General features: G+C 43.8%; 126 protein-coding genes and 1 pseudogene (1 of these 127 running past the window's edge). 22 read left to right on the top strand and 105 right to left on the bottom strand.

Going from position 1 to position 115,343, the window contains the following annotated elements; all coding sequences use genetic code 11:
- Positions 1–1,174 carry the 3' portion of an alkyl/aryl-sulfatase gene (locus HFA01_RS02410; RefSeq protein WP_246139248.1) on the top strand. Its footprint begins 785 nt before the window's first position, so 1,174 of the gene's 1,959 nt are visible here — the last part of the coding sequence; its start codon lies beyond the left edge, outside the window; its stop codon occupies positions 1,172–1,174.
- A gap of 127 nt (positions 1,175–1,301) precedes the next feature.
- On the opposite strand, the gene HFA01_RS02405 is transcribed toward HFA01_RS02410, so the two are convergent.
- A complete protein-coding gene (locus HFA01_RS02405) occupies positions 1,302–1,841 on the bottom strand; it encodes a GNAT family N-acetyltransferase (protein ID WP_146812982.1) in 540 nt (179 codons plus the stop codon).
- A gap of 521 nt (positions 1,842–2,362) precedes the next feature.
- A complete protein-coding gene (locus HFA01_RS02400) occupies positions 2,363–3,106 on the bottom strand; it encodes a L,D-transpeptidase family protein (RefSeq protein WP_218027756.1) in 744 nt (247 codons plus the stop codon).
- Positions 3,107–3,379: 273 nt separating this feature from the next.
- Here HFA01_RS02400 and HFA01_RS02395 point away from each other — a divergent pair, with 273 nt between their 5' ends.
- A complete protein-coding gene (locus HFA01_RS02395; RefSeq protein ID WP_146812981.1) occupies positions 3,380–3,982 on the top strand; it encodes a hypothetical protein in 603 nt (200 codons plus the stop codon).
- A 54-nt stretch (positions 3,983–4,036) separates the two neighbouring features.
- Here the strand turns inward: HFA01_RS02395 and HFA01_RS02390 are convergent, their stop codons facing one another.
- Both HFA01_RS02390 and HFA01_RS02385 read right to left on the bottom strand, forming a co-directional pair.
- Entirely contained in the window at positions 4,037–4,840 is an 804-nt protein-coding gene (locus tag HFA01_RS02390; RefSeq protein ID WP_167506146.1) for an anti-sigma factor, read from the bottom strand.
- Positions 4,833–5,399 (bottom strand): RNA polymerase sigma factor, encoded by a 567-nt coding sequence (locus HFA01_RS02385; protein ID WP_146812979.1) that lies wholly within the window; start codon positions 5,397–5,399, stop codon positions 4,833–4,835. The genes HFA01_RS02390 and HFA01_RS02385 overlap by 8 nt, the downstream gene beginning before the upstream one ends.
- 209 nt (positions 5,400–5,608) lie before the next feature.
- On the opposite strand from HFA01_RS02385, the gene HFA01_RS02380 reads away from it, so the two are divergent.
- A complete protein-coding gene (locus HFA01_RS02380; protein ID WP_146812978.1) occupies positions 5,609–6,598 on the top strand; it encodes a glutathione S-transferase family protein in 990 nt (329 codons plus the stop codon).
- Entirely contained in the window at positions 6,595–7,101 is a 507-nt protein-coding gene (locus HFA01_RS02375) for a GNAT family N-acetyltransferase (protein ID WP_146812977.1), read from the top strand. The genes HFA01_RS02380 and HFA01_RS02375 overlap by 4 nt, the downstream gene beginning before the upstream one ends.
- A 37-nt stretch (positions 7,102–7,138) precedes the next feature.
- Here HFA01_RS02375 and HFA01_RS02370 read toward each other — a convergent pair whose 3' ends face one another.
- The 9 genes and pseudogenes from HFA01_RS02370 to HFA01_RS02330 all read right to left on the bottom strand — a co-directional run bounded on the left by HFA01_RS02370 (position 7,139) and on the right by HFA01_RS02330 (position 17,858).
- A complete protein-coding gene (locus HFA01_RS02370; RefSeq protein ID WP_146812976.1) occupies positions 7,139–7,456 on the bottom strand; it encodes a hypothetical protein in 318 nt (105 codons plus the stop codon).
- Between the two features lie 98 nt (positions 7,457–7,554).
- Positions 7,555–7,794 carry a hypothetical protein gene (locus HFA01_RS02365; protein WP_146812975.1) on the bottom strand — a complete coding sequence of 80 codons (240 nt, stop codon included), beginning with the start codon at positions 7,792–7,794 and terminating at the stop codon, positions 7,555–7,557.
- Positions 7,795–7,874: 80 nt separating this feature from the next.
- Positions 7,875–8,891: an acyl-CoA dehydrogenase family protein gene (locus HFA01_RS02360; RefSeq protein WP_146812974.1), complete on the bottom strand. Its 1,017-nt coding sequence runs from the start codon at positions 8,889–8,891 to the stop codon at positions 7,875–7,877.
- Between the two features lie 224 nt (positions 8,892–9,115).
- Positions 9,116–12,076, bottom strand: coding sequence for a carbohydrate binding domain-containing protein (locus HFA01_RS02355; protein WP_146812973.1), 2,961 nt, complete (start codon positions 12,074–12,076; stop codon positions 9,116–9,118).
- 180 nt (positions 12,077–12,256) lie between these two features.
- Positions 12,257–13,603, bottom strand: a complete 1,347-nt coding sequence (locus HFA01_RS02350; protein WP_146812972.1) for a GH1 family beta-glucosidase — start codon at positions 13,601–13,603, stop codon at positions 12,257–12,259.
- A gap of 30 nt (positions 13,604–13,633) precedes the next feature.
- A pseudogene (locus HFA01_RS02345) lies at positions 13,634–14,650 on the bottom strand (LacI family DNA-binding transcriptional regulator); the annotation flags it as partial.
- 76 nt (positions 14,651–14,726) lie between these two features.
- The gene (locus HFA01_RS02340) at positions 14,727–15,560 is read right to left on the bottom strand and encodes a carbohydrate ABC transporter permease (RefSeq protein WP_146812970.1); all 834 of its coding nucleotides are present in this window, start codon (positions 15,558–15,560) and stop codon (positions 14,727–14,729) included.
- Positions 15,557–16,465, bottom strand: a complete 909-nt coding sequence (locus tag HFA01_RS02335) for a carbohydrate ABC transporter permease (RefSeq protein ID WP_146813185.1) — start codon at positions 16,463–16,465, stop codon at positions 15,557–15,559. The genes HFA01_RS02340 and HFA01_RS02335 overlap by 4 nt, the downstream gene beginning before the upstream one ends.
- 112 nt (positions 16,466–16,577) lie before the next feature.
- A complete protein-coding gene (locus tag HFA01_RS02330) occupies positions 16,578–17,858 on the bottom strand; it encodes an ABC transporter substrate-binding protein (RefSeq protein ID WP_146812969.1) in 1,281 nt (426 codons plus the stop codon).
- A 321-nt stretch (positions 17,859–18,179) separates the two neighbouring features.
- On the opposite strand from HFA01_RS02330, the gene HFA01_RS02325 reads away from it, so the two are divergent.
- Complete coding sequence (locus HFA01_RS02325; RefSeq protein ID WP_146812968.1) at positions 18,180–18,365, top strand: hypothetical protein; 186 nt, start codon at positions 18,180–18,182, stop codon at positions 18,363–18,365.
- A gap of 36 nt (positions 18,366–18,401) precedes the next feature.
- Here the strand turns inward: HFA01_RS02325 and HFA01_RS02320 are convergent, their stop codons facing one another.
- The 7 genes from HFA01_RS02320 to HFA01_RS02295 form a co-directional block, all read right to left on the bottom strand.
- Entirely contained in the window at positions 18,402–18,800 is a 399-nt protein-coding gene (locus tag HFA01_RS02320) for a hypothetical protein (protein ID WP_146812967.1), read from the bottom strand.
- A gap of 69 nt (positions 18,801–18,869) precedes the next feature.
- Complete coding sequence (locus HFA01_RS02315) at positions 18,870–19,397, bottom strand: GNAT family N-acetyltransferase (protein WP_146812966.1); 528 nt, start codon at positions 19,395–19,397, stop codon at positions 18,870–18,872.
- A 4-nt stretch (positions 19,398–19,401) separates the two neighbouring features.
- Entirely contained in the window at positions 19,402–20,130 is a 729-nt protein-coding gene (locus HFA01_RS02310; protein ID WP_146812965.1) for a P-II family nitrogen regulator, read from the bottom strand.
- Positions 20,084–20,854 (bottom strand): DUF1538 domain-containing protein, encoded by a 771-nt coding sequence (locus HFA01_RS02305; RefSeq protein WP_146812964.1) that lies wholly within the window; start codon positions 20,852–20,854, stop codon positions 20,084–20,086. The genes HFA01_RS02310 and HFA01_RS02305 overlap by 47 nt, the downstream gene beginning before the upstream one ends.
- Positions 20,851–21,543 (bottom strand): DUF1538 domain-containing protein, encoded by a 693-nt coding sequence (locus HFA01_RS02300; RefSeq protein WP_146812963.1) that lies wholly within the window; start codon positions 21,541–21,543, stop codon positions 20,851–20,853. The genes HFA01_RS02305 and HFA01_RS02300 overlap by 4 nt, the downstream gene beginning before the upstream one ends.
- A 115-nt stretch (positions 21,544–21,658) precedes the next feature.
- Complete coding sequence (locus tag HFA01_RS18780; RefSeq protein WP_167506132.1) at positions 21,659–21,820, bottom strand: hypothetical protein; 162 nt, start codon at positions 21,818–21,820, stop codon at positions 21,659–21,661.
- A 50-nt stretch (positions 21,821–21,870) separates the two neighbouring features.
- Positions 21,871–22,353, bottom strand: coding sequence for a hypothetical protein (locus HFA01_RS02295; protein ID WP_146812962.1), 483 nt, complete (start codon positions 22,351–22,353; stop codon positions 21,871–21,873).
- A 157-nt stretch (positions 22,354–22,510) separates the two neighbouring features.
- On the opposite strand from HFA01_RS02295, the gene HFA01_RS02290 reads away from it, so the two are divergent.
- On the top strand, positions 22,511–23,509 hold the full coding sequence (locus HFA01_RS02290) for an LLM class flavin-dependent oxidoreductase (protein ID WP_146812961.1): 999 nt from the start codon (positions 22,511–22,513) through the stop codon (positions 23,507–23,509).
- Positions 23,510–23,565: 56 nt separating this feature from the next.
- Here HFA01_RS02290 and HFA01_RS02285 read toward each other — a convergent pair whose 3' ends face one another.
- The 5 genes from HFA01_RS02285 to HFA01_RS02270 form a co-directional block, all read right to left on the bottom strand.
- On the bottom strand, positions 23,566–23,835 hold the full coding sequence (locus tag HFA01_RS02285; protein ID WP_146812960.1) for a hypothetical protein: 270 nt from the start codon (positions 23,833–23,835) through the stop codon (positions 23,566–23,568).
- 1 nt (position 23,836) lies between these two features.
- Positions 23,837–23,998, bottom strand: coding sequence for a hypothetical protein (locus tag HFA01_RS18775; RefSeq protein ID WP_167506131.1), 162 nt, complete (start codon positions 23,996–23,998; stop codon positions 23,837–23,839).
- 11 nt (positions 23,999–24,009) lie between these two features.
- On the bottom strand, positions 24,010–24,468 hold the full coding sequence (locus HFA01_RS02280) for a hypothetical protein (protein ID WP_146812959.1): 459 nt from the start codon (positions 24,466–24,468) through the stop codon (positions 24,010–24,012).
- Positions 24,461–24,937, bottom strand: coding sequence for an HIT family protein (locus tag HFA01_RS02275; RefSeq protein WP_146812958.1), 477 nt, complete (start codon positions 24,935–24,937; stop codon positions 24,461–24,463). Before HFA01_RS02275 ends, HFA01_RS02280 begins: the two co-directional genes overlap by 8 nt.
- A 71-nt stretch (positions 24,938–25,008) precedes the next feature.
- Complete coding sequence (locus HFA01_RS02270; protein ID WP_146812957.1) at positions 25,009–25,203, bottom strand: hypothetical protein; 195 nt, start codon at positions 25,201–25,203, stop codon at positions 25,009–25,011.
- A gap of 124 nt (positions 25,204–25,327) precedes the next feature.
- Here HFA01_RS02270 and HFA01_RS18770 point away from each other — a divergent pair, with 124 nt between their 5' ends.
- Positions 25,328–25,465, top strand: coding sequence for a hypothetical protein (locus tag HFA01_RS18770; protein ID WP_167356029.1), 138 nt, complete (start codon positions 25,328–25,330; stop codon positions 25,463–25,465).
- 45 nt (positions 25,466–25,510) lie between these two features.
- On the opposite strand, the gene HFA01_RS02265 is transcribed toward HFA01_RS18770, so the two are convergent.
- The 13 genes from HFA01_RS02265 to HFA01_RS02205 form a co-directional block, all read right to left on the bottom strand.
- Positions 25,511–26,557 (bottom strand): PLL family lectin, encoded by a 1,047-nt coding sequence (locus HFA01_RS02265; protein ID WP_146812956.1) that lies wholly within the window; start codon positions 26,555–26,557, stop codon positions 25,511–25,513.
- A 77-nt stretch (positions 26,558–26,634) separates the two neighbouring features.
- Positions 26,635–27,357, bottom strand: a complete 723-nt coding sequence (locus tag HFA01_RS02260) for an exonuclease domain-containing protein (RefSeq protein WP_146812955.1) — start codon at positions 27,355–27,357, stop codon at positions 26,635–26,637.
- Positions 27,354–28,319 (bottom strand): DUF294 nucleotidyltransferase-like domain-containing protein, encoded by a 966-nt coding sequence (locus tag HFA01_RS02255; RefSeq protein ID WP_146812954.1) that lies wholly within the window; start codon positions 28,317–28,319, stop codon positions 27,354–27,356. The genes HFA01_RS02260 and HFA01_RS02255 overlap by 4 nt, the downstream gene beginning before the upstream one ends.
- Before the next feature lie 26 nt (positions 28,320–28,345).
- Positions 28,346–29,611 carry an ammonium transporter gene (locus tag HFA01_RS02250; protein ID WP_146812953.1) on the bottom strand — a complete coding sequence of 422 codons (1,266 nt, stop codon included), beginning with the start codon at positions 29,609–29,611 and terminating at the stop codon, positions 28,346–28,348.
- A gap of 198 nt (positions 29,612–29,809) precedes the next feature.
- A complete protein-coding gene (locus HFA01_RS02245; RefSeq protein ID WP_246139247.1) occupies positions 29,810–30,565 on the bottom strand; it encodes a polysaccharide deacetylase family protein in 756 nt (251 codons plus the stop codon).
- A 122-nt stretch (positions 30,566–30,687) separates the two neighbouring features.
- Positions 30,688–30,984: a hypothetical protein gene (locus HFA01_RS02240; RefSeq protein WP_246139246.1), complete on the bottom strand. Its 297-nt coding sequence runs from the start codon at positions 30,982–30,984 to the stop codon at positions 30,688–30,690.
- 101 nt (positions 30,985–31,085) lie between these two features.
- Positions 31,086–31,448 carry a rhodanese-like domain-containing protein gene (locus HFA01_RS02235; RefSeq protein ID WP_146812951.1) on the bottom strand — a complete coding sequence of 121 codons (363 nt, stop codon included), beginning with the start codon at positions 31,446–31,448 and terminating at the stop codon, positions 31,086–31,088.
- A gap of 12 nt (positions 31,449–31,460) precedes the next feature.
- Positions 31,461–31,844 (bottom strand): rhodanese-like domain-containing protein, encoded by a 384-nt coding sequence (locus tag HFA01_RS02230; protein WP_146812950.1) that lies wholly within the window; start codon positions 31,842–31,844, stop codon positions 31,461–31,463.
- 287 nt (positions 31,845–32,131) lie between these two features.
- Positions 32,132–33,706: a long-chain-fatty-acid--CoA ligase gene (locus tag HFA01_RS02225; RefSeq protein ID WP_146812949.1), complete on the bottom strand. Its 1,575-nt coding sequence runs from the start codon at positions 33,704–33,706 to the stop codon at positions 32,132–32,134.
- Positions 33,707–33,853: 147 nt separating this feature from the next.
- Complete coding sequence (gene bioB, locus HFA01_RS02220; protein WP_146812948.1) at positions 33,854–34,843, bottom strand: biotin synthase BioB; 990 nt, start codon at positions 34,841–34,843, stop codon at positions 33,854–33,856.
- A gap of 264 nt (positions 34,844–35,107) precedes the next feature.
- Complete coding sequence (locus HFA01_RS02215) at positions 35,108–36,037, bottom strand: ferritin family protein (RefSeq protein ID WP_246139245.1); 930 nt, start codon at positions 36,035–36,037, stop codon at positions 35,108–35,110.
- Positions 36,038–36,277: 240 nt separating this feature from the next.
- A complete protein-coding gene (locus HFA01_RS02210) occupies positions 36,278–36,913 on the bottom strand; it encodes a putative glycolipid-binding domain-containing protein (protein WP_146812947.1) in 636 nt (211 codons plus the stop codon).
- A gap of 11 nt (positions 36,914–36,924) precedes the next feature.
- The gene (locus HFA01_RS02205) at positions 36,925–37,401 is read right to left on the bottom strand and encodes a GNAT family N-acetyltransferase (RefSeq protein ID WP_146812946.1); all 477 of its coding nucleotides are present in this window, start codon (positions 37,399–37,401) and stop codon (positions 36,925–36,927) included.
- Positions 37,402–37,709: 308 nt separating this feature from the next.
- Here HFA01_RS02205 and HFA01_RS02200 point away from each other — a divergent pair, with 308 nt between their 5' ends.
- Positions 37,710–38,846, top strand: a complete 1,137-nt coding sequence (locus HFA01_RS02200) for a DUF2515 family protein (protein WP_146812945.1) — start codon at positions 37,710–37,712, stop codon at positions 38,844–38,846.
- On the opposite strand, the gene HFA01_RS02195 is transcribed toward HFA01_RS02200, so the two are convergent.
- The 13 genes from HFA01_RS02195 to HFA01_RS02135 form a co-directional block, all read right to left on the bottom strand.
- On the bottom strand, positions 38,843–39,775 hold the full coding sequence (locus HFA01_RS02195; RefSeq protein WP_167506130.1) for an alpha/beta fold hydrolase: 933 nt from the start codon (positions 39,773–39,775) through the stop codon (positions 38,843–38,845). The genes HFA01_RS02200 and HFA01_RS02195 overlap by 4 nt on opposite strands.
- A 14-nt stretch (positions 39,776–39,789) precedes the next feature.
- On the bottom strand, positions 39,790–40,116 hold the full coding sequence (locus HFA01_RS02190) for a YnfA family protein (RefSeq protein ID WP_255574525.1): 327 nt from the start codon (positions 40,114–40,116) through the stop codon (positions 39,790–39,792).
- Between the two features lie 72 nt (positions 40,117–40,188).
- Positions 40,189–40,590, bottom strand: a complete 402-nt coding sequence (locus HFA01_RS02185) for a VOC family protein (RefSeq protein WP_146812943.1) — start codon at positions 40,588–40,590, stop codon at positions 40,189–40,191.
- A gap of 472 nt (positions 40,591–41,062) precedes the next feature.
- A complete protein-coding gene (locus HFA01_RS02175) occupies positions 41,063–41,272 on the bottom strand; it encodes a DUF3951 domain-containing protein (RefSeq protein WP_146812941.1) in 210 nt (69 codons plus the stop codon).
- A gap of 10 nt (positions 41,273–41,282) precedes the next feature.
- Positions 41,283–42,044, bottom strand: a complete 762-nt coding sequence (locus HFA01_RS02170) for a class I SAM-dependent methyltransferase (protein ID WP_146812940.1) — start codon at positions 42,042–42,044, stop codon at positions 41,283–41,285.
- A 64-nt stretch (positions 42,045–42,108) separates the two neighbouring features.
- On the bottom strand, positions 42,109–42,558 hold the full coding sequence (locus tag HFA01_RS02165) for a hypothetical protein (protein WP_146812939.1): 450 nt from the start codon (positions 42,556–42,558) through the stop codon (positions 42,109–42,111).
- A gap of 66 nt (positions 42,559–42,624) precedes the next feature.
- The gene (locus HFA01_RS02160) at positions 42,625–42,966 is read right to left on the bottom strand and encodes a TIGR04104 family putative zinc finger protein (protein WP_167506129.1); all 342 of its coding nucleotides are present in this window, start codon (positions 42,964–42,966) and stop codon (positions 42,625–42,627) included.
- Positions 42,956–43,129 carry a hypothetical protein gene (locus tag HFA01_RS18765; protein WP_167506128.1) on the bottom strand — a complete coding sequence of 58 codons (174 nt, stop codon included), beginning with the start codon at positions 43,127–43,129 and terminating at the stop codon, positions 42,956–42,958. The genes HFA01_RS02160 and HFA01_RS18765 overlap by 11 nt, the downstream gene beginning before the upstream one ends.
- Positions 43,130–43,315: 186 nt before the next feature.
- A complete protein-coding gene (locus tag HFA01_RS02155) occupies positions 43,316–43,540 on the bottom strand; it encodes a YqkE family protein (RefSeq protein ID WP_115822387.1) in 225 nt (74 codons plus the stop codon).
- Complete coding sequence (locus HFA01_RS02150) at positions 43,537–43,869, bottom strand: iron-sulfur cluster biosynthesis family protein (protein ID WP_146812937.1); 333 nt, start codon at positions 43,867–43,869, stop codon at positions 43,537–43,539. The genes HFA01_RS02155 and HFA01_RS02150 overlap by 4 nt, the downstream gene beginning before the upstream one ends.
- 62 nt (positions 43,870–43,931) lie before the next feature.
- Positions 43,932–45,206 (bottom strand): Y-family DNA polymerase, encoded by a 1,275-nt coding sequence (locus HFA01_RS02145; protein WP_146812936.1) that lies wholly within the window; start codon positions 45,204–45,206, stop codon positions 43,932–43,934.
- A 209-nt stretch (positions 45,207–45,415) separates the two neighbouring features.
- Positions 45,416–46,210: an SDR family NAD(P)-dependent oxidoreductase gene (locus HFA01_RS02140; RefSeq protein ID WP_146812935.1), complete on the bottom strand. Its 795-nt coding sequence runs from the start codon at positions 46,208–46,210 to the stop codon at positions 45,416–45,418.
- Positions 46,211–46,214: 4 nt separating this feature from the next.
- Positions 46,215–47,180, bottom strand: coding sequence for an MBL fold metallo-hydrolase (locus HFA01_RS02135; RefSeq protein ID WP_146812934.1), 966 nt, complete (start codon positions 47,178–47,180; stop codon positions 46,215–46,217).
- 223 nt (positions 47,181–47,403) lie between these two features.
- Here HFA01_RS02135 and HFA01_RS02130 point away from each other — a divergent pair, with 223 nt between their 5' ends.
- Positions 47,404–48,927 carry an AbgT family transporter gene (locus tag HFA01_RS02130; RefSeq protein ID WP_146812933.1) on the top strand — a complete coding sequence of 508 codons (1,524 nt, stop codon included), beginning with the start codon at positions 47,404–47,406 and terminating at the stop codon, positions 48,925–48,927.
- Positions 48,928–48,979: 52 nt separating this feature from the next.
- Here HFA01_RS02130 and HFA01_RS02125 read toward each other — a convergent pair whose 3' ends face one another.
- Together HFA01_RS02125 and HFA01_RS02120 are read right to left on the bottom strand one after the other, a co-directional pair.
- Complete coding sequence (locus tag HFA01_RS02125; protein ID WP_146812932.1) at positions 48,980–49,471, bottom strand: ATP-binding protein; 492 nt, start codon at positions 49,469–49,471, stop codon at positions 48,980–48,982.
- A gap of 42 nt (positions 49,472–49,513) precedes the next feature.
- On the bottom strand, positions 49,514–51,139 hold the full coding sequence (locus HFA01_RS02120; RefSeq protein ID WP_146812931.1) for a M20/M25/M40 family metallo-hydrolase: 1,626 nt from the start codon (positions 51,137–51,139) through the stop codon (positions 49,514–49,516).
- 82 nt (positions 51,140–51,221) lie between these two features.
- Between HFA01_RS02120 and HFA01_RS02115 the strand changes: the two genes are divergently transcribed.
- The 5 genes from HFA01_RS02115 (at position 51,222) to HFA01_RS02095 (ending at position 56,550) form a co-directional block, all read left to right on the top strand.
- On the top strand, positions 51,222–51,968 hold the full coding sequence (locus tag HFA01_RS02115) for a glycerophosphodiester phosphodiesterase (protein WP_146812930.1): 747 nt from the start codon (positions 51,222–51,224) through the stop codon (positions 51,966–51,968).
- The gene (locus tag HFA01_RS02110; protein ID WP_146812929.1) at positions 51,910–53,130 is read left to right on the top strand and encodes a glycosyltransferase family 2 protein; all 1,221 of its coding nucleotides are present in this window, start codon (positions 51,910–51,912) and stop codon (positions 53,128–53,130) included. Before HFA01_RS02115 ends, HFA01_RS02110 begins: the two co-directional genes overlap by 59 nt.
- Positions 53,127–54,143 (top strand): NADPH dehydrogenase NamA, encoded by a 1,017-nt coding sequence (namA, locus tag HFA01_RS02105; RefSeq protein ID WP_146812928.1) that lies wholly within the window; start codon positions 53,127–53,129, stop codon positions 54,141–54,143. The genes HFA01_RS02110 and namA overlap by 4 nt, the downstream gene beginning before the upstream one ends.
- Before the next feature lie 106 nt (positions 54,144–54,249).
- A complete protein-coding gene (rnz, locus tag HFA01_RS02100; RefSeq protein WP_146812927.1) occupies positions 54,250–55,173 on the top strand; it encodes a ribonuclease Z in 924 nt (307 codons plus the stop codon).
- 15 nt (positions 55,174–55,188) lie between these two features.
- A complete protein-coding gene (locus HFA01_RS02095) occupies positions 55,189–56,550 on the top strand; it encodes an aldehyde dehydrogenase (protein WP_146812926.1) in 1,362 nt (453 codons plus the stop codon).
- Between the two features lie 89 nt (positions 56,551–56,639).
- On the opposite strand, the gene HFA01_RS02090 is transcribed toward HFA01_RS02095, so the two are convergent.
- From HFA01_RS02090 to HFA01_RS02045, 10 genes are all read right to left on the bottom strand, one after another.
- Entirely contained in the window at positions 56,640–58,874 is a 2,235-nt protein-coding gene (locus HFA01_RS02090; RefSeq protein ID WP_167506127.1) for an ABC transporter permease, read from the bottom strand.
- A complete protein-coding gene (locus HFA01_RS02085; protein ID WP_146812924.1) occupies positions 58,871–59,572 on the bottom strand; it encodes an ABC transporter ATP-binding protein in 702 nt (233 codons plus the stop codon). The genes HFA01_RS02090 and HFA01_RS02085 overlap by 4 nt, the downstream gene beginning before the upstream one ends.
- A 222-nt stretch (positions 59,573–59,794) precedes the next feature.
- The gene (locus HFA01_RS02080) at positions 59,795–60,019 is read right to left on the bottom strand and encodes a DUF3892 domain-containing protein (protein ID WP_146813176.1); all 225 of its coding nucleotides are present in this window, start codon (positions 60,017–60,019) and stop codon (positions 59,795–59,797) included.
- Between the two features lie 121 nt (positions 60,020–60,140).
- The gene (locus tag HFA01_RS02075) at positions 60,141–60,290 is read right to left on the bottom strand and encodes a small acid-soluble spore protein P (protein ID WP_089651800.1); all 150 of its coding nucleotides are present in this window, start codon (positions 60,288–60,290) and stop codon (positions 60,141–60,143) included.
- Positions 60,291–60,308: 18 nt separating this feature from the next.
- Complete coding sequence (locus HFA01_RS02070; RefSeq protein WP_089651799.1) at positions 60,309–60,437, bottom strand: YpzI family protein; 129 nt, start codon at positions 60,435–60,437, stop codon at positions 60,309–60,311.
- A gap of 59 nt (positions 60,438–60,496) precedes the next feature.
- A complete protein-coding gene (locus tag HFA01_RS02065) occupies positions 60,497–61,744 on the bottom strand; it encodes a DNA polymerase IV (protein ID WP_146812923.1) in 1,248 nt (415 codons plus the stop codon).
- Positions 61,745–61,940: 196 nt separating this feature from the next.
- On the bottom strand, positions 61,941–63,065 hold the full coding sequence (locus HFA01_RS02060) for a M20/M25/M40 family metallo-hydrolase (RefSeq protein WP_146812922.1): 1,125 nt from the start codon (positions 63,063–63,065) through the stop codon (positions 61,941–61,943).
- Between the two features lie 70 nt (positions 63,066–63,135).
- Entirely contained in the window at positions 63,136–64,683 is a 1,548-nt protein-coding gene (locus HFA01_RS02055; protein WP_146812921.1) for an acyl-CoA carboxylase subunit beta, read from the bottom strand.
- A gap of 2 nt (positions 64,684–64,685) precedes the next feature.
- Entirely contained in the window at positions 64,686–65,498 is an 813-nt protein-coding gene (gene mce, locus HFA01_RS02050; protein WP_146812920.1) for a methylmalonyl-CoA epimerase, read from the bottom strand.
- Between the two features lie 15 nt (positions 65,499–65,513).
- Positions 65,514–67,169, bottom strand: a complete 1,656-nt coding sequence (locus HFA01_RS02045) for an acyl-CoA mutase large subunit family protein (protein WP_146812919.1) — start codon at positions 67,167–67,169, stop codon at positions 65,514–65,516.
- Positions 67,170–67,346: 177 nt separating this feature from the next.
- Here HFA01_RS02045 and prli42 point away from each other — a divergent pair, with 177 nt between their 5' ends.
- Positions 67,347–67,460 carry a stressosome-associated protein Prli42 gene (prli42, locus tag HFA01_RS18760; protein WP_226590761.1) on the top strand — a complete coding sequence of 38 codons (114 nt, stop codon included), beginning with the start codon at positions 67,347–67,349 and terminating at the stop codon, positions 67,458–67,460.
- 57 nt (positions 67,461–67,517) lie between these two features.
- Here prli42 and HFA01_RS02040 read toward each other — a convergent pair whose 3' ends face one another.
- From HFA01_RS02040 to HFA01_RS02030, 3 genes are all read right to left on the bottom strand, one after another.
- Positions 67,518–68,036: a L,D-transpeptidase gene (locus HFA01_RS02040; RefSeq protein ID WP_146812918.1), complete on the bottom strand. Its 519-nt coding sequence runs from the start codon at positions 68,034–68,036 to the stop codon at positions 67,518–67,520.
- 36 nt (positions 68,037–68,072) lie between these two features.
- Positions 68,073–69,023, bottom strand: a complete 951-nt coding sequence (locus HFA01_RS02035; protein ID WP_146812917.1) for an aromatic acid exporter family protein — start codon at positions 69,021–69,023, stop codon at positions 68,073–68,075.
- Between the two features lie 131 nt (positions 69,024–69,154).
- A complete protein-coding gene (locus HFA01_RS02030; RefSeq protein WP_146812916.1) occupies positions 69,155–69,586 on the bottom strand; it encodes a BrxA/BrxB family bacilliredoxin in 432 nt (143 codons plus the stop codon).
- Positions 69,587–69,813: 227 nt separating this feature from the next.
- On the opposite strand from HFA01_RS02030, the gene HFA01_RS02025 reads away from it, so the two are divergent.
- Complete coding sequence (locus HFA01_RS02025) at positions 69,814–70,305, top strand: hypothetical protein (RefSeq protein WP_146812915.1); 492 nt, start codon at positions 69,814–69,816, stop codon at positions 70,303–70,305.
- 90 nt (positions 70,306–70,395) lie between these two features.
- On the opposite strand, the gene HFA01_RS02020 is transcribed toward HFA01_RS02025, so the two are convergent.
- The 8 genes from HFA01_RS02020 to HFA01_RS01985 all read right to left on the bottom strand — a co-directional run bounded on the left by HFA01_RS02020 (position 70,396) and on the right by HFA01_RS01985 (position 80,477).
- Positions 70,396–71,712: a dihydrolipoamide acetyltransferase family protein gene (locus HFA01_RS02020; RefSeq protein WP_146812914.1), complete on the bottom strand. Its 1,317-nt coding sequence runs from the start codon at positions 71,710–71,712 to the stop codon at positions 70,396–70,398.
- 19 nt (positions 71,713–71,731) lie between these two features.
- Entirely contained in the window at positions 71,732–72,715 is a 984-nt protein-coding gene (locus HFA01_RS02015; RefSeq protein WP_146812913.1) for an alpha-ketoacid dehydrogenase subunit beta, read from the bottom strand.
- 15 nt (positions 72,716–72,730) lie between these two features.
- The gene (locus HFA01_RS02010; RefSeq protein ID WP_146812912.1) at positions 72,731–73,723 is read right to left on the bottom strand and encodes a thiamine pyrophosphate-dependent dehydrogenase E1 component subunit alpha; all 993 of its coding nucleotides are present in this window, start codon (positions 73,721–73,723) and stop codon (positions 72,731–72,733) included.
- A 19-nt stretch (positions 73,724–73,742) separates the two neighbouring features.
- Positions 73,743–75,164, bottom strand: a complete 1,422-nt coding sequence (lpdA, locus tag HFA01_RS02005) for a dihydrolipoyl dehydrogenase (RefSeq protein WP_146812911.1) — start codon at positions 75,162–75,164, stop codon at positions 73,743–73,745.
- Between the two features lie 15 nt (positions 75,165–75,179).
- Entirely contained in the window at positions 75,180–76,265 is a 1,086-nt protein-coding gene (gene buk / locus HFA01_RS02000; RefSeq protein WP_146812910.1) for a butyrate kinase, read from the bottom strand.
- Between the two features lie 14 nt (positions 76,266–76,279).
- Entirely contained in the window at positions 76,280–77,383 is a 1,104-nt protein-coding gene (gene bcd, locus HFA01_RS01995) for a branched-chain amino acid dehydrogenase (RefSeq protein ID WP_146812909.1), read from the bottom strand.
- Between the two features lie 13 nt (positions 77,384–77,396).
- Positions 77,397–78,299: a phosphate butyryltransferase gene (yqiS, locus tag HFA01_RS01990; protein ID WP_146812908.1), complete on the bottom strand. Its 903-nt coding sequence runs from the start codon at positions 78,297–78,299 to the stop codon at positions 77,397–77,399.
- Between the two features lie 102 nt (positions 78,300–78,401).
- On the bottom strand, positions 78,402–80,477 hold the full coding sequence (locus tag HFA01_RS01985; RefSeq protein WP_146812907.1) for a sigma-54 interaction domain-containing protein: 2,076 nt from the start codon (positions 80,475–80,477) through the stop codon (positions 78,402–78,404).
- A 135-nt stretch (positions 80,478–80,612) separates the two neighbouring features.
- Here HFA01_RS01985 and HFA01_RS01980 point away from each other — a divergent pair, with 135 nt between their 5' ends.
- Genes HFA01_RS01980 through HFA01_RS01970 form a run of 3 tightly spaced genes read left to right on the top strand, consistent with a single transcriptional unit; the run spans position 80,613 to position 83,539 of the window.
- Positions 80,613–80,849 (top strand): DUF2627 domain-containing protein, encoded by a 237-nt coding sequence (locus tag HFA01_RS01980; RefSeq protein ID WP_146812906.1) that lies wholly within the window; start codon positions 80,613–80,615, stop codon positions 80,847–80,849.
- Positions 80,850–80,891: 42 nt separating this feature from the next.
- On the top strand, positions 80,892–82,799 hold the full coding sequence (locus tag HFA01_RS01975) for a DUF294 nucleotidyltransferase-like domain-containing protein (RefSeq protein ID WP_146812905.1): 1,908 nt from the start codon (positions 80,892–80,894) through the stop codon (positions 82,797–82,799).
- Positions 82,799–83,539 carry a 3'-5' exonuclease gene (locus HFA01_RS01970; RefSeq protein WP_146812904.1) on the top strand — a complete coding sequence of 247 codons (741 nt, stop codon included), beginning with the start codon at positions 82,799–82,801 and terminating at the stop codon, positions 83,537–83,539. The genes HFA01_RS01975 and HFA01_RS01970 overlap by 1 nt, the downstream gene beginning before the upstream one ends.
- A gap of 243 nt (positions 83,540–83,782) precedes the next feature.
- Here HFA01_RS01970 and HFA01_RS01965 read toward each other — a convergent pair whose 3' ends face one another.
- Positions 83,783–85,132 (bottom strand): aspartate kinase, encoded by a 1,350-nt coding sequence (locus HFA01_RS01965; protein ID WP_146812903.1) that lies wholly within the window; start codon positions 85,130–85,132, stop codon positions 83,783–83,785.
- A gap of 207 nt (positions 85,133–85,339) precedes the next feature.
- Here HFA01_RS01965 and HFA01_RS01960 point away from each other — a divergent pair, with 207 nt between their 5' ends.
- Positions 85,340–85,621 (top strand): hypothetical protein, encoded by a 282-nt coding sequence (locus tag HFA01_RS01960; protein ID WP_146812902.1) that lies wholly within the window; start codon positions 85,340–85,342, stop codon positions 85,619–85,621.
- Between the two features lie 45 nt (positions 85,622–85,666).
- Here the strand turns inward: HFA01_RS01960 and spo0A are convergent, their stop codons facing one another.
- The 27 genes from spo0A to HFA01_RS01825 form a co-directional block, all read right to left on the bottom strand.
- The gene (gene spo0A, locus HFA01_RS01955; RefSeq protein WP_146812901.1) at positions 85,667–86,446 is read right to left on the bottom strand and encodes a sporulation transcription factor Spo0A; all 780 of its coding nucleotides are present in this window, start codon (positions 86,444–86,446) and stop codon (positions 85,667–85,669) included.
- 240 nt (positions 86,447–86,686) lie between these two features.
- Positions 86,687–87,937 carry a SpoIVB peptidase gene (gene spoIVB, locus HFA01_RS01950; protein ID WP_246139244.1) on the bottom strand — a complete coding sequence of 417 codons (1,251 nt, stop codon included), beginning with the start codon at positions 87,935–87,937 and terminating at the stop codon, positions 86,687–86,689.
- Positions 87,938–88,174: 237 nt separating this feature from the next.
- Complete coding sequence (gene recN / locus HFA01_RS01945; RefSeq protein WP_146812900.1) at positions 88,175–89,899, bottom strand: DNA repair protein RecN; 1,725 nt, start codon at positions 89,897–89,899, stop codon at positions 88,175–88,177.
- Between the two features lie 16 nt (positions 89,900–89,915).
- Complete coding sequence (gene ahrC, locus HFA01_RS01940; RefSeq protein ID WP_089651776.1) at positions 89,916–90,365, bottom strand: transcriptional regulator AhrC/ArgR; 450 nt, start codon at positions 90,363–90,365, stop codon at positions 89,916–89,918.
- Positions 90,366–90,428: 63 nt separating this feature from the next.
- Positions 90,429–91,253, bottom strand: a complete 825-nt coding sequence (locus HFA01_RS01935) for a TlyA family RNA methyltransferase (RefSeq protein ID WP_146812899.1) — start codon at positions 91,251–91,253, stop codon at positions 90,429–90,431.
- A gap of 4 nt (positions 91,254–91,257) precedes the next feature.
- Positions 91,258–93,150 carry a 1-deoxy-D-xylulose-5-phosphate synthase gene (dxs, locus tag HFA01_RS01930; protein WP_146812898.1) on the bottom strand — a complete coding sequence of 631 codons (1,893 nt, stop codon included), beginning with the start codon at positions 93,148–93,150 and terminating at the stop codon, positions 91,258–91,260.
- A gap of 18 nt (positions 93,151–93,168) precedes the next feature.
- Positions 93,169–93,768: a hypothetical protein gene (locus tag HFA01_RS01925; RefSeq protein ID WP_146812897.1), complete on the bottom strand. Its 600-nt coding sequence runs from the start codon at positions 93,766–93,768 to the stop codon at positions 93,169–93,171.
- A 705-nt stretch (positions 93,769–94,473) separates the two neighbouring features.
- Positions 94,474–95,352: a polyprenyl synthetase family protein gene (locus tag HFA01_RS01920; RefSeq protein WP_371860301.1), complete on the bottom strand. Its 879-nt coding sequence runs from the start codon at positions 95,350–95,352 to the stop codon at positions 94,474–94,476.
- A gap of 3 nt (positions 95,353–95,355) precedes the next feature.
- Positions 95,356–95,592 carry an exodeoxyribonuclease VII small subunit gene (locus tag HFA01_RS01915; protein ID WP_089651772.1) on the bottom strand — a complete coding sequence of 79 codons (237 nt, stop codon included), beginning with the start codon at positions 95,590–95,592 and terminating at the stop codon, positions 95,356–95,358.
- Complete coding sequence (xseA, locus tag HFA01_RS01910; RefSeq protein ID WP_146812896.1) at positions 95,582–96,934, bottom strand: exodeoxyribonuclease VII large subunit; 1,353 nt, start codon at positions 96,932–96,934, stop codon at positions 95,582–95,584. Before xseA ends, HFA01_RS01915 begins: the two co-directional genes overlap by 11 nt.
- Before the next feature lie 11 nt (positions 96,935–96,945).
- Positions 96,946–97,797, bottom strand: coding sequence for a bifunctional methylenetetrahydrofolate dehydrogenase/methenyltetrahydrofolate cyclohydrolase FolD (gene folD / locus HFA01_RS01905; RefSeq protein WP_146812895.1), 852 nt, complete (start codon positions 97,795–97,797; stop codon positions 96,946–96,948).
- 22 nt (positions 97,798–97,819) lie between these two features.
- Positions 97,820–98,197, bottom strand: coding sequence for a transcription antitermination factor NusB (nusB, locus tag HFA01_RS01900; RefSeq protein ID WP_146812894.1), 378 nt, complete (start codon positions 98,195–98,197; stop codon positions 97,820–97,822).
- A gap of 162 nt (positions 98,198–98,359) precedes the next feature.
- Positions 98,360–98,764, bottom strand: coding sequence for an Asp23/Gls24 family envelope stress response protein (locus HFA01_RS01895; RefSeq protein ID WP_146812893.1), 405 nt, complete (start codon positions 98,762–98,764; stop codon positions 98,360–98,362).
- A 15-nt stretch (positions 98,765–98,779) separates the two neighbouring features.
- Positions 98,780–100,138 carry an acetyl-CoA carboxylase biotin carboxylase subunit gene (accC, locus tag HFA01_RS01890; protein WP_146812892.1) on the bottom strand — a complete coding sequence of 453 codons (1,359 nt, stop codon included), beginning with the start codon at positions 100,136–100,138 and terminating at the stop codon, positions 98,780–98,782.
- Positions 100,139–100,154: 16 nt separating this feature from the next.
- Positions 100,155–100,664, bottom strand: coding sequence for an acetyl-CoA carboxylase biotin carboxyl carrier protein (gene accB, locus HFA01_RS01885; protein ID WP_146812891.1), 510 nt, complete (start codon positions 100,662–100,664; stop codon positions 100,155–100,157).
- 575 nt (positions 100,665–101,239) lie between these two features.
- Positions 101,240–101,791: a SpoIIIAH-like family protein gene (locus tag HFA01_RS01880; RefSeq protein WP_146812890.1), complete on the bottom strand. Its 552-nt coding sequence runs from the start codon at positions 101,789–101,791 to the stop codon at positions 101,240–101,242.
- A gap of 12 nt (positions 101,792–101,803) precedes the next feature.
- Entirely contained in the window at positions 101,804–102,433 is a 630-nt protein-coding gene (spoIIIAG, locus tag HFA01_RS01875; protein ID WP_146812889.1) for a stage III sporulation protein AG, read from the bottom strand.
- Positions 102,426–103,028: a stage III sporulation protein AF gene (gene spoIIIAF, locus HFA01_RS01870; RefSeq protein WP_146812888.1), complete on the bottom strand. Its 603-nt coding sequence runs from the start codon at positions 103,026–103,028 to the stop codon at positions 102,426–102,428. Before spoIIIAF ends, spoIIIAG begins: the two co-directional genes overlap by 8 nt.
- A 10-nt stretch (positions 103,029–103,038) precedes the next feature.
- Entirely contained in the window at positions 103,039–104,235 is a 1,197-nt protein-coding gene (gene spoIIIAE / locus HFA01_RS01865) for a stage III sporulation protein AE (RefSeq protein WP_371860304.1), read from the bottom strand.
- A gap of 1 nt (position 104,236) precedes the next feature.
- Positions 104,237–104,629: a stage III sporulation protein AD gene (gene spoIIIAD / locus HFA01_RS01860; RefSeq protein ID WP_146812886.1), complete on the bottom strand. Its 393-nt coding sequence runs from the start codon at positions 104,627–104,629 to the stop codon at positions 104,237–104,239.
- 3 nt (positions 104,630–104,632) lie between these two features.
- Positions 104,633–104,839 carry a stage III sporulation protein AC gene (gene spoIIIAC, locus HFA01_RS01855; RefSeq protein WP_008637060.1) on the bottom strand — a complete coding sequence of 69 codons (207 nt, stop codon included), beginning with the start codon at positions 104,837–104,839 and terminating at the stop codon, positions 104,633–104,635.
- Between the two features lie 49 nt (positions 104,840–104,888).
- Entirely contained in the window at positions 104,889–105,398 is a 510-nt protein-coding gene (gene spoIIIAB / locus HFA01_RS01850; RefSeq protein ID WP_146812885.1) for a stage III sporulation protein SpoIIIAB, read from the bottom strand.
- Entirely contained in the window at positions 105,343–106,320 is a 978-nt protein-coding gene (gene spoIIIAA / locus HFA01_RS01845) for a stage III sporulation protein AA (RefSeq protein WP_146812884.1), read from the bottom strand. Before spoIIIAA ends, spoIIIAB begins: the two co-directional genes overlap by 56 nt.
- 433 nt (positions 106,321–106,753) lie before the next feature.
- On the bottom strand, positions 106,754–107,311 hold the full coding sequence (efp, locus tag HFA01_RS01840; RefSeq protein ID WP_146812883.1) for an elongation factor P: 558 nt from the start codon (positions 107,309–107,311) through the stop codon (positions 106,754–106,756).
- 18 nt (positions 107,312–107,329) lie between these two features.
- Complete coding sequence (locus HFA01_RS01835) at positions 107,330–108,391, bottom strand: M24 family metallopeptidase (RefSeq protein ID WP_146812882.1); 1,062 nt, start codon at positions 108,389–108,391, stop codon at positions 107,330–107,332.
- On the bottom strand, positions 108,388–108,849 hold the full coding sequence (gene aroQ, locus HFA01_RS01830) for a type II 3-dehydroquinate dehydratase (protein WP_146812881.1): 462 nt from the start codon (positions 108,847–108,849) through the stop codon (positions 108,388–108,390). The genes HFA01_RS01835 and aroQ overlap by 4 nt, the downstream gene beginning before the upstream one ends.
- A gap of 45 nt (positions 108,850–108,894) precedes the next feature.
- Positions 108,895–109,410 carry a YqhR family membrane protein gene (locus HFA01_RS01825; protein ID WP_146812880.1) on the bottom strand — a complete coding sequence of 172 codons (516 nt, stop codon included), beginning with the start codon at positions 109,408–109,410 and terminating at the stop codon, positions 108,895–108,897.
- A gap of 346 nt (positions 109,411–109,756) precedes the next feature.
- Here HFA01_RS01825 and HFA01_RS01820 point away from each other — a divergent pair, with 346 nt between their 5' ends.
- Complete coding sequence (locus HFA01_RS01820; RefSeq protein WP_146812879.1) at positions 109,757–110,164, top strand: SA1362 family protein; 408 nt, start codon at positions 109,757–109,759, stop codon at positions 110,162–110,164.
- Positions 110,165–110,195: 31 nt separating this feature from the next.
- Here the strand turns inward: HFA01_RS01820 and HFA01_RS01815 are convergent, their stop codons facing one another.
- The 3 genes from HFA01_RS01815 to HFA01_RS01805 all read right to left on the bottom strand — a co-directional run bounded on the left by HFA01_RS01815 (position 110,196) and on the right by HFA01_RS01805 (position 114,524).
- The gene (locus tag HFA01_RS01815; protein WP_146812878.1) at positions 110,196–111,083 is read right to left on the bottom strand and encodes a patatin-like phospholipase family protein; all 888 of its coding nucleotides are present in this window, start codon (positions 111,081–111,083) and stop codon (positions 110,196–110,198) included.
- 193 nt (positions 111,084–111,276) lie between these two features.
- Positions 111,277–111,708 (bottom strand): transcriptional regulator MntR, encoded by a 432-nt coding sequence (mntR, locus tag HFA01_RS01810; RefSeq protein ID WP_146812877.1) that lies wholly within the window; start codon positions 111,706–111,708, stop codon positions 111,277–111,279.
- Between the two features lie 242 nt (positions 111,709–111,950).
- Positions 111,951–114,524: a vitamin B12-dependent ribonucleotide reductase gene (locus HFA01_RS01805; RefSeq protein WP_146812876.1), complete on the bottom strand. Its 2,574-nt coding sequence runs from the start codon at positions 114,522–114,524 to the stop codon at positions 111,951–111,953.
- A 372-nt stretch (positions 114,525–114,896) separates the two neighbouring features.
- Between HFA01_RS01805 and HFA01_RS01800 the strand changes: the two genes are divergently transcribed.
- Positions 114,897–115,277, top strand: coding sequence for a rhodanese-like domain-containing protein (locus HFA01_RS01800; RefSeq protein ID WP_089651747.1), 381 nt, complete (start codon positions 114,897–114,899; stop codon positions 115,275–115,277).
- The last annotated feature ends 66 nt before the right edge of the window (positions 115,278–115,343 follow it).

The following is a 115,343-nucleotide window of genomic DNA, read 5'->3' as shown; positions in this document are numbered from 1 at the left end:
AGTCATTGATGGTGTACGAGTGCAATTCCAAATCACCCCGGATACAGAAGCTCCGGCTGAAATGAACACTTATTTCCCTGAAGAAAAGAGCCTTTGTATTGCGGAAAACTGTACTGCTTCGCTTCATAACATCTACACATTACGCGGAGCTGAAGTACGGGATCCCGTCGCCTGGGCTAAATACATTCAGCAGGCCATTGAACTTTTTGGAGACACGATGACATATGTTTTTGAAGTCCATAATTGGCCAAGGCACGGCAAAGAATACTGCATCGATTATATGGAAAAACAGCGGGACATGTATCAATACATTAATGATCAGACACTAAGGTTGATCAATCAAGGCTACACCATCGATCAAGTAGGAAGAATGGTAACTTTTCCTGAGAGTTTAAAAGACGAGTGGTTTAACAGCTCTTTTTACGGAACGGTCAACCATAACTCTAAAGCGGTGTACCAAAAGTATATGGGATGGTATAACGGAAATCCTGTCGACTTGAATAAGCTCCTCCCGGAAGAGTCCTCAAAAAAATATGTGGATTTTATGGGTGGAGAGGATGAAGTCATAAAAAAAGCAAAAGAAAGCTTCAGAGAAGGCGATTACCAATGGGTCGCCGAAGTCACCAAGCACGTCATCTTCGCAAACCCATCCAATAAGAAAGCCAAATACCTTTGTGCTGACGCTCTGGAGCAGCTTGGCTACATCGCAGAATCCGGCCCCTGGCGGAATGAATATTTGATGGGTGCTCAAGAGCTCCGTTATGGAATCATTCCGATCCAACAGTCTACCATTACAACAGAGGTTCTCGATATCATGACCCTCGAACAAGTGTTAAACATGTTAAGTATCCGTATAAACGGGTTGATCGCTGGAGAGTATGATTTCAAATTAAACTTCATTATTCCCGATCGAAAGGAAGAAGCCTTAACGGAAATCAGAAGAGGTATTTTCCGTTACTTAACGAATGAATTAAAAGAGGGCCAAGTGAAGGTCATCATGAGCAAAGAAACCTTATATGAGTTAGCCACTACCAACAACCGCCCTTCCCCTTCATCTATCAAAGTCATAGGAGATATCCAGAAATGGCATCAGTTCTTATGGGCTTTAGATCAAATTGACACAGACTTCCCGATTATGACGCCCCTGAATAGAAAAAGGATCAGTGATTTTTAGACATTCATACAGGAAATAGGGGCAGTCTCCAAGGAGTCTGCCTCTTTTAGTTCCGGTTCTGGAACGTTTGATAAAAGATATCGATGCACAATTCTTACCTTCTTTTACTTTTAACTTCCCTGGTTTATCAGGTGCTTTCCTTTTGGATCTCCATTAACCAACAATCTTCAAACTTCCCTTCATGAAGCTCATGACCTGGAAGTCGCTTTACTTTTCTAAAACCACATTTTTCATAACAGGCTAAAGCCCGCTCGTTTCTTACCTGTGGATCCATGACCACTCTGTCGGCACATTTATTCTCAAGTAAATAACCAACCATCGACGTGACAAGCAGAGAGCCGATCCCCTTGTTCCAATACATCACTTCTCCAATAAATTGATCCATTCCATAAATGATTTGATCCGTGTACCCATATTGATCTTTCATTTCTTTATCTAACTCATAACATTGGATATACCCTATTTTCACCCCTTGATAAAGGACAAGCCACTGAGTCTTTTCATCTCCGAAGGATATAAATTCTCTCTCAACCCTGCTCAGATGAAAAGGCTGATCTCTCCCTTCATAATATTCAAGTACCCGAGGGTCAGAAAGCCACTTTGATAATATAGAACAATCTTCTTTAACTAGTTTCCTGACGATTAAATCAGCATTTTCAAATAGCATGAGACCCCCCCTTTCCCTTATACTCTTCCTATCGAAATCCTTATCACAATTCACTGTCCTGGAGGGACGGTTTCTATCTTTTTAATCAGTTCTATGATGTCCTCATTGGAAAAAGGCTCGACCCCAACTTGCTTGGTGGTTTTGATCACATCTTCCGTGACTTTTTCAACCTCCTCTTTAACCACTTCCCCATCCAGCTTCTCATTCCACCGGACAATGCTGTCACCTCAAGTGAAGAGAATTCTAATCAACAACCAGGAGTGGAGAAGGTGGATTCGAGTTCCTACACATCCAGTGAAATAGAATGGGCAAGAGTGTGGTGAAGGAGCAATGATTTGAGCTCCCTCTCCTACTTCCTCGGCTATTCGATTCGATCATTCGCTGTTCATAAAGAAAGAAGCTAAGTATTCGAAGGAGTATTTAGCCTCTGAAAAGGGTAGTGAATATAGTTAATTGATGGAAAATTTCCCGCCTATGGGATTGGAAGTCTCTGATGCTCCCTACTTAAAAGAACCCCTCAACTAATCATTGAATAACGCTTTTCTTGTTTTTGGACCAACAATCCCATCAGCTACTAATCCTTTGGATGTTTGGAACTTCTTCACTGCTTTTAAAGTCTGCGGACCAAACATCCCATCATCTGTGATGTTGAGTTTTCTTTGAAGTATAGCCACTGAATTTCCTTTACTCCCATACCTTAGCGTTTCATTGAAAAATTCATATCCTGCGACTGCTTTGGCGGATCCCACTCCATAATTTTGCGCTAATGCCGTAAATGACAAGGAAGAGCTTGTGATATAAACGGGAATATTCTTATCCGCACGATCAAAAAGCCATATGACATCTTCATTATACATTCGAATGCAGCCACTGGACGCATAAGTCCCAATGGAAGAAGGTTGATTGGTTCCATGGATTCCGTAAACATTCCCTGATGTATGACCCCAGTCACCAGGTACGTTGATCCCAAGCCATCTAGCGCCTAGAGGATTCCTTGGATCGCCTCCGGGAATTCCTTCTTTATACCATGGCCTGTTCTTCACTTTATTTACAAGTGTAAATTTCCCTTCCGGTGTCATATTTCTCGTTCTTCCTGTTGCTACAGGAAAGACTTTCTGCAGTTTCCCATTTTCATAAAAAGCCAGTTGATTAATGCTTTTGTTAATAATGATGGCTTCCTTCTCAGCAGCCTCTGCCGGCTTGGTCATCAAACAAGAACTCAACAATACAATCCCCAGGACAAATACAAGTTTTTTTAACAGCATCCTCTTTCCTCCATTAATTCCTTCGTTGATATGGCAACATTATACTCCGGAGATTGAGGGAATCATTGTCGAACTCGGCTGTCGAAATATATAAATTTTCAAGTAAAATAAGTGGCTTATTCCGAGGTTCAACAAACTGAAAATGGTGAAGGAAAACGTGGTACAAAGTGTAACCGACTTCCCTACTTTAAATAAATAAATTGTCATTTTGTGGTAAAATAGGATTGTTCTGTCTTACAGGAAGATCATTCGGTTTTATGAGGAGGAAGACCCGTGATAAGAAGATTATTTCAGTTGAATACGCTATACATCCTCATCGCCATCATCGCCGTCGGCATCCTGCTGATTCCACGGTTCATCGAAGGCTTCCATTTACAATCTAAAGGGATCAGCTATGTAACGAGCAACATGAATGATTTCTATCATAAGACCTTTCCTCTGGAGGGGAAATATACAGTTGAGATCAATGTCGATGATTTAAAAAGTAACGAAGGAAAAGTGCTGTTTGAGGATAGTGAGAATCAAATTCATGTAACGAAAGTAACACGTAGTGATTCAGGATACGAAGTCATCTTCAGTTCAAATGGGAGTTATGATGCGGATGGCGCGACATTAGTTTCTGGTTTGGAACATGCTCGGAGTAACAACAGCCTTACCTCTCATTTCAAAGCAAAAGCTGAAGCCATGTATAATGGAAAAACTTTTGAGGGGTCTCCTTCTGGCTCTTCTGGATTCAATAATCAGGATGGGGACCAATTCGGTTTTCATTTACCCATTCCAAAACATACAAAGAAAATTAATGGGAAAGAAGAACCCACGATAAAAGTGATGGTTACTCATTTACAAGTGAATATATGGGCAAGAAAACCAAAATAAATCATTTTATAAAACAAAGAGGCCGGCTCCATGAGCCGGCCTCTTTGAAACTCCCTATAGTTCTGCTTGTAGTACAACTTCTCCCTCAGGAAGCTGGTTATTGGGTTGTGGTTCTTTGGTGATGGCGATGGCATCCCAAGATTTCTGATTTTCTTCATCAATCCGGAAAGTCACCGCACCATTCCCTTCGCCATCTGTCGTAAATGCACCTGCTGGTTCAGGATTCTCACCTTCGATCAGCCAGACTTGATAGACCTGCTCCCCTTCAAGCTGACTCAATTCTTCCACTTGGACAAGCAGTTCAGAACCGATGTTTCGATCCACTAAAGTCGCAACTCCGGATCCGGCTTCACCTGTTGATGCAAGCTGTGTCCTCTGGGTCGGTGTCACCGTATCACCCTCCTCACTTTCACGATCTTCAAGTTCAGATAAAGCCACTTGAAGGTCAGAAAGATTCGACTCCAAATCTTCATTTTGTGAAGAAAGCTGCTGAAGTTGGAGGCCAGCGAATATATTTCCACCTACGGATAAAAGAAGACCTGCTGCCAGCGCACCAGCCCAAACTTTCCATTTGTTCGGCTTTTTAGGTGAGAGGAGGGGCGTCTGTTTTTCTTCCGCTTTATATCCATTTTCTTCTTCATCATTGAAGACACCATCTAAGATCCGTTCTCTCATGCCAGCCGGAGGTGTCGCTTCTTTCATATAGGCAGGGATCTCTCCCATCAGGTTTTCTAATTCCTGAACTTCTTTCTGACATTCGGGACACTCCCGTAAATGCTGTTCGAACTCTTTTTGCTCTTTTTCTGTCAACTGGTCATTCAAGTAATCAAGCACATTCTCGCACTGTTTGTCATTCATCGGTGGTCCCCCCTTTCTCATCCAAATGCTCGCGCAATTTTTTCAATGCGAGCCGGACCCGTCCTTTGACTGTACCAAGGGGAATGTCACATCTTTCAGCGATTTCCCGTTGCGATAATCCTTGGAAATAAAAAAGGCAGATCATGCGTTGTTGTTCATCAGGCAAGGTATCGATGGCTTTACGCAATTGGTCGCGTTCTTCTTTATTTGTGACGACCTCCTCGACACCGGGCATTTCTTCATTCATTGAATCTCTCTGATCCCAATCCACTTCCTGGACTTTCTTTTTTCTGATCAAGTCGATGGAGGCATTTCGCGTGATGGTCAACAACCAGCTTGAAAACTTGCCGCGCTCCTTCATGTATTGACCTGCTCCTTTCCCTCTCCACAACTTGATGAAAACATCCTGCATCACTTCTTCTGCGGCTTGCTGATCCTTCATCATTCGATAAGCAAAAGAATATAATAACTTCTCATATCGGTTGTAGAGGGTTTCGAGAGCAGCTTTATCTTTATTACAGATTTGTTCGTATAATTCGTAGTCCGTGGGTTTGCTCATTCAAATTCCCCTTTATTTTTGCCATGTCTCTCTAGTATATCTTTTCAAAGGAGATCTTTCACGTTTCACAAAGTATACGAAAGGAATGAATATTCGGATCATCCTATCCCTTGAAATATTTTAAAACCTAAGCATTTTTATTGATTCTTGGAGAAGAACATGCGATAAACAAGATAACGATTCAATATCTTGAAAGTGAGGGATGTACCATGAGTTCTAACAATAAGCCTGCAGAAATCGATCAGGACGGTTCCTTCAAACGCCAGGTGAATCGCTTTACTGCTCCTTTCGGTGAAGAGCTTCCCGTACAATCCGGCAAATACCGTCTCCTTTGGTCTCCTGCTTGTCCATGGGCCCACCGTGCAGTCATCGTCCGGAAAATCCTCGGACTCGATACCTCCATCAGCCTTGGAACCGCAAGCCCTCTCCGCCCGCAGATTGACCGAGTGGATTGGGAATTTTCTTTAGATAAAGACCACAAAGACCCTGAACTAGGGATTCAATATGTGAGTGAAGTCTATTTCAATTCCGATGCTGACTACAACGGGCGGCCGACTGTACCCGTGATGGTCGATATTGAAGAGAAGAAGGCCGTCAACAATGATTATTTCAACTTGACTACAGATTTCGAAACCGTTTGGGCTCCTTTCCATAAAGAAGGTGCTCCTGACCTTTATCCAGAACATTTGAGGGAAGACATCGATCGATGGAGCGACGTCATCTTCCATGACATCAATAACGGTGTCTACAAATGCGGATTCGCACAGTCACAAGCGGCCTATGAACAGGCTTTTGACCGACTTTTTGCGCGTCTCGATGAGGTCGACGCCCATTTAGCGGAGAACCGCTTCCTGCTCGGCGACTTTATTACTGACGCCGACGTAAGGTTTTATACGACCCTTGCACGTTTCGATGTCGCTTATTATAACGGATTCAAAACAAACCGTACCCTGATTCGTGAGTTTCCGAACCTGTGGGGTTATGCCCGGGACTTGTATCAGACAGAAGGATTTGGTGATACCACTGATTTTCATGCCATTAAACAGCATTATCATTTATCCATTACCATTAACCCTGAACGCACAGAGGAAAAGATTCTTCCGAAAGGCCCTGACCTCTCTGTATGGGGCACCCCTCATCATCGTGAGCAATTAAGCAGGACGAAAGAAAAGTTTCAACATAAAAGGAGTACGACATGACCATTACGATCCGAAATGCGAAAGAAGAAGAAATTCTTGAAATACGGAAGCTGAGAGTCGCTGCTTACGAAGACCATATCGCTTCTATTCCTCATGAACATTGGAAAGCCTTGAAAAAAGCGATTTCCTCTGAGGCTGACCAACAGCCGGGTGTGGATTTATTAGTGGCAGAAGTGAACGGAGACATCCTCGGGAGTGTAGCTCTTTTCCCAGCAAAGACAGATGCTTATGAAGGCTTCGTAGATGAACTCGACTACCCGGAGATCCGAGTCCTGGCTGTTGTTCCAACAGCACGCGGCAAAGGCATTGCTTCTGCTTTAATTGAAGAATGTATCCAAAGGGCGAAAGCGAAAGGCTATTCGGAGATCGGCCTGCATACGGGTGATTTTATGAAAGACGCGATCGCTTTGTATGAGCGCTATGGATTCGAGCGCTTGCCGGAGCACGACTTTGAGCCTGCGGATGACGGAATCATCGTGAAAGCTTTCCGCCGATCCATTTAAGGTAGAAAAAGGTCACTCTCAATCAGAGTGACCTTTTTTATTCATACTTTATATAGTTGTAATATTCCGTTGGCACTTCCTCTAAAATATTGCCATCACGATCCTTATAAATTTCATATTCTCGATAAGCTTCCACTCTAGATCCATCCACGATTTTCGTCCCCTCGTGTTTCATCTCCAACTCCATTGTTGTACCTGCGTCCTCAGCGTCCTTAGTGACCACGGCTTCTGTTTCATTCTCTTCTGTGCTGACGGGTGCCTGGAAATGGTCCTCTGTTTTCATAGGTGGTGACTCCATGTAACCAATCCACGCAAACACGCCTAAGAGCAGTAGGAAAGGATAAAACTTTTTCATGTGATCGCCCTCCTCATAAGTCCTGTACAAGCATCTTATGCGTCCGCTCATAAAAAAAGGAACCTTTCCCTTTGGAAAGTTCCTTTTTTAGTGATGGATTAATAAAATCCGCCATGGCCGTGATGATACCCTCCATACCAGGGATGGTAGCCCCCATGCCCTTGTTGATATCCATAGCCCGGCGTATATGTGCTATGCCCATGTTCGTACCCATATCCAGGAGAATACGTCCCTTGACCATGATGGTATCCATAGCCTGGGATATACGTGCCATGGCCGTGATGGTACCCATACCCAGGGATGTAAGTGCCGTGACCGTGATGATAGACTCGATCCAAATCGACCGCCCCTTCCCTTCATTCCCCGTATCCTATGTGCAGGCGTTGATGAGGGTATGGGCAACTGCTCTCATTAATTTTTAATCTCTAAATGATACGATTAACCCATGTTGGCAAGCCGTATGCAAGTCCCTGTAAGTTTTATTAATGACCGTATTTTCTAAAACAGCTGTTATACCTAAGTAATTATAGATCGACTGCGCTGATTTCAAGGCTTCTTTTGCTGCATTTTCACATACGTGATTAACTTCTTTCAAATGATCTTCAGGAAGTTCATCACCTTGGATATGCAGGTTCCAGGTACGGGAAATGACTCGATCAAACGAGCTTTTCGTATCGGTCAGTCTCTTTTCCGCCGCCTGGATTTTATTCCGGACAAAATCATAGCGATTACTTATCTCCCATTCACCTTTAAACTGATCTGCCAGCTTTTTTGATTCTACAATGAATCTTCTAGCAATACCTAAACTGACCGATGCAAATTGAGATTTGGCGAATTGAAAAAATGGATAACGCAATAGCGGGTCTTCATAATTGGATCCAGACAAATGAAACGCCATCGTCCACTCATCTTTGACAAATGCATCTTCAACGATGATGGTGTGGCTATTGGTCGCTTTTAATCCAAAGGCATTCCAATCACCCATGACCTTTACTTGATCCTTTTCAAAGATAAAACTACGAATTTCTGTCGATGTGTCCCCTTCCCCATTGTCTACCTTTGCATTCATCATAAAATAAGAAGCGATGGAAGAACCGCTACAATACTTCCATTCTCCATTGACCTGATAGCCCCCAGGAACAGGTTTCGCAGATCCTGTGGGAAAACCGCTCCCTGATAAAACTGTGTCATCGTTGGCAATATACTTTTTGTAAATGTCTTCTTTCAGCGATTTAAGGAGATACATATTCCCTGTACATACCGTCAATAACCAGCCAAGATTCCCATCAATAAATGAGGCGTGTTCATATATTTTCAATGTTTCAGGTAAAGTTGAGATCCTACCTCCAAGTTGCTTTGGTACCAACAATTGAAAAGAGCTTTGACGATACAATTTCTCCATTATTTCGGGCGCAAGACTTCCCCTCTTCTCCATCAACTTCGAATCCTTTTCAACAAGCTTTGATAGATCTTCACTTATGACAGGGATAGAACCAGCCTCCTTGATTCGATTCTCCAGCTCCTCCGCCAGCAAGAGGGCTGCCGTTTATCGTATACTTTCTACTTCAACCTCGTCATTCCCTCCTCTTTACATCTCAAGACCACCTCAATCCCCGCAAAAAAACACGCTCCTCTAAAGAAGAGCGTGTCCTTTTATTTTCATTTCACTTCGACTTTTACATTGTCGATATAAATATCATGGGCATCTGCCACTTGTCCCATCAAGAATTTCAAAGAAGTAACATCATCTTTAACCATCTCAAACTCAAACTCATAATGTTCCATGTCCTCATTTAAGGAGACATTCTCACTGAGGTAACGCGTATAAGCCGCGTTTTCGAGAGTAACCTCTATGTCCCTGGCTAAGGTTGATTTAGCATCAAAAGATAAGGTGTAGGCAGCCCCTTTGCTAAAGGAAAGACCTGGCTGTTCTGCTAAAACACTCCATGTTTGATTGCCGGCATTCTCGATCGCTATTTTCAGTTCTTCATCCACAACGGTCACATCCGCACTCGCATCAAAGTGAATATAACTTTCCCATGGTTCCATTCCTTGTGAAAAGTCACCATTTTGGAAATTGATCGGAGCAACGATGACGGACGTTTGAATCATACGAATGTTATCTAACGTCACATCCCCATTTTCTCCACCTAGGAGAAATCTCAACTGGCCGACTTCACCAGAGAGCTCCTCAGGCAGTTGGAATTCTAACGTATGCTCCGCCACCTCTTTAGTCAATGAAACCGCTTCTTCACTGAAGTACTGGACAGAACCATCTTCGCTGACCACTTCCACTTGAATGTTTCTTGATTCTGATGCGTTCGCATCGAATGTCAATTCATATTCCTGGTTTTCGGCAAGCGGAATGCCGCCTTGAGAGAAAAGAATATCTCCTGGCTTCTGACCTTCTTTTTCAACGGTAATTTCAGCTTTTCGAGAAGTTTCCGGTACGACTACACTCGCATCCGCATCATTTTGAGAGGTCAGTTCCCAATAGTTGAGACGAGTCATATCCCCCTGATCGAAGGTACCGTTATAAATAAGGTTGCCATCACCTAAAGCAGGCTTCGAAGTGTCCTCTCCGACTTGATCCGTAATATCTTCTACACGAACGTTGCCGATCCATACAGGTGCTGTTCCATTGCCACCCAGATTGAATTCCAGACGGGCGGCTAAATCTGTATCCTGTTTGAACGTAAATGTGTAGTCATAAGACTGAAGGTTCTCCGTCAATCCCATCGTTTTTTCACCGGAGTAATTCGCATAGCCTCTTTCGGCTCCACCGGATACTTTTGTCATGATGTTCCGGGTCGTATTGGATTTTGCATCAAACGACACCTTGTACGTGTGTCCTTTTAGAACCGGAAGCTTTTGTATTTGCTGCAGCGACCACTGCGCATTTCCCGGGTTTGTAATTTCCGTTTTCGCAAAATTCTCTCCATCTACATCTTCAATGGTTAGATTCCCCTTCCCTTGGAAGTTAGGAAGCTTAAGGAAATTCCAATAGGTTGGATCGAGCGTTTTTTCTGGGGAATCTACCACAGTTATCTCTTTTTCGTAATTCTGATCATAAATAAAGTTCCCATCTTCTAGTGGCTGCTTAGCATCTTCCGGCAGTGTCTCTTCTTCCACGACAGGTTCGACCGGCTCTCTGTAATCTCTTCCTGTCAATTCATATACTCGCACATAGTCGACTTCCATTTTGCCTGGGAATTCTGTCGTTTCATCTGGATCACCACCGTACCATCCGCCGACGGCAAGGTTCAGGATCATGTAGAACTCTTGATCAAATGGAGCAGGATACGCATACTGATCTCCTTGATTTGTCCCTTTGCTGAACCAATCATTCAATGTTTGATAAAGTTCGCCATCCACATACCAGCGAATCTCACCAGGTTCCCATTCGACGGAATACGTATGGTAGTCTGTAAAGTCTTCTCCTTCAGAGAAGTGATAATCTTTCGCTGTGTACGTGTTATTCGGCCATTCTTCTCCGTAGTGAATCGCTCCTCCGATGTTACTCGTGTCGCCTCCAGCGGCTTCCATAATGTCGATTTCTCCGGAAGTCGGCCACGGTCCATACACATCATCCTCCGGCATCATCCAGAATGCCGGCCAGAACCCTTGACCTTCAGGAAGTTTCATTTTCGCTTCAAATTTTCCATACTTTTTACTGAAAAGACCTTTCGTTTTCAATTTCGCAGAAGTATGATCATACCTTCCAAACTCATCTGTGATTGGTTCTTCTTCCTTTTTAGCTTTGATGACTAAGTGACCATCTTCGGTGTAGGAGTTTTCGCTGGAGTCTGTATAATATTCTTTTTCATCGTTACCCCAGCCTGCAGCGACCCCCTGGCCATTTTCATCAACAATCCAGTTACCAATATCGTAAGTCCATTTGTCTGAATCAATTTCATTCGCTAAAAATTCGTCGTTCCAAACGAGCGACCAATCGGAAGCTTTTTCAGAAGCATCATATACAAAAATATGGTTCAAATCTGAATTCACAGTGGACACTTGATTCTGAATCTCTTCATTAATATAAACGGTTCCGGACACAGTGACTTCATTTAAACGGATGCCCTTGCCACTGGCAATCACCAAATCTCCATCAATGGTAGACCCAGAGATTGTAACGCCTGAAGCATTAATCCATGCATCCCCTTTGACCTCTTGCCCTTCGAATTCTCCCGCGTCGTTATAATAGGCATCAACGAAACTATCTACCAATTGTAGGAGGTCTTTTCGCTTCAGCGGTTTGTCCGAACCTTCCCATTGATTAAGAGTTTCTTCCAATTGATTTGGAAGAAACTCGGCAATAATAATCTTCGCTGTCCCTCGTTTAATAGCAGAGCGTAAATTAACATTTTCATTCGTTGCTTCTTGTGTTTTTTGGATGACTTCTTTCTCATCAACGCCGAACAGATGACTTAACACAACGGAATATTCTTGATAGCTCATGGATGCGCTTTCATTTTTATTGTTGTTAAGCCCATCAAATAGACCTTCTTCATACCAATGAATACCTTCTTGCTTCCCTTCGGAATTCTTAGCATATACAGGCGTGAAACTTCCTAAAACAATAAACAGTACAATTAGACAATAAAAAAATTTCTTCAATCTGCTTCCTCCTTTAATTTTGAGGTCTATGTAGTCTATCTCAGAAGTATCGGTTTATAAAAAGGTGACTTTTCCTTAATCATCATTTACAGAAAATATAGGTGTTAAAAAAGAAAGGGAAACGAGTATCTTTCTATATTGAATAGAACGAAACCGGTTTCCCTTAAGGTCAAAAAATTTTTATCTTTCGAAGCTGTGATTCTCCACTGTTTCTTTGAACCAGTAGTAACTATCCTTTCTTGTACGCTCAAACGTCTCAAAGTTCACATGGATGATCCCGAACCTTTTCTCGTAACCTTCTGCCCATTCGAAATTATCAAGAAGTGACCATACGATATAACCGACGATCGGTACGCCAGCTTCCATTGCGCGGTTCAAAGCGGTTAAGTGTTGTTTCAGGTAATCCACGCGCTCTTTATCGTGTACCTTCCCATCTTCTTCTACTCCATGGTTATAGCACGCGCCGTTTTCTGTGATGTAGATCGGAACGTCCCCATACGTCTGATGAAGGTCTGTAAGAGTTTTATAAAAACCTTCCGAATAGATCGGCCAGTCGATATCGGTGCGGCGTTCATCGAGTGCAATCTCTTCGACCTGGAACAATCCGCCGTCTTCCTTGTAACGGCCGAGACTTCCTGTATAATAGTTGATTCCCATCATATCGATCGGTTGGGAAATGATTTCAAGGTCGCCTTCTTCCATGTTCAAGGTCGCATTGTGTTCCGCAAACAACTTCACCAAAGTTTCTGGGTATGTACCTTTGAACACGGGGTCCATAAACCACTCTTTCTGCCACATCATTCCACGTTTACATGCATCGATATCTTCTTGATTTGGGCTGTAAGGCTCAAGCCAACCGACATTTGGTGCGTATCCGATTTCTCCATCCGGTACAAGGTCGCGGAAAGACTGAACCGCTTTTCCGTGAGCGAGCAACAGGTGATGGGAAACATCTACGGCCGCTTGCAAACTCGTTTTTCCTGGGGCGTGGATACCTAGATAGTTTGATAAGAAGGATGCACACCAAGGTTCATTGATGGTCAGCCATTTTTTAACCTGGCCTCCGAACTCCTGGAACATCGCATTCGCATACGCCAAAAACGCCTCTGTCGTTTCGCGATTCTCCCATCCACCTTTTTCCTGCAGGACTTGAGGAAGATCCCAGTGATAGAGCGTAATCATCGGCTCAATTCCGTTTTCAATCAGTTCCTGGATCAAGTTGCGGTAATACTCGACACCTTCCGGGTTCAATTCACCTGTCCCATCAGGAATGACACGGGACCATGAAATGGAAAAGCGGTACATGTCGACACCGAGTTCCTTCAAGTGCTGGACATCTTCTTTATACATATGGTAACTGTTACACGCGTGATCACCATGATCCCCGTTCTTCACATTACCAGGGGTGTGGGAGAACACGTCCCAAATAGACGCGGTGCGTCCCCCTTCTTTTGCGGCTCCTTCAATCTGGTAGGATGCAGTCGCTGCGCCCCATTTTAATTTGTCAGGAAATTGAATCGTTGTCATTGCCTTTACCTCCAGTTAATCTTTAGGAGTCTAGCGTTCTATGGTAGAAGCTCGTGGCACCAGCTCTGGGTCCACTTTGACATCCTGGATGTCGTGATCGTCCTTGATCAAATCTTCAAGCATATACGCCGCTAGTTTTCCTAGTTTTTGTTTGTCTTGTTTTACAGTCGTCAATGGTGGATCACTGTACCGGCAAGCTTCGATATCATCGCAACCGATCAATTGGATATCTTCAGGAACAGACAATCCTACTTCCTTCAATGCTTTTAATGCTCCAAGAGCCATCATATCGGAAGCTGCGAAAACCGCTTCTGGAAGCCGGTCTCCTTTTAGAATTTCTTTCATTCCTTCATATCCACTGTCTTCGAAAAAGTCGCCGTAATAAATCCAGTCTTTGTTGATCGTCAGTCCGAATTGGTTTATGGCATCAATAAAGCCAATGTTCCGGATACTCGACACAAGAGAATCCTGCTTTCCGCCGATGTACGCAATATTGCGGACTTTATTTAAATACAGGTACTCGACGACTTTCGCCCCGATCTTTGCGTTGTCTGTCATAATATAGCTGGATCTTGGACCTTCCAGCTTCAAGTCAATCCCGATACAAGGAATCTCGCTTTTCGCAATGTCATGGACAGCCTCTTCAATTTCATCACCGGCGATGACCAGGCATCCATCAACATGGAAATGCTTACACCTTTCTAAATACTTGCTTTCTCCCTTATAAAATTTTTCGTTAGAGAACAATAGCAAGTCATAACCTAAAGACCCTACAGCTCTTTTAAATGAATTGACAACTTCGTTGAAAAAGGGGTGAGTAAAATCAACATTGATCTTACCCGCATAAATCAAACCGATCAGGTTCGATTTTTTCGTAGCCAGAGATTTGGCTGAAAATGTAGGTTGATATTTTGTATCTTCGATAATCTTATAGACTTTCTTTCGTGTCGATTCACTGATGCCTCCATAATTGTTGATGATTTTAGAAACAGTGGCTGGAGAAACACCTGCCATTTTTGCTATGTCACGTATTGTTAAATCCATCTCTTGTTCTCTCCTTAAAAGCTAGCCGCTCTGTGATTACCATCTATTGTATCAACAATTACGAGTGGATGGCATAGATTTACTTGATCGACCCTTCTGTAATACTTGAAATGAACCAGCGATTGAATATCAAGAAGATGATGATCAATGGAACGGTTGCCCAGAATACACCTGAAAGCAACATACCAAAGTCCACACGGAACGCGTTATTCAATGATGCGAGCGCTACTTGCAATGTATAGGACGCTGGGTCACGCAATACGGTAAACTGCCATAAGAATTCTCCCCATACAAGCGTGAACACAATGATTCCTAGAGTTGCGAAAGCAGGCTTGATAATGGGAAGCACGATGCTCCGGAAAATTCTGAAGTTAGAACATCCGTCAAGTTTTGCTGCTTCCATCAGCTCATCCGGTACAGATTCACTGATGTATTGGCGCATTAAGAAGATGCCCAACGGATTTAGCAAGAACAGAACCCCTGCCCCAAGTAACGTATCCAACCATCCTAATTGGGAAACCAAATAGAACTGTGGAATCAATCCCAACTGAGGAGGGATCACCATAGTCAATAGAATAAGGATGAAGAAAAAGTTTTTACCTGGGAACTCAAACTTCGCGAATGCGAATCCAGCCAAAGAGCTGATTAATAATACGGCGAGGGTTACCGTGGTACATAAAAGGATGGTATTCCACATCGCCTGAAAGAATGGAATCGTATCCAGGACTTTCATGAAGTTTACTACAAGTTGATCACCTGGCAAGAGTGTCGGAGGGATCGAGTTGTAAGCGGCACTTGGCTGGGTCGCCATGACAAACATCCAATAGAAAGGAAAAATGGATAAAATAGAGGCGATCCATAAGATGATATAAACGGGAAGCGTCCCTTTTTTCAACCCTTTCGTTTTTCTCATTTTGTAAAGGCCCTCCTTTTCTGCTTACGACCGACTCCAGAAGTCAACCACGTATTCAATGCTGCTGCACCCACAATAATGATAAGTAGTAATACAGCTGTTGCTGAAGCTGTTCCAAATGAACCTAAGTTAAAGGCATCACGATAAAGATACATAACAACAGTCATGGCTTCATCTCGGTTAAATGCGGAAGAACCTAAGAATACCGCTGGTTCTGCGAACAATTGAAGAGCTCCTACGGTGGACATGAAAACTGTTAGGATAATGAAAGGCTTCAGCATTGGAATCGTAATGTGAAGGAATTGCTGAACCTTACCAGCACCGTCGATCGTTGCTGCTTCATACAAGTCTTTCGGAATACTTTGCAATCCTGCTAAATAGATGATCGTGTTATATCCTACCCATCGCCAGAAAACCATTAAGGAAATCGCGATTTTCGCTCCCCATTCGGATGTCTTCCAACTGACAGGATCCATTCCGAATAGACCAATGACATAGTTAGCCAAAGCTGTCTCACTGCTACTGAAAAACACGCCGAACACTAGAGCAACGGCTACCATGGATGTGATATAAGGCATAAAGATCGTCACACGGAAGAAGTTCGTAAAACGAATGACGGCCATGTTAAGAAAGTAGGCCAAAATGATTCCGACGATCAATTGGGGAGCTGTCCCCATCAAACCGATAATGACGGTGTTATATAGAGATTTCCAAAACAGAGGATCCTGAAGGACGACAACAAAGTTGCTCAATCCTACAAAGTCCATTTCTCCGAGGCCATTCCAATCCTGGAAAGCTAATACGATACTGAAAACAGCTGGATAAAGACCGATGATTCCAAAAATGATGAAAAAGGGTGCTATATATAAGTATCCAGACAGCATATCTTTTTTCTTTTCAGACATTTGGGTAGTGGATTTTTTCACTTTTGAAGCATGCTGACGTTTTTGTACATTCTCCACATGATTCCCTCCTTTATGTAGGAGGGCCGGATGGAATCCATCCAGCCCTTAAAACTTAGCGTTTCACTAAACCTTCAATACGTTCAACGGCCGCTTCCCATTCTTCTTGAGGATCTGCGCCTTCTTGAACATTTCGTAGAGCTGTCAATACTTCATTGTTTACAGTTACATATTTTGGTCCTTTGTAAACTTCAGGAATTTCTTTTGCCGCTTCTGCAAAGTAAGCAGCTGTGTTCTGTCCGCCAAAATACTCATCAGAATTGTTCACAAATTCTTCCATTTCATACACTTCTGGAGCAGATGGGAACAAACCACTTTCCACGAAGGACTCCAATTGGTTTTCAGGAGAAAGCATCCATTTAGCAAACTTGTACGCTTCTTCACTATGTTTCGTCTCAGAAGGAATCGCTACATAAGAACCGCCCCAGTTTCCTGCAAAGTCTGTTGGAAGCGTCGTTACTCTCCACTTACCTGCGCCTTCAGGAGCGTTTTCAGTCATGTAACCTTTCAACCAAGCAGGAGCCATCTCAACAGCAAATCCACCTTGGTTCAAGGCATTCGCCCACTCGGGTGTCCACATTTCGAATGAACCTACGACACCTTTATCATGTAGTTCAACCGCATAGTCATAAGCTTCTTTTACTCCGTTATCTGCTTCACCGATCAATAGTTCACCATCACGGTTGAAGTAGCTGACTTCAAGAGCATCCATGTTTGCACGGAACGCCATTTCCATACTGTCGACCATTGGTTTTCCTGTCTTATCTAAAACCGTTGTCGCTGCATCTGCAAATTGATCAGGAGTTGAAATCATTTCACTGACTTTATCAGGATCAGTTGGTAGTCCAGCTTCTTCAAACACTTCTGTGTGGAAGTACATCGCTTTCGGACCTATGTCTGTCGGTAAACCGAACAAGAAATCTCCTTCTCCATTTTCAGCCATTTGCCATTTCCAATCTAAGTATTGATCCTGAATCTCATCTGCACCTAAGTCGTACAAGTTAACAAAACGATCCTGCGCTTCGCGGTAGCGGTCCAATTGATCGACCTCGATCATCGTCAAATCCGGAGCGCCTGTTCCAGCTGAAATCGATGTAAACAAACTATCGTGGTGATCGCCAAGCTCAGAGTTCTTGATATTGATTTTGACATTTGGATTTTCTTTTTCATATTTTTTCGCTAAATCTTCATAGTTGGTAGCTCCGAAAACCCAGAAGTCAAGAGTGACTTTGCCTTCACCTGAAGCAGATTCTTCCTCGCCACTACTACACGCATAAAGGAACATCGATAAGACCAACATCATAACGACGAATAAATTCTTTTTCACTTTCACCATTCCTTTCGTATTCCTGCCTAATTTCTCTTCCCCCTACATTAACGAAACCGGTTTCGTTAATGTTTAAAAAAAATCAATTGATTTATTAGGTTAGCTTGATTATAAACCACTAATGTATCCGTTTTCAATACTTTTTCTCAAATTTTTTCACAATTAAACACGTTTTTTGTAAACCGGTTTCCTAATATTTCTTATAAAGGATATATTTCATTTATTACATGGAGCAGTTCCTTAGACGCATTTCTTGTCATAAACAGCATGAAAGCTGATAGAAGGGGAATAGAGAGACTGTAAGCCAAAAACATTGAGGAGGAACGAAACATGTTATGGCTCTTACTTTTAATCCCGATCGTATTGATCGCCCTTTCCATCTATTTCGACAGAAAAAGAAAAGCTCAGCCTCAGGTCAATATGGCAAATGAAAACAAAGAAGCCTATGAAGAAATGTATTATGATCAAGGAGCTGCCAAAAAATCAGCAGACCCTAAACATACGAAGCCTTTTTAAAAGCACAAAAAACGGAAGCGGAGGAGCTTCCGTTTTCTAATGCTCGTGAGATGATTGTTGGACACCCTCCAATAAAAAACTTTCCAAATCCTTGATGTGGGTCGTACGGAAAACCACTTCTTTCGTATCTAAAACGATATATTGGGGCAACTCCTTGATATTCAGAAGTTTCTTATAATCATAAGGTTCTTCCGGCACTTCCTCTAGAATGTTGAATGAATAAAGCCGGTTCTCCCATACTTCAGGATCATTGAATATTTGATTGATCTCATTTTGAAACGCCTCGCTGGACCCGTTTTCACTTTTGAAAGCCAGCACACTATAACGTCCTTCCACCCCTGAGGTTATTCCTTCCAACAGCTCCTCTTTTTCAGAATTACATCCGGCAAGAAGGACAAACGCGACAAACATAAAGATGAGAAACTTTCCCTTCAAGCCCTCTCCTCCTTGGTCCCCTGCATTCTCTCAATCATTCAAAATGGAAACTTCTTTTTTTCGTAAGGCTCATGATTGTTTAAAAAATTCGTTGGAATAATGAACGGTCCCAAATACTTTCGTCAAAGCGCTTCTTCTAAGTTCAAAGGCCATGAATGCTTCATCAGGAACTTCAAAAGGGGGTACTATGCCGTACTTGGAGGCCGGTTGAAAACCGAATCTAGAGTAATAACCTGGATGTCCAAGGACGATGACAGATTCATAATCCTTCTCCCCCGATTTTTTCAATGCGTGTTCGATTAATGCTTTACCGACCCCTTGATTTTGATAAGAAGGATGAACAGACACAGGGGCGAGGGCCAAGGATCTCAAAGAATCATTTTCCCCAATCGTTACTTTCGTCAGCATGAGGTGACCTATGATTTCACCTTTTTCTACAGCTACAAGGGAAAGTTCAGGGACATAGGCATCCGAATTCCTCAGCCTCCCTACTAGTTGATGTTCGGTTTGATCACTCATCTCCTCGTTTTCAAATGCTCGTATAATGATTTGTTCGATTGCTTGGAAGTCCTCTTTCTTCTCCGGTCTAACCTGCATGTTGTCACTCCTTCATTTCCTCACTCCACTGTTGGTTTAATAGATGGTTGATCCCTACTGTTCGTTCGACATCCAGTACAAAAGCAATCCCTCTGCCCGGCTCATCCAGTCTGGCTCCTCGTTCAATAGCACGCAGAACTCCATCACACTTTTCCTTCACGATCAATGTCAGCACCACTTCTTTTTCAGGTTCGATGAGGATATTGAAAAGCTTCGCCTTTTCATGTATACCTGTCCCCCGTCCTGTGATGATGGTACCACCCTCTGCGCCAGCTTCTTTAGAAGCATCTACGACTTTTTCCGCATCCCCTTTATTGACGATTGTCACAATGAGATCATAGGACAAATTCTGACTCTCCACCTGTATCACATCCTCACTTGCATTTTGTTCTGGTTCAAGTCCCAGGCCGAGCATATGATTGATGCCACTAATGTTTTTCGTATCGATCACAAAGCCTATGCCTTGCCTCGGTCGGTTCAATTTTGCTGCTTGCGTGATCGCATCCATGACCGACTCGTAAATAGAATGAGAAACAAGAGTTAAGATCACTTCCCGCTCCCGTTCCACAGGTATGCCAAGAAAACGTTTCTTTTCATCCATTCTAAAGCCTTTACCAAAAAAAGTGGTTCCCCCTTGGGCACCTGCAAGAGTCGAGGCATGGACGACTTTTTTAGCTTTTTCTTTTTTAACGATCGTTACTATGAGCTTTTGTCCGGATTTGTTCGTTGTCATATTGTTCCTGCTCCTTTCTCCTGTAAATCACACCTAGTGTAAGGACAGAAATAATCGGGGCCAAAGCCACCAGAGCCACCATCCCAAACCCGTCCAATAGCGGATCACGCCCTTCTGTAACAGAGGCAATGCCTACGAATAGACTCAGTATAAATGTGGCGGTCATCGGGCCTGTAGCGACGCCGCCAGAGTCAAAAGCGACCGATGTAAATGTTTTATTAGAGAATCGGACGATGATTAGGGCGAACAGGTAACCAGGCACCACAAAGTACCAAATCGGAATACCCATTAAAATGCGAACCATGGATAGAGCGATTGATAGACCGACGCCAAATGAGAGTGTGTAAAGTAATAATTTCTGAGGGATATAGCCGCCGGAAACTTTTTCAACTTGGTGGGTAAGCACACTGACCGCAGGCTCTGCATAAATGGCCACAAAACCAAGGACAAAGCCAATCGGTACCAGCAGCCAAGTATGTTCAATTGTCCCAAGTTTCTCTCCCATCATGCTTCCGATAGGCAAGAAACCGATATGAACCCCTTGCAGAAAGAGGGAAAGACCTGCATAAGTCAAAAGGAAGCCAATCAGGATGTCCTGTAACTTTTTCCATGGGAGCTTAAGAAAAGCAAATTGAAAGAGAAGGAATAAGAAGAATAGTGGAATGAGTGCTGTCGCGACATCAAACAGGACATGCCAGAAACCATCGAAGATTTTAATGTTCACCCATAAATCACCCCTAAAAGGAGAACAGATAAGATCGGGCCGATCGAAGCTAAGGCGACAAGTCCAAATCCATCACCAGATGAAGATTTCCCCCGCATGACAGCAGCTACACCCACACCAAGAGAAAGGATAAACGGCACTGTCAATGGGCCTGTGGTTACTCCCCCAGCATCAAAAGAGATCGGGACGAAAACATCCGGTGTAAAGGCTGCCAGGAGAAAGACAAGCGCATATCCTCCTGCAAGCAGGTAAACGATGTTGATACTGAAGATGATCCTGAACATAGCAAGGGCGACAAACACACCTACTCCGATCGCAACGGACAGGATAAGAATGTCCATAGGAATCTGTCCACCTGAGACCTGATCGACCTGGGATGAAAGCACACGGACGTCAGGTTCTGCTATGGTCACGACAAGACCGAGAAGAAATCCAAAAAAAACGATCAGCCAGACTCTCTTCGTTTTAGATAACGCAGAGCCGATCATTTCACCGATGGGTAACAAACCGACATGAACACCAAGTAAAAACAACACCAGGCCGGCCCCCACCATCCCAACGCCAATGAGGAATTGAAAGAACATGTCCAAGGGAAGCCAGACAAGAGTGAATTGAAGGATGGTAATGACGATGGTGATGGGAAGTATGGAGAGGACGACTTCAAGAAACGTCTCTTTAATATTGTCCATCTAAAGCCTCCTTCGAAATAGTTGAGGAGCTTGTATATAGATGTTCCGTTTCTGGAAAGTTTTTCTGTATTCATTATATCATCAAAATCATGCAATGATGATAAAGTTCATAGACTTACCTTTTTCTCATAGCCCTCCGTTCAGCATAAGGAACACATGACTTGCAGACGAGCACCGCTTCTCCCTCGTCATCGTAATACGACTTCGGGTCCACAGGCTTCTTCTTACAGATCGCACAAGACTTTCGTGAAAATAAGTTCTTCAGTTTTTTCAGCAAAGTTATCCTCCTTCATGGGTTCAGCATAACTACATGCCGGCATTAAATCCTCACGCCCCTTTACGTTGAAAAAGATAGAGCGCACCAGCAACGAAGGCGAGAAAGCTTACAAACACGACTGTACCGAAGATGAGGTCTTTCTGCTCCACAGGTTTCCCTTTTTCCAGAAAAGAGCTCTCCACTACCTGTCCTTCACTCACGTAGGTGTAAGCAGCTTCTCGTTCTGCTTTTCTAAACACGCCCTCACCTACCTTAACAGCAATCACTTGTGTGGTGGGATAGCCTACAACTTTAAAATAGCCCGTTCCTGTTTCAAAAACATTAGAGAAATTTCCATCATACTGGCGCATATCCGAATAAGCGGTCACCTCGCCAATCCTCTTCCCCACTTTCACCTCTGTCGCTTCTTCTTCCACAACATAAATGAAACCATCATAGACGACAAAAGGGTAGGCCCATGATGTGGCTGAAGCCGTTGTAGATAAATAGAAAAATGGGAAAAGTAAACAACAGAGTACAATCAATACCCGCATCGTCTCCCTCCTTATGAAAGTAGACGTCTGATTCTGGAATATGTTTCAAACAAATTATTTTGAGTCACGAAATACACTTGATATGATAAGTGTTGTTATAGAAGAGAAGGGTGATCATACCCGTCTATTATTAGCGAATTAGAAAAGAGGTTATCCTATGTCTGTAAAAGCATTAACAAATACAAAATTCTCAGTTCTCGACCTTGCCCCTGTGATCGAGGGGGGGACGCCTGCGGATTCTTTCCGGAATACGGTGGACCTTGCTCAACACGTGGAAAAGTGGGGGTTCACAAGGTACTGGATGGCTGAACACCACAACATGCCTTTTATCGCAAGTTCCGCAACATCCGTTGCCATCAGTCATGTGCTGCACAATACGGATTCTATCCGAGTCGGTTCAGGTGGAGTAATGCTTCCGAACCACGCACCACTCGTCGTTGCAGAACAATTCGGCACACTGGAAACCCTGTTTCCCGGACGTGTGGATTTAGGTCTTGGACGTGCTCCGGGAACGGATGGGATGACTGCACGGGCTTTACGGAGAAACTTGGACTCCGATCCTAATGAGTTCCCTGCTATGCTAGATGAGTTACGAGGCTATTTTGCCGGCGATCACCATATTCACGCAATTCCGGGAGAAGGGCTGGACATCCCGGTATGGCTGCTCGGTTCGAGTGGATTCAGCGCACAACTTGCAGGTCAACTTGGTCTGCCATTCTCTTTTGCGAGCCACTTTTCACCGAACAATACGCGTGGCGCCTTGAATTTATATCGTTCCAGTTTTCAACCTTCAGAAGTACTTGATGACCCCTACGTCATGGTAGGCGTCAATGTGATTGCCGCAGATACGGATGAAGAGGCAGAAAAATTGGCAACCTCCCTGCAGCAACAATTCTTGAATCTTGTACGAAATACGAACCACTTACTCCAGCCACCGGTTGATAATATGGATGAAGTTTGGACAGCACAAGAAAAAGCTGCTCTAAGACAACAACTGGGCGCTTCCATTATCGGAAGTAAAGAAACGGTCAGAGACCAATTGGAGAAATTCCAGGCGGAAACCGAGGCTGACGAACTTATGGTCATTTCCCAAATCTATGACCACAGCGCTCGTTTGCATTCCTATGAAATTGTATCTGAGATTATGAGTGAATAATGGTTAAAAAATTTGTTAGTAAATACAAGTCCCTCTGCCATACAGAGGGACTTCCTTCACATGACATAAGTATAGAATAGAAAGACAAAAACTCCTGTAGCGGTAAGAAAGTGAGCGATTGAATAGGCTCCTCTACGCTTTTCGATTTCTACCATTCCTGTAACAAACATTAAGAACCCTAACATCAACAACATGAAAGGCAGGGCTCGAAAATCCTCTGTCCATAATCCATACCCACTCAAACCGATGACAAGCAGGCCGACTATAAATCGTAACATCGTTAGTATTCGCAGACGTCCCGTGCCGCTTATCCCATTCACCTTCACATCACCCTCCTATAAACCCTCCAAGGAATAGAGCTAATGCAAAACTCAACAAGGCCGATACAGCCCAATCTCTTTTTTTTGTAGTCTTCAATAATACATTCAGGACTGAACTGATACTAAAACAGATGACAAAAGCAACGAACACCATAAAAATATTGCCCATACCGTTCCCCCCTATTTCAAAAGCGATTGAAAATAATACTCCGTTTCATGCAACGCATGCCCCAATTCAATGGAAGCGGAAAACAATATGTAAATAGGAATACACAGGGCTGCGATGATCACAGGTAAAGCTTCCTTAATCATACGCCTTTCCTTATTAAATAAATAAAGGGTGAGAGTTGAGCCGACGACAAAAAACACGCCTGTAATCCAGAGGGTAGACAAATGACTGTTTGCATTTTCTACACCTGTCCGGAATGATTGAAGACGACCTTCATTTTCTTCTGTTTCTATCACGGTCAGTAAATCATCCTTCCCTTCAATCAACCATGTGTATGTATTTTCCTCTTTAGTCACTTGATAATAATAGCCGGCTGCGCCTTCCTCACTGATAACAAATGGACCGGAAGCATGGGCCATTGTGTTTGAAAAAAGGAGAGCGCTGAAGAGCATGAGGATCAACCTACTCATTCAATACCTCTGTTAACATGCGAATGCTTTCCAACACGTTGGTGTGATCCTTTTCGTTCTTCCTCGCATGAAGCAAAACAGGACGGACAGATTCCACCGAACGCCCGAATTGATACATCCAATCATAACGGGGCACCATCCATAAATGGAAGTGGTGAGTCGTGTCCTCGTTATAAAAGTAGTACACACTTTCAATCCCTAAAACTTCCCTTTGCGCCTTCCTGATCTTTGCAATGAAAGTAATATAATCGGGTTGTTCTTCTTCTGTCAATTCATCCAAGCCCTTGATATGCCGTTTGGAAGCGACGATGACTAATCCTCTAATTGGATAAGCTACATCCTGATGTGCGTGAAAATGTTCCGTTTCAGCAATGACTCCCCCTTCAGGTTCGACCTTGCCACTGGTCAAAGCACAACTGAGACAGTCCACTTCCACCGTTTCTCCATTCGATAATGTAATTGTACGCATGTCATTCCCCCTAATTTTTTATCTTAAATTCCGAATATGAAAGGCTCGAAATCGAGATAACCAACGTTTTATTAATGAATATCGAAAATAAGACCGATGAACCTTCCGACCCCTTTCATGAACCAAACGACCAGCCGTATTGGGGAAATGATCAGCTCAAGGAACCAAATCAATAATTCAAACAGCACGTCGAAAATCCTTGATTCCTCCGCTTTTTGTCTACGTCTTTTCAACATTTGTTTCTTACTTTTCAACCAATGGCTCAATGGTGCCGCCTCCCTGTCTATCCTACGTTTCTTTCTAATAGAAGGTTTCATGGATGAAAAAATTTCCTCGTTTTACCTCTCTCCATTATATACAAACTATGCTCATAAGAGGAGGTAGATGTTGATGGGAAAAAGAACATCACAAATGAACGCAGCGAAAACGAACAATAAAACACCGAAAGAAAGCCTGCCAATTGAAGAAGAAGTCGGTCACCGCACCAATAAGAACCGGCCCAAGCAAGGTCCTGGAGCGAATGAATAAACAGGAAAAACCTGAGGAATGTACCTCAGGTTTTTGCTTGTTTTATTATGAATACCACTTGTGCCACATGTGATCATTCGCGCCACGAACGAAGCAGTCAATCCGGTTCCGTCCCCATGAGACAGCTGCTGGCGAGGAACGTACACCACCTCTTGGCGCGCCAAGGTTCTCCCAATTTCTCCAGCGTCTACCGTCCCACCATTTATGCCATAGCTGATTATTATCCCCACGCACAAAGCAATCCAGACGGTTTTGCGCCCAAGAGGATACACCAGGAGCTCCATCAAATCCACCTCTTGGTGAACCAAGATCTTCCCATTCACTCCAGCGCGCCCCGTCCCACCACTTGTGCCACATGACATCATTTCTTCCTCTGACAAAACAATCAATCCGATTCGGCCCCCATGATACAGCCGCCGGAGAACTTCGGACCCCGCCCCTCGGTGAACCAAGGTTTTCCCAGTCTCTCCACCTTGATCCATCCCACCATTTATGCCAGAGATTGTTATCGTCTCCCTGGACAAAACAGTCGAGACGATTCCTCTGCCACGAAGATACAGCTGGGGATCCATCAAATCCAGGAGGTGGTGATCCGAGATCCTCCCATTCTCTCCATCTGGAACCATCCCACCATTTGTGCCACATCCGATTGTTCGTCCCTCTTACGAAACAATCAATTCGGTTCGGTCCCCACGACACAGTCCCGGGCGAGCTTCTTACGCCTCCACGCGGAGCCCCTAAGTCTTCCCACTCCTGCCACCTCGATCCATCCCACCATTTATGCCAGAGACGGTTATCGCTTCCCCTCACAAAACAATCCAGCCGATTCGCCTGCCAAGAAGATACAGAAGGCGAACCTCTAAACCCTCTTGGAGGTGAACCGAGGTCTTCCCACCTTTTCCAACTGTCCCTCCATTGATGGAATGACCTGTTTCCTTGATAAGGATATGCTTGAAACGCAGGTTGGCCATAATAGCCCTGCTGATAAGGAACATATGGATATTGAGCATAACCTTCCTCAGGATAACTCCGGTAACCATAATAATCCTGCGGTCCTCCATAACCATAATAATAAGGTCCATATGGATACATGATGCTGTGATCCCCCCTTCATGGTGTCCTCTCAATTTTATGCTGAAAAAAAGAAAAACATGAAGAGGTCCAGGCACTCATTCCATCGTGGCGAGCCTTGCATAAATTTCGTTCAAATTAGAGAATCCTTCTTTCTTTAATTTTTTTATACAGGCCACCCATAACTCAGCGGTTGCCAAACTATCATAAAGCGCATGGTGGCGTTTTTTTATATCAATTCCATAGTGCTCACAACATTCATCTAAAGTCGTCAACTCTTGCTCTTTATGAAGAACCTTTGTCAAGAAGGCTGTATCAACAATTCTATGCTGGAACCTTTTTCTCAAAGCGATCCATGTCGCATGATTCATAAATTGCTTTTCATGATTGGCATGATGAGCGACAAGTAAATCGGCCTTTACATAATCGAAAAAGCTCTTTAAAGCATCACGTAGAGGAGGCGCACCTTCAACCATCTCCCTTGTAATCCCCGTCAAGTCTTCGATTTCCTTGGATGGCTCAGCATCTGTCCCAACCAAAGTATAGAAGGTTTGGCTATCAACAATCTGGTCTCCTTTTACTTTCACAGCTCCTATGGATAAAATTTGATCGCCATTGTATGGATAAAAGCCGGTCGTCTCCAAATCAAAAACCGTAATACTCAAATCATCAAAAGGGAGGGCGAGAGTATTCTCATTCTTCATCTCTCTCTCTAGGTTCCTTAAATAGGCCATATTTGATGGATCATTCTGATTCAATGAAGAAAGGCCACCACCGATCTTCCCGGACAAGTCCTTTACAAATTGTACAAACGGATTCATGTGCGATCCTCTTTAATGATGGATTTCGCCATTTGATACAGCTTTTGAGCGCTCTTGACCTGCTTTTTCAACTGCTGTTTTTCCTCTTTTGATAATTGTTCCACTTTAACTACGTGGACATTTTGATAATTTGCAGCATCTTTTTTCAATTCCAATCTTTGCTGAAGGAACTGCCGGAAACCATTTTCATATTCAGAAAGAGAGGGGTAGAGGGAACGCAGCACCCTGAATCTTGATATCGTTGAAGAATTCGTAACATGTTGAAAAAGGGATAGGATCCTTAAAGCATTAATGTATGGAAAGTAGACCGTTTGTTTCAAGTTGAAATGGCCTTTCTTCTCGCCACTGTAATCCGGCAGCAGCTGCCCAAAAACTCCTACACCTTTTTTTACATAGTTGACATTTTCCATCAACCTTTTCAAGAGCTCCGGCTCTTCATCAAGCACTGCAAAAGAAGCCTCTTTAACTTTGAGCAAGAGTTCTGATTCCCCCACCAACACGCGAGAATCGAAGAAAATAAGAAAATGCCTAAGGGACTGCCACTCTGCTTCTCTTAACCATTCCGAGATCTGCCGGGTGAATATGTCCACGGATTGGCACCATAGAGGATTGGAAGCCATTACATTCCCTTCACACCTTTCATAACCGACGATAGCCATCCCTTCTCTGATTTCTTCTCCCAGCAATAAAAAATAATCCTGATGTTTTTCTTCCCCATCAAACAGAATTCCGTGATCCTGGTCACTCCATAACGACTGCTCGTATCTTCCTGCACTTCCCATCAGAAAAAATGCAAAAGGAGCAGGGGTCGGCCCCTGCTCACGTTCAACCTTTTCTTTTGCCAGATGGAAAGTATGGTGGATCAATTGATCGTGAAAAGCATTCAACTGCAAATGATCATCACTCACAGATTCAATCATGTCTTCCCGCCATACTCTGATTTCTTCATATGTCTTAAACATCCATTCCATCCTTTATGATTACGTCTTTACGCTCCTGATTTTGTCTTTTTTGGAGGCGTCAAATTTTCCGGATAGCCATAACCGCCGTGTTCACTTAAGTCAAGACCCATGATTTCTTCCTCTTCAGATACACGAAGACCACCCATTGCTTTATCCATAATTTTCAAGATAATGAATGACACGATAAACGCATACAATCCACTACTCACAACCCCCATCGTTTGTACCCAAAGCTGTTCTAATCCACCACCGTAAAACAACCCAGGACGACCTACAGAAGCAAGTTCTGGTGTGGCAAACAAACCATTGGACAACGTTCCCCATACACCTACGACACCGTGGACAGAGAGAGCGAAAATCGGGTCATCAATTCTTCTTTTATCGAAGAAACGCATGCTGAAGAATACAATTCCACCACCGATCAAGCCAATTAAAACGGCTGCCCAAGGTTCAACGAATGCACAAGAGGCTGTAATCGCAACAAGACCTGCAAGGGCACCATTCAACGTTGTCGGTACATCTGCTTTACCAGTCACTGCCCAAACCATCAGCATTGCGCCGATTGCACCAGCACCAGCAGCCAATTGGGTGTTAAGAGCTACATAACCAAAGAATGCATCCGCTACTCCAAATGTACTTCCTGCATTAAAACCGAACCAGCCGACCCACAAGAGAAGAACACCTAAGGCAGTAAATACCTGGTTATGGCCAGCAATTTCATTAGAAGAACCATCTTTATTGTATTTTCCGATACGAGGCTTCAGGATAATCGTAGCCGCTAATGCTGCCATAGCACCTGTTAAGTGGACAACCGTTGAACCGGCAAAGTCCTGCTTTCCGTGTTCACCTAACCAGCCGCCTCCCCAAATCCAGTGAGCAATAACAGGATAAACCAGAATAGAGAATAAAATAGCGAAAATAACGTAGGCAACAAGTTTGGCCCTCTCAGCAAAACCACCAAAAGCAATTGTCATGGCAATGGCCGCAAACGCTAACTGGAAAAGGAAGTCTGTGGATCCCGCTAGCCCTTCTCCCATCGTCGTTGCATCCCCATAAAAGAAATTAGAAAAGCCAATAAATCCATTTCCTTCCCCATAGATCAGTCCGTATCCCAATGCCCAGAATACAACGGAAACAATACCGACTGTAAAAACCGTTTTCCCTGCAATATGTCCGGCGTTCTTCATTCGTGTCGATCCTGCTTCAAGTAGTATGAAGCCCCCTTGCATCAATAAAACCAGGATCGTACATACGATGATCCAAAGATTGTTCATCAAAAAAGTAGCATCCATTCTCTTAACTCCCCTTATGTTAGATTTTATAACATTTTATGTTATTAAGCATTGTATCAAAGTCACAATATTTACACAACTATAAATGTCAGGTTTCTTAACATAAGGTATGTTCAAAGATTCTGAAGTTGCTTAAAACCCCTCCACCATCGTATTCTTAAGCAACAAAAAAAGATCCCAATATCTTGGGATCGTCCATCATTCTACACCATTCACTCCATGAAGGAGGTTGTATTTTGTATGTTTTTGAAGTAATTCGGAAACGGTAACGAATTGATAGCCCTCCTCTTTCAGTTTAGGGAGAATCTGCTTTAACGCTTCAATCGTCTGTGAACGATCGCCTCCAAAATCGTGAAAAAGGACAATATCTCCGTTCCTCGTGTTGTTCACTACAGTTTTTACAATATTATGGACGCCGGGACTTTTCCAATCCCTTGTATCTTGATGCCAGGACCACATGACAACCATATAACCTTCTTCATTAGCTGTATTCACAATAATATCGTTATACACGCCTCCAGGTGGACGAAACAACCTCGGCGGGGCCCCTGTCAAACTTTCTAGAACCTCTGACGTATTGTCCATTTCATGGATCAGCTCTTCTTTCGTTATGCCTGTAAAGTCCGGATGGTGAAAGCTATGATTGGCAAGTTCGTGGCCACTTTTCACCATCGACTTGATGATCGATGGATTCTCCTGAGCTCTTGAGCCTACTACGAAAAAAGTAGCTTTCGCATTATACTCTTGTAAAATATCCAAAATTTCAGGCGTGTACTCTGAGCTGGGACCATCATCAAAAGTGAGGGCTATATACTTTGATGAAATAGGCACATCCCAAATCGCCGTCCCTTGTTCTTCATAATAATTCCTAGGGTGGTTTTTTGCGTAAACGCTTACAACACTCACATGAAAAATACATAGAAGGATGAAAAGATACAGGGTGAATGCCTTCAAAAGAAGCACCCCTTTCCTTTTTTGATTAGTTTGTGGGTTAAGAGCTCTCTTATCCCAGCTAAAAAACGGAAACTCCCCCACGAAAAAAACCAGTCCCCTGAAGGAACTGGTTTAAAGGTGTTTTATTTTTGAGGTTTTAATATCGTCCGCTGCAAGGGGACGCCACCCATGGGAACATTTCTTTCAAAGAAAACATACGGTTTTCCGTCCACCATAAAAACATGATCCCCTTTATAGTGTACCGTGTGCCCTCTTTCACTTAGTTCCTCACCAATCGCCTGAATATACTCTTGGTGATCCATATAACGCTCATCAAAATCAATTTGGATATGGCCTTTCCGGTAACCCATCAACCAATTAAAGAATAGAAACATGCCGATACCCACAGCGGTACCGAGTATTATATACATCCAAAACATATCATCACCTCACTACCTACGTCTACGAGGTACCTGAAGATGAAGTTTCAGAAAAATAAAAAAAGACCAAATTTCTTCTGATCTTTTCCTCAAATGCTTCCTTAACCCCAGGCACTCATTCCACCTTTTACATTGGTGATTTTTTCGAATCCTTGTTTTTTCAATACTTTCGCTGCATTCATACTTCTCATTCCGCTTTGACAAATCAAAACGACCTCTTTATCACGGTCCAATTCAGTCGTTCGTTTTGAAAGATCGGAAAGAGGCAGATTTTTGAATGGCTTTTTGTGATGAGCTCGGAATTCACCCGGCGTCCGGACGTCAATCCATTGCACATTTTTATCTTTTAAACGCGTCTGTACTTCCTGGACGGTAGTATGTTGAATACCCTTTACGGGTAAAAGTTTCTTGATTACCAACCATCCGAGTAACAATCCAATCCCCCATGGGAGAATCGCTTCCATGTGGTTCCCCCCTTATTTTTCAATCATGCACGGCATCGCTCGACACTCCTGGTGTTTAACAGGGATGGTATAACCGATCACTTCATGACCTTTTCTCTTCAGCAGTCTCGCTGCCAAATTCTTTTCGACTTCATCTGAACAAATTAAAACAATCGGGCGTTGTGGTATATCTTGGTGATGTCTTTCTAAATAAGCCAGCGGCAGACAAACCGCATGCTCCAGTTTATCTTGAGATGACGTTTGATAATCCCTCGTATCAACAGGAACGACCATGTCATCATTTTCAGTTGTTATTTCGGACATATCCATCTTTTTCACTTGAGAAACCGGGAGATAACGGTGAAGTATAAAAAGCCCCATTCCGACGATTAACGTTACGATCATCACTAATGACATGATGTCCCTCCTTTTGTCTTGAACTAAAAACATTTTATACCCTGTAAGGTATATGTGTCAACATCTAGGTCTCTGTTTCCACAGAATATTTAAGCAGAGAATGAGCCTATTTTCCAGAACAAAGACTTCGTGATCTTTAGCAAACAACAAAACCGCATGATAACGAAGGAAGAGCACGTTCTTTTTCAAACGTAGAGTCATCCAGAGTACCCAATTGGTGGATCATTATCCTTTTCCTGAACAAAAAAGCCTGAAGCTCGTCTGCTTCAGGCTAAGAGAAGTCTTATTTAATTGACCATTCGATTTTGGTCTTTCCAAAACTTCTTCCGAATGACGACTTTCTGAATCTTTCCAGATGCTGTCTTCGGTAGTTCTTCAATAAAAGTAACGCTTTTTGGTGCTTTAAAATGAGCCAGCTTTTCCCGGCAAAACAGGATCACCTCTTCTTCTGAGAGGGTTTCTCCTTCTTTCACCACGACTACCGCATGGGGTACCTCTCCCCACTTTTCATCTGGAACAGCAACAACCGCCGCTTCAAGAATCGCAGGGTGTTCATACAATGCCGCTTCAACTTCAATGGAAGATATGTTTTCTCCTCCGCTGATGATGACATCTTTTTTTCGGTCGACAATTTCAATATTCCCATCATTATCAACCACTGCCATATCTCCCGTATGGAGCCACCCGTCTCTAATCGCTTCATTGGTAGCTTCCACATTCTTATAATACCCTTCCATCACATTGTTTGATCTTGTTACGATTTCCCCTATAGAAGTTCCGTCGATCGGAACTTCTTCCCCTAACTCATCTACCACCTTCACTTGGCTGCCGATCATGCTGTAACCAGCTTTCGCTTTCAAGCGATAACGCTCCTCCGCAGGGCGGTCCACATCCATCGATCGGAGTTCTGAAGTCGTGATCAGTGGTGAAATTTCAGTCATGCCGTACACCTGAACGAATTTCCATTTCAAGTCTTCTTCCACTTTACGGACAAAAGCAGGTGGAGGGGCAGAACCTGCAATCACGACTCTTACATCTTGGTCTATCGATGGCTGCTTCTCTTCGTAAGCCCCAATAACCATGTTTAGGACGGTAGGTGCCATATGTAGCACAGACACTTGGTGTTTCTCTACTTTTTCTACGATTAATTGTGGATCTGTTTGTCGTAGCATTACCTGTGTAGCTCCATTCGCCGTATAGTAAAAAGGAGATCCCCATCCGTTGACATGGAACATTGGCAGGACATGGAGAAGAGTATCCTGATCCGAAACTCTTAGGTGATGCATGGATGACAGAGCATGGAGGTAATTGGACCGATGACTTAACAATACCCCCTTGGGATTTCCAGTCGTTCCGCTCGTGTAAAGTAAAGACGCAATGTCTGTCTCCTCTATAGGCTCCCGTTCAAAACGGTCCGGTGAAAATTGGGACAGCCATGCCTCATATCCTTCCTTAGAATCGTCTCCATGGACAATCACTTTTTCTAAGGAAGATAGGTCCTGCACCACCTCTTCTACCAAGGGCAGGAGAGTATGATCGACGAGAAGCACTTTACTCTCACTGTGCTCTAAAATGAAATGGTAGTCCGCCGGTTTCAACCTTGTATTCAATGGGGTCATTACGGCTCCCAGCTGAAAGACACCGTAAAATCCTTCAAGCATCTCCGTGGAATTCGGAGCAAGATAAGCCACCTTATCCCCTTTTTTCACACCTAAGGATTCAAGACCTCTAGACAGCTGATTTACCCGATCGTTCAATTCTCGGTAGGTCAGTGTCCATTCATCATCAATGATCGCCGGCTTTTCCCCATATAATTTTACTGCCCTGTCCAGAAACTCTGTCAATATCAATGGAACATGCATCGGATACCCTCTCCTTTTAGCAAAATATTAAGCGCTTACATATTATTCTAATTGCAATCCTGTACTATATCAACAGATGAATGGATATTGTGTACACAAACAGACGGTTTTCATCGCAAAAGAAAAAACTGCCTTTCAGCAGTTTTCTCACATTGTCACCTTATCTTCATTAACAACATCGATTTCAAATCCAAGGTCTTCAATCATTCGATGATCTTCCGTACTCTCCTGACCATCGGTCGTCAGATAATCGCCAATGAAAATAGAATTGGCGGGATAAAGGCTGAACGGCTGAAGGCTCCGTAAATTCACTTCACGACCTCCAGACACGCGGACTTCTTTCGCCGGGTTGATGAAACGGAACAAGCAGAGTACTTTTAAGCAGTAGGAAGCTGTCAGTTCATTCGTCCCCTCCAACGCTGTCCCATCAATGGCATGTAAAAAGTTTACCGGGATGGAATCTGCATCTAAAACTTTCAAAGCACGTGCCATCTCAATGACATTCTGCTTCGTCTCTTTCATCCCTACGATGACCCCAGAGCAAGGTGAGATGCCGGCGTCTTTAGCATGGTTGACCGTCCCGACCCGGTCCTGATATGTATGACTCGTCGTTATTTCATCATGATGATTTTCAGAAGTATTGATATTATGGTTATAGTGGTCCACACCCGCTTCTTTCAATTGCTCCGCCTGTTCAGCTTTCAATAAACCTAAACACGCACAAACTCGCATATCATACGCTTCTTTGATTTCTTTGACTGCTGATGTGACGATATCAAGCTCCCGCTTGGAAGGACCCCGCCCGCTTGCCACAATACAGTAAGTTCCCGATCCCATTCTAAAGGCCTTTTCAGCACCTTTCACAATCGTTTCCTTATCCATCATTCGGTATTTTTGGATTGGCGCACTCGATTCTCTGGATTGTGAGCAGTACCCACAGTTTTCAGGGCAGAACCCAGACTTCGTATTGACGATCATATTCAGTTTCACTTTGTTGCCATAATACGTTTTCCTAACTTGGTAGGCGTGGTGTAACAAGTTTAGAAGTTCATCATCTGGACAATTCAAAACTTCAAATGCTTCCTGGTCCGTTATTTCTTCCCCATTCAATGATTTTTCTGCTAGACGACTCCACATATATACATTCCCCCTTCAGATACTCTAATAAGTTAACCATTAAAATAAATGGTTAACATTTAAATTCAGAATATCATAAGGCACCAGAAAAATCACGATTCATTTTTATCACATTACTCGCCCACGGAAAGCGCGAACCTTGTCCCGGAGCCCCTAAACACCCACAGAAGTTTCTAAATCAAGTCTTCCGTTGAATCACTCACACTACAAAATTCTCTCCTAAAGGTTAAAGGAAATTATGTAAAGAGAGCTGTCTTGCAGCTCTTATGACTCTTCCATACGTGCAAGGCCGCGACGGAAGGCGGCAAGGTGATTCAATGACGCATTCCTTAACTGTGTAAAAACAGTTCTTACATCCTCTGGCAAATCATACAATAGGAACTTCTCATACATCGATATGTTCTCAATTTCACCCTGAACACCAGCTGCATAAGCGGCTTTAACACTGTCAGGAGTGGTTACATACTGACTTGCATCATCGGATGGTACAGGAATTTGATATCTTGTGAACAGTGTATTTAAAGCTGAAATGTGACGTTTCTCTGCTTCCTGGATACGGACGAATGTCTGGATATCCCCAAATTCCCTTCTAATATCTTCATACCGGGCTTGTGCAAGATATTCATCCTGGATGGCATAGATCAACATGTCCGCAAGGGTTAATGAAGGTGCGCTCAAGGCACCGGTAGCTCCATACTCCTGCTGCCGCCTTACCTGGTGATCATTCCTTTTCGGAAACGAGAAAAAGTAAAGGAACCAAACCGCATGGTTCTGCTCATCAGCCGCCGCCTGGCGGAAAGTTTCTTTGATTGAAAGATCCTGTGCTTTCCGCTCGATTTCATAATAAAAGTCTGTCGTCTTTTGTTCATCCAAAAACGCAGCCTCTATTCCATCCCTGTATTGATCGGGACACGGCTCAGTAATTTTCGGGGATGGTTGTTTTCCTGTCAGTTGCTTATAAATATTGCTGAAGGCCTCATAATGACGGATTTCATCCTGGCGAATCTCATAAATTTGTTGTCTTGCCTGCTGTGTAGGGGCTAAATCAGCCAATTTATTGTAGCAAGCAATCGCACTGTACTCCCCATTAATGGCTTTCTCCACATCTTTGACGAGGGACTGATCATTTTGAATGCGAAAATAACCATCATAACCGTAAGGGTTGAATGTATATCCATACTGATTCCGGTACAATCGAATCCAACCTCCTTTTAGAAGTCATCAACCTATCCTATGAAAGCTGGGCGGTTTTGTGTGCAAGTCGAAGATTTTCGGCCATTTATGATTCAACGGAAGATGACAACGGAGAAGAAGCGTTTTAAAAAAGAGCTCCTGAAATCAAAAAAAGTGTGAGGAAGACTTTCGCTTCATCACACTTCTGCAGGAGAACTCTAGCATGGTTTCCTTATACAGTCGTATTCACCTTTACAGCTTTTAATAAAACCCACCGGACGATGAGGGCGCATTAGCGAGAAGAGGCTGTGGTCTTTTATCCATCGTCTGGTCTCCAGTTGTCAACAGCGCTCTTCGTTCAAACGCACCTGGATACTCAACGACCCACCCTTCCTCATCAATGACTAGAGCGGTCTCATAATCCCTGCAGCGGTATTGAAAGATCCTATTGCCATCGTTGTCTCCCAAATACGTGTACACTTGAAGCAGGGGAAATACTTCTTTCTTTAAAACATCGATAAAAACCATTTTGAACGTCCGTCGTTCTCCTATATGCCAGGTCACACGATTGATCGGCAATGTGTTCGAAAAAGGCGTGATCGTCAAATCAACGTTCGTCGCACCATCCAGGTTCTCGTCGTACCTTCCATTGACCCACCACTTATCCTGGTTTTCCGCCTGGACGACAAAGGGCTCCGTCTCCTGCTCTTGATAAATCTTCACTTTTTTCGTCTTCCAATCCAAGCCGAGCTTCAAATCATAAGTAAGATGATGCGGCACTCCCTGATCGACAAGCAATACCGTCCCTCGTACCTCCATATGATTGGTCAACTTTTTCAGAGTTAAATGTTCCGCTCCAGCAGACTCCAGGTGATTCCAAATCACACGCTGCTCCATATGATTCCCTCCTAAATGGATTTTGTGACAGACCCTTTCATCCGAATGACTTTTCCATCAAGTTCAGGACCGATTGTTTCCATCCCTGCTTTCTCATAAAATCGCCGTGCTCGATGATGATCAGGGGCTACTCGTAAATGATATTCCTCCAGGTTATGTTTTTTGAAAAAATCGACCGCGTAGTTGTTAAGGGCTTTTCCCATGCCTTTCCCACGCTTGCGAGGAATCAGGTAAAACAAGTGAATATATCCGATTCGCCGCCCCTCATATTTTTTCACGGATAACTCGAGCTGACCAATGACTCCTCCGTGTACCTCTGCCATAACGAAACCATCAGGATACCGCTCTACTTTTTCAAGCACATAGAATAAGTAAGCTTGTACATCAAAGCCTTCGGTGTTTCCGAAGCTCACCATAAACGAATCTTTGCGGAAATCGATAATGGCCTGCCGATCCTTCCTCAAATCAATCGTTCGGAACTGAACCATTTTGCACCCTCCATTTCTTCACATGAACACCGGAGAAGTATGGGGGGAGTTGAACATATTGACTTGATATGGTCTCGTTGCAACGTTCAAAAAAAACTCCTCTCCAAAAAAGTCCTGCTTCTCAACTGATATCATTGGCTATCTTTTTCTTCAAAGGGTCATCCATCTCGCTCCTCCTTCTCTTAAAATTCGCTATCCAAATTGATATTCCTTCCTTTTTTTACATAGAGAATGATGGCGGACAAATACTAAGTTAATCATGTTGCATTCCATTCGGAAATATATTCGTAGTAGGAGGTGAGAAGGATATGTTTTCATCCAAGTGGCGCATGCTAAAAAAAGACTTGAAGGCCGCATTGAAATCGCCCCCGTCCCCATTGACGACGGAAGAAGAAGCGTTGGTGAAGGAAATAAGAAGGATCACCCAGGAAAAAAATCGAAACAACGTCACGCGTACGATGGCGTACCTTCATTTTTTCGAAAAACATCCTGAAGTTCATTGGGCACTGCTCGCTCATCTTGTATCTAGAAACGCTGGATGGAACATGACTGACCTTAAGGGGGAATACCTGCCGAAGTTGTTGACAGGAAAAGAAGCCACAGACTTCTTCGTCTTTTTAGAACGGGGAAATTGGCTCATTTTTCAGGATGCTTATCCACAACTATTATTGTATGATGCCAGTTTGAAGCATTGCCGCCCCCTCTACCACCTATTAGATGCGTTGAATGTTTCCAAGTTCATGAAACCTTTTTGGGAACGCTTTTGGAAAAATGGAAACAGTGAAGAACTGACCAAAGCGCTGATCGTCAATGAACAGCATTATATCGAGGATCGAGTAATAAGAAATCATCTCTATATGGCGACGGTTATGGATAAAGTGATGTTCAAACTTCAAGATGTGCTTTCAATGAATCATATCCTTTTTCCTTATGTGACTCCTCTCCAACAAAAAATCAAACTGGTCGGAGGAACAGTCCATCACTTCTCGGCTGTGAATGAACGCATTCTTCTCGGAAGATCTCTTTACGAGCTTCTTTATGGGGTGCGGTCACGCTTGGATCAAATTGTCCAATGGTGCTCTGCTCATACGCACACGGGCTCGCGCAAGGATTACTGGCCGCAACTATTTAATGATGTCAATGAAACACCCCCGGGCCATGTTCATGAAATGACCGTAAGCCCCTGCAGACGAAAGCAGAACGGGCCCAAAATTTACAGCCCTAAACTGAATATTGTCTGGGAGGACTGGGTCCATTCAGAAGCGGAGACAGGGGATTGGTTCAAAAATGCAAGCGTCCTGGACATAATGAAAAAGAATGCAAAAGAATACGATGGAGACATTGAACTGGTCTATTGCCGGACGTTGGAAGAAATTGAGTTCGCCTCTCAAGCGAAACAAACCTTCTTTCACAAGACAGAAGGGCAGCCCGAAGACCGCCCTTAACTATGTAACTGGCTTCTATGAGAGGTTTGTTGGATCAGTTCAAGAACCTTACGAACGATAAGGTCCGGATTCTCCAAATGAACAGAATGGCCGGTATCAGCAAAAACTTGCTCTGTGCACGGGGTGAGTTTTGCTAACCGTTCCTGATACCCCCGCCAATGTTCGGAAGGATGATTCGCGCTGATCACAATCACAGGCAAAGATGGCTGTAAAGGCTGGCTTTCGTAAATGATCCTTGCACTTTTTTCTGCGTTTTGATATTCCTCATATGCCGCAAGAAAGCTTTTCGGCCGATAGCCGATGTAGTTTAAAGCTTGACTAGATTCTTCATTTAACTCATTACGTCCCACTCTCTGCTTCATTAGTCTTGGTAAGCCGACCCATGATGTGAGAAACCCAAACGTCAGTATTCGCTGGAATTTTTTCAGCCTTTGGACATTCTCTTTTGTCGGAAGGTAATAATGCTCATGTGCCGCATCCTCAAGAATTAGACCGGCTACTTCATTTGGATATAGAGAAGCAAAAAGACGAATAATGAGTCCTCCATATGAATGACCGACGAGGATATAGGTAGGCTTTGCTTCCATTCTTGAAAGTACTTCATGCAATTCTTCTGCAGAATCTAGGATCGTCCTGCTTTTCCTTTTTGAACGGCTCCACCCATAGTTTCCGCGGTCATAGGCGATCACCCTCGCATGACGTGCAAGCTCTGGCTGAACATAAAGCCAGTCGAGGGAAATCGAACTGAACCCTGCTTCCAAAACAATGGTCACAGGCCCTTCTCCCTCGGAAATGACATGTGTATCACTGGTTTCCGTATGGACCATCATTCCTGGAGGGAGCACCCTGCTTTTTTCATTCATGACCATATTCCAAACCGTTAATGGAAACCCTAAGCCTGCAACCAAACCACGAATTCCTTTTTTCATTCGATTTTCATCTCCTATTGTCTTGGCGCAAATAACATCACACATACACCGATCATACAGATCCCTGCACCAATCCAGTCATATAAATCAGGCGTTTTACGATCCACGCCCCACCCCCACAACACCGATAAAATGATGAACACACCACCATAGGCAGCATATACACGACCAAAAGATGGAAAGCTTTGAAACGTAGCGATCACGCCGTACAAGGCAAGTGTCAATCCTCCTGCTATTCCCCAGGAAAGTGGTTTTCCTTCACGGATGGATAGCCAAATCAAATACCCTCCTCCGATTTCAGCCAATCCTGCTAATAAAAACAAAACGAATGGTTGGATCATTATGATCACTCCTGTAAAAAGCTATCATTATCATTTTCAGGAGAACCAACGACCGTCACAGACCACCCACCATCAAACTCCATAAGCAGGACTCAACTCACTCCAGACATCCAATCGGTTCCCCTGTAGATCCTCAAATACAAAATTCAAACCAGGATGGCCCCTGTCTTCGATTTCGCCGACCGAGACTCCTTTGTTTTTTAATTCTTTATGTAAAGCCCTCAAAGCTCCTACTCCATTCACTTCGAATGTGATCGCAAAACGAGAGCTTCCGACCACATCCAAGAAGTTGGATGTTTGTTCCGGCGATGATTTCACTAAGAATATAATGATGCCTGCTAAACCTATGATGGCTTTCTGGTTATCTTTATAATTGATACCAGCTCCAAGCTTTTCTTGATACCAGATTGCAGATTCATCTACCTCTTGGACTGGTAAATAAATGGTCCCTACTCGGATTAATGAATGGTTCATGATCCGTCGTCCTCCTATCGATCTATGTATTCCACCAAACCCTTGAAATTCCTCCTTTCACTATAGATTTCTTATATTATAAAAGCTCCCTTTACTTGAAGACTCAGTTTCGAGACTTTAGTTGAGTTGATGGGGCTGCGGGGAATAGCTCGCTTTCCGCGGGAGCGCGGTGAGCCTCCTCGGACTTCGTCCTGTGGGGTCTCACCCTGCACTTTTTTTCCGCAGGAGTCTCGCCATTCCCCTCCGCCCACTTTTCGTAAGACATTCTCGAAACTACCTTCCAGTAATAAGAGCTTTTGTAGTTAGGAATCCTATACCGATGCAGATTAAGCAGGATTTCCCAACACAACTAGGCATGTTACTTTAAGAGGGATTTGGAGCCCCTAAGCTCCCATAAAAGTCTCGAAACTGAGTCTTACACAATCCTGCCATATTCTTTAATAACTCAGTACTAAAGAAACAGGGCATACGTTTAGTGATAACGCTGCCCTGTTCTGTCATTTTCTGCTTCCTCTTCCCTTTCTTCTTCATGAAAAGGCGTTTCTGTCTGCCCGCTTACGTAATCGAATGGAGTATAGGAATTGTCTGGGTACTGCTTTTTCACAAACATACGATAAGCGGTGCGCAGGACAACAGAAACAATCAAGCATGAAAACAGCACTGTAATGATTGTGGAAACCATAAACCGCTCCTTACACTTTTAATTTAACGGCTCTTGTGGCAAGCATTGTTTTTATATGATGATCAATCGTTCTTCCACCGCCGAAGTCATCCTCATAGATCCCTGCAATGACGAAGCCTGCATCCGTCTGACCTTGAAGTTGGTCTTCCAGTGTGTGACCGAACTCAAGCGTTTCGCCTTCGATCACTTCTTCCTCTTCAAGTGCGGAGTAAGGAATCGTATGAGCTACTTCCAACTTGCCTTCGTCCTCTTTATCTGCATCAAACAAATAAAGGACAGGATTCATAAAGCCAGAAATGAGCGTTCCTTTATCCTTCAAAACACGTGCCGCTTCCTTCCAAACCGGTCGTACATTCTCGATGAATACGTTAGCGACAGGATGGACAATCAAATCGAACGTCTCATCTGCGAATGCTGATAAATCAGTCATATCACCTTTAACCGTTTTCAACTCAAGTCCTTCTTGTTCAGCTACCCTTTCGTCTTGTTGTAGCTGTTTTTCCGATAAGTCAAAAACGGTGACGTCAGCGCCTGCGGCAGCGAGAACAGGTCCCTGCTGGCCGCCTCCTGATGCAAGGCAGAGGATCTTCATCCCTTTCAGCGATTCGGGGAACCAGCTTCTCGGCACCTGTCGATCGGCGGTCACACCGACCGACCACTCCCCACTACGAGCTTTTTTGATTGCTTCATGCGTGACGCTTTGGGTGTAACGTACCCCGTCTTCCACTTTTTTGTCCCATGCTTTACTGTTATGTTCTGTCGTTTGGCTCATCTCTTTCTTCCTCTCTTTGTTCAATCCATACATAAGTTTGCTTCCATCTTTAAATGATGGGAGATCAAGCTGAGTGGTCGCTCGTGTGCATACGGTTTCCGTATTGGTGTTTCAGCTCGTCTACAAGAGATTTTGCATCCTCATCGGATAAGTTTTCTAAGTAAATGTTCTCTTCCTTACCTTTGTCTACTTTTATAGAAATGACATCATCCATTTTCTGAATACGATGAATTTCCTCATCTGTCAGGCGCGTGTTTGGATCAGCGATTCCAATCCGTATGTCGAGAACATCTTCCTCTACACACACATAATTACGCTCAGGCATTTTGTAATAGTGAATCATTTGCCAAAGCCCTAATAGAAAGATGACACCTGATCCGAAAACGATCAACGATTCAACACGTCCGTACAAAAACAGAGAAAGTCCTACCGGTAATATACCTGTAAAAACGTTAAACAAGGACCCCCTCGCTTTTTTTCTCCATAATTCTGTGTTGCTATATTTATAATTCAAGACATCACCTTCTTAAACCTCTTTCTGATAAACTATTCTGTCGGGTGCATCGATGAAAAGACTGCTTCAAGTTTTTTCTTGTATTATTCCAGGATCATCCATATGAGACTCCTTATCCAAGACTTCCTCAACAGACAAGTGGATCAACAGCGGTTGGACAAATAAGACGATCACTAAAAGGAAGACAGCGAAAAACAGGGCTGACGTCAGGTGCATTTGGAACGTTTCTATTAAAAACATAAACACAAAAAATGCCGAAACTGCTAATATCCCTGAACGATGATAGGATCGTCTCGTAGAATAATGTTCCGCTCCACAATGCGGACATTCTTTCGTTCCGGTGACTTTTATCGATGAAAGCAACGCTCTTCCAAATGGCCAGCTGCGTCCGCATGCCTTACACCTCACTCCGTCCACTCTCCTTCAATGCTTCCACTTCTTTCTCCAAACGCTGGATCCGCTCCGCCTCGCCTATTGATCCAATGTTACGGACAACCGCAAGAAAACAACCGATGACAGCGAACGTCACTCCTATCGTTCCAATGAAGAATACAAGGAAAAAATCGATCATTTTGTTCCCTCCTGTTTTTCTATACGGCCAATATAGTCCAAATGTTTCAATTTTTCCAAAAAAATAATGGGATAGCGATCTGAACAAAAGGATTAACGATCTAACAAGAGGAACTAACGCCCTAACTCTAATTCATAGCGACTGAACTTAAAAAATCACAAAAAATAAGCACTCCCTGCGGAGTGCTTATTTTTTGAAGGATTTCCAATCAAGCTCACTTTCGTTCAGCAATTCTTCAAAGCTTTTGTTCGCTTCTGCGCGCTTACGCTCTTCAATGCGACGCTGTTTTTCCTGTTCTTCCCGTTCGACGGCCTGTTGTTTCAGCTCCGTCTTTTTGGACTTGAGCTTTGAAAGAACATCAGCATTCAGCTGGTCTCCGAGTGATCCGGATTGCGGCTTTTTCTTACTCATACGGTCGCTCCTTCTTTCACGTCTTTGATCGGGATGATCGGATTCAGGATGCCGTCCGGGCTAGAAAGGCGGAACGTGCCTCTCATAAAATCAAGCTTCATGTCTTTTTTGAAAAAAGTCGCCTGCTGATCATCAATGATGACGGAATAGTCCTCATTTTCCACTTTTCGATCGGTAGGGCGTTCCTCTTTTTCCAGACGGATGGTTGGTAGCCCATTCACGCCGCACCCACATCCCTCAGTGTCATAGAAAAGTCGGATGAGCGGACGCTCAGGATCCTGAATTTGTTCTAGCTGCTGCTTCGCTTCTTCGGTGATGCGTAATTTCATCGTTCATCCCTCCTGTTTCTTCTATTGTAAGAAAACAGAGCTTCAGAGGCAACGGTTCTGTTTTATTCTGCGTAGTGCCCGCCGACCAGACGACTACGATGGCGTGCGGTCCCTGCATTGGTCCAGGAAACCGCGCGGAGAAGCATATCCTGTCCGTAGCGCTCGCGAATTTCATCCATCACATAACCGAGGTCCCTTTTTTTATCGCGGCCGTTATCAAACAAGTCGAGTTGGACGTTGGCATCTTCCGTAATGTTTCCGAGGGTAACGGAGATGCGGCGTACGACTCCACCGTTATAAAAGCGGTGGAACAAGGTGAGGCAGGCGTGGTAGATGTCCATCGTGATACTCGTCGGATGTTCAATGGATACAGAGCGATGAAAGCCGCCCGCATCTTCACTTTTACTATAGCCGATCCCAAGGGAAATTGTCCTCCCTGCATGGCCTTTTTTCCTTGCACGACGGGCGACTTCTTCACACATTTCGAGAATGACATACTTCACCTCTTCCGGATCTTGGTAATCACGAAGGAGAATCTGACTTTTTCCGTAGCTCACTTGCCCGTGGATGATCGGAGCACCAGGATCGGACAAGTCAATGCCGTTCGCGTGGTAGTACAGCTGGTTTCCCATCACACCAAACGTTTTTTCAAGGCGTTCGAGTGGGAATTTTGCCAGTTGACCAACAGACCAGATGCCCATACGATTCAGACGGTGTTCAAGTCGTGGTCCAATCCCCCACATTTCTGACAAGGGAGCGACCGGCCACAGCTTCTCTCGAAAGTTGTCGTATGTCCAGCGGGCGATGCCTTTCTTTTTGGCTTCAAGATCAAGACAAAGTTTGGACAGCAGCATGTTCGGCCCGATCCCGATTGCTGCATCCAGGTGGAACGTTTCCTTTAATTCATCAACGATCATTTGAGCCGTTTCCTCCGGGACGCCAAATTTCCCTTTGTTATCCCCCACTTCCAAAAAGCTTTCATCGACGCTGTACGTATGAATTTTTTCTTTAGGAACGAATTTGTGAAAAAGGTTGGTTACTTGGGTGGATACTTCTAAGTATTTTCTCATTTGCGCGGAGACGATGACAATTTCCGGCGCGGAAGGAATTTCAAACAGGCGGCTACCTGTGCGGATGCCGTACTTCTTTTTCATCGCCGGCGTCGCCGCCAATACGACACTTCCTTTACGGTTCGTATCCGCAACGACGGCGAGCGGCACCGTCAGCGGATCGAGTCCCCGATCAATGGCCGCACAACTCGCATAGAAGCTCTTCATGTCCACACACAAAATCCCTCTGTCCGGATACCTTCCATAATCAATGCTCGGATTTCCCATGTCGCCTCCACCTCCTTTACCTAGTATATCCTCATTATGCGAATATATGTTCGCATTTGCAAGTGCCAATTCCTGCTACCATTTCCTGTCTGACCAGGTCTTACAAATATTGGTGTACCAGGTCATACATATTTTTCCACCTTCCATCCACTCTCCCCCATACAAAAACCTCTTCCCTAAGAAGGAAAGAGGTTTTTGTATGGTTTGGTTCATTTTTTATTGAATTGTTTCTGCATGAGTTTTTCCATTGCAACTGGTGCAAGAGAGTAGACTTTGCTTCCGGAATCCATCCAGGAAGGCAGATTGATTTCCCGCTGTTTCGTAAATAAATGGTGGACGACCGTCCTCGCTACGCGGTTCGGATCAAGCATGATCTTATCGACCGATTTCTCATACTTTCCGCTCGGGTCCGCCTGTTGAAAGAAATTTGTTCTCACAGGTCCGAGGTTGACGGAAGTGACATAGATGCCTAGAGGCTCCACTTCCATCCTTAACGCATTTGTAAACCCTATGACTGCGTGTTTAGTCGCTGCATAAACCGCTGATTTTGGTGTGGCGATTTTGCCTGCCTGTGATGCTATATTGATAATGTGCCCTTCTCCATGCTGCACCAAATGGGGCAGTAGCTGATGCGTGGCTCGAAACAGTGACTTCACGTTAACAGAAAGCATACGCTCGATGTCCTGCCAATTCGATTCAGCCACAGGATCGAACACAGCAACCCCTGCATTGTTAATCAGCCCGTCAATCGATCCGTGTTCATAACAAATCCGGTCGATCGTATCTTTCCATTCGGCATCATTCGATAAATCTGCAGGGTACCATGGACTTTTGACTCCAAAGGCTTCTTCAATTTTCTCGGCGATGATTTCCAATTTGTGTGCGGTTCGTGCAACAAGGATCGGGGTCCCGCCTTGCTGCGCCACGTGAATGGCTAGAAATTCGCCAATTCCACTGGAGGCTCCAGTAATCAGCACTTTTTTTCCTTTTACTCGTTCATTCATTCGATCACCTATTTGCTTGATAGAATTTCTCTCCGTTTACGTAAGAAACCTTAAGTTTCCCCACACTTTCTAAGTAGTCCAGTTGTCCGATTGTTTCTGACATCGTCAAACCGAATTGATTCTCGATGTGCTTCGGAAAGAGACGCTTGCATACGTCATATGCACGTAATGGCCCCTCGCTAAACATCCGAAGCACCTTTTCTGACCGTTGCTCCTGCTTCTTCAATCGTTCTGGGATCAGCTCGTGGGCATGATCAAAAATTTTCCCATGCCCTGGATAAACCGTACCAAGCTCCCACTGTAACAACTTTTCCATAGAATGGCGATAGTCGAGCAACGGTCTTGGACGTGCTTCTCCTTCCTTGTGGGGAGGCTCAAGTAAAGGGTTCGAAGAAATATGGGACAGCAGGTGATCTCCACCAATCAATGCCCCGTCGCCTTCTCTATAAAAGGATAAATGGCTCTGGGCATGACCGGGTGTTTCGATCGTGACCCATTCTTCATGACCTGGTAACCGGTCGCCTTCAGTCAACTCATGGGTAAGCTTTCCTTCTGACGTCCAATTCAATGTCTTTCTCAATCCCTTTAACAATGGAAAAAAGCGCTCAGGTACTCCAGATTCCTTGTACATGCCTTTGAAAAATTCCTCATAATGGGAGAAGTATTCTTCTTCCCGTTCAAGCCAGGGTTTCAAGTTCGGGTGCCCAGCGATCACATCTACATTGGGTAGCCGCTCGACAAGCCCCATATGATCGGGATGATGGTGAGTCAAAATTACCTGTTTAATATCCTCCGGCTGATATCCCGCTTCCTTTAACTGTTCGACGAGAGAATCCCAACACTCCTCTGTCTTCACACCTGCATCAATAAGGGAGAGGCGATCCCCTTTTAATAAATACACATGAACATCCCCGACTGCATAAGGGGTCGGCAACGTTAATTGAGTAATGGTATCCTTCAATGTCTTCATAACACTTCCTCCATACTGAATGATCATTCACTTTTCTACATTGTAGCACGACTGCCATATATTTTCCTCCTATATGACAAAGATTACAGACGTCTCATTATTCATAATTCTTTTTCTAGTGGGACTTTTTCCAAAAGACTTCAAATAAAAATTACTTTTCATTATACTTTAACGCGTCATTGTAAATTAAAAAGATATGTAAAGGTCAATAAGGAGGAAGATCATGGAACAACAAGAAAAGAAAGGGTTGACAATGCGCATACTCGACTGGATTGAGCGTGTCGGGAACAAATTGCCACACCCTGTCACATTGTTCGCAATATTTGCACTCATGGTTGTCGTCGCTTCCTGGATCTTCTCCACGATGAACGTGGAAGTCGAAGACCCAGCGACTGGCGAAACGTTACAAGTCGTCAACTTGCTTTCCAGTGACGGCATTCAATACATGTTTGAAAGTATGGTAGAAAACTTCGTAGGCTTCGCACCGCTCGGTACCGTCCTCGTTACGATGCTTGGTATCGGAATCGCCGAGCGTTCAGGGCTGATCAGTGCGATGCTTCGTGGACTCGTTACATCCGTCCCACGTTCACTGATGACAGCAGCACTCGTATTCGGTGGGATCATGTCCAGTATGGCAGCCGATGCCGGATACGTTGTTTTGACACCACTCGGAGCGGTCCTATTTGCCGGTCTTGGCCGTCATCCACTTGCAGGTCTTGCCGCAGCATTTGCCGGGGTTTCCGCTGGTTTCAGTGCCAACTTGCTGCTTACATCATTGGATCCACTGCTTGGTGATTTGACGATTCAAGCGGCAGCAACCATTGATCCTGCGTATGCGGATACGATCCTTTATACGATGAACTATTTCTTCATGATTGCATCTGTTTTTGTTCTTACGATTGTCGGTACACTTGTAACAGACAAAATCGTCGAACCGCGTCTTGGAGAATACAAAGGTGGCGTGGAAGAAGAAGTCAACTACCTTTCTCCACTCGAGAAAAAAGGGATGATTGGTGCTCTGATCGCGTTTATCGTTACCATCGGGCTGCTATCCCTGCTCGTCGTACCATCCTGGGGACCATTGCGTAACCCTGATGATTTCTTAGCATCTCCATTTTTCCATAGCTTAGTGCCTGTCATTCTGATTATGTTCTTCGTCCCTGGTTATGTTTACGGGAAGATCACGAACGAAATTAAGAATGATAAAGACGTAGCCAATCAAATGTCCGACACGATGGCTAGCATGGGAATTTACATTGTCCTTGCCTTCACGGCTGGTCAATTCGTTGCCTACTTCAACCATACGAATCTCGGAAAAGTCATTGCTGTCAGCGGTGCAGAATTCCTTGATTCCATCGGATTCACAGGCATCGGTCTCATCATTGCTTTCATGTTCGTGGCTGGATTCATCAACCTGTTCATCGGAAGCTCGTCAGCGAAATGGGCGATTATGGCTCCCGTATTCGTACCGTTGATGATGCAGCTCGGTTACTCTCCGGAGCTTACGACACTTGCTTACCGGATTGCCGACTCAACAACAAACATCATTTCACCATTGATGCCATACTTCGCAATCGTCATTGCGTTTGCCCAAAAGTATGATAAGAAGGTCGGTATTGGTACATTGATTTCTACCATGCTTCCTTATTCCATTGCATTCTTTGTCATTTGGACATTGATGCTGTTGATTTGGATGCTGACCGGATTGCCAATCGGTCCTGGAGCAGGATTCGAATACAATGGGTAATCCATCATGAACAAAAGCGTCCGGAATTAATATCCGGACGCTTTTTTTATACCTAAATCCTGACCTGGTTTGCGATGATCATTAAGCTTTTCAGACGATCAGCCGTTTCAGAGATGCCCACCTTTGAAGTATCAATCACCACATTTGCGCTGGCTCGCAATTTTGGGAGCACATAAGTGAAACTTTCTATGATTGCTGCTCTCTCACCTGGATGCTTTCCATAAGGATTTGTATCTCTTTGATTCACACGATCAAGCATGACATCCAATGGGACTTCCAGTAGAACAACATAATCAAAAGATTGATAAAATTTCCCTTGATTTGAATAACACCCTGATAAGACTAAGTGAGAACGCTTCCTCCTCTCGATGAGATGAGAGATTTTTTCTTCATCCCACACGATTTCCTCTCCTTCTACGGTAGTGATTTTCTTGGTGAAGCCATGCTCATCGGTATCGACCACATCATAACCTTCATTCTCCAGCTTTCGCAGTACGCTCGTTTTCCCCACACCAGATAACCCTGTAACAAAAATAACTCCCATCCTACCACCGACCTTTTAGTGAGGTTTGCTCAAAAGAATCTCTCATCCCCGGTCTTTCCTAAAGAACTCATGAATGACCTGCGTCAAAATCTGCGGCAGCTTTTCAAAACTGTAGGATAATTCCAGGCGTTCCGTCCATTGATGAGGATCCCTTCCTAATGGTCCGATGTTGATAATTGGCATTGTAATCGATTCCATCACTTCTGTCGGCCACTCAAAACCATTGCCGTGAATCGGCATCTGTTTCGTCAAATCCGAGAGTGACGACGTAGAGGATGTGGGTCCGATAAAACTCAAATCGCTCAAACCTGTAAAATACTCCACCACTTCAAGCTCTTCTCCGAACTTCTCCATGGCATAATCGATGGCCGTTTTAGCCCCATGCTGAATGAAAGGGTCATCGTTCGATGACACCGCCGGATAAAAAGGTGGACTGTAAAAAAGGACAATCATCGGGCTGATATCTTTACATATGGACGCCAGACTTTGGACAAGTGTCGTAGAGAAATCACGATCGCCCTGGTCTCTTAAGTTAACTAACCGATTCTGACGGCGGTCGACCTCCGTTTTTCCATACCGTGCGACCGCTTCTTTGTACAACTGATCATACGTCAGAATCGTGATATCGGGATGGAAAGCGGACGTTTGTGTTCCTTCCAGGTAAAAAGATGCCTGATGGTGATAATGATTGATGATTTTAGCTTTCGCCCGTTGCGCGGCCTGTAAAAGCTTTTCATTCAGTTCTGCTATTGACTGCTTCATATAGAGGACGTTATACATGGCGACCGCTGCCTGAGGGGTCTGCACCGAATATTCAAATTTCAAGTCGCGCTGCATCAGACTGAGCGGGGGCGGTGTCCGTTCTCCTCCAACCTTTTCGATAAACGCTTCATTTAATTCCATTTCCTGTGCTAAATAGCTGACCATCAGATTGGCATTCAATCCACCGAACGGTTCACCTGCGTGTGTTTCTTTTCCGTAACATAAAAAACCCGGCAGCGTCTTTCCAATAGAACCTGTGTACAAATAATAAGCTGGATCGCCGGGATATTTGCTGAACATCGGCTCGCCATTTAAAGCCGCTTTATAGACAAGGTCTTCCTTATCCCGAATTTCAGCGAGGGCTGGAAGAGCAGCCAGCATGCCTTCCGAGTTCACTTCTTCATCAGGGACAGCAAGGAGAAGCAGATTTCCGTCAAATTCCCCCGCCATCGCTTTTTCTAAAAGGGATAGGTGGACGGTAAGCCCTGCTTTCATATCCATCGTTCCACGACCGAAAAGCCAATTCCCGGACTCTAAATCGCGAGCGGCTTCTTTTGGCAGATCTTCGATATTCTTATGTAGCTCTTGAGTGAGCTCGCGAGGGTAGAAAGCAAGGTTCTGGTAGGATCCGTAATCTTCAATCCCTACGACATCGACGTGGGAAATCAACACAAGCGTCTCCTTGGCCTCGTCTTTTTTCACTAAGGCTGTCAGTAATTGACGCCCATCGTCCAGCGGGTGCAAGTTGAGGTGGCTGGGCCGTTTTTTATAATAATCGCGATCTTCTAAAATATAATATAAGTATTCGATGATTGCGATTTCCTCATTGCTGTTCGTTATACTAGGGTACTCTACAAGAGAACATAGGAGATCCGTCAACTGCTCTTTCGTCTGCCAAACTGTCATGGGGTCACACTCCTTATTGACTTTTCCTGGATTATCAAACACAATCAAACTCATAAGCTACTTGGAAGAGGTGAACGTCACGATGAAAACCCTTATTTACGCTCATCGAGGAGCGAGTAAGCTGGCTCCGGAAAATACAATGCCCGCTTTTGAACTGGCGCGTGCAGCCGGGGCTGACGGAATCGAGACCGATGTGCAGCTTACGAAAGACCAAATTCCCGTCCTCATCCATGATGAAAATCTTAGACGCACCACCAACGGAACAGGGTTCGTACAAGACTATACATATGCTCAGCTCCGCCTGCTTGATGCAGGAAGCTGGTTTTCTCCTAAATTTTCTGACACTTATATTGTAACACTGGACGAGTTTCTTCGCTGGTTTCGGGACCAGCCCATGTTTTTAAATGTCGAATTGAAAACCAACGTCATTGCTTACAAAAACATCGAGCGGATTGTCTATGAATCTCTAAAACGATACCACGTTCTGGAGCGAACGGTTATTTCGAGTTTCAATGCCGATTCCCTCACACGCATGAAAGACATCAATCCATCCATACAGACAGCATTCCTTACATCCACGAAAATGCGGAACCTGCCTCAATACGCGAAGTCTGAAGGGTGTGACGCTTTGCATGTGAAACACCGCCTGCTGGATAAAAAACTCGTAAAACGCTGCCACAAGGAAAATCTCGAACTCCGCATTTATACGGTAAACCGCCCTTCCATGATGAAAAAGTGTTACAGCCTGGGCGTGAACGGGATTTTCACAGATGTTCCCCACCAAGCAATCGAATACCGTGACCTTTATCGAAAACGGAGAAATCGTTAATATGTTCTGGGTATTTTTTGGACTTCTGTTTGTATGGATGATTCTCCTTGTGGACTTCCTTCTAGGAATCAGGAAAATTCCAAGGCTTGAAGATACCGTTCCTTCGCAAACGGATGAGCTCGTTTCTGTTATCATTGCGGCCAAAGACGAAGAAGACGCCATTCGCGAAACGCTGCACACCCTTCTGCAGCAAAAAAACGTGAGGTGTGAAATCATCGCTGTGAACGACCGCTCCAGTGATCGAACGGGTGAATTCATAGACGAAACAGTTGCGTCATACTCTACCATTCGGGCTGTTCATATCAATCACCTGCCAGACGGATGGCTTGGGAAAAATCATGCTCTGAAGAAAGGCGCCGAGCTTACCTCTGGCGCTTATTTGCTTTTTACAGACGCCGACATTCGATTTGATGAACAGACCCTCGCCAAAGCGATGACAGCTATGAAAGTTGATGAGCTCGATCACCTCACAGCCGCACCGAACTTAGAAGCTCATTCCTTCGCGTTACGGGGCTTGATTTCCTATTTCTTGTTTGGTTTCGGTTATTTAAAACGCCCTTGGACAGCGAACCAGAAGAAGCCTAGAGGTGGAATGGGGATCGGGGCTTTCCAAATGATGACAAAATCCTGTTATCAAAAGATCGGGAACCATGAAGCGGTCCGTTTCCGACCTGACGATGACCTTGCCCTTGGACAAAAAGTCAAAGCCTCTGGTTTCAAACAACAGCTCGTAACCGCCAAGCAGCTTTTATCTGTCGAATGGTATCCCGACTTCAAGTCTGCTCTAAAAGGGGTCGAAAAGAATGCCTTTGCCGGCTTGAATTATTCCATTCCCCTGTCTTTGTTTGCTCTTTTTGGTGTCCTGATTTCGCAAGTGTTTCCATTCATTTTCGTCTTTTTCGGAAGTCCTGCCGTTCAAATCATTAGCGCAATCAACATCCTTTTGTTATTTTGTTTATATGGTTTAACGACGCGTTCTTTCACAAACTATCCATTGGGGATGATTTTCGGTCTGCCGATTTTTGCTCTTTTGTTTGTTTTTATGCTAGGTAGAGCACTTATCCTGACATGGGTACGTGGGGGGATTGAATGGCGTGGGAACCGGTATTCCATCAAAGAACTAAAACAATTTTTCCGTAACTCGGAGGAGGATCACCGTTGAAGCATAAATTATTTGAACCTTATACAATAAAAAACATCACGTTAAAAAATCGTATCGTTATGTCTCCGATGTGTATGTATTCTTCAGACAATCAGGACGGCTATGCTCAGCCTTTTCACCTTACCCATTACGAAAGCCGCGCAGCTGGACAAGTTGGACTGATCATTACAGAAGCGACGGCTGTTTTACCTGAAGGCCGTATTTCACATGAAGACCTTGGAATCTGGAGCGACGAACACATTGAAGGTCTACAAAAAATAAACGAAGGCATTCATCGTCACGGGGCTAAAGCCGGTATTCAACTGGCTCACGCCGGGCGTAAAGCTAACTTAAGGGACGAAATTTTCGCCCCGAGTGCTGAAGCTTTCAGTGCATCCATGAAGGTCCCGACAGAAATGACAAAAGAAGACATCCAGCGTACAGTGGAAGCTTTCCGTGAGGGAGCTGGCCGATCTAAAAAAGCGGGCTTTGATGTCATTGAACTTCACGGGGCCCACGGGTATTTGATCAACCAATTCCTCTCCCCTCTTACGAACAAACGGGATGATGAATATGGAGGCACCCGTGAAAATCGATACCGTTTCCTGCGTGAGACGATTGAAGCTGTCAAACAAGAGTGGGATGGCCCACTTTTCGTCAGAATCTCAGGGGAAGAATATCACGAAGACGGAAACACGATGGACGATTTTATCTTTTTTGCCCGTGAAATGAAGTCCCAGGGCGTAGACCTCATCGACGTCAGCTCAGGTGGTGTCGTTCCTGCCGCGATCGACCCTTACCCAGGATACCAGGTCACGTTTGCAGAACAAATCAAACAGGGAGCCGACATCGACACAGGGGCTGTCGGTCTGATTACAAGTGGAAACCAGGCAGAAGAAATTTTGCAAAATGAACGGGCCGACCTGATTTTCCTTGCACGGGCTCTCTTAAGAAACCCGTACTGGCCGAAAGAAGCAGCTGATGAACTCGGCTATCCATTAGAAGGTCCAAGACAATATACCCGCGGGTGGTAAATACCTGTGAACTGCCGGAAACGCATCCGGCAGTTTTTTTTATGGCATTTCAAGTGTGTTCTCCCCTTTCTGGTGGTATCATGATAAGTGTAGGAGAGTGTTGGCAATGGAACTATTTTTTTTAGGTACGGGATCTGGTGTCCCATCAAAAGAAAGAAATGTCTCCTCCCTTGTCCTCCGACTTCTTGAAGAGCGGGGAACGACATGGGTCTTTGACTGTGGAGAAGGCACACAACAGCAAATATTGAATACAAACATACGTCCGCGACGAATTGAAGTGATTTTTATCACCCACCTTCATGGGGATCACATTTACGGACTGCCTGGATTATTGAGCAGCCGTTCTTTCCAGGGTGGAGAAACACCTGTAACCGTTTACGGGCCGCGCGGTTTAAAAGATTACATTGATATCAGTCTCGAATTGAGCGGAACGCACCTTCGCTATCCCCTTTACATAGAGGAAGTGGAGGAAGGAGAGCTTTTCGAAGACGAACAGTTCATCGTTGAAGCTGTCAAACTTGAACATGGACTTGAGAGTTATGGATATATCCTTAAGGAAAAAGACCAACTTGGTGAACTACAGCCGGACAAGCTGAAAGCGTTAGGAGTGAAACCTGGCCCCATCTATCAAAAGATTAAAAATCAACCAAGGACGGTCCTTGAAGATGGAAGAGTCATTAACCGCAAAGATGTCATTGGACCACCGAAAAAGGGGCGGAAAGTCGCCATTTTTGGGGACACACGTTACCTTCCTCATCTTGAGGAGGTTTTGAAAGGTAGCGACGTCCTTGTCCATGAGGCGACATTTGCCGGAGATGAAGAAAAGATGGCTTACGATTATTTTCATTCCACCGTCAAACAAGCCGCCACCCTTGCAGAAAAAGCAAATGTTGGGGAATTAATCCTTAATCACGTTTCTTCCAGATACCAGGGGGATTCCGTGGAGGAGCTTCTGAATGAAGCACAGCAGATATTCCCGAACACCACGATCGCATACGATTTTTATCAACATCCCATCAAACGTACTTAATAAAGGAGGAGCTGTATGCACGCAACGGTGAAGGTACAAAAAACATGGTTCCAAGAAGGACATACGAAGAGCTATGCTTTCCGTAAAGAACAGCTGTTAACAATGAAAAAGATGCTGACGACCTTTGAAAAACCCATTCTCAATGCTTTGAAATTTGATATGAACAAATCAGAATACGAAGCGTACGCATCAGAAATCGCCTTTTTGAAAAGTGAAATCGATCAACATGTGAAACAGCTGAAAACATGGATGCAGCCGACTAAAGTGAAGACCCCACTCACCCATACAGGCTCCAAAAATTTCATTCGAAAAGAACCCTATGGCACTGTACTGGTCATTGCTCCATGGAACTATCCTGTACAGCTTGCCCTCGCCCCGGTGATCGGTGCGATTGCAGCGGGGAACACAGTCATCATTAAACCATCTGAGCTTACCCCCACTGTTTCATGGGTGTTGAAAAAGATGATTGAACAGTACTTCCCCCCACACTTTATTGCCGTGATTGAAGGCGATAAAGAGGTGACTCAGGAGTTGCTTGAACAACCACTTGATTATATTTTCTTCACCGGGAGTGTGCCCGTGGGTAAAATCATTATGGAAAAAGCGAGCAAACAGCTGATCCCTGTAACGTTGGAACTCGGAGGAAAGAGCCCGACGATCGTAAACAAAGATGCAAATATCGACCTTGCCGCCAAACGAATTGTCTGGGGAAAATTCACCAACGCAGGTCAAACGTGTATCGCGCCTGACTATCTTTACGTCCACCATGAAGTGAAAGCTGACTTAATCCGTGCGATGAAAAAGTACATCCAGCAGTTTTACGGGGAGGATCCTTTGGAGAGTGAAGCGTACACCAAAATCGTGAATCAATCGCACTTTGAACGAGTAGCTTCTTACCTGGACTCCGGTACGGTTGTTGTCGGCGGTGCTTTAGATGAATCTAAACACAAAATCGCGCCTACCATTCTTGACCAGGTGTCCTGGGAAGATCAGGTCATGAAAGATGAAATCTTTGGTCCCGTGCTTCCTGTTTTAACTTATCATGAGCTCGATGAAGTGATTGATAAGATCAACAGCCGTCCGAAGCCGCTTGCCTTGTATTACTTCGGAGAAAACGAAATCGAACAGCAGCGCATCCTCAACTCGATTTCCTTCGGCGGCGGGTGCATCAACGATACCCTATACCATATCATCAATCCACACCTTCCATTTGGGGGTGTCGGCGAGAGTGGCATGGGCAGCTATCACGGCAAACGTAGTTTTGATACGTTCACACACGAGAAAAGCATCACTAAACAAACAACACGGTTCGATCAGAACTTCCGCTATCCTGGGTCTCAACTAGGTATGGCGGTGCTGAAAAAATTCTTTGGATAGTAAAAAGCGAGCATTGCGCTCGCTTTTTTTTGCGCGTTCCAGACTTCTTGCGCGAAAAAGGACAGCGGCCCAGCCGCTGTCCTTTTTCTCTAGTCTTGTTGCTTTTTCAATGCTTCCTGCAACGATACATTCTTCAACTTTCGTTTTGATAACCAAAGCGAGAGCCAATACGTAAGCAGGATGACAATAAATCCGATCACAACCATCCACCATGCTACATCAGTCGGCATAAGAAAACCGGTCTCCTGAACCAGCGTGTTCATCGTTTGTTCCAAGCTTAAACTTGCGAGCGGAATGGAAACAAAGTAAGCGATGAGTACGATCGGGGTGTACACACTCAAAACAAGCTTAGAAACTTCTTTATCATGATAGCCCATCACTTTAAACAACGAAATGGATGGTGAATTTTCCTCAACGATCAAATTGGTGAGCAAAGTGAGAACAATTACTCCAATTAATACAGCGAAAACGGCCATTCCTGCCACCGACGCTCTAGTGGCTCCTGTCGTCGATTCAAAACTGTCGATCGCCTTCTGCTTATCTTCTACCATATAAACATTTTCACTATTATCCGGGGGCTGTTTCTGCCATGTACCTGTATAGGCCCCTTCAGGGAAACCAAGGAAATCATTCAATTCCTCGCGAGGAAGATACAGGTTATTCCCAATATAAAGGTCGGCCACTGCAGCAACCTCTACCTGCATCGTATCCGAGTTCAAAGAGTTTTTGAGGTTGATCTCCTCCCCTTCCCCTACACCAAGAACCGCGGCCAAAGGAGCACTGATAATCGCCCCTTCTGATAAATTGGATTGCAGGCTTTCTCCTTCAGCACTCAATTGTATAAACTCGTTCTCTTTTTCCATTCCATATGCCTGAATTTTCACGTCTTCATCCACGACACCAAGTTCGTTCATTATAAAAGGACTTTGTTCATCCTCTGTCTCTTCTGTCATTAACGATCGATAGTGGACAGCATAGTCGTATTTCAAAATTTCCTTATACGTCGTTTCTACGAGCTGATCCATGCTATTGAACGTAATCAATCCAAACAATAATAAAACGGTTGAGAACATCACTCCGATAAAAATATAGACACTTCTCGCTTTGTTTCTCACCAATAACCTCAAACGGAACCTGCGAATAAAACCTCCTTTTTGCAAAAGTGGAAGTTTTTCAAGCCAGGATTTTTTCCCACTGGAGACCTCTTTGGGCCTCAATAGAGTCAGTGGTTCTGTTCGTAACGTCCGACTGATGACGAAGGCCGTGAGTAAGATCAAAAGCAATAGGGGAATGACAAAACCTATAACAAGAACAAAAGGATCCCAGTCAAACATGGAGAGGGCGGGTAAGTTAAAGTAGTTCGCATAAAGGTTTGAAAGCGGTACGGAAAGACCCGCACCCGCAGTTAAACCACCGACCGTTCCTCCCAACCCAATGACCCAGGCATAACCTAAATAATGGCGGACTAATTCTTTCTTACGGTAACCAAGGGCCATTAGCGTGCCGATCTCTTTTCTCTGCATTTCCATTCGCCGCTTCATAAGCATCAATACCATAGCGATGGAGAGAGCAAGAATGAACAGCGGCAATGTCGTCGTCATTCCCTTTGCGCCTTGGATTTCTGTTTCCACAAAACCTATGCGCGGGTTATCTTCTGAGTTCACGAATTGCAAAAGAGCCGTTTCTTCCCTTACCGATTCCCTAAACCCATTAGGAACGTCTCCACTCTCGGTCCATCCTAGAATTTCTGTCTGTCCATTAACCGAAAAATTTGAACCGGAAATGACTGCGACACCGAATTTTTCAGCATCCGCTAACAAATCAGTCATTTGTTCGACCATATAAATATAATCAGGCAAGTAGACGAATCCTGTAATTTCAAACTTTTGGTCGTCCAGTGTGATGATATCTCCCAGTTCGTATTGATGTTTTTCCGCATACACTTTGGAAATAGTCAGCTCTTGATCGCTCGCTGGTGCTTCCCCTTCGGCAATGTAAGGGATGTTAACAGAATCAGTAGTTGTAAATGCGCGCAATGTCGAATCATCGACCTCAAAATCTGCATACTTACGTTTTTCTAAAATGACATTATACTCATCTTCCCATAAGGAGAGCTGATCATCTGTAACTTCCCCACCAGCTACAAAATGAAAGCTTTCCTGTTTGTAGTCCTCTGAAAATGTTTCATTTCTTGATTCCAGTGTCGTGATAGCCATGGATAAGGATACATAAAGCATAACAGCAAGTAAAAGAAGAACAGCCACCCCGGCATATTGAAATTTCTTTTCTTTTAATGTCCTGTACACAGATTTCTTTAAAATCATGACCATGTCACCTTCTCTGGATCGACAGGATTTTCGTTTTCAAAAGAACCAACAATTTCACCGCTTTTCATTCGGATAACGGAGTGAGCCATTTCACCGATCCCCTGGTTATGAGTAATGATTAAAACTGTCGTCCCGTACTGCTCATTAACAAACTTCAACAACTTCAGGATATTCTTACCCGTTTCTTCATCAAGAGCACCTGTTGGTTCATCACAGAGTAGAATTTGCGGGTTCTTAATCAGTGCTCTCGCTATTGCAACACGCTGCTGTTCACCCCCGCTTAATTGAGAAGGAAATTTATCTTTCTTATCCCACATGCCTACTTTTTCAAGCGTATCTTTCATGTCGAGTGGCTGCTGGCTCAATTCCCGCCCGACTTCTACATTTTCTTCGACGGTTAGGGTTGGGATTAAGTTATACTGTTGAAATATGAACCCTACGAATCTCCGGCGGTAATCCGTGAGTTGACGATCCTTCAATTGATCAAGGACCGTGTCTCCAACTTTAATTGATCCTGAATCATAACGGTCGATTCCCCCAATAACATTGAGCAAGGTTGATTTCCCTGACCCTGATGGGCCAAGAATCGTTATGATTTTTTTATCTGGTACTTCTAATGACGCCTGGCGCAGCGCCTGAACTGTCACTTCTCCGCTCTGATACGTCTTATTGACTTGATTTGCGAAGATTGCCATTTCATCAACTCCAATTAAAAGTTTTGTAATGAAATACATCAATTATTTCATTTTTAGTGTACCTCAATAAAAAAAGAAGTCAATAACTTTTTGAAATATTTATATGTATATATTTCATTATTTATCATCCCGCTCACTATTTTTATTGCACATAACGGAAGGTTTGTGGAACTACAACAAAAGAAAACCCAGGCAAGCGCTAGGCTTTGCCTGGGTTCTCTATTAAAAAGATGGAAGGTTGTCCAAGTTGTTGGATTGAATGCCATCCGGTTCACTGCGCAGATGGTCTTCTCCATCTTTACCTCGAATGAGGTTCACGTGTTCCAGTTCACCACTGCGCGCCATTTCATGTGCTCGTTTATAATCGACCACCTGACCTGACGACAGTTGCATTTCAACAATGCTCCCTTGCCCGTTTTTTCTAACGGCGACAATTTGTTCTGGCATCATTCTCAACCTCCTCAAGAATTATTTTGTCCAAGAACCCAGATAATATGACTCTCATTCCAGTGGTGATAATTGGATGTATAAAAAATAGAAAAGACAGCCAAATGGCTGCCTTTTCTTCTTACATATCGTGAGAAGATTTTTGTTTTTGACGCGAATGCTGTCTGTTTTTCACTTTATGAGATCCTTGAGCCGGTTCCCCATATGCTTGTTTCGGCCCTAGTGGTAAGTTCGGTTGTTCTTGCTGTTTTGGTCCCATGCGTCTACCCATGAAAATCCGCCTCCTTGATTATCTGCGTTTACGAGCTGCTTCTGGCCCCTCCATCGCGGTCGCACCTGGATAACTTAAGCGCTGATCACGATCGGACTCCACTCTGCCGGATTTTTTCAACTTTTTCTCTTGTCGATCTCTACCCATTCTAGAACGCCTCCCTTCTCTTTTAGTATGGAAAAGAAGATGGAGGCTATGCCTGGGAATCATTTTTTGAAATCATCGAGAAAGTCTTTTTGAAAGCTCGTATTCACCTGAGGGTTCGTCGGATTACTAAGGTCTCGGAAAGGGTTTTTGCCATATTTCTCAGTCAGATCATCAATCGTCTTATACAGTTTTTCCTTGCTGGCGTATTGTTCAAAATTAAAGAGATCCAGTTGTTGACTCACTTCTGATTTCTCCGCCAGGTCACTCGCTGTAACGCCAAGCAGACGAACAGGCTGCTGATTCCAATGATCATCGAATAACTGCATCGCTACTTGAAAAAGGTCTTCTGATGAATGGATGAATTCCTTCAGTTGCCGACTGCGTGTCACTGTTTTCCGATCATGATAACGAATCGTCAACTGCACATTTCTTGCAAGAACTTTTTTATTCTTCATTCGACCTTCCACCTTATTGGAAAGTCTGCGAATGACCGTTTGTACCTCTGTGTCATTCGTTGTATCTTGGGGGAGCGTTGTTGAAGTGCCAATACTTTTAAATTCATGAACCGCATCAGGATCGACGAGGCGATCATCCATTCCATTCGCCCTATTTTTCAATCGCTCTCCATTAATTCCAAGAACACCCTTCAACTCAAGGACAGGATGTTCAGCTAAACCACCAATCGTTTCAATTCCGATCTTTCTTAGTTTCTCAGCCGTTTTTGAACCGACTCCGTACATTTCTTCTATCGGTAATGGCCATAATTTTGTTTCAAGATCTCTTTTCCGTAAGATCGTAATTCCCATTGGTTTTTTCATATCGGAAGCCATCTTTGCCAAAAATTTATTTGGAGCGATCCCAATACTACAAGGAAGATCGAGCTCTTCATTGATTCGCTGCTGGATGCGCTCGGCTATTTCTGGAGGAGAACCTTGGTCCGCGCAGTCGGTAATATCCATATAACCCTCGTCTATGGAAACCGGCTGTACGAGCGGCGTCACATCAGCTAGAATTTTGAACATTTCTTTGGACGCAGTTCGGTACCGTTCAAACGTCGGTCCCATCACTATAAGTTCAGGGCACAACCGTCGAGCCTCTCCTAAAGGCATCGTCGTTTTAACGCCGTATTTGCGGGCTTCATAGCTGCTTGTGACAATGATTCCGCGTCTTTCTTCAGGGTTTCCAGCAATGGCAAGCGGCTTTCCCTTTAGAGATGGGTCAAAAGCTGCTTCCACAGAAGCATAGAAACTATTCATATCTACATGAAAAATGACGCGTCCTTTTTTGGGATACCATTTGGACTGCATAGCGTTCTTCCTCCATTGGAACATTTGTTCTCTATTATATCATGTCATGCTTCATTCATGTTCAACAACGCTTTTTTATTGTTTCTCCAATACATATAACCCATGAGTCTTACACAAACGGGAGCTTATGTGGAAGGGTGTAATATAGACCATAAAAAATACTCCCTGAAGATTCAGGGAGTATTACGTTGTTAAATCATTGTGCTACTTCTTCAACGATCGCTGTTACGAACTCTGTAATCTTTTCAAGCTCACTAACAGGCATGCGCTCGTTGGTTGTATGAATTTCTTCATATCCTACACTCAAGTTCACTGTAGGAACACCGTGGCCTGCGATCACGTTGGCATCACTTCCGCCGCCACTTGTCAGCAATTCACTTTCACGACCGATCCGTTTCGCAGCAGAACGTGCGACTTCAACGACTTGGTCTCCAGCTTGTTGTTTGAAGCCTGGATACATGATTTCAACATCAAGTTCGACTTCGCCGCCCATTTCTTCTGCTGTTTCTTTGAAGGCTTTTTTCATCTTCTCTACTTGCGCTTCCATTTTTTCAGGGTCTAGAGAACGGGCTTCGGCTAATACTTCTACATGGTCACAAACGATATTCGTTTTTTGACCGCCTTCAAAACGTCCGATGTTTGCTGTTGTTTCATCATCAATCCGTCCCAGCGGCATTTTAGCAATGGCTCGGGAAGCAAGTGTGATCGCTGAGATCCCTTTTTCAGGGGCAACTCCTGCATGAGCGGTCTTCCCTTTCACGATGGCATTAATTTTCGCCTGGGTAGGAGCCGCTACGATAATGTTTCCGACTTGACCATCACTATCTAGCGCATACCCGTATTTAGCTTTGAGCATGGAAGCATCAAGAGCTTTCGCCCCAACAAGACCGCTCTCTTCTCCTACGGTGATCACGAACTGCAGGTTTCCATGCTCTACGTCTTGTTCCTGAAGAGAACGGATCGCTTCAAGAATCGCTGCGACACCCGCTTTGTCATCCGCTCCAAGGATTGTTGTTCCATCGGTTACGATATAACCATCTTCAACCGAAGGCTTCACACCGTTACCAGGAACCACCGTATCCATATGAGAGGTGAAGTAAATCGTCTCTGCGTCCTTCTTTGAACCTTCTAAATTACAAATCAGGTTGTTGGCCCCATGACCTGTAATCGATGCAGCATCATCTTCAAGCACTTCCAAACCTAAGTCCTGGAATTTCTTTTTCAATACTTTAGCGATTTCTGCTTCTTGCGTTGTTTCTGAGTCAATTTGAACCAACTCTAGAAATTCATTCAGTAAACGTTCTTTATTAATGGCTACCATCTATGTCTGCCTCCTTCATATGTAAACACATTCCTCTTAGTACGTTAGCGGAACGAAAGGACTGTGTCAATTATAGAGGGATGTTGCCATGCTTTTTATACGGGCGTTCTTCGTGTTTATTCTTCAGCATATCCAGGGCTTTAATCAGTGTGGACCGGGTTTCTCTTGGGTCGATGACATCATCAATCATCCCAAGTCCTGCTGCCACGTAAGGGTTTGCGAATCGTTCTCTGTATTCGTTGATTTTATTTTGTCGTGTTTCCTCTGGGGTTTCGCTTTCTCTGATTTCTTTTGCGAAAATGATATTCGCCGCGCCTTCAGGACCCATGACAGCAATTTCCGCGTTTGGCCAGGCATAAACAAGGTCTGCACCGATCGATTTACTGTTCAACGCGACATAGGCTCCACCATAAGCTTTTCTCGTAATCACCGTCAGTTTAGGAACGGTGGCTTCAGAGTAAGCGTATAGGATTTTGGCTCCGTGGCGGATGATTCCCCCATGTTCCTGTTTAATTCCAGGGAAGAAGCCTGTCACATCTTCAAACGTGATGAGAGGGATATTGAAAGAATCACACGTACGGATAAAACGGGCAGCTTTATCACTAGAGTCGATATCAAGACCTCCAGCCATATATTTCGGCTGATTACAAACAAGGCCTACAGTCTTCCCTTGCAAACGAGCATATCCGACGACGATGTTTTTCGCAAAGTCCTTATGGATTTCGAAGAAAGAACCTTCGTCAACGAATTCATCGATCACGATACGTACATCGTAAGGACGGATCGGATCAAAAGGGATTTTATCTGTGATGTCAGGTCTGAAGTTATCCTCAACTTCCACTTCAACTTCAGGGGTCAGTTCCTCATTGTTCTGAGGAAGGTAACTGACGAGATCCCTTACAGCATCCAAAGCAGAAGCCTCATCAGGTGTCTTCAAGTGAGCATTCCCGCTCAAAGAATTATGGACGCCGGCACCGCCGAGGTCTTCTGCGGAAATTTGCTCACCGGTCACGGTTTCAATGACTTTAGGACCTGTAATAAACATTTGCGATGTTTTTTCTACCATGATGACGAAATCAGTGATAGCTGGAGAATAGACAGCTCCTCCGGCACACGGCCCCATAATGACCGATATTTGCGGAATGACTCCGGAATAGATGGAGTTCCGGTAAAAGACTTGACCATAGCCATCCAAGGAAGAAACACCTTCCTGGATTCGTGCTCCTCCAGAATCGTTCAAGCCGATAAAAGGCGTTCCATTTTTCGCAGCAAGGTCCATGACAGCGGCAATCTTCTTCGCGTGCATTTCCCCTAAGGCTCCGCCGTAAACCGTGAAGTCCTGAGCGAACAAATACACATCACGTCCATGAATTTTACCAAACCCTGTTACGACCCCTTCACCCGGGGCAGACTTTCCATCCATTCCAAAGGCATCATGCCGATGTTCAATAAAAGGATTCAGCTCAATGAAAGAGCCCTCATCCAACAGGTGTTCGATGCGTTCCCTCGCTGTCCATTTCCCTTTATCATGCTGTTTATCAATTCTTTCATCACCGCCGCCTAGTTCAACTTGGCGGCGTTTATCGTACAATTCATTGATTTTATCAAAAATGTCCATTCTTACTCCTCCTCCCCATGCTGACATAGTTCAAATAGGACACCATTGGCTGCTTTCGGATGCAAAAAGGCGATCTGACTAGCATGGGCCCCTTGTTTTGGCTGTTCATGAATGAGACGGACCCCTTGTTCTTTATACTGCTCCAAACGCTTGGTAAGATCGTCCACTTCCAAGGCGATATGGTGGACGCCTTCTCCTTTTTTTGTCAAAAACGATTGGATTGGGGAGTTATCACTCAAAGGCTCCAACAATTCAAACATCGTTTCACCGATTCTCAGAAAAGCGACACGCACTTGTTCTGACTCCACAACTTCAACAGCTTCAAGCTCCAAGCTGAGGTTATGTTGATAGAACGGCAAGGCTGCATCAATGCTTTCCACAGCAATTCCGATATGGGCGATCCGTTTCGGTGCCTCTACCGTTTCCTTGTTCAGAAGCTGTTTAATATAAAGAGCGATGGCATCTGTCGGTGACCCGCTGGTGAAGATTTTGTTCACCCCTTTTTCCTCAAGAAAAGGAATATCTTCTGCCGGTATGACCCCGCCGCCAACGACAGGAATATCAGAGGCACCCTGCTCTTCCAGCGCTTGGACCACTTTAGGAAACAATGATTTGTGAGCACCGGAAAGAGACGAAAGTCCGACAACATCTACATCTTCCTGAATGGCTGCTCTTGCGATTTGTACGGCGGATTGCCGCAGACCTGTATAGATGACTTCCATGCCATGGTCTCTGAGGGCCTGAGCGATAATTAAAGCTCCTCTGTCATGTCCATCTAACCCTGGTTTCGCTATAAGTACACGTATTGGTTTCATCCTCATCATCCCTTCCTACATTCCGGTATATTCTCCAAATTCCTCTCGTAAAACGTTCGCGATCTCCCCGACTGTGGCATAAACTTTAACCGCAGCCACAATATGAGGCATGACATTCTCCGACCCTTTCGCCGCTTCCCTAAGAGCTTTAAGGCATTGATCGACGGATTCCTGATCGCGGGAAGATCTTACTTCCTGTGTTTTCTTGATTTGTGCTTGTTCCAGCGCTTCATCCACGCGCAACAAGTCTGCATGTATCTCTTCTTCGAGTTTGTATTCGTTCATACCGACGACGATGTCTTCCTTCGATTCGATCCGTTTTTGGGCATCGTAGGCAGCTTTATGAATTTCACGTTGCATATACCCTTCTTCCACAGCCTGGACAGCTCCACCGAATTCTTTGATGCGCTCTAAGTAAGCATTTGCCTCTTTTTCAATCTGGTCTGTGAGCGACTCTACATAGTAAGAACCAGCAAGTGGGTCTATAGTGTCCGCCACACCGCTTTCATTGGCAATGATCTGCTGTGTTCGTAACGCAATTCGTGCGGAATCTTCTGTCGGCAAAGCAAGAGCTTCATCCCGGGAGTTGGTGTGCAAACTTTGTGTTCCTCCCATGACAGCAGCAAGTGCCTGTAATGTGACACGTACAATGTTATTATCCGGCTGCTGAGCCGTCAGCGTACTTCCGCCTGTTTGAGTATGGAAACGGAGCTTCCAACTTTTCGGATTTTCTGCACCATAGTGTTCTTTCATAATTTTGGCCCACATGCGACGAGCCGCTCGGAACTTGGCCGCTTCCTCAAAAAATTGATTGTGAGCATTGAAGAAGAAGGCAAGCCTTGGCGCAAACTGGTCGACTTCGAGTCCAGCCTCGATCGCCGCATCTACATAAGCCATGCCGTTCGCAATTGTAAAAGCGACTTCCTGCACAGCTGTAGATCCTGCTTCGCGGATATGATAACCGGAGATGCTTATTGTGTTGAATTTCGGTAAATGCTCCTGACAGTAGCCGAATATGTCAGTAATCAATCTCATGGAAGGTTTCGGTGGATAGATATACGTACCTCGAGCAATATATTCTTTCAAGATGTCGTTTTGAATCGTCCCTGTCAATTTCTCAGGAGTGACTCCCTGCTTTTCCCCAACAGCGATATACATCGCAAGAAGAATACTGGCCGGTGCGTTGATTGTCATGGATGTACTTACTTGATCGAGTGGAATCTGATCAAATAACTGCTCCATGTCCTTTAATGAATCAATGGCTACACCGACTTTACCCACTTCCCCATCAGCCATGGGGTCATCAGAATCATAGCCGATCTGTGTCGGCAAATCGAAGGCCACCGATAACCCGGTCTGACCTTGTTTCAATAAATATCGGAATCTCTCATTCGTTTCCTCTGCCGAACCGAAACCAGCATATTGACGCATCGTCCAATAGCGGCTACGATACATGGTCGGCTGAATCCCTCTCGTATAAGGATACTGGCCCGGAAAGCCGATTTCCTCTATGTAGTCCTCATCCATCTGTTCCGGCGTGTATAATCGGTCAACCGGAAGATCGGAACTTGTATGAAAGGCTTCTTTACGTTCCGGAAAACGCTCCGTCGTTTTTTCTACATCTTTTTCCCATTTTTGTTTAGGGTGTTGGTCACTTGATGATCTGTTCATAAGAAAGGCCTCCTTATTCAGTCCATTCACACTACTAGCATACCAGAAATGAAGCGCTTACCTATCTAAAAATTACTATCATTCACAATTTTATTGTAAATGATTTCACGCCCTTGTCCAATTTCTCTTTTTTAGGTAGAATGTCAGTAGGATTGACTGAGAAGGAGGTTACACACCTTGGCTACAAAAAAACGTTCAAAACGCGAACGCCGTATGAAAGTCGTGATCTATGTCATGATTTTGTCTATGCTTCTATCTAGTGCATTGGCTGGCGCGAGTTTCTTCCTATAATAAATGAATAAAAAAAGCCGAAGAGATGGGCGTCCATCTTTTCGGCTTTCTTAGTTTCTAGAATTGTTCCTTTAGTTTCGATTCTTCCCAGAAACGATATAAATCGGACATTTCCTTTTCACTATCCACAATCAGTACGTCTGTCTCAGCAGGAACCATGTCAAATAGGGTCTCAACATCTTTGTTTCTCATTCGAATACAACCAGCCGAGACTGATTTACCGATAGAATCCGGCTGATTCGTTCCATGAATGCCATAGATCCTACCGTCTGTTCCCCTGGCATCAAACCCGATCCACCGGCTTCCAAGTGGATTCATTGGATCACCGCCCGGGATGTCTTTTTTTCGATAATACGGATCTTTGGCTTTCACTTTCACATTGAAACGGCCCTCCGGCGTCAAGTCTTTCGTCTTCCCTATGGCTGCAGGAGCCTTGAAGAGAACTTTGTCGCTTTGGTAGAGCACAACCTCATGGGTTGCTTTATTTACAATAATAACGGACTCATCAGGTGTGTGTGGAGGAAGGAAAGGGTTTAATAAACTAAAAAGTAAAAGGAAGCTGTACAACGGAATCATCCTCTTTTACTAAAAGTTTCCCCTCACGGTTCCCCCCTATACATCACTCTTCTTGAACGATCGCTTAATGATCAGATAGTCCTCTATTTCATTTAATAAATGGAAAAGGCTCGCTCTTACTTCAAACTCTTCCCGAGTTTCCGGAAGTCGATCCTCACGAAAATCTTCTTTCATTTCTTTTAACATCCTCAAATAGATCACAGCCGTATTCCCGGGATGAACCGCATCAGCCAAATCATCGAAAAACTCCGCCATGCGAACACCATGGATGTCAGAGGACGAAATACGACTGACGAGAGGAAGCATGCGTTCCAGGAGTTCAAACTGTTTGGTCCGCATATGAAAATAGTGATAAAAATGATTATGGGAACGCAGCAAATGGTTTTCTACGTCACGATAGGAGAGAGATTTGGCTTTCTCCAAAAGATTAGCGGTCTCCGTTAACTCCTTGCCTGTCCAATCATTGTCGCCATTTCGTAAGAATTGCGCAATTTCCCTCAAGATAATGGAAAAGTTACTTTCCACCTGCCTTCGGTACTGATTCAACTTTTTCTCCAGGCTAGGCATATATAAATTCAACAGCAAGGCTGTTCCTATCCCTACTGTAATGAGCAACACTTCGTTCCATATAATGCTCCAGCCAATATCCCCTGAACCATAGAGGTGAAGGATGATCACTGAGCTGGTTACAATTCCAGGTGTGATTTTGAACAATACCGTCGTCGGAATAAAAGCAAATAACATCAATCCGATTGAAATGGGGTTGTATCCTAATAACTCAAAAAAAGCGAAAGAAAACCCCATCGCTAATAAACAAGCGGAAAAACGGTGCCACGCACTTAAGAAGGAACGTTTTCTCGTAATTTGGATACAGAGAATGGTTAAGATCCCTGCTGAAGCGAAATTCTCAAGCTGAAGCATCTGAGCAACCCATATGGCAAATGGTGTTCCCAGTGCCGTCTTAATGGTACGATATCCTATTTTCAATCCTATCTTCACTCCTGTTCTTTCAATATAGCGATACCTGCTTAAAGTTAGGCATCCGGTTATGTATATACGGCCATTACGTAAAAAAGGATCTTTGCTTTATAAACAAAGATCCTACGCTTATTGTATTCTTATACTTCCTCACAATACTCTTCAAAACTGCGCTGAAGCTTTCCGATGACTTCCATCGGTTCAAAACCTTCAATGTCGTGACGCTCGACCATTGTCTGGATTTTGCCATCCTTTAATAGCGCAAAAGATGGAGAAGAAGGAGGATAACCTTCAAAATATTCGCGAGCACGATCTGTCGCTTCACGGTCCTGCCCAGCAAAAACAGTAACTAGATGATCCGGGCGCTTATCGTAGTGAATCGCATGAGCAGCCGCCGGACGGGCAATACCGCCTGCACATCCACATACAGAATTGATCATCACAAGTGTCGTACCTTCTTTATTTAGAGCCTGATCGACGCCTTCAGGTGTCGTCAGTTCCGTATACCCTGCTTGTGTAATTTCTTCACGTGCTTTTGAAACAACATCGTTCATAAAAATATTAAAATCCATTTGACATGGCCCCTTTATAGAAATGCTATGAACATTTTACCAAGATATCTGACATCTTTCAATTGAATTGTCTAGTTAAGAAGAAGAAAACCAAGGTTTAAACTAGTATGACTTCTTAAGCATAAGAAACGTATGATACGCTTATTTAACTGAAGGCAATGAAGGCGCGGTCTAAACATCATGCTTTATACAAATAGAGAAGTGAGCTGACAAAAGGAGGAGGAGACTTGACAAAAAGAAATATGATGATCGTTCTGATGATCATTTTCGTGTGCTCGATTGGACTTTTCTCTTTTATTAAGTTTCATACACCATTAGTAAGTGGAACGATTGGTTCTTCGGCAGATAAACAGTCCGTAGTTATTAGTATCGGAAATAATGGATTCAGTAATATAAAAATCGAGGATGTGCGAATAAATATGAATGAAGAACCATTGGATAAAAAAGTTCAGGTAAGCCATCCACTCAAAGGTTTTATCGTAGCAGACAGCTTTGATGGGGAGGCGGAAGAGTATGGGCTGACCGATATCCAGGACGTGATCATTAAGCCGAATACTTCTCCATCATCACAAATAGAAAAGGTGAACAATGGTACCGCTACTGAAAAAGATAACAGCTACGGTTTAAGCATCATTAACCATAAAGAAATAAGTGAAGTGATCATACATTATAATTATCTGGGAATGGCTTTTGAAAAAAGTATTACTATTCACCATTAAGCTTGTTTCATTTTTTTTGAACCATAGTCTTTAACAGAATTTATATTTAAAAAAAGCTATCCTCACAAGTGGAGGATAGCCTTTTTTCACTTAATATACCGATGTGTTGTCTTCTGACATTTTTTCCAAGATCTCTTTCACGCGAGCAAGGAAGTTGCCGGCAACAAGTCCGTCAAGAACCCTGTGGTCTAGGGATAGGCATAGGTTGACCATGTCACGCGCTCCGAACATACCATTTTGGTAAACCGGCTTTTTCACAATGGATTCCACTTGCAAAATAGCAGCCTGAGGGTGGTTAATGACACCCATGGACTGAACGGAACCGAAAGAACCTGTGTTATTGACGGTGAATGTACCGCCTTCCATATCTTTCGATGTCAGCTTGCCTTGGCGAGCTTTGCCGGCAAGGTCTGTAATGTCTTTTGCAATTCCTTTAATGCTCTTTTCATCGGCATCTCTGATAACAGGGACGAACAATTGGTCATCTTTAGCCACGGCGATGTTCAAGTTGATCGCTTTGCGCTGGATGATTTTGTCTCCTGCCCACATACTGTTTAATTGTGGATATTCTTTCAATGCTTGAGCAACAGCTTTCACAAAGAAAGCGAAATAAGTTAAGCTGAAACCTTCCTGTTGTTTGAATTGGTTTTTCTTAGCATTACGAAGTTCAACCAAATTCGTGACATCCACTTCAACCATCATCCAGGCATGAGGGATTTCTGTCTTGGACTTCACCATGTTCGCTGCAATGGCTTTACGGACACCAGTAACAGGGATTTCAATGTCTCCTTCACCGGCTTGTACATTCGGCGTTTGTGTGGATGGGGCAGGTGTTGGAGCAGCTTTCTGCTCTGCTTGTGCCGGTTGTTCGGCAGGCGCATCAGCTTTTGCTTCCCCTTCTTTTGGTATATCTCCGCTTGCGATGATTTCCTCGATATCTTTACGCGTAATCCGACCACCGCGACCGGAACCATCGACTTGATTCAAGTCAATATCATGTTCCTGAGCAAGCGTCATAACTGCTGGAGAATATCGCTTTTTATTGCCTTTATCCTGCTTTTTCTCAGGCTTCGTGGAAGCTGTTGACTTTTCTTCAGGTACAGGCGTTTCTTGGGCAGGCGCTTGCTTATTCTCTTCCTTTTTAGGTTCTTCCGCAGACCCTGCTCCTTCTACTTCGATGTAACACATGAGTTCGCCGACTTCAATGGTATCTCCTTCAGATGCGACGAGTTCTTTGATCTCCCCGGAAAAAGAAGACGGGACTTCTGCGTTCACTTTGTCTGTCATGACTTCTGCAATGGGATCGTATTTATTCACCTGATCTCCAGGCTGGACAAGCCATGTACTGATCGTTCCTTCTGTGACACTTTCACCAAGCTGAGGCATATTGATTTTTTCTAAACCCACAGGAAATCTCCTCCTTCAATTAAAATTCCGCGAGATCTCTCATCGCTTTTTCTACTTTATCTGGATTCATCATGAAGTACTTCTCCATCGTTGGAGCATAGGGCATGGATGGAACATCCGGCCCAGCCAGTCGCTGAACAGGAGCATCAAGGTCGAATAGGCAGTTCTCACTAATGATGGCGGATACCTCTGAGATGATTCCACCTTCTTTATTATCCTCAGTTACAAGCAGGACTTTACCCGTTTTGGATGCTGCTTCGATGATTCCTTCTTTATCAAGTGGATACACGGTACGTAAATCAAGAATATGTGCATCAATGCCTTCTTCAGCCAGCTTCTCTGCTGCCTGCAATGCAAAGTGAACGCATAGGCCGTAAGTAATAACCGTAATATCCGAACCTTCGCGCTTCACATCTGCTTTACCGATTGGAAGCGTATAATCCTCATCAGGCACTTCACCTTTAATCAGACGGTAGGCACGTTTATGTTCAAAGAAAAGGACCGGATCATTATCACGGATCGACGCTTTTAATAAACCTTTGACGTCATAAGGAGTCGATGGCATCACAATTTTCAATCCTGGCTGATTCGCGAAAACCGCTTCAACGGATTGGGAATGGTAAAGGGCTCCATGGACACCGCCGCCATAAGGGGCGCGAATGGTAATTGATGCACTCCAATCGTTATTGGAACGGTAACGGATTTTAGCGGCTTCTGAAATAATCTGGTTGACCGCCGGCATGATAAAATCAGCGAACTGCATTTCGGCTACCGGACGCATGCCGTACATCGCTGCACCGATCCCAACTCCTGCGATTGCAGATTCAGCTAGTGGCGTATCAAGAACTCTGTCTTCACCAAATTCATCGTAAAGACCATCTGTCGCGCGGAATACGCCCCCGCGTTTTCCAACATCTTCACCAAGGACGAACACTTTTTCATCCCGCTTCATTTCTTCTTTCAAAGCTTGAGTGACGGCTTGAATATAAGATATAACTGCCATTATTGCTCCCCCTCCTTACTCTTCGTACACATATTTCATGGCTGATTCCGCTTCCGCGTAGGCCGCATTCTCGGCATAGTCAGTCGCTTCATTGACGATTTCACTGATTTCGTCATTCATTTCTTTTTCCTTCTCATCCGTCAGGACACCGGTGTCACGCAAGTATTGGGCAAAAGTGACGATCGAATCCTTTTTCTTCGCTTCATCCACTTCTTCGCGCTCCCGATACGTACGGTCATCATCGTCACTGGAGTGTGGTGTGAGACGGTAGGAAACAGTCTCGATTAGTGTCGGTCCTTCTCCATTACGGCCACGATCCGCTGCTGCTTTCACCGCTTCATAAACAGCTAGAGGATCATTGCCATCTACGGTGAAACCTGGCATACCATAACCGATAGCGCGGTCAGAAACTTTTTCACAGGCCAACTGTTTCGATACCGGAACAGAAATGGCATATTTATTGTTTTCAACCATAAAGATAACAGGAAGCTTGTGTACACCAGCAAAGTTCGCTCCTTCATGGAAATCACCCTGGTTGGAAGAACCTTCTCCGAATGTTACCAGAGAGACGAAGTCTTTCTTCTCCATCTTCCCTGCAAGTGCGATACCTACGGCGTGCGGCACTTGTGTAGTAACAGGTGATGAACCGGTTACAATTCGGTTTTTCTTTTGACCAAAGTGACCTGGCATTTGGCGTCCACCTGAGTTCGGATCTTCTGCTTTTGCAAAACCAGAGAGCATCAAATCTTGAGCGGTCATACCGAATGACAGAACAACTCCCATGTCACGATAGTAAGGCAGAGCATAATCTTTTTCACGATCAAGAGCGTAGGAAGCACCTACTTGGGCAGCTTCCTGACCTTGACAGGAAATGACGAATGGGATCTTACCTGCGCGGTTCAATAACCACATCCGTTCATCAATTCTTCTTGCTAACAACATCGTGCGAAACATGTCCAACACTTGATCATCACTTAAGCCTAGAGCTTTATGGCGATTTTCAGCCATGAGGATCCCTCCTTCTTATTTATCCGTGGATTTGATTTCCGTCGACGGCCATAGCCGCTTCCCCGATCGCTTCAGAGAGCGTTGGGTGTGGGTGAATCGTTTCAGCGATTTCCCAAGGCGTGGCATCAAGAACTTGAGCCAAGGCTGCTTCTGAAATCATGTCTGTTACATGCGGTCCAATCATATGCACGCCTAATACATCATCCGTTTCTTTGTCGGCAACGATTTTGACAAAGCCATCGGTCTCTCCGTGTACGAGCGCTTTACCGATCGCTTGGAATGGGAACTTGCCTACTTTTACATCAAACCCTTTTTCTTTTGCCGCTTTTTCCGTCAAACCGACACTTGAGACTTCAGGGTTGGAGTAGATACAGGATGGCACTTGATCCTGATTCATCGGATGAGGGTTTTGATCAGCCATATGTTCGACTGCAATCATCCCTTCATGAGAGGCTACGTGAGCCAGCTGCATGCCACCGATGACATCACCAATTGCATAAATGTGGCTTTCTTTCGTCTGGTAGACATTATTAGTTTGAACTACCCCGTTTTCGACTAGAATGTCTGTGTTTTCAAGACCGATATTATCAACGTTCGCTGATCTCCCGACAGAAACCAGCATGCGTTCCGCTTCATAAGTAACGGTCTCGCCGTCCACTTCTGCATCAACTTTTACACCAGTGTCTTTTTCGATCGTATCAGAAAGGACCTTAGCGCTTGTAACAATGTCAACGCCTTTCTTTTTCATCTGCTTCAACATTTCCCTGGAAATATCTTCGTCTTCGGTAGGAAGGATGTGTGGCAAATACTCAAGAACCGTCACTTTAACACCGAAGTCTGCAAGCATTGAGGCCCACTCGATTCCGATGACCCCTCCACCAACGATGATGATGGATTCAGGTAATTCTTTCATATGCAAAGCTTCATCAGAACTCAGGACAACTTCACCATCGATTTCAAGTCCAGGCAGTGATTTCGGAGTCGAACCTGTTGCCACTAACACATTTTTTGGGATCAACATTTCGTTTTCTTCCCCATTGTTCATCTCCACAGAAATCGTTCCGGCTGTTGGTGAAAAAATAGAAGGACCTAAGATACGGCCAAAGCCTTCATAAACATCGATCTTTCCTTTTTTCATCAATCCTTGAACGCCTTTATGTAGTGTGTCTACAATTGATTGTTTCCGTTCTTGGACTTTTGTAAAATTCAAGGTTGGGTTTTCTGTTGAAACTCCATACCGATCAGCTTCTTTCGTCTGTTTGAATACTTCAGCACTTCGAAGCAATGCTTTTGAAGGGATGCACCCTCTGTGTAAGCATGTCCCACCAAGTTCTCTTTTTTCTACAATCGCTGTTTTCAGACCTAATTTTGAAGCTCGGATGGCGGCGACGTAACCGCCTGTGCCACCTCCGAGAATGACCAAATCGTATTCTTGTGCCACCTTGGATTCTCCTTCCTATTCTTGAAAGTTAGGATATTGTTTTGGAACTTCTTCTTTATTAAGGACACGCAGCGTCCCCTCATTCAACGCTTCCAGCTCATTTTCACCAGGATACACAAGGACATCTGCAATCCAATGCACACGTTTTGATATCTCTTCAACGAACGCTTTCCCGTAGGCAAGTCCGCCCGTGAGCGCAATCGCATCCACTTTACCTTCCATCACAGCACTCATGCTTCCGATTTCTTTGGCAATTTGGTAAGCCATGGCGTCAAAGACAACCTTCGCTTTTTTGTCACCATTAGCAACCATCTCTTCGACTTCACGGGCATCGTTTGTGTCCAAGTACGCCATAAGCCCCCCTTGCCCGACTAGCTTCTTCATGACTTCATCACGATAATATTGGCCGGAGAAGCATAGGGAAACAAGGTCACCAGCAGGAACGGTCCCTGCCCGTTCAGGGGAGAAAGGTCCATCTCCGTGTAAACCATTGTTGACATCAATCACTCGGCCTCCAACATGGGCACCTACCGTGATTCCTCCCCCCATATGAGTGACGATCAGGCGGGCATCCTTATAGGACAGACCAAGATCAGCTGCCGCTCTTCTAGCGACAGCTTTCTGATTCAAGGCATGAAAGATACTTTTTCTTGGAATTTCAGGGACACCAGAAACACGGGCTAATTCATGGAGTTCATCCACCACGACCGGGTCGACGATATAGGCTCCAATGTTCAAGCCTTGAGCAATTTCATTGGCAATGATCCCACCAAGATTTGACGCATGTTCTCCATTGTATCCATTTTTTAAGTCTTCAAGCATCGCCTCATTGACCTCATATGTCCCACCTTCAATAGGACGCAGCAATCCGCCTCTCCCGCAGACAGCACTCAACTTGCTGATGTTGATGCCTTCACGGTCAAGCTCGTCGAGAATGACCTGTTTACGAAATTCATATTGATCAATGATGCGCTTGAATGAATTGATTTCCTCCGCCGAGTGACGGATCGTTTTTTCAAAAACCACTTCCTGATCATCAAAGACTCCGATCTTCGTAGATGTGGAACCTGGGTTGATAACCAGAATACGATGTGTTTGCAATTCCTAAACCCCCGTTAACCGTTCTGTCTTCTGCTTAAGATGTGTTGACCGTTTTGAAGGAACTGACTGCGGGATCTACGCATACGCTCAATGCGTTCCTCTGCCATACGGTCTGCTGCTGCATATGTTGGAATGTTATCGCGGCGTGAAATCTCAAAGACGCGAGATACGTTGTCATAAATCGTTTCTACTCGCTTCATCGCACGATCTTTATTATATCCGTGAAGCTCATCTGCTACGTTGATGACGCCTCCTGCGTTGATCACATAATCCGGCGTATAGACAATGCCTTTTTCATGCAAAATGTCGCCGTGTTTCGTTTCCTTCAACTGGTTATTTGCTGCACCAGCAATGACTTTCGCTTTTAGTTGAGGAATCGTTTCATCGTTTATCGTTGCTCCAAGGGCACAAGGAGCATAAATGTCACAATCCACGCTGTAAATATCGTCCGGATCAACCGCTTTTGCACCAAATTCTTCAACTGCACGTTGAACCGCTTCTTTGTTGATATCTGTTACAACAAGATTTGCTCCCTCTTCGTGGAGATGACGGCATAAGGTAAAGGCTACATTTCCAACACCCTGCACAGCCACTGTTTTTCCTTCTAAGGAATCCGTGCCAAAACCTTCTTTAGCTGCCGCTTTCATCCCACGGTAAACCCCGTAAGCAGTTACTGGTGAAGGGTTTCCTGAAGAACCAAAGGCAGGGGAGATTCCTGTTACATAATCCGTTTCCTCATGAATTAAATCCATATCCTGAACGGTTGTTCCTACATCCTCTGCAGTAATGTAGCGGCCATTCAGACCTTGAATATAACGACCGAAAGCACGGAACATTTCTTCGTTTTTATCTTTTTTAGGATCCCCGATGATGACCGTTTTCCCTCCACCGAGATTCAGGCCAGCGGCCGCATTTTTATAGGTCATTCCTTTTGCTAAACGCAGCGCATCTTCTACTGCATCGTCTTCTGAAGCATATGTCCACATACGTGTGCCTCCAAGAGCAGGCCCAAGCGTTGTATCATGGATGGCGATAATTGCTTTTAAACCGGATTGTTCATCTTGACAGAATAACAACTGCTCGTAATCGTACTCTTGCATATAGCTGAAAATTTTCATTGTGTGATTCCTCCTATTGTTGACTGGCTTGTAAAGCTAAAGCCAGTGAATAAATTTTGCTCTCGGCATCATCTGCTCTCGACGTCAATACGATTGGAGCTTTAGCCCCACTGATCACGCCCGCCACTTTTCCATTGGCGAAATATATGAATGACTTGTACAAGGCATTGGCCACTTCTATGGATGGCACAACGAGGATATCCGCCTGCCCCGCTACTTCTGATACAATTCCTTTTTGTTCCGCTGCTTTTGGATCAACAGCATTGTCAAAGGCAAGAGGGCCATCAACGATACAGTTCTTCAGCTGCCCGCGCCTGTTCATTTGCGTAAGCATAGCGGCATCTTGAGTGGCTGTCATGGAAGGGTTTACTACTTCTACCGCTGCTAGTGGAGCTACCTTCGGGTTCTCCCAACCTGCCCGTGTAGCTACTTCCACGGCATTATTGATGATTTGTACTTTTTCCTCCAGACTTGGCGCGATATTCATCGCTGCGTCAGTTAGGTAAATCAGTTTGTCCCTGCCTGGAATTTCAAACAAAGCCACATGAGACAGTACTGAACCTTTTCTGAGTCCGTACTCTTTATCAAGGACTGCTTTCAACAAAGATTTTGTATCGATGTGGCCTTTCATCACAACATGAGCTTCGCCGGAGTGAACAGCTTTCACAGCCACTCGTGCACTATCCTTCTCACTCGCATGAATCACTTCAATACCTTCCTGTGATAAATCCAAATCAACAGCTTTTGACTTGCTTTCAATCTCTGATTGATCTCCTACAAGAAAGAATTCAGCCAGGTTGGACGCCCGGGCCAATTTTACTGCCTTCAATACTTCATCATCTGCTGCTTGAGCAACAGCGACCGTTTTCGGTGAGCGACGGTCAATTTGATCAACTAGTTCATCTAACTTTTTCATGCGTCACCTCTTCCCCTCTTCTATACATGCAATATTCATGCCAACTCCTACGAACACGAAAACAGGTGTTCATGGAGGTTCATACCTATGCAAAAGTCTGCACTATGAAAAATTTTGCATGCTATTTTTGTCCAGTTGGTATTTCTCTAATTTATAATATAAATTGCGAATGGAAATCCCTAAAGCCTTAGCTGTTTTCGTTTTATTAAAATCATGAGACCGGTAAGCATCCGCAAGCAAACTCTTTTCATATTCATCTACAGCTTCTTGCAAGGTCTCTCCCAGCCATGGCGCATTTTCCGTAGGGCCCCCTGATTCAGCTGTTGCCTTCTTCAGCCGGGGAAGATGTTCCACCTTGATCGTATCTTCCATATTCTCCATATAAATCATTGCTCGGCCAATAATGTTTTCTAACTCTCTTACATTTCCCGGCCAATCGTATTCTTTCAAAATCCGAAAAGCCTCCTCATCCACTGAGGTTACATGCCTTCCATAGTCTTCATTCAGCTTTTGGATCAAATGGTCCGTCAAAAGCTGAACATCTTCGATTCTTTCACGAAGTGGAGGAATGTAAATCGGAAGCCGGTTCAGACGATAATAGAGATCTTCACGGAAATTCTTGTTCATAATCGCTTTTTCCAAATTCACATTCGTGGCAGCAATGACACGGACATCCACATGGACAGGTTTCGTACCACCGACCCGGATGATTTCATTCTCTTGCAGCACCCGCAGCAATTTCGCCTGCATCGGCAGCGTCAATTCACCGATTTCATCAAGGAAAATACTTCCGTGGTTCGCTTCCTCGAACAGCCCTTTTTTACCGCCTCGTTTTGCACCTGAGAAAGCACCATCTTCGTAACCGAACAATTCACTTTCGAGTAAGGATTCTGCTATGGCCGCACAATTGACACGGATAAACTTATTATGGCGCCGCTTGCTCTCGTTATGAATCGCATGGGCGAAAAGTTCTTTTCCCGTTCCCGACTCCCCTCTCAACAAGACGGAAGCTGGCGTGCGCGCACCGACTTTTGCTTGTTCAAGAGCTAAGGTCATTTCCTGGGAGTCTCCGATAATATCATCAAATGTGTACTTCGCTTCCAAACTGCGTATGATTTGTCGCGCTCTTTTTAGTTCACTCGTCAACGCTTGAATTTCCGAAACGTCGTGAAGAACTCCTACACTCCCTTTTAGCTTCCCATCGACGATCACAGGAGCGACATTAACGAGAACGTCCTTTTTCGAAGGTCCTACCTTCATGCGCACTCCCCGTACGGGCCTTCTTGTACGGAGGACTTTCATGTGCATACTTTCTCCTTCAGATATATCGACCGTTGCCGGCTTTCCAACGATTTCTTCTTCAGAAAGCCCGGTAATCCTCGTGTATGCAGGGTTAATCATTAAACCGCTTCCATTTTCATCGACAACCGAAATCGCCTCATCCGAAGAATGAATGATGGCCTCGAGCATCGTTTTCACTTCTTTAAGGTCTGTGATTTCCTCAGCGAGATTGACAACTTCCGTAATATCTTTAAAAACAGCAAAAGCACCGATCACCCTTTGGTTTTGCCCAATCATCGGAATTCTTGTAGTCACGACTTTCTTCCCGTTCCCTAAAGCAAGCTTCTGATTTACTTCTTCTTCGCGGGAGGCCAGGACTTGAGGAAGCCTTGAATCCGGAATAATTTCATTGATGGGTTCTCCAATCATAGATGAACGCCTCATCCCTACAATGCGCTCTGCACTTCGGTTGATAAATGAAATTTTACCTTCCTCATCTATAACAATCATTCCATCATGAATGCTGTTCAAAATCAGGTGTTGATTTTCCGTCTGCTGCTTCAGTTTTTGCACGAGTGTTTCCTTTTCATCCAGTAATTCTGCGGTCACATAAGCGACCGAACCTGGTATGACAACCGTTGAGCGTTTTCTAGTTTCCCGAATTTCGTTGAACACATGTTCATCCCCTGTGGCTTCGATTACGATATCAATGTCTCTATGTATCCAATCCTGCCACTGTCGGTCTGTAGAAATTCCGTAACTCTCAGCAAGCGCTATCCCCGGCGCATTTGGATCGATGTCTGTTACGGCAACTACTAACATACGATCCATTTTTTTTAACAATTTCAACAGGGCGGTTCCACCTTTCCCCGCTCCGACAATCAACACACGTTTCATTTCACCACACCCTGCAACTTTTTGCGTAACTTCATCGTACCCTAATCTGCACGTTTTAGCAAGTACGTCTATAGTTCCAACCTGCCCTGCCATTTGATATACTTATTCATGGATTGAATTAAAGGAGTTATGAGTATGCGTTTAATTGCTTTACTTTTATTAGTCACCCCCGGTTTAATCGCCGTTTATGGGATAAAATTGATTCGGGACGCCCTTTTTGGCGAATTTCACTCTGTCTTTTTTCACATCGCCATTCAAGGGCTTGTTGGAATTCTCTTTGTAGTTGGTGGAATGGCCTTCATTGGAGGTTTTATCCTGCACAGAGACAGAAAGCGCAATTTGACCAAAGGGCGGTTCAAACAAAAGGATTAGGACAAAGTGAGAATAACAACTGTGATGAAGGAGTTTTGCTCTGTGACAGAGTTTGAAATGTTTAGAAAGCAATACCCTTTCGATTTGCTCTCTGAGGAAGAGTTTGAAGAAGTGTTCGGGAAAGCCATGGTCAGAGAATTCTCTAAGAACGAATTCATCATCCATGAAGATCAGGAAGATGATACGATCGATATCCACTTCATGGTCTCCGGACTTGCTAAAAATATCATGCACCGGTCGAACGGCCGCCAATTATCAGTCAGATTCTATTACCCGGGAGATCTGGTAGGTGTTATGATCCTCCTCACAAGTGGGGAAATGCGATTTTCTGTTCAGGCATTAGAACCGATCAAAACCATTTGCTTTGAACGTGAATCTTTCTTGAAAGTGATGTCAAACAACAATCACTTTTCAAAAGTCGTGATGGACGGCATCAGCCACTTGATGAAAAGTTTATACGATGAAGTAAAATATAAAAGCTCTACGACAGATGAACAAGATGATCGCGAACTGTACAAGAAGCGAGCAGACGCATATATGGAGCCCCCTACGTTTATACATCCAGAAGCCTCAATTGAAAAAGCTGCCCGCATGCTGCAGCAGCAGAAGATAGAAGCACTGATTGTAAGTGATGACCAACAATCCATGCTTGGTATGATTGGATATGGTGAAATATTGAAGGCTTACTTTGAGAACGATCACAAGAACCCTGTCAAAGCTTATATGTCTGAAGAAGCTTATGAGATTAATGAGCAGGAATTTATCTATGATGCTTTAAGTTATTTGAAGCACCATCCTACAGAGATCATCCCTGTTCTCCATAAGGACAAGGTCGTCGGAATTCTGAGGCAGTCCTCGTTTTTCACGATTAAAAATTCGGTGTACTTCGACCTGACTTATAAAATTTCAAACGCTACTACAATTGATGAAATCAAACCGCTGTCACCGATTCATAATGAACGGTTCCAAAAATTTGTCGCGAGTTTGATTAAAGATCACATGTTTGCTTATGATATAGCGGAGTTGATGACGAACTATAACGATCGGATTCACAAACAAGTCGTACAGATTGCAGAAGACGAAATGATCCGTGAAGGTCATGGAGCACCGCCGGTCAATTACTGTTTCCTGGTTATGGGCAGTGAAGGACGGAAAGAACAGGCTTTCTCCACGGATCAGGATAACGCCATTATTCTTGCCGACTATGACAAGAGTAAGCATAAAGCGAAAATCGAAAAGTACTTCGAAATTTTCACCCGTAAAATCAATGATATGTTGAATGAATGTGGCTTTCCTTACTGCACAGGCGGTATTATGGCAAAGGAACCAAAATGGCGTCAGCAGATGAGCGATTGGCAAGGAAGTATCGACCAGTGGATCAACAAAATGGACGCAGAAGAAATCCGAGATTTCACGATCTTCATGGATTTCCGTCCAATTACCGGCGATTATTCTCTTGCTTATGACTTAAAGAAATATGTAACGAAACGCGTTCAAAAATCCTTAAACCTTCATCAATTGCTTATGAAAGATACGCTTCGCTTCCGGGTCCCTGTCCAACCATTTGGAAGAATTTCAGGAATTGGTAAAAAACGGACACTTAACTTGAAGAAATCAGCCATTATGCAAATCGTCAATGCCATCCGTATTTACAGTATGAAGTATGGTATTGAAGAGATTAATACTGTAAATAGGCTTGAAGCTTTAGCTGAACAGGAACGTTTCCACCCGCGGGATGTGGAAAATGCGAAAACCGCCTTGCACCGTCTGATGCTGTTCCGTTTGAAAGCTAATCTCCAACAGTTGGACGATGAAGAACCATTAAGCAATGATTTAAAACTTGGACCCATGAAAAAAGAAGAACGTCGATCACTCAGAGAAGCGCTCATTATCGCCAAACGCCTGCAGCAGGTGCTAGAACTGAGCTATAACCGAAATCGGGTGGTATGATGCTTCCAGTTGACTTACAAATTATAAAGTATCTGCTTTTTGAAAAACCGATGTACTATTTCAAGATCAAACCTTATCTGAAATGGCACACATACCACGAATTAGAAAAGCAGCTGCACGTTTTCAATCAAAAGGGACATTTTCACAAGAAGCGATTAAAGGACTTGGATTATACCATCTTTGACCTTGAGACAACCGGGTTTTTACCAGAAATCGGACATGAGATCATATCCATCGGTGCAATCAGGCTTCAAGGACTTCATGCTTGCCGAATGGAGAAATTCCATCAGGTTATCCGGCCCATTCGTCCTGTTAATAAACAAACGCTGCGTTTAACAGGACTATCCAGGGACCGCCTGGACAATGCCAGCCCTTTCATTGAAGGTTTCCGCAACTTCATGGACTTCAGTGAGGGTTCTGTTCTTGTCGCCCATCCAGCTAAGTTTGATATGCGTTTCTTAAGGGCTATGTTAAAAAGGTGGAAGCTTCCTGATTATGAACCACACGTGATCGACTCCCAACTTATGGCACAATGGCTTCTGCCGAACGAAAGACACCAGCTTGATCCTTTGCTAAAGTATGTAGGCATTGATAAAAGGGAACGACACCATGCTCTGAATGATGCGATTATGACCGCAGAACTATTTCGGTATTTACTTTCGAAAACAATTGATTATGACGTTCACACATTGGAACAATTGAATGAAGTTATAGCTCAACAGAAAAAAACGAAGCAGTGAAAATCACTGCTTCGTTTTTTTCTGTCTTTTATAGATAAGCTCCTGATTGTTGAAAACTCAGTTTTGAGATGTTCCCAGTGTTCGTTGCCTAGTTGAGTATCATAGGTGGCTGACAAGCAACTCGCTCTCATGTGGGGGAGTGGCGAGCTTCCCAACCACCCCATTCGATTTATGGGAGAAACGAACCCCTTTGCCAAGTTGGATTGTCTTCCGCTATCAACCTTACACTCCCATCGAGGAAGCCTATTCAAAGAACGTGCGATACAGAGATTGGACGGCTTTGCCTAAGCCTGAAGACTTGACACCGAACATCATTGAAACCTCAGATGACCCTTGGTTGATCATCTCAATATTGACCTCTGCATCACGGAAAGCTGCTGCTGCACGGCTGGCGATACCAATCGTCTGGTTCATACCTTCCCCTACGATCATAATCATAGCCATTTCTCTTTCAATCAAGACGGTATCTACTTCAAGTTCTTCTTTAATCCGCTTTATAACCTTTTCCTCTTTTTCAGGTGGAAGATGATGTTCACGAATGACAACGGACATGTCATCGATTCCAGAAGGCGCGTGTTCAAAAGATACTTCTTCATCTTCTAATATTTGAAGCAACCTGCGACCAAAGCCAATTTCCCGGTTCATTAAGTATTTACTCACATATAAGTTCAAAAACCCGTCATCGCTTGCAATACCTACAACATGACTTTCCCTTTCAGGGAGGTCCGCTACAATCATTGTCCCAGGTGCCGCAGGGTTATTGGTATTTTTAATGCATACAGGTATTTTTTCTTTAAACGCTGGGATAAGCGCTTCGTCATGAAATACAGAAAAGCCTGCATAGGATAGCTCCCGCATCTCTCGATAAGTCAAAGAGGTTAACTGCTTTGGCTGGTCCACGAACATGGGATTGACACAATAAACAGAATCGACATCCGTAAAGTTCTCATACAAGTCTGCCTTTAAACCAGCTGCTACAATCGACCCGGTAATATCAGATCCACCGCGGGAGAACGTCACCAATTCACCTTCAGGCGTATAGCCAAAAAAGCCTGGAATAACAAGGATTTCATTCCTATGCCTCAAGCTGTACAATTTTTCAAAGCTTTCTTCTAAAACCAACGCTCCACCAGGTTGATCTCGCACGAGAATTCCTGCTTCTTTTGGATTTACATAAGAAGCTTTAGTCCCTGTCTTCTGCAAATATGCACTCACAATATGAGCAGAACCATCCTCTCCACAAGCTTTTAAAGCGTCAAACGCATGCTCAGAACCATCTTTCACCAGTTGCATCGCTTCATCAATTTTATCCTTCACTTGTTCCACTACACGGAAGGAGAGCTCGAGCTCCTCGGTCATCGATTGAAAGCGGTCGATGATTTTTTTATAAACGGTCTCATCCATTTGGTTCATTTGTATGGATGTACCTAAAGCAATAAGGAGATCCGTCACTTTTTCGTCTTTACTATGACGTTTCCCTGGAGCTGAAACGACAACTACGCGTCGGTCTTCATCTAACTCCATAATATTTTTCACCTTTTTTATCTGCCCGGCATCTGCTAAAGAACTGCCTCCAAATTTTACAACCTTCATTTATACAACACCCCATTAGAGAACGAAAGTAATTAATAATTAAGAATTGTATCACAAAAGAGGTGCACAATTGAACAAAAAATTAGAAAAAAACATACGGGCTGCGAAAATTGACGTAAACATGGGAATTTTTGCATTTATTCTACAAAATTGTTACATCTTTTGGTATTTTTAGATATGATGGATGATAAGAGGAAGGGTGGTTCTATGGTTTTGAAAAGGGATGGATTTGGTGGATCCAGGTATTATCCCGAGGATAGTGAATTATCCATACTTTGTACATACGAGGATCAAGGACACACCTTTGTCATCATTCAATACTTAGACCTTCCCTTCAGTTACCGGCTGATTAACAGAGACGGACTTTTTTTACTTGAAGAAGAGCTTTACGATTTCTTGAATAAGCAAATTGAGGAAATTGATGCGGGCATATATGAAGATTTTAAGCTTGCAAAAGAGATTATTGAATTGATGACAGCAGAAAAATAAAAGCACGAGAGATGCTTTCCACCTCTCGTGCCCTGCGCCTTTTACTTAACTCGCTTTATGCTCTAAGCGTAAGCGATCCGCTACCATCGCTATAAATTCACTATTCGTCGGTTTTGCTTTCGTGTTGGAGATCGTGTAGCCGAACAGGGAAGAAATCGCATCAATATTCCCTCGATTCCAAGCTACTTCAATCGCATGCCTAATGGCGCGTTCTACTCGGGATGCCGTCGTGTTATATTTCGTTGCAATATCCGGATAAAGGACTTTTGTAATTGAGCCAAGAAGTTCAAGATCATGGTAGACCATTGTAATGGCTTCTCTCAAGTACTGATAACCTTTAATGTGTGCTGGTACTCCCACTTCATGGATAATGTGAGTAATACTTGTGTCAAGGTCAGGTTTTTTCGATTTGGTTGATGTGTAGCTGTTCCCCAATGCACGATTGATTGGGTCACCCGCATGTTTAATTTGACGAACTTGTTCACCAAGATGGTCGAGATCGAATGGCTTCATCATAAAGTAAGCGGCTCCAAGTTCCACTGCTTTCTTCGTGACTTCTTCTTGACCGAAAGCCGTCAACATAATGACTTCTGGGTGCTTGTCCATGTCTCTTAATTTGTTCAAGACTGCTAGCCCATCTAAATGTGGCATAATGATATCCAGAATCAACACATCCGGTTTCTTCTCCTCTACCATTTGAAGACAATCTTTCCCATTATAGGACGTTCCTACGACATCAATATCCGACGCATCATCAAAATATTCCTCAAGTAGCTTTACAAGCTCACGGTTATCATCAGCCAAACAAACTCGAATCTTTTCCATTTATTTTTCCTCCTTACAAAATAGTCCTTCTTTTTTCCGTAATACACATATTCGACATCCAGGAATTTAACCCTCTTTTATTATAACAAAAAGATTTCAATATTTGAGATTATCTTGAAAATGCTTTAAAATACTTATGAATTCGTACAAATTCGACATACGCTTATAACAATTGTCGAAATTTGTCGATTAGATATGACGTTGATGCATGAAAAAAGAAGAGCCTTTAGGGAGGCTCTTCTAACTCGCTTTTTGTTTAGTGATATTATCTTCGTATAATGGTATCCCGGCTTCTTGTAGCATCCATTCAATGTGCACCCCGTATCCGCTTGTCGGATCGTTGACGAACACATGAGTGACTGCACCAATAATTTTTCCATTTTGAATAATAGGGCTTCCACTCATTCCCTGAACAATTCCTCCTGTTTTATCAAGAAGTTCAGGATCAGTGATTTTTACAATCAGCCCTTTTGTTACTGCGGATTTTTTCGGCATATTACTGACGATTTCCACATCAAAGGTCTGCATTTCTTCACCATCTAACACGGTCATAATTTGAGCAGGTCCTTCTTCGACTTCTTCTGCAAATCCGACAGGGACCCCTTTAGGATACGTTTCATTTTTCATATCCCCATCCAATTCACCAAAAATGCCGAATGGTGTGTTTTTAGTAATCGTACCTAGCCGATCATCACGTAATGAAAATTTCGCTTTTTTCTCACCAGGAATTCCCTGACTTCCTTTTTCAATAGAGGTTACGTGGGAACGAACAATCGTCCCTTCATGAATTTCAATCGGTTTCTTCGTATCCATATCCGAAATCACATGGCCCAGTGCTCCATATTTTTTCGTTTCTGGATCATAAAACGTCATTGTCCCGATACCTGCAGCTGAATCACGGATATAGAGACCAATTTGAAACTCTTTCTCCTGCGCGTTAAAAACTGGGGTTAAAGAGGTGGAGATCATCTCTTTCCCTCGCTTAATTTTAAGTTCAATGGGTTTCTCCGCTTCGCCAGACTCTTTGACGATGGAGGACAGCTCTTCCATACTATTGAGTTCCTGACCATTCCCCTCAAGGAGGATGTCACCAACAAGGACATTCGCTTCCTCACCCGGTGATTTCTTCGCCTCTTTTTCTCCATTCACCAAATGGTGTCCGACGACTAGAACTCCCTTTGTATGCAATTCAACCCCCACCGACTGACCGCCAGGAATCAAACGGATGTCACGCATTTGCGTTACATCTGTTTTCTTGAGCGGAACTCCGGCGAACTCATAAAAGACTTGATGATCATCAGTGGATGAAAAAGCAGTCAACGCTTCTGTCTCTTCACCTTCAGAAAGGACTTCTGGATCATTAGATGCACTGATTTTCACATCGGTAGGGATGGAAAGATAATCATGAACAGGGGCTATTAAAGGTAAAATGAGCATGAACAGCAGGAGAACGGAACCGCATATATATTTAAATGTCTGTTGATCTTTCACGGGTTCACACTCCTTATCACTCCAGTACCAACTAAATGGCTTACTTATAATGTGGTCTTCCACAAGCATTTTTAAACGAGCATAATCACAGTAATTATAGTACCCTTTCCCTTGTGTAGAAACATTCTCCAACGTATATGTAAAGATTGGAATATCATATGAAATTTTGCGGAAACTACGTATATAAATAAAAAATGCGTATGGATTGTACAATCCATACGCTTATCTTTTGTTCTTTTATCGTTTCTTATGTTTCTCAGCCATGAGTAGCAGTTCACGAGCATGTTCAACCGTTGTTTCTGTAAGTTCCGCACCAGTGATCATTCTGGAGATCTCATCTGCTTTCTCATCATATGTCAATTCTTTTGCTGCTGTATGAGTTCGATCATTATCCACTCGTTTTTCAATTCTTACGTGAGTATCGGCCATAGCAGCTACTTGCGGAAGGTGTGAAATACACAAGACTTGTGACCCTTCTGATATTCCGTAGATTTTTTCAGCAATCGCCTGGGCTACTCGACCGCTTACACCCGTATCTACCTCGTCGAAAATCACACTCGTAACGCCTTGGTGTCGTGAGAAAATGCGCTTTAAAGCAAGCATGATCCGCGACATTTCTCCTCCCGATGCAACTTTATGTAGTTCTTTTAATGGTTCACCTGGATTTGTAGTGATTAGGAATTTTACGATGTCTATCCCATTTGGGAGCAATTGTACCGGATGACCGTCAAGTTCAGGGTCAGCTTCCCTTCCTTCTTTCAAATTAATATCGACAGCAAAAGACGCTTTCTCTAAATATAAATCCCTTAACTCTTCATGGATATATTCAGATAAAGTCGCTGCTGAGCTCGTCCTGATGTCATGGAGTGCTTTCGCCTCTATTACAGCATCCTGCCCCAGTTCATAAATTTCATCTTCCATCTTACTTAAATGAGAATCCTTATTCCTGATCTCATCAATCTCTTCTTCGATCCTCGAAGCGTATTGAAGCATATCATCGACTGTAGCTCCGTACTTCTTTTTCAAACGGTTCAACTCGTTTAAACGGGATTCAATTTGATTTAAGCGTTCAGGATCAAATTCAAGCGCTGCCATTTGATTACTTAATTGGAAGGTCAATTCTTCAATGATATAGTAGGAGTTCGACATTTCTTCAGAAAGCTTGGCCAATTCGCCATCCACGTCTGCCGTACTCTCAAGAGAAGTCATAGCATGGCTCAGCCAGTCCAGGCCTTTTTGCTCCCCATATAAGGAATAATAAGCATCATGGATTCCTTGATAAATCTTCTCATAATTCATCAGCTTTTTACGCTCTTCTGAAAGTTCCTCATCTTCCAATGGCTGCATTTCAGCTTCTTGCAGTTCTCTCAGTTGAAACTCAAGCAAATCCAACCGTTGTGCCATTTCCTGCTCATTTTCACTCAATTCCTTGTAACGCTTCTTCAGTACACGGTATTTGTCATATACCCGATGATATTCTTCCAAAGAAGATTTCATATCGTCATCCGAAAAAATATCCAGGAGCTCAATATGGCGATCGGGATCCATCAGTGATTGTGTTTCATGCTGGCTATGGATATCGATTAAAGAATGACCGAATTCTTTCATAATTCCAAGTGTAACCAGTTTTCCGTTCACCCTGCAAATACTCTTTCCTTGGTGCGTAATGGTCCTCTGCAGTACGACCATTCCATCTTCATCAATATCAACGCCAAACTCTTCTCCCACTTTGTGAATGGGATGATTGCTTCCTACGGTGAACAATCCTTCAATTTCGGCTTTTTTTGTTCCATGACGCACGAACTCGACAGACCCTCGTCCACCAGATAGCAGTTGTATGGCATCGATAATAATCGATTTACCCGCACCTGTTTCCCCTGTGAGTACGGTGAGACCTTCTTTGAACGTAATTGAAATTCGATCAATGATTGCAAAATCACGAATAGACAATTCTGTTAGCATGAAACTTTCACCTCAGTTATAACATATTGAGCAGCTGCTCACTTATCGTTTCTGTTTGTTCTGCACTGCGGCAAATGATCAGACATGTATCATCTCCACAAATCGTGCCCATGATTTCATCCCATTCCAAATTGTCCACCAGTGCCCCTACTGCATTCGCGTTTCCTGGAAGAGTCTTCAAAATGATGAAATGACCAGCGCGATCGATACTGACAAAGGCATCCATCATCAATCGTTTTAATTTTTCAAAAGGATTAAAACGTTGATCTGCCGGCAGGCTGTATTTATAGCGTCCATCCATCATAGGCACCTTTACAAGGTGCAATTCTTTAATATCTCTTGAAACTGTAGCTTGAGTTACATTATAGCCCATACCCTTTAATCGATCGACTAACTCATCCTGGGTTTCAATGTCGTCATTCGTAATCAATTCCCTGATTTTGATATGACGTTGTCCTTTGTTCATGACCATCCTCCGTTTCCAGTCCTTCCATAAGAAAAGGGCTTTTCATAAGCCCTTTTACGTTCATTATGCGTTTTTGCGGTGCGCTTCATGCGCTTCTTCAACTACCGCTTCAATATTAATCTCTTCTGTAACCCTGCCTTGTCCATCTCCATTCAACCGTAAGTGGACAAGGAATTCGATATTCCCGTCTCCACCGGTGATCGGCGAAAAAGTGAGTCCATGTACAGAATAGCCGTGTTGAGTTGCAAAATCAAGAATATTTTCAATCACCTGTCTATGTATGGACGGGTCCTTAACAATTCCCTTTTTCCCGACCTGTTCACGTCCAGCTTCAAATTGAGGCTTGATTAAGGCAACGACATCGCCTTCTTTATCCAAAAGATTTGCTAATACAGGGAGTATGATTCGTAACGAAATAAAGGAAACATCAATCGAAGCAAATTGTGGTTGTCCTTCCTTCAAATCATCTTTTGTCACGTACCTGAAATTTGTTCTCTCCATGACAACAACTTGATCATGGTTACGAAGACCCCAGTCCAACTGGTTATAGCCGACATCAATCGCATAACTAAGCTTCACACCATTTTGCAGCCCGCAATCTGTGAAACCACCGGTAGAAGAACCGATATCAATCATTACTTTATCTTGTACAGAAAGATCAAAAAACTTAAGGGCCTTTTCTAGTTTCAGCCCACCCCTGCTTACGTAAGGAATAGCTTTTCCTTTGACTGTGAGTTCAGTGTCTTCTTCGATTTTTTGACCAGGCTTATCCAGGCGGACTTGATTATGAAACACAAGCCCGGCCATAATGGTCCTCTTCGCCTTTTCACGTGTTTCCACGTAGCCTTTTTCTACTAATAATACATCTAGCCTTACTTTTCTTCCCATATCCTTAAGCCCTTTGCTGTTTATTCGGTATCATTTGTTTCAAGTTTTGCAGAATGTGATCAGTCGTTAACCCGATTTCTTCCCAAAGTTTATCGACACTGCCATGTTCGATGAAGCGATCCGGTACACCCATACGTTTGACCCATTGTGAGGTGTATTCATGTTCCTCTGCAAACTCCAATACGCTTGAACCGAATCCACCCTGAAGGACACCTTCTTCTACAGTCAGGATCGGCAACCCTGCTTTCATGATGTCATGAAGCATCGCATCGTCTAATGGCTTAATGAACCGTGCATTCACAACTTTTACTGACCGGCCATCCTTTTCCATCTTATCACTAGCTTCAAGAGCCATATCAATGGTAGTACCAAACGTCAAGATGACAGCATCTGTTCCTTCTTTTAACACATCCCAGCTTCCGATCGGGATGATTTCCGGCTGTTTATCTGTTTGTACCCCTTTGGCATTGCCTCTTGGATAACGAATGGCAAAAGGACCATCATCGTAGTGCGTGGCTGTATGAACGAGATGCTGCGCCTCATTTTCATCTTTAGGCATGGATATCACAAAGTTCGGAACAGACCGAAGGAAGGCAATATCGAAAACTCCCTGGTGGGTCTCGCCATCAGCCCCTACCAATCCAGCTCGATCAATTCCAAAAATGACATTAAGCTTTTGTCTTGCTACATCATGGACGACTTGGTCATATCCTCTTTGTAAGAATGTGGAATAAATAGCCAAAAACGGTTTCATTCCCTGCGTAGCTAGACCGGCTGACATTGTCGTTGCATGCTGTTCGGCAATTCCTACATCAAAAAGACGATCAGGGAATTCTTCACCAAACTTTTCTAATTTGGAACCTAAAATCATAGCAGGTGTGACGGCAACAATCCGATCATCCTGTCTCGCTTCTTGTCGGAGAGCTTCACTAATGACTGAACTCCATGCTGGTGGAGCATCCACTGGCTTAATTTTTTCACCTGACTCAATTTTGTATGGTCCAACACCATGCCATTTGTCTTTCACGTCCGTCTCTGCAGGGTGATAGCCTTTTCCTTTTTGTGTCATCACGTGGACAATGACTGGGCCGTCCGTCTTTTTAGCGTAATTCAAGTTTTCGATAAGATCATTGAAGTCATGTCCATCGACAGGACCATAATAAGTAAATCCAAGCTCTTCAAAAAACATACCTGGAACGACAAAATACTTCATGCTGTCCTTCAACCGCTCAGCAGCCTGCGCAATTTTCCCTCCGACAGCGGGGATTTTCTTCAATACCCATTCGAGGTCGTCTTTGACGCGGTGATATTTCCCAGCGCTTCTCATTCTCCCGAGCGCACCGTGAAGCGCACCTACATTTTTAGCGATCGACATTTCGTTGTCGTTCAGGATAACGGTTACATTCTTCTTCTCGTGCCCGATGTGGTTTAAGGCCTCTAAAGCCATCCCACCTGTAAGTGCTCCATCACCAATAATCGGTAAAATTGAATGATCTTCTTTTTTCAGATCCCTTGCAATTGCCATTCCCATGGCTGCAGATAAAGAAGTAGAGCTGTGGCCTGTCTCCCATACATCATGTTCACTTTCGTCACGTTTCGGAAAGCCGCACAGTCCTTTATATTGGCGGAGTGTTTCAAATTGACCACCACGACCTGTTAAAATCTTATGGATATAGGATTGGTGACCAACATCCCAAAGAAAACGGTCTTCCGGGCTTTTATATACTTTATGAAGAGCGAGGGTAAGCTCAACGACCCCTAGGTTTGCCCCTAGGTGTCCTCCTGTCGCAGCCAAGTTTTCTATGAGAAACTGTCTCGTTTCATCTGCCAATTGTTCAAGTTGGTTCGTATTCATATCCTTCAAAATTGAAGGGTCTTTAATTTTACACAGATCCATTGAAGGACCCCCTTGTATTTATCTTGATTTTTTAGTGGATGACGGTGCACTTGTTACTATTCTTACTTTCAGCCGCTTTTCTAACCATGAAATAACCTTTGCAGCGAAGAAAATAATATCTGTGGACTTATTGATGGCAAAGAACTTACCAAGGGCTTTCCCACCGACAGTAAGTGCAGCTACAATACTGGTCAAAATGACAGAGATCACAATCTGAACCGTTGACCCGTCACTATAGCCGAAGTTGTTGGCCAGCTGAATGACCACAACTGCTGACGCCGTACCACTAACTATACCAGATATATCCCCTATTACGTCATTACAGAAACTTGCGAATCGATCGGCGTTTCTGACAATAGCAATCGCTTCTTTAGCTCCGTTCACTTTTTCAGACGCCATTGCGTGGAAAGGCTGCTCTTGGGCAGCTGTGGCAGCGATACCGAGCATATCGAAGATGACACCCGTAAAGACGATCATGAATACAATAACGAGGCCAATGATCCATACGACTCCACTTAATACGGAAGAAGATATAACTGAAAAAATAGCCGCTAACACAAATGTGATAACGGCGATACTCAAACTGAATTTTAAAGATTTTTTTAATTTGTTATCCATATATACCCTCTATATCACTAAATTGACGTGTCTTATGTAAGGAAAGGAATGGTCATGATTCAAGTAAAAATTGCGGCTTAGGTCTAGTAGGTTTTCCCAGCCGAGTACCGAATGTCACCATTCTGGCGGTTCCCCTTTAAACTCGACTCAGCCCCGTCTCCGGCAGCTGGACTAGATTGCCACTTAGTCCGCACTATAATTCCTAAATCATGTCCATAGAACAGTCTAGGGGATTTCCCCGACAGCCTTTAGCCGTTCCTTAGCCTCTTTTGCAGTTCTGATTTCATATAGTTTCTGCACCAGCACCTCAGTGGCCATCTGAAGCTGCATGGTGTTCACTGACTATAATCCCCTCAAGAACCACTCAAGGCAGGCTACGCTGCGCATATAGATGTTACTCCATATGCTGCAGGTTCATACCCCATTTCATAACAGCACCTGGCTCAGATGCCGTTACAATAATGGGCCTCCGCGGAAGCAGGGTCAACGCCCACATGCCTTTGTGGATCGCCCTGCGACCTTAACTCCCAGCATCGACCCAAGGCTGGGCGCCTCAAGCCAACACAAGGAACTTCATCGATGTGCCCTTCGGCGGATTTTTAGGCCCGCCTTCAGGAACGGAGGGCCGACTAGAATACTGCACCATTCCTTTTGTAATCATAATATATCACATTTTGTCACGTGGCTCAATCGAAATCATTCAGCTCAATGGTCCCGGGTGCTTAAATAATGAATGAGCTCAGAAAGGGTGGTCCCCTCTACACCTGCATTCTTCAAAGCCTGCTGTGCTTTTTTGACGTAGTTATCCTTTTGAGCGATCGCTCCGTCTAGTCCCAGAAGCTGTGGGTAAGTGCTTTTATGGTTGCCTTCATCACTTCCTGCAGGCTTCCCTAATACCTCAGAATCTCCTGTGACGTCCAGGATGTCGTCCTGAATTTGAAATAAAAGTCCAAGGGCTTCAGCCATTGCGGTCATTTCTTGGAGAACCTTCTCTGATGCTCCGCCTAAAAAAGCACCGGCGAGGATAGAGAATTTCAGCAATTGACCGGTTTTATTCTTATGAATATTTTCAAGGGCTTCTAAAGGGATTTCAGTCCCTTCACTGAGCATGTCCTGCATTTGACCTTCAACCATGCCCCTCGCACCGCTGGCTTTCGTCAGTTCACGAATTAAAAAGACGCGTTCAACATCACTTAAACCCTCATCCTCTGCAATCACCTGGGAACTCAGTGTCAATAATGCATCCCCTGCGAGAATGGCGGTTGCTTCATCAAAGCGCTTGTGGTTCGTTGGCTTCCCTCTCCTTAAGTCATCATCATCCATGGCAGGCAGATCATCATGAATCAGGGAATAAGTATGAACCATCTCAAGGGCTGAGGCCACTCCCATCACCCTTTCCTCAGAAACATGAAAAGCTTGAGCAGTCGCCATCAATAAGATGGGGCGCAGCCTTTTCCCTCCAGCATCAATGGAGTATAACATGGAATCCTGAAGTCGTCCTGAAACCGAATAATCACGGACAAGCATTTCCAACTGTTGATTGATTCGTTGTCTTTTTTCTTTAAGATAGTCAGCTAAATGCACCGTTCAGTCTTCCTCCTGGACAGAGAACGGTTCCAACTCTCCGTGTTCGTTCATAATCTGTTGCATTTGAGTCTCTACATTTCCTAGTTTTTCACTGCAAAGCTTGGAAAGTTTCATACCTTCCTGGTAATACTGAATGGCTTTTTCCAAGGGAACTTCTCCTGTTTCCAGTTTCTCTACAATCTCTTCGAGCTGTTTCATCGCTTCCTCAAAACTGATGGTTTCCTGCTTATCTGTCATTTTCATCCTCCTTTACATCCGTTACGTGACAATCAACGATTCCGTCCTGCATTTTCAAGGAGAGGAATTGGCCTTTTGTAATCTCAGAAGTACTTTTTATGACGTCTCCTTCAGAATCAAAGGGCAAAGCAAAGCCTCGCTTCATAATGTCTAAAGGATTAACCAAGGTCAGTTTATCAACATTTGTATAGAAACGTTCCTTTTTCTGCTGCAGGAGAGCCTGAAACCGCTTCTGCAGCTGGTTCGTCTGACGCTCTAGAGATTCCGCACCTTCTCTAATTTTCAACTCAGGCCCCTGCTGTCGAAGCCTTCGAGACAAATTGTCCCAATGTACGTGACTCGTTTGATGTAGGTGCTTCATTTGAACTGACATGCGTTCGATAACCCGGTCCAAGTCCTGTTCTTTTTGCTTCATCATCTGTTCAGGATACTTGAAAGCATAGGATTTCTTTAAACGCTCCAAATGTTGCTTCGCTTCTGTCTTCTTTACTTCCATAACCCTATGAAGGCGGTGGTCCAACGCCTTCACCTGATCCCGCAGTTCTACAATGGATGGGACAGCAATTTCAGCAGCTCCCGTTGGTGTCGCTGCTCTTACATCTGCCACAAAATCACTGATGGTCGTATCCGTTTCATGACCAACGGCCGAGATAACGGGAGTTTCGGATTCTGCAATCGCTCTTGCAACCACCTCTTCATTAAACCCCCATAAATCCTCGATGGAACCGCCGCCCCTACCTACAATTAACACATCAAAATCCATTTTTCCATTCGCATATTTGATGGCATTTACTATAGAAGAAGCTGCCCGCTCTCCCTGGACAAGGACAGGCAGGACAGTGACTGGCACAATAGGGTAACGTCTTTTGATCGTGGTCATAATATCTCGTACAGCTGCCCCAGTTGGTGAAGTGATGACACCAATGTGTTTTGGGTATGTAGGAAGAGGCTTTTTAAGCTCAAGAGAGAATAAGCCCTCTTTTTCCAATTTTTCCTTCAATTGTTCAAAAGCATAGTAAAGAGCTCCAATTCCGTCCGGTTGCATCTCTTTAATATACAGCTGGTATTGACCCATCGGTTCGTAAACGTTGATTTCCCCTTTAACGAGGACGTTCATTCCATTCTCAGGAACAAACTTTAGGGAACGATTATTCCCAGCAAACATGACGGACTGAATTCTGGCCTGGTCATCTTTCAAAGAGAGGTACATATGGCCTCGGCTGTGGTGCTTGAAATTAGAAATTTCTCCTCTCAACCAAACCGTTTTTAAATGCGGATCCCCTGAAAGTTTACGCTTGATGTACTTCGTTAGTGCCGTAACACTCAAGTACTGATCCTGCATACCCATCCTCCTTACTGATTGTGAATTCGCTTAGCCGCTTTAATCGTATTGTGGAGGAGCATAGTGATTGTCATTGGACCTACACCTTTAGGGACTGGAGTGATATGGGAAGCTACCTCTTTTGCAGACTCAAAATCTACATCTCCTGTCAGCTTACCATCCACCCGATTGACTCCCACATCGATCACAACTGCTCCTTCTTTGATATCTTCGCCCGAAATCAAGGATGGTTTACCTGCAGCAACGATAAGAATATCTGCCTGCTTGGTATGCGACTGTAGTTGTTTCGTCCGAGAGTGGCAATGGGTAACGGTTGCGTTCTCGTTGAGCAACAATTGGCCTACAGGTTTCCCTACCAAGTTACTACGGCCAATGATCACGACATGCTTTCCTTCCAGAGTAATCTCTGCACGTTTCAGCATGACGAGTATTCCATAAGGTGTACACGGGAAAAAGGTGTCCTGGCCTGTCATCATTTTCCCGACATTTGCCGGATGAAATCCATCCACATCCTTATCTGGGTGAATGGCTTCAATGATTTTTTGGTCAGATATATGGTCAGGCACAGGTAATTGAACAAGAATTCCATGAACAGTAGCGTCCTGGTTCAACTTTTCAATCAAATCCAGCAGTTCCTGTTCTGAAGTTTCTACAGGTAATTCAATAAGTTCAGAATCCATACCGATTTTTTCAGAAGCGCGCTGCTTTCCTTTTACATAAGACATTGAAGCAGGATCTTCACCTAAAATGACGACCACCAATTTCGGACGGATGTCCTTTGTATGGAGTGCACTCACTTCCTCTTTCATTTCTTGACGTAGATCTTCTGCCAATTGTTTTCCGTATATGACTTCTGCTGACATGTCCCGTTTCCCCCTTATTTGTTTATACCATTTTGGATAATACGCCGTTCACAAACTTACCTGATTCATCTTCTCCGAAAATTTTCGCAAGCTCAATCGCTTCGTTAATGGCTACCTGCGAAGGGACGTCTTCATTGTATCTCATTTCATAAGCTGCCATTCGCAAGACGGTTTTCTCTACTTTCGCTAACCGTGGAAACGTCCAATTGTCGAGATTATCTGAAATCCATTGATCCAACTCATCTCGATTTTGGATGACTCCATGTACGAGGTCATACAAAAACTCGTCCACTTCCTGGCCTTCGACTACATGAGCAATGGCCTCATCCGTTTCAATATCACTCGTAATGGTTTGAAAAAGCGCCTGAAAAGCTTTTTCACGTGCTGTGCGTCGTTTCATCTTCATTCTCCTTTAAGGTAATATCCGTTAGAATAATAACATTTTAGCTTGATAAAAGCCATTGTAATCAGGTGATCGTGAATTTTCGCTGTCCTTCAAACATGAGGGAGGAGAAAAAAAACAAAAAAATCAGAAAGGGGAATGCCCCCTTTCTGATTACTCTCACAATTCTTCTGCTTCTACTTCTTCCTCTTTCCCTGATTCCATTTGTACGCCGACAATGTGGACATTGATCTCATTAATATCAAGTGCTGTCATGTTTTTAAGCGCTTGCCTTGTGTTGTCCTGAATTTTTTGTGCTGTGTCAGGTATGGAAATTCCATAGTCCATGACTACGTATGCATCAATTAATATGCCATTCTCAGTGAGCTCCACTTTCACGCCTTTTCCGTGGTTTTTCTTACCCAGGCGCTCAGCCACGCCAGATGCGAAATTACCTCTCATCGAAGCAACACCAGCTACTTCAGAAACAGCGATTCCAGCGATCACTTCAATGACTTCAGGAGCAATCTCGATGTTACCTAATGTCGATCCATCTGTCACATTCAACAATTGCTTATCACTCACAATGACCACTCCTTTTTATGATTCATCCTTCATTATAGTATATTTCTCTAAAAACTTTGTGTTAAAGTCTCCGCCAACAAACACCTCATGTTCCATCATCCGTTGGTGGAATGGGATGGTTGTGTGTACACCTTCAATGACAAATTCATCAAGTGCACGCTTCATCCGGCGAATCGCTTCATCTCTGTCACGACCATACGTAATCAGCTTAGCGACCATAGAATCATAATAAGGCGGAATCATATAGCCAGGGTATGCTGCTGAGTCAACCCTTACACCCAGTCCACCTGGAGGTAGGTACATATCGATCTTCCCAGCCGAAGGCATAAAGTTTTTGTACGGGTTTTCCGCATTGATCCTGCATTCAATAGACCAACCTTCGAATTCAATGTCTTCTTGCTTGAAGGAAAGTTCATGGTTATCTGCAATCAACAACATTTCTTTAATCAAATCTACACCTGTCACCATTTCCGTAACAGGATGTTCAACTTGAATTCTTGTATTCATTTCCATAAAGTAGAAAGAATCGTCTTCTTTGTCATAGATAAACTCAACGGTACCCGCACCAGAATAGTTCACGGCAAGAGCAGCTTTCACTGCAGCATCTCCCATTTTGGCACGCATAGCTTCAGAAATAGCTGGAGACGGTGTCTCCTCAATGAGCTTCTGAAGGCGGCGTTGAATCGTACAATCCCTTTCACCAAGGTGAACGGCGTTCCCGTGGTTATCGGCAAGGACTTGTATTTCAACATGGCGGAAATCTTCAATGAATTTCTCGATATAGACACCAGGATTTCCGAAAGCAGTCTCTGCTTCCTGCTGGGTCATACGAATCCCCTTTTTCAAATCTTCCTCATTGCGGGCTACACGGATTCCTTTTCCTCCACCGCCTGCTGTTGCTTTAATAATGACCGGGTAACCGATCTCTTCAGCAACTTTCAACCCATCTTCTTCATCTTTAATTATGCCCGCTGAGCCAGGAACAACAGGTACTCCTGCTTCTCTCATCGTTTCACGAGCGACGTCCTTCGTCCCCATCTTTTGGATGGCGTAAGAGGAAGGTCCAATAAAAGTAATGTTACACTCTTCACACATCTCAGCGAACTCTGCATTTTCGGAAAGGAATCCATATCCTGGATGAATCGCATCTGTCTCCGTTAATGTAGCTACACTCATAATGTTCGTGTAATTCAAATAACTGTCCTTACTCAGCGTCGGACCGACACAATACGCTTCGTCAGCCATCTGGACGTGCAACGCTTCTTTATCGGCTTCGGAATAAACCGCTACGGTTTCAATCCCCATCTCTTTGCAAGCGCGGATGACCCGGACAGCGATTTCTCCTCTGTTTGCTATCAGAACTTTTTTAATCAACGTCTCAAACCCCCGTTTACTTGGACTTCACGCGGAACAACGGCTGACCATATTCCACTAATTCACCGTCTTTAACGAGAATCTCAACGATCTCTCCAGATACTTCCGCTTCAATCTCATTAAATAATTTCATCGCTTCAACGATACAGACGACGGAATCTTCTTTTACTGTGTCTCCGACTTTTACATACACATCTTCTTCAGGGGAAGGAGATGCATAGAAAGTTCCGACCATCGGTGATTTCACCTCTGCGTCATAATCGGCATTTCCTTGTGCCTTTGGAGCTTCGTTCTCAGCTGTTTCTTCTTTCACCTCTTGTTTTGGTGCTTGCTCAACAGCTTCATGTTTTGGCTCTGGTTTTACCGGAGCTTGTACAGGTTGTTGAACTTGTACAGGTTCAGAAACAACCTGTCCCTGTGGCTTCTTCATGTGAACTTTTGTTCCGTTTGCTTCATAAGAAAACTCATCAATATTGGACTGATCAATCAACTTAATGATTTCTCTGATTTCTTGTACCTTTAGCATTTGTGGCACCCCTCTTATGTAAAGTTACTTTTTATAAACTGGTACTAATACCTCTTCATATTCTATTATACATTACCACCTCCCTGCAACTCGCTACAAGAATAACCTCCAGTAATATTCTGACAACTACCCCATCCTCCGCACCTTTGTTATTTAAATATCTCGAAAACACCCACGGAATATGCTGCTCTTATGCCATGGTAATTGGAGAGAAATCAACTCCCAAAGACGATTTCCCATGCGGAAAGCACCCTCCCACTGTGAAGGGTTCGTATTTTATTAAAATAAATGGGGTGGTTGGGAAGCTCTCGTGGGAGAGAGGAGATCAGCGAGATTCCGCAGGACAAAGTCCGAGGAAGATCGCCACTCCCCCACAGGAAAATGTCAAATTCGGAATCGCCCCGCTAGATGAGTAGCTTCCCAGCCATTCCTGACGCTCAACTTAGTAACAAACCTCGAAGCATCTTAATTTCGGGTCTTCCACAATCCTGCCAATATGTTCAAGAAGACCTGGAAGGGAAAATAAAACAAAAGCCTCATTCCTTTTTTTAAGGATTGAGGCTTTCGCTTTATTTTCAGCCAGCTGGCTGGAATTGTACTTGGACTTCTTTCTGCCCAAATTCGTCAGATACCATTTGAATGATGTTGTTCGTTTCTGTTTTCGATAACTCATCCGCTTTTACTGTAACGTGGACGACATCGTCTTCAGCCCTTACTAGGACATCATCGTAGGAAGCACTTGCACGGATGGTATTTTCAATGATGGATTCTTTGGATTGGTTTGCTTTGATTGTCTCCATTTTTTCTAAGGCTTCATTTTTCTCTTCTGTACTAAAGTCGCTGGAGGCAACGATTTCGGATAATTGTTCCTGCATTTGATCACGTTGATTCTGCATATCCAGACGAATGGCTGAGAAAAGTTCATCGGTAGAAATTTGCGATATGACGGTGCCATCACCTGTCGTTTCTACGCCTTCTTGTCCAGCAGCGTCTTCCGTGATCTCTGCCCATTCATCTTCCTGTATAAAAGCCATTTCACCATTGTCCGGGGATGTCATGTAATATACGCTTAGAACAATCAAGAGACTCAACATTGTCAACAACCAAACCGTTTGTTTTTTAACCAAAGTAACCCCTCCTTATTGTTTAGGCAAGACAGAAATCCTGTGAGTCGGGACATCCAAAACTCTAGAGACAGCTTCCACCACCCACGCTTTCACCTGCATTTGATCGACCCCCTCGGCTGTTACGAAAACCCCGCTTACGTCCGGCTTAGATGTTTGCGTTAGCAGCGGAACTTCCCGATCGCCTTGACGGACGAGAACTAGCTGCTGTTCTCTCGAATAATCCTCAATTTCACGTTCGCCTCCGTTCTTATCATTTTCCTTGGTGGTTTGTTTTCCAACGATTAAATTTTTATCGTACACTTTTTTATGTGTCGATGACAGATTGATCATGATGTCCACAGCACTTACTCCTTGTATGTTCTCAAGAAGAGGTTTGAGCTGTTTTTCATATTCAGCTTCCAACTGTGAAATAGAGTCCGTCATCTCAGGAGTTTGTGCAGCTGATGCACCTTCACCCGATTGACTTTGGACATTCCCTTCATCAAGAGCCGGTGAAGGAGAATCGTTTGGCTGAAACCAATTGCTTGTTAAAATAATCAGCACTCCAATAATGCCAATGGCAATTAAATACTTCGTTTTATTCAGCTTTCTCCCCTCTTTGTTTGATAGAGGTTCCGTCAGCTTGTTCCACCATTTATTCATCCTCATCCTCCCAGCGGATAATGATTTGTTCTTGGTTTAAGTCAAGATAGTCAGCGACCCATTTAAGTAATTCCGGATCTCGCTTCTCTTCTTCTGTTTCGCCTTCATCCATAATAGAGATCTCTACATCTTCGACCGACTGGGTCAGTTCATCACGTGAAACCGTGAGGGTCAGCTTGTCCAACGATTCCAAACTGTAGGGTTGTTGATGGAAGCTCATTTCAGCATCGACGAGAACCAGGTTTTGTTCTTCTTTTAATGGTGTTTCAATTTCAGCTGCAAGAGCCTTGGTAACTTGTTCTAATTTATATGCATCTTGTCCGGCGAGTATTTCATTTTTCTTTGATTCTACGTTTTCATCAAAAACTTCTGCATCTAATTGTTGTTGCATGGTCAAATCTGCCTGTTGGACAAGGCGATCAGGATCAATATTCAAGATTTGTAAGAGTGGCCCCAGAAAGATCAGCAGTAACAAAATAGACAAGACCAGACGAGCGTATTTCTTCATGACTCCGGAAGGAAGAAGGGCATCAGCTACCATTGCCAATAAAAGAAACAGGACAATTTTTGTAATCCACTCAATGAGATACTCCATGTTCACCACCCTATCTGACCATCATCGTTATGTTGCTAGCCGCCACCATGATGACGATAACGAGAAAAAACATCATGGAAACCATTAATAGTGCTGCGAATATATAAAGAATATGCCTGCTGACAACATCCATCGCCTGAATAATCGGCCCGTCCCCCAGGGGCTGAAGAAGGGCTGCTGCAATCTTATAAATGAGCGCAATGGCTAAAACTTTTATAGCTGGAAATACTGCAATCCCAAGTAATATCACCACACCGGCAATTCCCAGTGTGTTTTTTAATACAAGGGATGCTCCAAGGATTGTGTCGGTGGCATCCGTAAACAACCTCCCCACCACTGGTACGAAATTCCCTGTGACAAAACGAGCCGTTTTCATCGTAATTCCGTCCTGTACCGCAGTCACTGTTCCCTGGACAGAAATTACTCCAAGAAATATGGTTAAAAATACACCCATGATTGCCATTCCGGTTTTCCTAAGAAGTTCAGCCAATTGGTCTACTTTATATGTTTCATTCAAACTCCCAACAATCAGCAAAAGCGCGGAGGAGGCAAACAATGGGATGAGCAAGTACTTGACTAACAAGCCACTGGACTGGACAAGTGCAATAATAATAGGATGAAAAAAGGAAATCGACATCAAGTGACTAAATGAAGCCATGATCCCAAGCAGAAGGGGAATCAACCCGATCATAAAGCTGCTCATCCGTTCTATGGCTCCAAGCGTATATTCAATTACCTGCCGGAAGCTCTCAAGAGCAAGCGTCAATAAAACAAGGTAAACCACCATGTACGCAATCTTACTTACTACAGAATTTTCAAATGCAGACTGCACCGAATGAAGCAAAGTACTGAACAGTGTCAAAAACAGTAGGGAAGCTAACAATTTTCCGTTGAGGAGTAGCTCATGGAAAAAGAATTCCAGAATACCAGAAAACCAACCGGATGATTCAACGGAACTTTCACTTTGAATAAATTCACGGAAATTATTCGTATGAAAGCTAGGCAGATAATCTCCATACTGTTGGTTCAATTGATTCCAACTTTCCTCCAACTCTTCTGTAGATACCTGGTCGAGCATGGAAAGATCAGCATTAGCATCTGCAGGGGCTGGGGAGGGAGACGCAGCAACGGTGATTGGAGAGTTCAAGCAACCGATTATGATTAGACAACACAACACGAGCCGTTTCATGGCATCCCTCCCAAGTATCCTATGCCCCTGGAATAAAATTCAATATGGTCTCAATCACAGCTGTCACAATCGGTATGGCAAGCATTAAGATGAACAATTTCCCTGCAAGTTCCACTTTAGAAGCCAAGGAATTTAGTCCGGCATCTCGAATAAGTTGAGCCCCAAATTCTGCGATATAGGCAATGCCAATAATTTTTAAAATGGTCTTAAAGTACACAGGTTCGACCTGGGCCTTTTCTGCCATGTAAGACAACAGGGAAAAGATATGCCGTACCTGATCAAGGATGGTTAAGAACAAGATGATGACTGTGAATAAAAGGAGAAGAAAAGCGACCGAAGATTTGTGTTCCTTTAAGAGTAAAATCAACAAAGCCGCCACTAATCCTAAGGAAACAATTTGAATAATATCCATGAGTTACCCCTGGTAAAGAAAAACAGACTTGATTTGTTGAAACAGATCGGCGAGCCTGTGGAGAACGATAAATAATACTATGATGAAACCGGTCAAGGTCACAGCCTGTGCAATCTCTTCTTTTCCCATCTGTTTCAGGATGCTATGGATCATCGCGACAATAATACCGACACCAGCTATTTGGAATAATATCGTTGCATCTTGGAGCACAATGCCTCTTCCCCCTTTTGTAAAATCCATATAGACCTTGCTAAAGCATCTACATGATTAGAATGATGACGAGCAGCCCGCTTAATATCCCCATCCCTTTCGCCATCTTTTGATATTGATCACCGACTTCCAGGGCATCATGCAGTTCACGGTCAAGGTGATGGATGGTGAGTTGAATCTGTTTTTGCTGCTGCTCCAGATCGTGCTGTCCAAGCGTCCTGCCAAACTGCATCAGAATTTCATATTCGTTTTTCGACAACGCGTTCAACGACCAGTGTTTCTTTAACTGTTTGGACCATAAGGAATAAAAGTCATCCCAAACTCCATTTTCGTTCAGTATCCCTTCAAAGAACTTATTAATGGGTTTCGGTAAATGTGTAGATAGATTCTCACAAACTTCCAGTAGCGAAGATTGTCCATAAACCATCTCTGCCTCTATCATCTGTAAAGCATTTTTCCATTGCCGAATATGTCCCGGACGCTTCTTAAAACGGGAAGCCATATCAAACCCTGCCCAGGTCGTAACGGTCAATACGATGACGGCCCCGATCCATTGCATGCGATCCCCTCCCCTTGCCCTGAATCAGTAGATCTCCCGATTGATCGAGTACTGTCCAATTTCTTTCACTTTGAGGTGACATCCGGTCCAAGACAAGATAGCGTTGAAACACTCTCTCCTCCATTAATTGTTTGGCTGATGGCCGCTTCTTTACACCTGAGAAACTTTGACCATGAATACTGCAAATAACTTCTACCCCTGTATAAGTAGCCTCTCGTACTGCTTCTGCATCTTTTTGTCCACCAATTTCGTCTACAATTAACACTTCAGGTGACATCGAACGAATCATCATCATCATGCCTTCTGCTTTAGGGCAAGCATCCATCACATCTGTACGAAAACCCACATCAAGCTGAGGAACACCCCTCATACTTGCTGCAATTTCGGAACGCTCGTCCACAATTGCCACTTTCGCCGCGCGATACCCTTGTTGATCAGATCCAATGTAACGCGCCAATTCCCTCAGGAGTGTGGTTTTTCCTGATTGCGGAGGTCCGATGACCAGTGTACTCATCCAGCGCCCAGATTGATAAAGGTGTGGAATGAGGGAGTCAATATTCCCAGATGTAGCTCTAGCAACTCTGATGTTCATAAAGGATATGTGCTTTAACGTTTCTACATGATCCTGATGAGTGTTTGTCTTGCCAGCCAAACCTACCCTATGGCCACCCTCAATCGTAATAAATCCCTCTTTCAATTCTTCCTTGAAACGGTAGAGGGAGAACTGACTGATCTGATTTAGGACGAAAGAGAGATGCTCAACAGTCATCACTGCAGTCTCAATGGAGTCAACACAATTATTATCAAGAATCTCTATCGGACGACCGATCCTTAAACGGATCTCCTGCACACTCTTCCATTGGACCTCACTTTTTAAGAGATGTTGGATAGAGGGCGGAAACAAACGTATAATCTCCTTCATCCTCTCCTACTCCTTTATTTGGTTTACTTCATATGTATGTGCATACTGAGAGCTTATGACTGTGAAATAGTATAAAACTAGAAGATTTTGTGAGAGGTAATAGAGAGGTAATAGAGAGGTAATAGAGCGATTGATAGACACTGGGAAGACATGCCTTAATCAATATACGTCCTTATGTGTCCACCTTATTCCTAAGCTTTATACCACAATAAAGAAGATTTAACGGACATTTAATTCCGAGACGTTTGTTTGAGTTTAGTTGTTCGGGGAGCAGGTTCTCCTTCCACCCAACATCTTCTAACACATGGATACAAAAATTGATTCTATAAGAAGAAAGTATGAAAGAGTAAGGATCGCTCACCTTGGAATAAAGAAATGTTTCCACAAAAAAAGGACTTGCCCTTTTTGGACAAGTCCTTTTTGAAGTTCAAACCTATGCACGGGATACGTATTTACCATCTGTTGTACTGATGACCAGTACTTCTCCTTCATTAATGAAGAAAGGTACTTGAACAGTAAGCCCTGTTTCAAGCGTTGCGGGCTTCGTACCTCCACTTGCTGTATCACCCTTGATTCCAGGTTCCGTTTCAGTAACTTCCAGCTCAACATTTTTCGGTAGCTCCACACCGATTGTTTCACTTTCATAAGACTGGATTTGAACTTCCATGTTCTCTTTTAGATAGTTTAATTGGTCCTGGATGGTAGCTGTTGGGATTTCTACTTGCTCATATGTCTCCATATCCATGAACGCGTGCATATCCCCATTCGCATACAGATATTGCATCTTACGGTTTTCAATGTGAGCGCGCTCCACTTTTTCACCGCCACGGAATGTTTTTTCTTGAATATTCCCATTACGTAGGTTACGGAGTTTTGAGCGAACAAAAGCCGCTCCTTTTCCTGGCTTTACGTGTTGGAAATCCATCACTTGCCAGATATCCCCCTCCACTTCAATTGTCAGACCTGTACGAAAATCGTTTACTGAAATCATTTGACTTCCTCCTTATAATTACAACGTGATTAATTCTTTGGTAAACTTGCTCAATCGTTCATTTCCTGTTTTCGTAACGATTGTATCATCTTCGATCCGGCAGCCGCCGACGTTCGGAACATAAATGCCCGGCTCGACTGTAACGACCATACCTTCTTCAAGCGTGACATCGGAACGGAAGGAAAGTCCAGGACCTTCATGGACATCCAGGCCTATTCCATGGCCCGTGGAATGACCGAAATACTCGCCATACCCTTTTTCTTTAATGTAATCACGTGTCAGTGCATCCGCTTCTTTGCCGGTGATGCCTTCTTTTATTCCTTCCATACCTTTTAACTGCGCCTGTAAAACAGTATCATAGATTTCCTTTAACTGATCATTGATTTCACCCACAGCTACAGTTCTTGTGATATCAGAACAATACCCTTTGTAAAGGGCACCAAAATCAAGCGTAACAAGCTCTCCGGATTGGATTTCCTTCTCGGAGGCCACTCCGTGTGGCAGAGCTGAACGGTAGCCTGATGCAACAATAATATCAAAACTTGAGGAAGTCGCCCCTTGCTTACGCATGAAGAACTCAAGTTCATTCGATACATCAATCTCCTTCACACCAGGTTTTATGTAACCAAGAATGTGTTCGAAAGCATCATCAGCAATCTTAACGGCATCCTTTAATATACTAATCTCCTCATCCGTCTTAATCAAGCGTAATTTTTCAACAATGCCTGATGTAGGGACGAGCTCTGCGTCTAATGCTTCTTCATATTGTTCAAAAAGGGTGTAGGTGACATGGTCTTTCTCAAACCCGATCCGTTTCAAACCTAATTCTTTCGCTTTTTCGGCTACCGTTTTCGGCATAGGTGTTTTATGTTCGAGGATTTCAAACTCCTTCGCTTGCTCTGCCGCTTGTTCTGTATAACGGAAGTCTGTAATTAAGACAGCTTCATCTCTTGTTACTAAAAGAGCTCCGGAAGAACCGACAAATCCTGATATATACCTTCTGTTTTTCGGACTCATAATCAGCAGACCGTCTAATTCCTTTGAAGCAATCGCTTTTCTTAAATTTGAAAGTTTACTCACGAATGATTTCTCCCTTCACTTTCTATCTTTTGGATCATCCCCAATGTCGCTAATCGGTAGCCATCGATTCCAAATCCGAGCACTTGCCCTGAGCATACCGGTGCTAACATCGATGTATGGCGGAAAGATTCCCGTTCATGGACATTTGATATATGAATTTCTACCACAGGTTTGGAGATGGCACTGATGGCATCCCGCAAAGCGATGCTTGTGTGTGTATAAGCTGCTGGATTAATAACGATTCCTTCAGCTTCTTCTTCCGCACGCTGAATCCAGTCTACGAGATCCCCCTCATGATTGGATTGAAAAGATTTGACCTCAAACCCTTGCTCGGCAGCCACTTCTTTGACCAATGTCTCAACATCTTCAAGAGACTTTTTTCCATAGGTCGCCGGTTCTCTTTTGCCTAACATATTCAAATTCGGCCCATTGATTAAAAACAGCCGCTTTTTCCCCATTCAACAATCCCACCATTTCCAAAATTGTCATACACTTTAAGTTTATCATACTCTTCCTTGATTTGAATAAGAATTCACTGTCTCATTGAACTCCCTGTATTCATAGGAAATGGAATACCCGATAAAAACCCCGTATAAAATAAATAAACAGCCTGTTGTAACCCATGTATCACTATTCAGTTCCATGAAAGCCGGGATGGCCGGGAAAATCGGAGTCAATAGAAAATAAACGACCGCCCATAGCCCAATTCCATAAAAGACACCAGGCCACATTCCATTCCTTTTTTTCAATAGAAGATAGTAAATGAGAGCCGTTCCTAAAGATAAAATACCGACAATGAGAACGGCTAACACTTCAGCAAGCCACGTTCCCGTCCAATCTGTCTGCCAGAATGAACGAAAAATGAAGGATGCAGGAGATACCTCTGTGAAATTGAAATAATAAGCGATTGCTCCTAAACCACTCCATAAAATCCCGCTTGTGAAACCTGTGACTAATGCTTTTGCTATGACACTTTGCTGTGGCTCTTGTTGTCTTTGGTCTTTTTGATTTTCAGCCATCTTCATCACCTCTATTCTCATTTTAACCAACCCCAATTTTTTCATGCTCTTTTCAATTGTTGGGCTAGTGATTCATGGAGATTTGAGGTAAAATAGAATTCCAACCAATTTTAATATTCTATCGTTTAAACAGCCCGTTTGAAGGAAAGAGTTTACTAAAACGTACTCTTCCACCGTTCAAAAATTAAGATGGGCCTGCATATTTTATTCTATAAAGGAAACAATCTTAAATAGCACATAACAGCCTACCATCCGCCGCATCTGATGATGAATAGTGTTGAAATAAGGGTATAGTTCAATAACCAGATATTCATAGTCGACCACTACGAGAAGGGAGGAAAATATCATGCGTAATTGGATGACTCCTGTCATTTACACGTTGATCGGTTTAGCCATCTTCTTCGTTGGCATCCAGCTGTTTACAAACACGACTGGCTTTCTCACTTCGATCGTCACGATGATCGGAATCGCCGCTCTCATTTATGGAGGCATCTACTTCTTCTTCCTCCGCAAACGCGGCTTTGGAGGATCGGCAGGTGGAAACCGAAATGAAATGAAAAAGTATAAGCAAGCGGTCAAACAATCCAAACAAAAATACAAACAACCAACCCCCGCAATTAAGAAAAGCCCTGTAGCCAAGGCACAAACCAAGGCCTCTTCGTTAGGTCGAAAAAACCGCAAACGTGTGAACGGTCCACAGCTTCGTGTTATTGAAGGCAATAAAAGCAAAGGAAAAAATCGAGCCACCTTTTAATGGCTCGATTTTTTTATTTCCTATTTTCATATTACCTGCTCCATCTTCTTAAGAAATTGCTCGCATGTTCACGACCTAATTCCATCAATGTTTCTTTTTCTTCTTTGCTCATATCGAAATCCGTCGTTTCCACTCCACTGACAGGAATGAAAATGATGTCCTTACTCAAGGTTTTGGAGATGTATCTTGCATCGTGAGCCTGCTGCATCGTTTTAAAAAGCGCGTGGAACATTTGAATCGCATTTTTAATCTTCTGTTCGGGCAGTTTATCAGGTTCATCACTTAATTTCATTCCAATCACAGGTCTAGTACGACAGCCGTCCTGCTTTTCCCAAATCCACAGAGGAAAATTACTCAAAACTCCTCCATCCACAATGATGGACCTTCCCCGTTTCCCGTGAATTTTAACTGGAATGAAAAAGTAGGGAAGTCCCGAACTCATCCTTACTGCTTTCGCTACAGAAAAGGTAGCCGGATCAATGCCGTAAACTTTCTTCAAATCATCAGGGATGACCACAATCCTACCCAGCGTCAGATCAGAACAGATGACCTTTAATGACCCAGGAGGTAAGTCTGCAAAAGTGCGAACACCTTTTTCACCAAGCCACTCCTCTAAAACATCTTCCAACTGATTCCCTTTATACAGCCCCATCCGATAATACAAGAGAAGCCATTTCATAAATGGAAACAGGCGGTCTGACAATGGTACGTCTACTAAACTAAGAAACGAAAGGTTATTGATCCTTTCTTTCAGTTCTTTCGCTGTGTAGCCGGCAGCTGTCAAACTCGCTAAAATGGCACCCGCGGATGTCCCAGCCATTCGTTTGAAAGTGTATCCTTGCTCTTGTAGTTCTTCAAGAGCTCCAATGAACGCAAGGGCCTTTACACCGCCACCGGAAAAAACTCCGTCCACTTTCATCCTGCTTCACCCCACTTTACTTCATTATAAACGTGCGTTTGGCCGTTTAGAACGAAAGGAGACGAATTCACATGTATGGCCGTTTATACTGCTAAATGATGTCTTTTTTCAATACTTAGCAACCACATCTCTAATTGTTGCTGTTAAAAAGTTCAACCGTAAAAAAAGACGCATGGGATTCCATGCGTCTTTCTCATTCTTCATTTTGTTCTTCATTCTTCTTCTGTACTTCTCTTAAAGAATCCACACGCTCAGGTTTCTCATCAAAATATTGAACAAGATCACCGATGCGGTCGATGGAATTCCAACTCATATGGTGTTCAATGCCTTCAACATCATCATAAATGTTCGCTTGATCAACCCCGATGATCTCTAAAAACTGCTCTAATAGTTCGTGACGATAAACAAGACGTTTTCCGACTTTCTTCCCTTTAGGTGTTAATATCAACCCTCGGTATTTTTCATAGTTCAAGTATTGGTCTCGATCAAGTTTTTGAACCATTTTTGTAACGGATGACGGATGCACCTGGAGATTTTCAGCAATATCAGAAACTCGTGCATATCCTTTATCTTCAATCAAAATATAGATTTGTTCAATATAATCTTCCATGCTAGGTGTCGGCATGTTGAACCCCCAATACCCTGTCTTATGTACACGTCCTATAATGAATCGTGGACGGTTTTAATAGCATATGTTTCCACATTAAAATGATACACCAGATTCCTACCAGTGACAAGCAAGGCCTATACTCATCATTTTCTTGAGCCTCTTCTCTAGGTCTCTAACACCATGATGGTTAGATCCTGACCAGGATAAACATACCGTAAGAAAAAATAACCGGCCGCTTAAGACGACCGGTTGTTTTCTTACAATCCACATTTCAGTTGGGCATTACAATTTGTGCAAGTGTTACAACCACCAATATCTTCAACTGTACCCTGACGACAAACCGGACAGGTATCTCCCACTTCGGATCCGATCGTCACCTTCGTTTTGTCGAGTTCATGAATGGTATCCATAAGAACAACGCGAGGTTTTTTGTCTTCAGGTTCAAACAGTTCCGTCTGTTCTCCCTCGAAGTCATTTTCCTCTGCTTTCAAAGATAATACTTGGCTATCTCGACTTCCATCAACGTACACCGTACCACCTTTGGCACCACCACGATATAGTCGTTGATACACTCTCTCTACCTCTTCGACTGTGTAACCTTTTGGAGCATTCACTGTTTTGGATATACTGCTGTCCACCCAGCGCTGTATGATGCACTGTGTATCTGCGTGGGCTTCCGGGCTCATTGTCATGGCTGTAATGAACCACTCCGGCAATTCATTAGGGTCTTGCTCTGGATGAGCGTCCAAATATTCCTGAAGGATATCTGCTTTCACCTCAATAAATTTACCCAATCGGCCACTGCGGTAGTAGGAGAATGAGAAGTAAGGCTCTAATCCTGTACTTACGCCCACCATAGTACCTGTACTTCCTGTAGGTGCAACAGTTAAAAGATGGGAGTTTCTAATTCCATAGCTCAGCACATCCTGGCGTATGTCTTCTGGCATATCCTTCATATAGCCTGTTTGGATAAAACGTTCACGCAGCTGTTTCGTCTCTGCATCGGTTTTTCCTGTTAAGAATGGGAAACTCCCTTTTTCTTTTGCAAGTTCAATGGACTCCCGATAAGCCGTGGTCGCAATAGCTTCAAAAATTTCATCGACCAGTTGATTTCCTTCCTCTGATCCATAGGTAGTTTCACAGTAGATCAACAAGTCATGCAGCCCCATAACACCAAGTCCAATTCTTCGTTCTCCAAGGGCCTGTACTTTATTTTCCTCCAAAAAGTAAGGTGTTGCATCAATGACATTGTCCTGCATGCGGACACCGCGGCGGACTGTTTTCTTAAGCTTTTCAAAGTCGACCTGTTTCGCCTCTTTATCTGCTACATTTGCAAGGTTGACGGCAGCAAGATTACAAACTGAATATGGGGCCAGTGGCTGCTCTCCGCAAGGGTTCGTAGCAACTACTTTCTGTCCATATGCGGTTGCATTTGTCTTCTCATTGGCATTATCGATAAAGAAAATACCCGGTTCAGCTGAGTACGTAGCGCAAATGTTGATGAGGTTCCATAGTTCGCTCGCTTTCACTGTACGATACGTGCGTACACCGAATCCACGTGCCTGCCATTCACGAACATCACCACTTTGATGCCATTCTTCATTATAAATTTCCATTTCTTCTGCTGAATAATTCTCAACATCAGGGAAGCGAAGTTCATAATCAGCATCATTTTCAACTGCTTCCATGAATTCATTCGTGATACAAACAGAGATGTTAGCCCCTGTCAGGAATTCAGAATTATGAACGGTATAATTCCCACCCAAGTGAAGCTTTTCTTCCGCTTCTTGTATGCTTTGGTCCGTAAATCCACCTTGCCCTTGAATGTGCTTATAATTAACCACACTCTGGTACAAGTCTTTCTCCGTTTCTGTAAGAGGCGTGAACTTCAATTTATCTTTAGCCAACTGCTTGATTGTCTCATCTTCGGTATTCTCAATAAGGAAACGAAGGATTCTCGTATTTTGCATCTTAGATATAATAAATTCCAGGATGTCGGGATGCCAGTCAGCTAACATGATCATTTGTGCTCCGCGTCTCGATCCGCCTTGTTCAACAAGGTGTGTAAGCTTCGCAATGTCATCAAGCCAGGAAACCGAACCTGAAGATTTCCCATTCACTCCTCTAGCGAGCGTGTTCCGAGGGCGTAGCGTGGATCCGTTCGTACCAACGCCACCTCCACGGGACATAATTTCCATCACCTGCTTACGGTGGTCCGATATCCCTTCACGGGAGTCTTGGATGTAGGGCATTACATAACAATTAAAATACGTTACGTCCGTTTGGGAACCTGCACCGTACAAAACACGTCCAGCCGGAATGAAATTCAACTCCGACAACTCTTCATAGAATTCGTTGAAACTTTGTTGTTTCTTATCCGGATCTGTTTCTACTTCTGAAAGCCCCGAGGCATTACGAAGGGCAATTTGTTCGTAATAGACTTCCAGGGGTTTATCGATGGTATCAAGATTTCGTTTGATCAATCCGGTTTCTCGTTCCTTTTCATGTTCAAGAACATTCAAGAATTCATCTTCCACTCTCACAATCGCCTGGTGAGACTGCCAATCAATGGAATGAATAAACCCAAATCCCCGAGCAGGAAACTTCGGATCATCTTTAACCGTAAGAACAACGAAATCCCCTTCTCCAAGGGTCAACTTTTCTGTATCTTTAAACGCATACCTGTCGAGCATTACAAGTCTCGAAACACCTTTGTGTGTAATTGTCATGGATTCATTAATCTCATGGACCTGTGGAAACTGTCTTATATCAGCATTGAGGCGGTCCACATTAATTTTCGTGTGTACATCTGTGGAGGTGGTCGTCTGCATTTTGCATCTCTCCCTTTTATACTAAAAACTAAATGATTTGCATTTGATATATGTAACATACCACATTCTCAAAAAGATAATCAATATATTGTGTTGTGATAATTTTCAGTCACCATATATTGTGCTGTTGAACGAATGTGTAGAAACTTGTCAATCGAAAAATCTTGAGATATTAAACGTATGAACCAGAGATTAAAAGAAAAACCTGGTCCCTATTGTTTCTTTCAGCTTTTTCATTATTTGCATCTCCGTACTATCTACAATCCTCGACAAAATAACACTTTCACTCAAGTTTCGAAAAAATTTTTTTGAAATACTCCTCATTCCCTCCTATAATAGATAGAGGAATAGAGAAATGAGGGGGATGGAAAGATGGATTTATGGATCTTAATCGCAGCGATCCTATTGGTTATCGCTTTCGGTTTGTATAGATTCTTCAAAGCAAGGAAAATCATGACCACATTACCGGAAGACAAGTTCCGCGAAGGCTACAGAAAAGCCCAATTGATTGATGTTCGTGAACCAAAGGAATTTGACGGCGGTCACATCCTTGGGGCAAGAAACATTCCATTGTCTCAAATGAAAAACCGTCTTATTGAAATCCGCAAAGACAAACCAGTTTACCTATACTGCCAAAGCGGTGCTCGTTCTGCACGTGCCGCAATGATGCTCCACAAGCAAGGATATGAAGACCTTAATATGCTTGAAGGTGGATTCAAAAAGTGGAATGGTAAAATCAAAGCGAAAAAGTAATAACCCTCCCGGTTCCCTAAGAACCGGGATTTTATTTTCTTCAGATTAAACAATAGCTCCCTATCC

Origin of the sequence: Halobacillus faecis (assembly GCF_007991335.1) — a bacterium.
GTDB lineage: Bacteria > Bacillota > Bacilli > Bacillales > Halobacillaceae > Halobacillus > Halobacillus faecis.
The sequence above is the reverse complement of the archived record's forward strand: the minus strand, read 5'-3'. Positions and strand labels throughout refer to the sequence as shown.

Excerpts from the sequence above, each read along its gene's own strand:
- HFA01_RS02405 (WP_146812982.1), bottom strand. The coding sequence starts at position 1,841 with ATGCTATTTGAAAATGCTGATTTAATCGTCAGGAAACTAGTTAAAGAA.
- HFA01_RS02400 (WP_218027756.1), bottom strand. The coding sequence starts at position 3,106 with ATGCTGTTAAAAAAACTTGTATTTGTCCTGGGGATTGTATTGTTGAGT.
- HFA01_RS02390 (WP_167506146.1), bottom strand. The coding sequence starts at position 4,840 with ATGAATGACAAACAGTGCGAGAATGTGCTTGATTACTTGAATGACCAG.
- HFA01_RS02385 (WP_146812979.1), bottom strand. The coding sequence starts at position 5,399 with ATGAGCAAACCCACGGACTACGAATTATACGAACAAATCTGTAATAAA.
- HFA01_RS02380 (WP_146812978.1), top strand. The coding sequence starts at position 5,609 with ATGAGTTCTAACAATAAGCCTGCAGAAATCGATCAGGACGGTTCCTTC.
- HFA01_RS02375 (WP_146812977.1), top strand. The coding sequence starts at position 6,595 with ATGACCATTACGATCCGAAATGCGAAAGAAGAAGAAATTCTTGAAATA.
- HFA01_RS02370 (WP_146812976.1), bottom strand. The coding sequence starts at position 7,456 with ATGAAAAAGTTTTATCCTTTCCTACTGCTCTTAGGCGTGTTTGCGTGG.
- HFA01_RS02360 (WP_146812974.1), bottom strand. The coding sequence starts at position 8,891 with ATGGAGAAGAGGGGAAGTCTTGCGCCCGAAATAATGGAGAAATTGTAT.
- HFA01_RS02350 (WP_146812972.1), bottom strand. The coding sequence starts at position 13,603 with ATGACAACGATTCAATTTCCTGACAAATTAAAATGGGGCGCAGCGACT.
- HFA01_RS02340 (WP_146812970.1), bottom strand. The coding sequence starts at position 15,560 with ATGAGAAAAACGAAAGGGTTGAAAAAAGGGACGCTTCCCGTTTATATC.
- HFA01_RS02335 (WP_146813185.1), bottom strand. The coding sequence starts at position 16,465 with ATGTCTGAAAAGAAAAAAGATATGCTGTCTGGATACTTATATATAGCA.
- HFA01_RS02330 (WP_146812969.1), bottom strand. The coding sequence starts at position 17,858 with ATGGTGAAAGTGAAAAAGAATTTATTCGTCGTTATGATGTTGGTCTTA.
- HFA01_RS02325 (WP_146812968.1), top strand. The coding sequence starts at position 18,180 with ATGTTATGGCTCTTACTTTTAATCCCGATCGTATTGATCGCCCTTTCC.
- HFA01_RS02315 (WP_146812966.1), bottom strand. The coding sequence starts at position 19,397 with ATGCAGGTTAGACCGGAGAAGAAAGAGGACTTCCAAGCAATCGAACAA.
- HFA01_RS02310 (WP_146812965.1), bottom strand. The coding sequence starts at position 20,130 with ATGACAACGAACAAATCCGGACAAAAGCTCATAGTAACGATCGTTAAA.
- HFA01_RS02300 (WP_146812963.1), bottom strand. The coding sequence starts at position 21,543 with ATGGACAATATTAAAGAGACGTTTCTTGAAGTCGTCCTCTCCATACTT.
- HFA01_RS02295 (WP_146812962.1), bottom strand. The coding sequence starts at position 22,353 with ATGCGGGTATTGATTGTACTCTGTTGTTTACTTTTCCCATTTTTCTAT.
- HFA01_RS02290 (WP_146812961.1), top strand. The coding sequence starts at position 22,511 with ATGTCTGTAAAAGCATTAACAAATACAAAATTCTCAGTTCTCGACCTT.
- HFA01_RS18775 (WP_167506131.1), bottom strand. The coding sequence starts at position 23,998 with ATGGGCAATATTTTTATGGTGTTCGTTGCTTTTGTCATCTGTTTTAGT.
- HFA01_RS02280 (WP_146812959.1), bottom strand. The coding sequence starts at position 24,468 with ATGAGTAGGTTGATCCTCATGCTCTTCAGCGCTCTCCTTTTTTCAAAC.
- HFA01_RS02275 (WP_146812958.1), bottom strand. The coding sequence starts at position 24,937 with ATGCGTACAATTACATTATCGAATGGAGAAACGGTGGAAGTGGACTGT.
- HFA01_RS18770 (WP_167356029.1), top strand. The coding sequence starts at position 25,328 with ATGGGAAAAAGAACATCACAAATGAACGCAGCGAAAACGAACAATAAA.
- HFA01_RS02265 (WP_146812956.1), bottom strand. The coding sequence starts at position 26,557 with ATGTATCCATATGGACCTTATTATTATGGTTATGGAGGACCGCAGGAT.
- HFA01_RS02260 (WP_146812955.1), bottom strand. The coding sequence starts at position 27,357 with ATGAATCCGTTTGTACAATTTGTAAAGGACTTGTCCGGGAAGATCGGT.
- HFA01_RS02255 (WP_146812954.1), bottom strand. The coding sequence starts at position 28,319 with ATGTTTAAGACATATGAAGAAATCAGAGTATGGCGGGAAGACATGATT.
- HFA01_RS02250 (WP_146812953.1), bottom strand. The coding sequence starts at position 29,611 with ATGGATGCTACTTTTTTGATGAACAATCTTTGGATCATCGTATGTACG.
- HFA01_RS02240 (WP_246139246.1), bottom strand. The coding sequence starts at position 30,984 with ATGTTTTGGATGTATATAATACTCGGTACCGCTGTGGGTATCGGCATG.
- HFA01_RS02235 (WP_146812951.1), bottom strand. The coding sequence starts at position 31,448 with ATGGAAGCGATTCTCCCATGGGGGATTGGATTGTTACTCGGATGGTTG.
- HFA01_RS02230 (WP_146812950.1), bottom strand. The coding sequence starts at position 31,844 with ATGTCATTAGTGATGATCGTAACGTTAATCGTCGGAATGGGGCTTTTT.
- HFA01_RS02225 (WP_146812949.1), bottom strand. The coding sequence starts at position 33,706 with ATGCATGTTCCATTGATATTGACAGAGTTTCTGGACAGGGCAGTAAAA.
- bioB (WP_146812948.1), bottom strand. The coding sequence starts at position 34,843 with ATGTGGAGTCGTCTAGCAGAAAAATCATTGAATGGGGAAGAAATAACG.
- HFA01_RS02210 (WP_146812947.1), bottom strand. The coding sequence starts at position 36,913 with ATGGAGCAGCGTGTGATTTGGAATCACCTGGAGTCTGCTGGAGCGGAA.
- HFA01_RS02205 (WP_146812946.1), bottom strand. The coding sequence starts at position 37,401 with ATGGTTCAGTTCCGAACGATTGATTTGAGGAAGGATCGGCAGGCCATT.
- HFA01_RS02200 (WP_146812945.1), top strand. The coding sequence starts at position 37,710 with ATGTTTTCATCCAAGTGGCGCATGCTAAAAAAAGACTTGAAGGCCGCA.
- HFA01_RS02195 (WP_167506130.1), bottom strand. The coding sequence starts at position 39,775 with ATGAAAAAAGGAATTCGTGGTTTGGTTGCAGGCTTAGGGTTTCCATTA.
- HFA01_RS02190 (WP_255574525.1), bottom strand. The coding sequence starts at position 40,116 with ATGATCCAACCATTCGTTTTGTTTTTATTAGCAGGATTGGCTGAAATC.
- HFA01_RS02185 (WP_146812943.1), bottom strand. The coding sequence starts at position 40,590 with ATGAACCATTCATTAATCCGAGTAGGGACCATTTATTTACCAGTCCAA.
- HFA01_RS02175 (WP_146812941.1), bottom strand. The coding sequence starts at position 41,272 with ATGGTTTCCACAATCATTACAGTGCTGTTTTCATGCTTGATTGTTTCT.
- HFA01_RS02170 (WP_146812940.1), bottom strand. The coding sequence starts at position 42,044 with ATGAGCCAAACGACAGAACATAACAGTAAAGCATGGGACAAAAAAGTG.
- HFA01_RS18765 (WP_167506128.1), bottom strand. The coding sequence starts at position 43,129 with ATGATCGATTTTTTCCTTGTATTCTTCATTGGAACGATAGGAGTGACG.
- HFA01_RS02155 (WP_115822387.1), bottom strand. The coding sequence starts at position 43,540 with ATGAGTAAGAAAAAGCCGCAATCCGGATCACTCGGAGACCAGCTGAAT.
- HFA01_RS02150 (WP_146812937.1), bottom strand. The coding sequence starts at position 43,869 with ATGAAATTACGCATCACCGAAGAAGCGAAGCAGCAGCTAGAACAAATT.
- HFA01_RS02145 (WP_146812936.1), bottom strand. The coding sequence starts at position 45,206 with ATGGGAAATCCGAGCATTGATTATGGAAGGTATCCGGACAGAGGGATT.
- HFA01_RS02140 (WP_146812935.1), bottom strand. The coding sequence starts at position 46,210 with ATGAATGAACGAGTAAAAGGAAAAAAAGTGCTGATTACTGGAGCCTCC.
- HFA01_RS02135 (WP_146812934.1), bottom strand. The coding sequence starts at position 47,180 with ATGAAGACATTGAAGGATACCATTACTCAATTAACGTTGCCGACCCCT.
- HFA01_RS02130 (WP_146812933.1), top strand. The coding sequence starts at position 47,404 with ATGGAACAACAAGAAAAGAAAGGGTTGACAATGCGCATACTCGACTGG.
- HFA01_RS02125 (WP_146812932.1), bottom strand. The coding sequence starts at position 49,471 with ATGGGAGTTATTTTTGTTACAGGGTTATCTGGTGTGGGGAAAACGAGC.
- HFA01_RS02120 (WP_146812931.1), bottom strand. The coding sequence starts at position 51,139 with ATGACAGTTTGGCAGACGAAAGAGCAGTTGACGGATCTCCTATGTTCT.
- HFA01_RS02115 (WP_146812930.1), top strand. The coding sequence starts at position 51,222 with ATGAAAACCCTTATTTACGCTCATCGAGGAGCGAGTAAGCTGGCTCCG.
- HFA01_RS02110 (WP_146812929.1), top strand. The coding sequence starts at position 51,910 with ATGTTCCCCACCAAGCAATCGAATACCGTGACCTTTATCGAAAACGGA.
- rnz (WP_146812927.1), top strand. The coding sequence starts at position 54,250 with ATGGAACTATTTTTTTTAGGTACGGGATCTGGTGTCCCATCAAAAGAA.
- HFA01_RS02095 (WP_146812926.1), top strand. The coding sequence starts at position 55,189 with ATGCACGCAACGGTGAAGGTACAAAAAACATGGTTCCAAGAAGGACAT.
- HFA01_RS02090 (WP_167506127.1), bottom strand. The coding sequence starts at position 58,874 with ATGATTTTAAAGAAATCTGTGTACAGGACATTAAAAGAAAAGAAATTT.
- HFA01_RS02085 (WP_146812924.1), bottom strand. The coding sequence starts at position 59,572 with ATGGCAATCTTCGCAAATCAAGTCAATAAGACGTATCAGAGCGGAGAA.
- HFA01_RS02080 (WP_146813176.1), bottom strand. The coding sequence starts at position 60,019 with ATGCCAGAACAAATTGTCGCCGTTAGAAAAAACGGGCAAGGGAGCATT.
- HFA01_RS02075 (WP_089651800.1), bottom strand. The coding sequence starts at position 60,290 with ATGGGTAGACGCATGGGACCAAAACAGCAAGAACAACCGAACTTACCA.
- HFA01_RS02070 (WP_089651799.1), bottom strand. The coding sequence starts at position 60,437 with ATGGGTAGAGATCGACAAGAGAAAAAGTTGAAAAAATCCGGCAGAGTG.
- HFA01_RS02065 (WP_146812923.1), bottom strand. The coding sequence starts at position 61,744 with ATGCAGTCCAAATGGTATCCCAAAAAAGGACGCGTCATTTTTCATGTA.
- HFA01_RS02060 (WP_146812922.1), bottom strand. The coding sequence starts at position 63,065 with ATGGTAGCCATTAATAAAGAACGTTTACTGAATGAATTTCTAGAGTTG.
- HFA01_RS02055 (WP_146812921.1), bottom strand. The coding sequence starts at position 64,683 with ATGGACATTTTTGATAAAATCAATGAATTGTACGATAAACGCCGCCAA.
- mce (WP_146812920.1), bottom strand. The coding sequence starts at position 65,498 with ATGAAACCAATACGTGTACTTATAGCGAAACCAGGGTTAGATGGACAT.
- HFA01_RS02045 (WP_146812919.1), bottom strand. The coding sequence starts at position 67,169 with ATGAACAGATCATCAAGTGACCAACACCCTAAACAAAAATGGGAAAAA.
- HFA01_RS02040 (WP_146812918.1), bottom strand. The coding sequence starts at position 68,036 with ATGATTCCGTTGTACAGCTTCCTTTTACTTTTTAGTTTATTAAACCCT.
- HFA01_RS02030 (WP_146812916.1), bottom strand. The coding sequence starts at position 69,586 with ATGGATTTTAATATTTTTATGAACGATGTTGTTTCAAAAGCACGTGAA.
- HFA01_RS02015 (WP_146812913.1), bottom strand. The coding sequence starts at position 72,715 with ATGGCAGTTATATCTTATATTCAAGCCGTCACTCAAGCTTTGAAAGAA.
- HFA01_RS02010 (WP_146812912.1), bottom strand. The coding sequence starts at position 73,723 with ATGGCTGAAAATCGCCATAAAGCTCTAGGCTTAAGTGATGATCAAGTG.
- bcd (WP_146812909.1), bottom strand. The coding sequence starts at position 77,383 with ATGAAAATTTTCAGCTATATGCAAGAGTACGATTACGAGCAGTTGTTA.
- yqiS (WP_146812908.1), bottom strand. The coding sequence starts at position 78,299 with ATGAAAAAGTTAGATGAACTAGTTGATCAAATTGACCGTCGCTCACCG.
- HFA01_RS01985 (WP_146812907.1), bottom strand. The coding sequence starts at position 80,477 with ATGAAACGTGTGTTGATTGTCGGAGCGGGGAAAGGTGGAACCGCCCTG.
- HFA01_RS01980 (WP_146812906.1), top strand. The coding sequence starts at position 80,613 with ATGCGTTTAATTGCTTTACTTTTATTAGTCACCCCCGGTTTAATCGCC.
- HFA01_RS01970 (WP_146812904.1), top strand. The coding sequence starts at position 82,799 with ATGCTTCCAGTTGACTTACAAATTATAAAGTATCTGCTTTTTGAAAAA.
- HFA01_RS01965 (WP_146812903.1), bottom strand. The coding sequence starts at position 85,132 with ATGAAGGTTGTAAAATTTGGAGGCAGTTCTTTAGCAGATGCCGGGCAG.
- HFA01_RS01960 (WP_146812902.1), top strand. The coding sequence starts at position 85,340 with ATGGTTTTGAAAAGGGATGGATTTGGTGGATCCAGGTATTATCCCGAG.
- spo0A (WP_146812901.1), bottom strand. The coding sequence starts at position 86,446 with ATGGAAAAGATTCGAGTTTGTTTGGCTGATGATAACCGTGAGCTTGTA.
- recN (WP_146812900.1), bottom strand. The coding sequence starts at position 89,899 with ATGCTAACAGAATTGTCTATTCGTGATTTTGCAATCATTGATCGAATT.
- ahrC (WP_089651776.1), bottom strand. The coding sequence starts at position 90,365 with ATGAACAAAGGACAACGTCATATCAAAATCAGGGAATTGATTACGAAT.
- HFA01_RS01935 (WP_146812899.1), bottom strand. The coding sequence starts at position 91,253 with ATGGGAAGAAAAGTAAGGCTAGATGTATTATTAGTAGAAAAAGGCTAC.
- dxs (WP_146812898.1), bottom strand. The coding sequence starts at position 93,150 with ATGGATCTGTGTAAAATTAAAGACCCTTCAATTTTGAAGGATATGAAT.
- HFA01_RS01925 (WP_146812897.1), bottom strand. The coding sequence starts at position 93,768 with ATGGATAACAAATTAAAAAAATCTTTAAAATTCAGTTTGAGTATCGCC.
- HFA01_RS01915 (WP_089651772.1), bottom strand. The coding sequence starts at position 95,592 with ATGACAGATAAGCAGGAAACCATCAGTTTTGAGGAAGCGATGAAACAG.
- xseA (WP_146812896.1), bottom strand. The coding sequence starts at position 96,934 with ATGCAGGATCAGTACTTGAGTGTTACGGCACTAACGAAGTACATCAAG.
- folD (WP_146812895.1), bottom strand. The coding sequence starts at position 97,797 with ATGTCAGCAGAAGTCATATACGGAAAACAATTGGCAGAAGATCTACGT.
- nusB (WP_146812894.1), bottom strand. The coding sequence starts at position 98,197 with ATGAAACGACGCACAGCACGTGAAAAAGCTTTTCAGGCGCTTTTTCAA.
- accB (WP_146812891.1), bottom strand. The coding sequence starts at position 100,664 with ATGCTAAAGGTACAAGAAATCAGAGAAATCATTAAGTTGATTGATCAG.
- spoIIIAG (WP_146812889.1), bottom strand. The coding sequence starts at position 102,433 with ATGAATAAATGGTGGAACAAGCTGACGGAACCTCTATCAAACAAAGAG.
- spoIIIAF (WP_146812888.1), bottom strand. The coding sequence starts at position 103,028 with ATGGAGTATCTCATTGAGTGGATTACAAAAATTGTCCTGTTTCTTTTA.
- spoIIIAD (WP_146812886.1), bottom strand. The coding sequence starts at position 104,629 with ATGGATATTATTCAAATTGTTTCCTTAGGATTAGTGGCGGCTTTGTTG.
- spoIIIAB (WP_146812885.1), bottom strand. The coding sequence starts at position 105,398 with ATGCAATGGATCGGGGCCGTCATCGTATTGACCGTTACGACCTGGGCA.
- spoIIIAA (WP_146812884.1), bottom strand. The coding sequence starts at position 106,320 with ATGAAGGAGATTATACGTTTGTTTCCGCCCTCTATCCAACATCTCTTA.
- efp (WP_146812883.1), bottom strand. The coding sequence starts at position 107,311 with ATGATTTCAGTAAACGATTTTCGTACAGGTCTGACAATTGAAGTGGAG.
- aroQ (WP_146812881.1), bottom strand. The coding sequence starts at position 108,849 with ATGGGGAAAAAGCGGCTGTTTTTAATCAATGGGCCGAATTTGAATATG.
- HFA01_RS01825 (WP_146812880.1), bottom strand. The coding sequence starts at position 109,410 with ATGGCTGAAAATCAAAAAGACCAAAGACAACAAGAGCCACAGCAAAGT.
- HFA01_RS01820 (WP_146812879.1), top strand. The coding sequence starts at position 109,757 with ATGCGTAATTGGATGACTCCTGTCATTTACACGTTGATCGGTTTAGCC.
- HFA01_RS01815 (WP_146812878.1), bottom strand. The coding sequence starts at position 111,083 with ATGAAAGTGGACGGAGTTTTTTCCGGTGGCGGTGTAAAGGCCCTTGCG.
- mntR (WP_146812877.1), bottom strand. The coding sequence starts at position 111,708 with ATGCCGACACCTAGCATGGAAGATTATATTGAACAAATCTATATTTTG.
- HFA01_RS01805 (WP_146812876.1), bottom strand. The coding sequence starts at position 114,524 with ATGCAGACGACCACCTCCACAGATGTACACACGAAAATTAATGTGGAC.
- HFA01_RS01800 (WP_089651747.1), top strand. The coding sequence starts at position 114,897 with ATGGATTTATGGATCTTAATCGCAGCGATCCTATTGGTTATCGCTTTC.